A 115,343-nucleotide genomic window follows, 5' to 3' on the forward strand; every position below is an offset into this window, starting at 1 on the left:
ATGCTGGACGACGTGAATAATATGGCGATTCCGATTCAGGACGTCATAGCCAAGCATTTCGATCTGGACAACTACATGACCTGGCTCGCCGCCAATATATTGATGGACAATATGGATACGGACGCGCAAAACTACTTGATCTACTCTCCGTTAAATTCGGACAAATGGTACTTCGTCCCGTGGGACTACGACGGAGCCTGGGAATTGCAGCGGGGGCTGAACAGCATCAGCGAGTATGCGAACGGGATCAGCAACTATTGGGGCAACGTGCTGCACAGCCGGTTTTTCCGCAGCGAGGCGAACGTCCGTCTGCTTGAAAATAAGATTCACGAGCTGCATAAGTCGATCAACAACGAATCGGTCTCCGCCCTGCTGGAGCCGTACCGGTCCGTCGTGGAACCTTATCTTCGCCGCTCGCCGGACAAAGATTTCTGGACGATCCAGGAGAACAAGCTGGACGCCGAATTCAAGCGCATCACGGAAACGCCGAGCCGTTCGATTGCCCGCTTCCAAGAGGATCTACAAAAACCGAAGCCGATCTTCCTCGGCGACGTGGTCCAGAGCGGCCAGCAGCTTAGCTTCACCTGGGACCATTCGTTCGATCTGCAAGGGGACGACTTGTACTACGACTGGTCGGTAGCCAAAGATCCGGCGTTCACCCAGATTGTCGGCCAGCAATCGAACTTGACGACAACGAAGCTGACGATCGACAAGCCGAAGCCGGGAACGTATTACTGGAAAGTGATAGTCCGCGACAAAAACGGCAACAAGCAAGTCGCCTTCGACTCGTATGAGGACGAGAAGGGCGATCCCTACTATGGAATCAGGCAGATAAAGGTGGAGTAGACGTGTTATTTCTCGGACGAAAGCTACGGCATGAGTTGAAGTATTACATTAACCCGCATGAATATGTCGCGCTCCGCCAGCGGATCTCGTCGCTGCTCACGCTGGACAAACACTCCGGAGCGTCCGACGGGTACTGCGTGCGCAGTCTCTACTTCGACGGGCCGCACGACCATGCGCTGTATGACAAAAATAACGGAGTGTTCAGCCGCGAGAAATATCGGATACGCGTCTATAACGGAAGCGACCGGGTCATCAAGCTGGAGCGCAAAAGCAAATACGGGGATTACGTATGCAAGGAGTCGGCGTCCTTAAGCCGCGACGTGTACGACCGTCTGCTCGTAGGGGACGGATCGGTGCTGAAGGATGCGACTGTCCCGCTCCTGAAAGATTTCTACATGGCCGTCGAAATGCGCGGATTCCGCCCGGCGGTCATCGTCGATTATATCCGGGAAGCGTACATCTACGAATATGAGGACGTCCGCATCACGTTCGACAAGAAGCTGTCGGGAGCCGTGAATACGTACGATCTGTTTGATCCGAATCTGGCCCTCGTCGAGGCGCTGGAGACCGGCCGGACGATTATGGAGGTCAAATTCAACGCCTTCTTGCCGGAATCGGTACGGCTGCTGGCGCAGCCTCACGCTCATAACCGGTCCGCGATCTCGAAGTACGTCATCTGCCGTGAGCTGGGGATCAAACATTTCACTCCGTAACGATATGGAGAATCAGGCGAGAGGAAGATTGCAGTGGGGGATTCTACTAATTTTCAGGATTTATTCAAGAAAAGCGTGCTTCATCTGGAGGCGTTCCGGAATGTATCCTACATCGACGTCATTATCGGACTGGCCGTCGCTTTCGGGCTCGGGCTGTTTATTTTCTACATCTACCGGAAAACGTTCCGGGGTGTCGTCTACAGCTACAACTACAACGTCACGTTCGTGCTGATGACGATGCTGACGACGCTGATTATCATGACGATCAGCACGAATATCGTCTTGTCGCTCGGGATGGTCGGCGCCCTCAGTATCGTCCGGTTCCGGACGGCGGTCAAAGACCCGCTCGATACGATCTACATGTTCTGGGCGGTATCGGCGGGGATCGCCACGGGGGCGAAGCTGTACCCGGTCGCCATCATCGGCTCGGCCGCCGTCGGCCTGGCCATGATCTGGCTGTCGAGACGGAAAGTGAGGGAGCAGCCGTACCTACTCATTATCCGCCATTCCGAATCGGCAACCGACAGCGTTCGCGAACAGATTCGCAAATTAAACTATCATCTGAAGTCGAAAACGGTGCGCAAAGATTTTACCGAGCTGACGCTGGAGCTGAGGCTTCGGGACGACAATACGGCGTTCGTCAGCGAATTGTCCGATGTGGAGGGCGTCGTCGACGTTGCCTTGATCAACTATACGGGCGATTACGCGCAGTAAAGAGTGAAGTCAAGGAGAAGCGATCTGGATCGTCCGGGTCGCTTCTTCCCATAATACTTTCTCGCCGAGGGCTTCTCCGATGAAGCGCAGCGGGACGAACGTCGTTCCTTCCAGCAGCAGGGGCGGATGGCTAAGCTCTGTCCGCTTGCCGCCGATCGACGCTTCGGCGCTGCCGATCGCGATGCGGACGGTTTTGCCTTTGCGGATCGTCACCTCCGCAGAGTCCGGGTCCCAGCCGATGTCGGCCCCGAGCGATTCCGCTATCGCGCGCAGCGGCACGTACGTCGCGCTGTCGATCACTTCCGGACGCTGGGAAAAGAACTGTTCCTTGCCATCGATATAAAGGCGGGGAGCATTTGTTTTTTCGCGGATTCCGATCAGGCCGAAGGCCGGCGAAGCGCATACCGCGTCTCCGGAAGGCACGGCGGTACACTGCACTTTGTCGCGAATTCCTTCCCATTCCAGAATGTAACGCTGCCGCCCGGATTCGGTCAAGGAGTACCAGTTCGAAGCGTTATCCTGAAAGTAAATATGATTGGCCGCATCCGCTTGCAGCGTCTCCGGCATTATCTTTCTGTTGCCGTCCGGCTTGTACGTCCACGCGATCTTGCCGTTTTCTTCCTTACTAATTCCGTTCTCCGTCACCTTCACGCCGTCCGGCACGCCCGTGTTCGGACTCGGCGCCGTACCCGCCGGGGTTCGCTCGCCCGAAGGCAGCACGGCGATCGTCCGCCCTGCGGCCTGGTAGTAGAACTTATTGTCGGCGGAGCCGGTCAACTGCCCGGGGGCCTGCTCGAGCAGCCTCCAGGCTATGTCGAATTGGTCGGCGCCTTGAAGGGTGGCGGAGGACGCCGGTGCGGAGGCAGCCGCCGAATGGGGCGGGCGAAATTCGAGTTTGCGGATCGTCTCGGACGTCTCGGGAGCCGCATAGGCCGCAGCCGGCACCAGGAGAACGAGGAGTAGGGAAGGAAGCTTTAACAGTCGGGCCGCTCGCATGGGAATCATCCTTAGTCGGGTAAGTGTACTTGTCTATTCCTCCATCATAATGGATATTGGAGGAAACGACAATCGCGCCCCCGGATGCTGGCTGCTTGCGGCCTGCAGCCGGTGCGGGTGATTGTCTTCCTGGAGAATAGGGCAGGATCTCAAGCCGGAGTTTCCGTTACATTTTTAATTCGCCGGGAGTTACCCCCCAATATTTGCGAAACACCCGAATGAAATGACTCGTATCTTTATAGCCGAGCTGCAAGGCCGCTTCCGAGACGCTGCTGCCTGCGATAAGCAGCGATTTGGCACGCTCCATTTTCCGGACCATCACGTAATCGGTGAACGATTGCCCGACGGCTTGCTTGAACATCCGGCTCAAGTGGGAGGAGTTGACGTGCAGCCGATCGGCCATCGTGTGAAGCGTTATATTGCCGTCGATCTCTTTTTCCACGATATCGGTTATTTGTTTAATCAGCGGGTGGATATCGGACTTTTTGGCGGAACGCCGGTACTCGATAACTTGTTGGATCGCTCGCCGCATGAGGTCGTAACCATGTTCTTTCCTGAAAACGGCTTGTATATTTACGAAAGCGTCGTATTCGCCGTCGAGTACGGTCTGTACGTTCCATCCTTGGCGATTGCAGATGCGAACGAACAATCCGCAAATCATAAGCATGTTGACGCGTGCTTCGTCCGGGTTCGGGATACGCTCGATCCGTTCGACCCACCATTCCTCCAGCGCCGCTAACGCCTTTGCGCGATCCCCTGTTTCCAAACCGATTTCAAGTTCCGTCTCCCAATGCGCGTTCGTTCCGGGCGAATCAGGCGTATCGTGATGGAAATGCCTCGTCTGGCTCTCTCGGTGAAAAGTGGCGTCGTAGCATACTTCGATCGTCACTTCCTCCAGTTTATCCTCATGCTCTTGTGAGCCAAGCCGGACGATCCGGGATGACCGGTCAAAATACCAGCCGCCCCGCGCCGAACCGGTTTCCGGCGGATGGACCGTTTCCTCGGCCAAGATTCCGTCTATCGTCACTTGCAGCGGTTTGGCCGGAACATGCAGGTAGACATCGTAGCCGCGTCTGCACGGCATTCCCTCATAATGACCCTTCCGGGTACCGATCCGAACCGTGGTTCGCTTATCCGTGGTCCGGCAGCTTATTTTCGATTCGGCGATCCGATGCTCCATATACCCGTAAGTTACCCCATCGTCTTCCATGAGAACATATTCGCTTTCGCCATACGGGTACAGGTGGAGACTGATGGTCTCCGGCTGCTTCGGCCCGATATGGCTCATCTCCGGCCATACGGGGATGATGGCGCCTGCTTTGACGAACAACGGTCCGCCGGCCGGCGCGACCGCGGCATATTCCAACTGCTTCGGCCCCGTATGCCGTTCGCCGGTCCAATAGTCGAACCAGACGCCTTCCGGCAAATAAACGGTACGGGTATATGCGGCTACGAGAAGCGAGCCCCCGAACATATACTGATGCAGCAGCTCGTCCGCATGCGGATCATCGGGAAAGGCCAATGGCATTGCGCGAAGGATCGGCATACCGGTGCGGGCGGCGTTGTGAGCGGCTGAATAAATATAGGGCAGCAGACTGTAGCGCAATTTGGCATACGTTCGGAACGTTCGCAGCAGTTCGTGTTCCAGCAAGCACGGATGGTGCCAGTAAGCCCAGCTGTTCACCTGCGACCAGGGCTGCAAAAAACCGAAGTGGATACCCTCGGGCGTAGAAACGTCCATATCCTCGGTAGTATGGACATGACCGGACATGCCATGATTGAGCATCGAAACGAGAGCCGGTTGCTGATCGGAAGTACCGGCCCATGTGGCGGCGTATCTTTGCATACCCGCGTACCCGTTGGCCATATAGATCATCGACCGCAAACCCGTCTGCTCTTTATAACCCAGATGCAGCTGCTTGGCGAGCAAAATCGGATACAGATTGTGCATCTCATCATCGCTCATCCCGTTGCCCCACCTTCGTCCGGACGTTTCCAGCCCGAAGGGTGCACCGCTCAGCTTGAATGCGCTCACGCCTTGATCGACGAACTTCCGCAAATGATCGTACCAGGGCGCTTCGGTAAACGCCTGGATTGCGCTAGACGCCGACTCCGACAACGAACGCTCTTCCTCTATGCTCAAGTCATGCGTGCAGGTAAGCCATAAGCTAAGCTTAAAGCCGAGCTTGTCCAGTGCGCCGATAAACGTATCGGATTTTTTGGAGTAAGGAGGGAGGGCAAATCGTTCCGGATGCCAGTTTTTATGAACGGATTCGCTGGGTGAATCCATCCAGCCCGGTTCGAGCCCGATCGTATCGCAAGGAATACCCGCCCGTCGGAAATTGAGCGCATCGTCCACCATCTCGCGCGCATTGACTTGCTGGTGGCATACGTAAGTCAGGCCATAAGCCCAGACGGGCAGCAATAGCGGCTTTCCGACCACGCCGGTATAGCGGTCCAGCAGCTCGGCATAGGAGTCGCCGACAAACAGGAAGAAGTCCAGCTTCCCGCCGGTCCCCTGGAATGTCAACAAGTTGCGCTGCGCATGGCCGATATCGATCTCGTGACACCAGGTCGTGTTTATGAAAAGCCCCCATCGGCGGCTGCTCATTAGAAATGGAACGGGGGCGTAGCGGTGTACATTCTCGATCCGCATCTCGGCCCGATGTCCCCGGTGCTGAATACGATCTCTCTTCACATCGCCGAGCCCGTATATCCGCTCACCGTCCGCCAGCGTGAAATGAGCGCCGAATCCTTGGGCGGCATCGGACCAGGGGCGATCGGCCTGGCACGTCAGCAATTCGCCGCGTTCATTGCGCAAAGAAAGACAGCCGTTCCGCGTATCGACCGTAAGCGCCGCTTTGTCCGTTCGGATTGTGCAAGCAGGACCGTCGTATTCCAGCACGTAGTCGCACGAGCTGCGATGTAAGACGATACCGTAACGTTCGAGGGCGGATTCCGGAAAGTCGTCCGTTTCATGAAGGCGAATCCGCAGCGTACCGGGAGATACCGAATCTACGCGCAAATAGCCGCCGCTGGCAATTTCAAATACGATACCGTTCGATTTTGCGCTCAACTCGCTATGCCTCCTTATTCAAACAGTCATCGATATCCTATTGATTGCAATCGATCGTCCTACGAAATGTATGCGGTTCCATATACAATGATTGTAATTCCACGAAAGCAAAGAAAGCAATAAGGAAGGTCATTCATGAAAGGAGGCAACGTCCCATGAAACGAAACATGTCCGACAAAATGTCTAGAAAAACGCTTCTTGCCACTTTGGGAGCGGCCGGCACTGCTGCCGTTAACGGCGTGGTGCGGATTGACGCGGCAGGGACTGCAGTGTAAGGGATTCGGAGATTCCAAATATTTTCGCAAAGGGGATAAGGGAGATGGCTCAAAAAAACGGGAAAGCGAGCGCGGCGGCACTGTTGTCGCTCATACTGGCAACCGGCATGACGACGGCATGCGGAAGCGGAAAGGAAGGACAGGAAGGAAAAACAAACGAACCTCCGCAAGAGCCGGTCGAGCTGGTCCTGTATTATCCGTTTATTAACGATTGGGACGAAGAAGGATTGAATCAATTGTTGGGGGAGCCGCTCAAGAAAAAATTTCCTTATATGACTCCCAAGTTTATCGTGGGCGGTTCGAGGCCGGGAACAGGCATAGCCGAACTGATCGCCGCAGGTCAAACAATCGATATCATTTTTTGCTCGATCGGAGCGACGCCGCCTACGCTGCTGGATCAGAAGCTGGAATTCGACATCTCCCCTCTGATCAAAAAGGCAGGTTACGATCTGAGCAAACTGGAGCCGACAACGGTCGATATGGCCAAGCAAATCGCAAAAGGCGGCATGTACGGTCTCCCGGCGTACGTTCCTCCTTCGGCGCTTTATTACAATAAAGACGTGTTCGATAAATTCGGCGTTGCATATCCGAAGGACGGCATGAATTGGGATGACCTGGAAGAACTGAATAAGAAGCTTACGCGAAAAGACGGGGATACGCAATACTACGGGATGGCGATGCCGTTCGGACATTTGGCGCTGATGAACGCCCGTTCGCTCAATCCGATCGACCCGGCATCGGAGAAAGCCGTTATCCATACGGATGGCTGGAAGAAGTTTGCCGATAATTTCATACGGTATTATACGGTTCCCGGCTACGAGAAGACGGCTAATGCGCTGGATGTCGGCACTCAAGTAAATCGGTTTTTCAAAGACCGCAATACGGCCATGTTCCTCGAGATAACCGGCACGCATGCCGCCCAATTGGAAGGAATGAACTTCGACATCGCTACGTTTCCCGTATTTAAAGATGCGCCATCCGTCGGGCCTCAGCCTTACCCGACGTACTATTACATTACGAATACGAGCAAGTACAAGGATCAGGCGTTCGAGGCCATCTCCTACTTCACATCGGAAGAGTTCCAACTGCAGAAGTCGAAGGAAGGAAAGATACTGACCGTATTGCAAAATAAGGCGGTCAGAGAATCGTTCGGTCAAGATGTGCCATTGTTCAAAGGCAAAAATACGAAAGCGATGCTGCCGCAAAAATACGGTTCCGCGAGCGCAGTGACGAGATATAACAGTATCGCCACGACCGAATTTTACAATGCCGTCATTGCAGCCATCAGCGGCGCGAAGGATCTCAATACGGCGCTGCGCGATGCCGAAGAAACGGCTAATCAAAAAATTCAGACGGCAAAGCCGAAGTAGGCGCATACCCCGGAGAAGAGGTGTAAAGCGTGGGAAATAAATCGATGAAAATAACATTGCAAAGCGGCGGGCATATGTACATTCAAGTTGTTGCGCCGGATACGTTCCGCGTCCGCTTAAGTGCGGCCGACGATTTCCGCGAACCCGCGCTGATCCGTTACGGCATATTGGACAGCCGGCAAAGGGATGCCGCTTGTACGGTTAACGACCGGGAGCACGTGCTGGACATCCGTACGGAACGAGCGCAGCTTCGAGTGGAGAAGAGCAGCGGCCGCATCGAACTTATGAATGCACGAGGCGAAATGCTGACACGCCATGCGATACCGCCATGGTCCGATCCGCAGCGGGGGTTCGGCGCGGAGTTTCTGTTGTCCGAACAGGAGCGGGTGTACGGATTGGGCGACGAAACGCGTGAACGAATTCAAAAACGCGGTCATCGGGCGAACATGTGGGTGGCGAATGTGAAAGCGTATGCTCCGATTCCGTTTCTTATGAGCAGCAACGGATGGGGGCTCCTTATTAATACGACATGGCGACACGCCGTAGATGTAGGCAGCACGGTGAATGATCGGCTGCGATTTTGGGGCCGCCGCGGCGAACTGGATTATTTCTTGTTCGCGGGAGAAACGTATGCCGATCTGCTTCAAAGCTACACATCCATCGCCGGCAAACCGCAGGTGCTCCCGATCTGGGCATACGGCCTTACTTTCGTGTGCAATGAACAGGCCAATGCGAGAGAGATGATCGACGATGCGCTGAATTTTCGCCGGGAGGGCATCCCTTGCGACTTGATCGGGCTGGAACCGGGCTGGATGGAAAAAAATTACGATTATTCGGTGGATAAAAACTGGCATCCGGAGAGGTTTGCGGTTCCGTATTGGTTGCCGGACGGCGGACCTTCCACTTTCTTCGGCGCCTTGGAACGACTCGGCTTTAAATTGAGTTTGTGGTTATGTGCCGATTACGACATGAGTTTGCATGAGGAGCGGCTGATCCGGGAGAAAGAAAATGCCGGCGGTGGTTCAAGCGGCTTGAGTGCGGAGGATGCGGGCTTCCAAAGGACTCATCCGGACGATTATGAACAAGATACGAAGCTGCAGCACCCGGTCTATATGGATAGGGTCACGAAGCATGGCGAGGCGTGGTATGCGCATTTAACCAAGTTTGTGAGGCAGGGCGTCTCCGCGTTCAAACTGGACGGCGCCCAGCAAGTTCTCGACCACCCCGACCGGCTTTGGGGCAATGGAATGCTCGACGAAGAGATGCACAATCTATATCCGATTTTGCTCGCCAAACAGATGCATCTCGGCTTTAAGGAGCAGACGGGACGCAGACCGATGATTTATACGGCAGGTGGATTTGCAGGCATCCAGCAATATGCGGCCACTTGGGCAGGGGACACCGGCGGAGGGCCGAAGCCGCTCGTATCGCTGCTGAATCACGGGTTGTCCGGACATGCCAATACAAGCTGCGATATGGAGGTGTTTACTCCGGCCGGTCTCCATTTCGGGTTTTTCCAGCCATGGTCGCAGGTGAACAGCTGGGCCTACTGGCGCCATCCGTGGCTGCTGGATAAGAAGATGCTGGCTATGTTCAAGATGTACGCGAAGCTGCGTTATCGTCTTCTGCCGTACATCTATTCAGCGGCGCATGCTGCCGCTCGTACGGGAATGCCGATTATCCGTGCTATGCCGCTCGCGTATCCGAACGATCCGAAGTCGGACGACCTGCTCGGACAGTATATGTTCGGCGGCTCCTTCCTTGTCGCCGCTTTTACCGACGAAGTCTATTTGCCGGAAGGCGAGTGGATCGATTACTGGACGAAGGAGCGGTACACGGGCCCGCAAACCGTCGCCTGCAAGGTTTCCGCTTATGCGGGAGGAGCTTTGTTCGTTCGCGCCGGAGCTATCATCCCCGAATGGCCCGAAATGGACTACGTTGGAGAGAAGCCCGTCGAACGTCTAGGGGTGCATGTTTACCCGCATGGCGACAGCAACTTTACGCTGTATGAGGACGACGGGACGACTTTTCTGTATGAGGAGGGCAACGTTGCCGAGACGCGGATCGAATGCCGGCAACAACAGGATGCCGTCGTCCTGCGAATAAGTCCGCGAGCCGGAATGTATGAAGGAATGCCGGCGAAACGCAGCTACGACATCCTGATCCATTCGGATAAGAAGCCCGCCTGCATTGAAATCAATGGGGCGAGGCTGCCGGAACGAGTGGAGAAGAGTAATCAGGACGATGTCTCTTGCGGCGTCGAGGGAGAAGGCTGGGTTTACGATCGAAGCATGCGTACGGTTCGGCTGATTGCCGAGGAAGATGAACGGAAGAAGGACGTTGTAGAAATCGTGGTTGTTTCTTGAAGGAATAAGCGGTGACAGAAGACCGATGCGGCGATGACCGTATCGGTCTTTGATCGTGCTGGAACAGATAACGGAACTGTAGTGCGTTCAAGCCAGAAACTCGAGTTGACATTCGCATCGTAATATGTCATTATGACATTATCAAAACCACGATTTGAAGGAGACGCTCATGCATCCGACTGACGAGATCGAGAACGAATCCAACTATACGCCCAGCAAATACCGGACGCCGGACGGAGCCCCCTCCGACATCGTCATGTTTACAATCACTTCGGAGGACAAAGGGACGGGCAAAAAAGCTTTGCCGGACCGCAAGCTGGAGGTGCTGCTCATCCAGCGCAAGAAATGGCCGTTCGAAGGCCAATGGGCGCTGCCCGGCGGGTTTAGCGACGAGAATGAGAGCATGTATGATTGCGCGCGGCGCGAGCTGATGGAGGAGACGAGCGTAGCCGACGTTCATCTCGAATATTTTAACGTGTACAGCGAGCCGAACCGCGACCCGAGAGGCTGGATCATCTCACACGCCTTCTTCGCCCTCGTGCACGAGCGCTATTTGGCCGCTCGCAAAGCCCAGGACGACGCGGCGGACGTCCGCCTGTTCCCGGTGGAGGAGGCGCTGGCCATGGAGCTGGCCTTCGACCACGGCCGCATTGTGCGGGACGCGCTGGAGAGAGTCCGGGCCAAGATGCTGACGACGACGATTGCGAAGGAGTTTTTGCCGGACGAATTTACGATCGGGGAATTGTACCAGGTTATCCGCACCGTCGTACCGGATTTTGAGGAACCGAACTTTATCCGCAAAATTACGTCGACCCGGAGCCGGCACGGCTTGCTGGAAGAAGCGAAGGATGAGCAGGGCAAGCCGAAGCAGTCGAACCGCTATTCGCAGCGCGCCGCCCAGTTGTACAGGTTTACCGGTTTTGTGCCGGAGCTGTCGATTTACGGCTAGGTACCAGGTGTGTTTGCCAAAAAACGTTTAGGCAAAACCAAATTCCCCCACAGGAGGTTACCCCTATGAAAGCTTTAATCGTCATCGACTATACCGTAGATTTCGTCGTAGGCAAGTTGCCGTGCGGACAGCCGGCGATCGATATCGAAGACCGCATCGCAGAGCTCGCGGAGTCGTTCGCGGCGCAAGGAGACTGGGTCGTTATGGCCGTCGATCTTCATGAGGCGGGAGACACGCTTCACCCGGAGCACAAACTGTTCCCTCCGCACAACATCCGGGGAACGGATGGAAGGAATCTGTACGGCAAGCTGGATGACGTATACCGCCGCAACCGCGACGCCATGTACTGGATGGACAAGACGCGGTACAGCGCGTTCTGCGGCACGGATCTGGAGCTGAAGCTGCGCGAGCGGGGCATTCGGGAGCTGCACCTGGTCGGTGTCTGCACCGACATCTGTGTCCTGCACACGGCGGTGGATGCGTACAACAAAGGGTTCGGCATTGTCGTCCATACGGATGCGGTCGCAACGTTTAACCCTCCCGGTCACGACTGGGCGCTCGGCCATTTCCGGGGCTCCCTCGGCGCTACGCTGCTAAGCGGCGGCCAGCCGGTTCCGGATTGATTCCGGGAGCCGACATCAAGAATCCGTCCGGATCGAACTGTCCGGCACTCTACGGGGAACCCCCTGCCGAAAGGATGACAACCGATGAACTACGGGGATTTGACACTGCATACGGATAAATACCAGATCAATATGATCTATGCGCATTGGAAACTGAACCGGCACAATCAGGTACGCGTGTTCGACGCTTATTTCCGCAAAAATCCGTTTAACAACGGGTACGCGGTATTTGCCGGGCTGGAGCGGATCGTTCATTATATCAACGCCCTGCGCTTCGACGAGGACGATATCGCCTACTTGCGCGAACAATCCGAAGGGTACGAGGAAGCGTTTCTCGACGAGCTGAAGCGGTTGAAGTTCACGGGCTCGCTCCATGCAGTCCCCGAAGGGACGGTCGTATTCCCGAACGAGCCGATCATCCGCGTCGAGGCGCGCATCTTCGAAGCCCAGCTGATCGAGACGGCGCTGCTGAACTTCATGAACTACCAGACGCTGATCGCTACCAAAGCGTCGAGAATCCGACGGGTCGCTCCCCGCGATACGCTGTTCGAGTTCGGAACGCGCAGAGCGCAGGAAGCGGATGCGGCGATCTGGGGATCGAGGGCAGCTTATATCGCCGGTTTTGACGGTACGAGCAATATGGAGTCGGGCAAACTGTTCCGCATCCCGACCGTCGGTACGCATGCCCACGCCTGGGTGATGGATTTCGATACCGAGCTGGAAGCGTTCGAAGCGTTCGCACAAGTTCACCCGGACCATGCGGTGCTGCTCGTCGATACGTACGATACGTTGAAATCGGGCGTTCCTAATGCGATCCGTGTAGGCAAGCAGCTCGAGCAGCGCGGACACAAGCTGAGAGGAATCCGGCTGGATAGCGGGGATCTCGCCTACTTATCGATACAGGCCAGGAAAATGCTCGACGAAGCGGGTCTCGACTATGTAACGATTACGGCCAGCAACGATCTGGACGAAAACCTGATCTTCGATCTGAAAGCTCAAGGAGCGCGCATCGATGCATGGGGGGTCGGCACCCAACTGATTACCGCAGCGGACAATCCGTCGCTCGGAGGCGTATACAAGCTGGTCGCCCGCAAGCAGGGAGACGACTACGTGCCGGTTATTAAAATATCCGGCAATCCGGAGAAAATTACGACGCCGGGGATGAAAACCGTATACCGGATCGTCGGTCAGCACGGCAAAGCCGAGGGCGATTACATTGCGTTCGTGCATGAGCGGGTGAAGGAAGCGAAGAAGCTGAAGCTGTTTGATCCGGTGCATACGTATTTGCAGAAGGATGTAACCGATTTTGAGGCTGTCGAGCTGCTCCAGCCCGTCTTCGAGGGCGGCAAGCAGGTAGGCCGTCTGCCGGGATTGGATGAGATCCGCGCTTATCACAACAACCAGCTTGACTTGTTCTGGGACCCTTATTTGCGCAAAATGAACCCGGAGCCTTATCCGGTCGACATGAGCGAGACCGTATGGAACGCCAAGATGGATCTGATCGCGAAGTACAAATAGAGGTTGATCAAAAAGCCCGCTTTTGATCACGAAGCCCATCTGGAAGCCTGCTCGACATCGAATATGGAATTCAGCCGGAACTTCCGGTGCTCACGTAGTTCCCACTACGCTCCGCTCCTCATTTCCTAGCTTCATCCCATCTTCTCGGTGCTGAAAACCGGACTTTTTGAACACGTACAAATAGGAATACAATCAGGCAGCCCGTTCGTTCGGCTCACCCGTCCCGGGTCAGCCCGACCTGCTGCTCGCTCCAAGCCCATAGCCGTTTCGCCGAGAGGGCATCGCTCGCCTTGGCGGACACGGCTGCGGGCTTTTTCTTGTAAAAATATTGTCCGCTCACCCCCGCGGCCTCGTCGCTCATCGCCAAATACAGCGCGGTCGACGCGCCTTGCGCAGGCGTCTGCATCCAAGGCCTCAGCAGCCTGTAAGCGAACTTGCCGAAGCCGGTCTGCCGATCCACTCCGAGATTGGTTGCTACGGCTCCGGGATGTACGGCGTTGACGGTGATGTTCGTATCTTTCAACCGTTCGGCCAGCTCCCGCGTAAACAAAATGTTGGCCAGCTTGGATTGGCCATAGCCGGCTACGACATGAAACCGTTTCGCCAGATGAGGGTCTTCGAACCGGATCGTTCCGGCTTTGTGCGCCCCCGAGGATACGACGACGATGCGGCCCTGGGGTGAGCGGCGCAAGGCGGGGAGCAGCAGGTTCGTCAGCAGAAAGTGGCCGAGATGGTTAACGCCCATCATCGCTTCGAAGCCGTCCGAGGTCGTATGCCTCCGGACTGTGACGACTCCCGCGTTGTTGACCAGCACGTCCAGCGTATCGAACTGGGCCAGATAACGGTCCGCGAACTCCCGGATGCTCGCCAGCGACCCGAGGTCGCAAGTCATCGTTTCGATCGCTGTCGAGCCGCTTTGCCGTCCGGCCTCCCGTCTGGCGGTCTCCCCGCGTTCCGCGTTCCGGCATGCCATGACGACCCGGTATCCGCCCCGGGCCAGCCCGATTACTGTAGCCAGCCCCATGCCGGAATTGCCTCCGGTGACCAGCGCAATTTTTTGCCTCAATACACATCCCTCCCGTCTACTATATATATTCATCATAAAGTTCCGTTTGCCGGTTGTCTATCGGAGATCCAGCCCGGCGCCGGGCAGCTTGGGGAAATTTTGGAGGTATAGAAATCGGCCGGATTACACATTTCGACAGTAAATTTACGTCTAAAAAGTTGGTTCTTGTCGAAAGGGTAATATTTCCATTAAGTATTTTTTAAGGGAAAGATAGGGGGCGAAGGACATGAGCGGATGCGGCGTTTTAGGTGAAAATACCTTGTTTTATCCCGGTGCGCCAGTCGTGCGGAAGTCGGAGCCGAATAGGACGGGGGGTAGGATCGACCGTAAAAGCCGAAGCTTTCGTTCTAGTTATTTATGCAATCTTAGTCTAAATTTAAATGAAAATTTATGTGAATACCCGACACACTTTGACAGTATTTACACCGCCATCGTGCGATAACTATTACTAGGGATTAATTTCCAATCATCGGGGGGAGTTAGATGAATACTGCCGGAGTGAAGATCAGTTTGGACATCCGGGTGATTATGAGACAGATGGGTGTTACGGGGTACGTTGTGAAGGAACAGCCAAACCCGCCGAAACCGCCGCTTGCGGTGCAGACGGATTGTACGACGTATACAGTGGACGGACTGCCGGCCGTTCTCTAGTTGGATTTTGCAGGATTGGAGTGCAGGGAGCGCGTTGCCGCTCCTGAACAGGCTTCGGAATGAAACCTCGGTTAACCTTTTATTACCCGCATATACATCTGCTGAAACACAGTCGTTCTCCCTAAGGACGATTGTCGTTTTTATATAGGAAGCAGTATCTACGGGCATCTCGCTTCATCGGGTACATAAACGTCAGGATTAGGATCTAGCAGTTCGAGGCGGAGGAGGTGTTTCACCTCTTTTTTTGTTTTGTTCACGAACCTATTTTGAAATCGAGTGGTTACACAAAACCTCACCAACGAGCGGTTGAAGCGGAGGGAGCCGTATCCTGCCCTGTACGAACGTATGCATATTTGCATTTGGATTTGCGCACGCCAAAGGAGGGGCTGTCCCAAAAGGTTCGTAGAACACGCGAATGCCCCCATTTCCTAACGAAAGGACCTCAATTTCCACTGTAACGTGGAGACTGAGGTCCTTTTTCTCAAGGTCATCCGGTTCAAAGTTTGGCTCGAAAAAGAGCAAAATAACGTTGGGGACAGACTGCCGTTTTTATTATTCGTTTTCTGTTTTTTCATTGACAGTCGGTAATTTGTCATGTAAATTATGCATGTAAATAATAATTTCCAAAAGGAGGGAGGCTCCGCCCGGAGCATGGGCGCCGGACGGATAACGCGCAGCAAGAACCGCAGAACGGCTTAACGTATCGGACAACATGTAACCGCTTGCAAATGCTGTAAACGAACTGCCATTTTGTAAGAGGAGTTGTTCTCAAAATATGGGATCTCGCCTTCATTTCAAAGCATTAAGTATGTTGCTGGTTTGCGCACTCCTGCTTTCTTTGTTTGCTTTACCGATTCCAACTTTATCCGCGGAGGCAACTGCCGTGAATGCTGAACAATCTTTGCAGCCGAAAAACCGGGACTTCGAAAGTCAAACGAACGGGAAGCCGTCCGACTGGACGATTTACGACAACAACCAGCTGTATCAGACGTCGACCGAGCAAGTGTACGCCGGCACCTACAGCGCCAAAATCACGAACCTCACCCTGTCGGCGGGGCTGCGCAGCTCCAAAATTCCGGTAACGCCCGGGCAGAACTACGAAGCCTCGGTCATGTCCTACAACGTGGATACGAACTCTTATCTGTATTTGGAGTTTTGGGACGCGGCTGGCAAACGTCTGACTCCGGTCAGCACCAAGGTGAACGATACCCGGGGGCAGTGGGCCAGGACAGAGATCCGGGCCGCCGCGCCGGCCGGGGCTGTTGCCGCCACATTGCTGCTCTATTTGTCCAGCGCCAATAAAGGAACGACTTATTATGACGAAGCCGCATTCCGTGAAGTTACGTCAACCCCTTCGTCGCTGTTCGACCATCTGGTGCCCGCCACCTCCAAGACGCTGTATCAGATCGGGGATACCGGCACGGTAGAATGGTACGGCACCCGAACGGACGGATCGCTGCTGGAGGCGGCGGACATCTCGCAAGTGACGTATGCCAGCTCCAATCCCGGCGTATTCGCCGTACATCCGTCAACGGGCGTCTTCCAGGCGCTGTCGGCGGGAAGCAGCGAGATCAAGATCAAAGTGACCGCCGAAGGAACGACGAAGACGACTATTCTGACGCTGAGAGCGGACGATTTCAGCGGGAATGTCACGGGCAGCAAAACGAAGAGCACCTACTACACCGACGCCAAACGGGCGAACGCCCAAGCGAGTATTGCAGCCTACGACTGGGCGCGGGCCCAGAGAGACTCGGCGGTGACCAGCGCGGCGCCTTATGCGGCGCTTGGCGACGATCAGCTGTGGAGTATCGTGACGCCGCAAAGCGTCTCCCGCAGTCTCGGGATCGCCACGCGGTACAAATTAAGGCAGAAGGGCAGTCCCGATCCGGACGATTCCACGATTAGCAGCTACGGCAATTACCCTTGGAAAATCGATCCGATCCAGTACCCCTGGAAGCTGCAAAGTCCGGTAACCGGACGATTTTTCCCGACTAACGACTTCGCCTCCTTCTACCAGAGCGGGATAAACGAATACGGTGTGTTCGACTACCGGCAGGCTCTGAGCAACGGAGCCCCCTATTTGACGAATACCGGCGACCCGCAATCGGACTGGGGAGTCGACGACGGCTGGGGCTGGACGGAAGCGAATGGCGACATCTGGACCTTTATCGCCTACTACAACCACTGGGGCATTTGGTACAACGGCTTTATTATGAAAGCTCTGAACAGCTTGCGGGATGCGTATCTGTACACGGGCGATGCGGAATATGCCTATAAAGGTCTTATTCTGCTCGACCGGGTGGCCGATCTGTATCCGGACCTCGACGTGACCGCTTATCCGTGGGCCAAAGGATTCGATAACGGCGATCCGGCCGTCCATTCCGCGCAAGGGAAAGCGGTGAACGACATCTGGGAGACCGGACTCGTGAAAAGCCTTCTGTTCGCCTACGACGCTTTTTTCCCGGAGATCGAGGTTCTGGAGGATCGGCTGGCCACCTTTTTGTCGGCCAAGGCGCAGACGTACCAGATGGCGAATCCGAAACATTCCGCGGCGGCGATCCAGAAAAACATCGAAGACCATATCGTGCGCATCGTCTATCCGGGCATGCAGAAGTCGCAAATCCGCGGCAACAACGGGATGCACCAAAGCGCTCTGGCACTGGCAGCGGTCGTGCTCGACGAAGAGGTCACCTCCAAGCAGTGGCTCGATTATGTATTCCAGTCGGGCGGGCTCATCGTGGTCCAGGACCCGGACCGGCCATACGGCAGACAATATCAGGTGACCGGCGGGGACCTGAACCGGCTGCTGGCGGACGAAGTCGACCGGGACGGGATGGGCAACGAAGCGGCGCCCGGCTACAACGGTTTGTGGCTGAACACGTTTCTGGAAGCGGCGGAGGTTCTGGACGGATACGAACGTTATCCGGAATTCGATCTGTACCGCAACGTCAAATTTCAGAAAATGTTCTCCGCCTTTTACCGTCTGACGATGCTGGGCAAATATACGCCGTCGATCGGGGACTCCGGATTTCTCGGCTCGCCTGCTTTGGTCGGGGACAAAAACCACGATATTTTGGCTTTCGAACGGTGGGGCAATCCGCTTCACGCCCAACTGATTTACTTGAAAAACGGCGGCTCGGCAAGCGGCATTCATGGAAGCATCTTCTCCCCGAATCCGGAGCAGGTCGCTGTCGACATCGCGAATGTAATCGCGTCGGAAGGCCCGATGCAGCTGGACAGCTCGCTGATGAGCGGCTACGGACTGGCGGCGCTCCGCGACGGAAGCCCTCCATTTTATGCGAACGGGACTGTCTACGAGTTTAACGATCTGGAGATCGTCTCCGCGAACCGGGGAACGAAATATTTGCCCAATTACAACGCGCTGCTGTTCCAGAATACGGACGGTGCGGGCGCGGCGATCACGTTTCGGTTTTCCGTACCGGCTGCGGGCGAATACGATATCGACATGCTGCCGAACAAAGCGCCCAGCTACGGCAAATACAAGGTCGCCATCGACGGGGTGGACGCAGGCTCGTATGATTTTTACGGCGCTTCGGCTCCGGACAGCTTCTCCACGCTGGCGACCCGGTGGCTGGAGGCGGGCCCGCATACGCTCTCATTCGTCTACGAAGGACAATCGCCGGGAGCGACAGGGTATTACGCGGCGTTCAAAAAGCTGGCTCTGGTCCGTCCGGAAGACAGGGAACGGGAGCAGCACGCGCAGCAGGATACGCAGCGGGACGTATGGCTTTACTTCGGACGGAACGGCGGGCACGGGCATAAGGATACGCTGAATCTCGGCATTCATGCGTACGGGATGGATCTGGCCCCGGATCTCGGTTATCCGGACGTCACCGGCAGCGATCCGAAACGTATGGAATGGACGGAGAATACGATCTCCCATAATACGGTTGTAGTCGATAAGTCCAAACAGAGCGGCTCAATCGTCGGCATTCCGCATCATTTCGACGGAGACGGGAATGTGCAGCTGGTTGACGTGGAAGCCCCGCGGGTGTATCCGAACACGGAGACGTACCGCCGGACGACCTCGATGATTCGGGTGGATGAGGAGAACTCGTATGCGGTCGACTTCTTCCGCGTAGAGGGCGGAAGCAGCCATACGTTCAGCTTCCACAGCGCGGATGCGTCGGCGGTAACGGCGGAAGGGCTCACGCTCGTCCCGCAGCAGGACGGCAGCGGCCGGTATGTCGGCACGTATGCGGGCATCGACGTTCCGTACGGGCAGAAGGAGCCGGGCAGCGGTTCGGGCGGCGGGTACAAGGGCAGCGGGTTCCACTATTTGTTCGATGTGGACCGGGCGGCGAATCCGCAGGCGCCGTTCAGCGTCGACTGGAAAGTGAAGGATACCTGGGGCATTCATCCGGAAGATCCGAACGTTCATCTTCGTCTGACGATGCTTAGCGACGTCGATCAGGTCGCGCTCGCGAGCGGGCAGCCGCCGCAGAATAACGCCAAGAGCCCGCCTTCGGTCCGCTACATGGTGGCCGAGCGACAGGGAGTGGACTTGAAATCGACGTTCACGTCCGTGATCGAGCCGTACCGGAACAGCCGGACGATCGCATCGGCAGAGCGGCTCAGTGTGTATAAGGACGGGGCGATCGTAACCGATGACGCCGTTCAGACAGTAAAGGTGCAGCTCGCAAACGGAAGAGTAGACTATATCTTCTATTCGCTGGACCCCAGCGCCGTGTATACGGTGGAGAACCGGCTCCGGTTCCAAGGCTTTTTCGGGGTATATTCGGAACGAGACGGGGCGTACGAGTCGGCTTATCTGCACGACGGCACGCTGATCGGACCGATCGGCGAACCCGCTATCCAGAAGCCGTTCGGCAGCTTGAACGGGACAGTCGCCGATTTTACGAAAGACATGTCGCTGACAAATGAGATCGTCGTGCATCTGGATCTGCGCGGACTCTCGCCGCAGACGCTGGTCGGCCGGATGATCCATGTCGATAACGACCGGGTGCGCAACGGCACCTACGAGATTGTAGGCGTCTCGCAGGGGCCGGGAGATCAGCAGTACCGCCTCGATCTCGGAGACACGACGCCGATCCGTTCTTACCGGGACCCGAACGACTTCAGCAAAGGGTACGTATACGACATCGCGCAGGGAGCGTCGTTTCGCATCCCGCTGTCTTATCGGGATTCATACTCGGCGCCGGGTCTTGCGTCGATCCGCCTGGAAGGGATCACTTCGCCCGCACCGGCGGGCACGGTGTCGCAGACAGTGGTGACGGCCGTGTACGGCAGCGGCGCAGTTGCGGATGCCACCGGTTGGGCGCACTATGAGAGCTCGGACAGCAGTGTGGCCGAATTCATGAGTACGGGATTGCTGCTGCTTAAAAAAGCCGGTACGACCGTGCTGAAGGCGACCTACGGGGAACTCGCGTCGGAGCCGGTCACCTTGCTCGTGACGGGTACGACGAACAGCACGGCCAAGCCGGGCATGCCGGTGCTGTCGGATAATAATGGTCACGACTACGGCATACGGGACGGCACCTACGACATGACGATGAACTTGTGGCACGGGGAGAACGGCTGGCTGTACAGGTTGTATGAAGACGGCGTACTAATCGATACGCAGCCGTTATCCGACCGGACGCCTTCGGCGCAATCGGCCGTTACCCCGATTAGCGGCAAGAACAACGGCACATACCGGTACCGCGCCGAGCTTACGAACGCGTACGGCACTACCGTGAGCGCCGAGCACATCGTCACCGTGACGGGAGCAACGCCGGGCAAGCCGGTCATCGCCCATAACAATTGGGACGGGGACGGCAGCTACCAGGTGAGCATGAATTTATGGTGGGGCACGAATGGAACGGAGTACCGGCTGTACGAGAACGGCGTATTGATCGATACCCGGACTTTGACGGACCGGACGCCTGCGGCGCAGTCCGCCGTGACGAATATCGCGGGCCGGGGGCCGGGCACGTATGAATACCGGGCCGAGCTGACCAACGAAGCAGGCGCCGCATCGAGCGACATCCTTATCGTGACCGTCGGCGGGTAAGCGGACGGGATCGGGAAGAGCCGGCCAATCGAGCCGGCTTTTGCCGTCTGTCCGGGTGTGATATGATAAGGCCATATAGACAGGACGGGACACCGCCCCGGGAGCGGGGCCAATCTATGGGGAGGACCGGATGTGAGAGCAGGCTCCAAGAAATACGCGAAATTGCTGCATGATCTGAAGCTGGGGATTATGAGCGGAAAGCTGAAGGAGGGCGAATACATCCCTTCCGAGAATACGATCGCCGAGCAATACGGGCTCAGCCGTCCGACCGTCCGCAAAGCGGTTGCGGAACTTGCCGGGGAGGGGCTGATCCGGACGATCGCGGGCAAAGGCAGCGTCGTTCTCGCGCTCGGGGACAGCCCGGGGAACCGGAAGGTGACGCTGCTGAATCTGTACTGGATGCTTCCCTCCTACGAGTACCCGATGATCGAGGAGATCGTCGGACGCTTCAACCGGGAGCACGCTCATATCCAAGTCCGGCTCGTGCCGTTCTCCAGCGAGATCACGCCGCTTGTGTACGCGGGATACAAACAGCAGGATATGCAGGAGCTGAAGCCCGATCTGATCAGCATCTCCAACCGGTTTCTGTTCGAGCTTGAAGCGGAGAAGATCGAAGCGGTGCTGCAGCCGCTAACGGATCTTCATCTGGAGACGGGGAACGACATTTACGATTTTTTGTGGAAGCCGGCCAGGCGCGGCGGGCAATTGTTTGCCGTGCCGGTTTCCTTCTCCCCGGTTATGCTCGTCTACAACCGGTCGATGTTCGAGGATGGCGGACTGGACGTTCCGGATGGCGGCTGGACGTGGGACGATTTCGTACAGGCTGCGGTGCGGCTGAGCCGGCAGATCGACGATTCGACCGTTCAGTACGGATTCGCGCTGTCCCCTTCCTTTTACCGGTGGCCGCTGTTTTTTATGCAGGAGGGGGGGCAATTCGCCCGCAGCGGGAAGGCGTTTCCGCCCTTGAACGGAGCAGGGGACGCCGGCATTCAATTCATCCTCGATCTGATCTACAAGCACCGGGCGGCGCCGCTGCTCCATACAGCTTCGGACCTGAGCGAGCAGATTTTCCAGCAGGGCAAGGTCGGAATGATCTTGTCCACGTATTACCTGTGCACGCTGTACGAGGAGAGCCGGTTCGACTGGGGCGTCTGCAAATTCCCGGCAGGCCGGCACGACCGCTCCCTGGCAATCTCTACAAATATCGGGATCGGCAAAGGGTGCGAGAACGTGCACGAGGCTCGTTATTTCATCCAATACTTGCTGTCGACGCCGATTCAGGCGCTCGTGAAACAGAGGAGCACGACGCTCCCTGCGGTCCGAACCGTCGCGGAATCCGCCGAGTATCCGCACTCCGCCTTTGCAGGCTCCGGGTATGAGTCGTTCAAGGAGACGCTCGGCGATATCCAATTGGTCAACGATCTGGGCTTGACCTGCGAGCAAGTGACGAAGCTGTCCCGGGCGATGGAGATGGTCTGGTTCCGGACGGAAACGTTCGAGCAGGTCTGGAAGTCATTGGCCCGGGAGTATGGCTAAGCCGAATTTGCTGTCGTTGGGCGCCACCTAACGGCCGATAGATTCGTAGTGTACAAGTACGGCCCTCTTGTTTGTGAAGAGGGCTTTTTTGCAATTCGCCGCGTGCGAAGGAGCATTTCGCCACTTTTCATAAAAATAAACAAGATGTTTGCCGATAATACATGAAGTGGCGGAAATAGACACCTTTTCGAAAACTTACAAGCGCGAGGTAATGGACATGACAATGATAGGAATTGATTTGGGGACTTCCAACAGTCTCGTAGCGTACTGGACCGACAACGGACCGGCGATTATCCCGAATGTGCTGGGGGAGCGGCTGACGCCGTCGGTGATCAGCGTCGACGATAACGGCGAGGTGCTCGTCGGGCAGATTGCCAAGGAACGGCTGATTACCCATCCGGACCGGTCCGCCTCGGTCTTCAAGCGATATATGGGCACGGAAAAAGTGGTTCCTCTGGGCGACTATTCGTTTACTCCCGAAGAGCTGTCCTCCTTCGTCATCCAATCGTTGAAGGCCGATGCGGAGGCGTTCCTCGGACAGGAAATCGCAGAGGCGGTGATCAGCGTTCCCGCCTACTTCAACGACATGCAGCGCAAGGCGACCAAACGTGCGGCGGAAATTGCCGGCCTGAAGGTGGAGCGGCTGATCAGCGAGCCGACGGCGGCCGCGATCGCGTACGGGCTCCATCAGGAGGAGTCGGATACGAAGTTCCTCGTCTTCGACCTGGGGGGCGGCACGTTTGACGTGTCGATTCTGGAGTTTTTCGAAGGCGTGATGGAAGTGAAGTCGATCGCGGGCGACAACTACCTGGGCGGGGAAGATTTCACCAATCAGCTTGTCTCTTATTTTGTCGAAACCAGCGGGATCGATCTGCAGACGCTCGACTACAAAGGCCGTTCCGCCCTGTTCAAGCAGGCCGAGTTGTGCAAGAAGGCTCTCGGGCAGGAGGCGGTCGGCCGGATGAGCTTCCAATACGGGGAGAACACCTGCGAGCTCCGCATAGACCGCCAGCAATTCGAGAAAATATGCAGCCAGCTCATGCTGCGTTTGCGCCATCCGATCGAGCGCGCCTTGCGGGACGCGTCGTTGTCGCCAAGCGATCTCGATGCAGTCATTCTGGTCGGAGGGGCTACGCGGATGCCGATTATCAAGTCAGTGGTCAGCAAAATGTTCGGGCGGCTTCCGTTCTCGCAGATCAATCCGGACGAGGCCGTGGCGCTGGGGGCCGCGATCCAGGTGGCGCTCAAGGAGCGGAACGAAGCTCTGAGGGAAGTGGTGTTGACCGACGTATGTCCGTATACGCTCGGCACCGACGTGATCAGGCGGCTGGGCAACGGCAAGTACGAATCCGGGCATTACATGCCGATAATCGAACGCAACACCCCGATTCCGGTCAGCAAGGTGGAACGGTTCTACACGGTAAACGACAACCAGACGGAAATATCGGTCGATGTGTTCCAGGGCGAAAGCCGCAAGGTTGAGAACAATATCAAAATCGGCGGCTTTACGGTGATGGTGCCGTCCGACCCGGCGGGCAAGCAGGCGATCGACGTCCGTTATACATACGATATTAACGGAATTTTGGAAGTGGAAGTGACGACCGTCTCGACCGGGGAGAAAAAGAAGCTGATTATCGAGAAAAATCCGGGAAGCCTGACGCCTGAGGAAATCGAGGCCCGGCTGGCGGAGCTTAGAGACATTAAAATTCATCCCCGCGAACGAACGGAGAACCGGCTGCTGCTCGCCAAGGGAGAGCGGCTGTATGAAGAGGCGCTCGGGGAAAAGCGCAATGAAATTGCGTTTTATCTCAGTCAATTTGAAAGTGTGCTCGCTACGCAAAACGAGCCGGACATCAAAAAAGCCGCGACCGAATTTAAAAAGCAGCTGCTTCATTTTGAGAGGTGGCTGGAATACTGATGAACATCTGGGAGCTACTCGGCATCGAGCCGACCCGCGATGTCACGCACATTAAGCGGGCTTACGCCCGAAAGCTGAAAATTCACCATCCCGAGGACGACCCGGCGGGGTATCAGCGGTTAAGAGAAGCGTATGACGAGGCACAGAGGCTTGCCAAGCGGCCGGAGCCGGAACGCTGCGATGAAGTGGAAGAGGAAGAATGGGAAAACGAGCGCGAAGCTGGCTGCGCAGAAGACGATGAACAGGACGCCGAAGGGAATGCCGAAGAAAACGCCGAGGAGGACGGCGACTACGAGGAAGATGACCGGGAGGACGACTATAGACTTCCAAGGTTCACCCTGCTCGACACGCACGACGAATTCCGGCAGAGTAACTCGCCGATCGGGGAGTTTATGGAAGAGGCCGAATCGTTGTACGACGACTTCGCCGCCCGGATTCAGGTGGAACGATGGCAGGAGCTGCTGAGCGCGGACGTCGTCTGGAATGTGGAGCTGAAGCGGACGCTGAGCGATCGGATGGCGGATTTTCTGGAGGAGCGCGATCAGCTTCCGCGCAGCATCTGGCAGCTGCTGGAGGACAACTTCGGATGGCGGAACCGGGCGCAGGAGGAAGCGTATTTCGGCGACCGCTACTCGGATTTCGTCGAGTATTTGACCGGACAGCTCGAAGGGCCCGAGCTGCGCTTTACATTTCTAAGCGGCGGGGGAGGACGGGACACCGATACGTTTTTGCGTCTGCGTTACGACGTTTTCCAGTCGCTGCGGCACAATGATCTCGATTCCGCCGCCGAGGCGATCGGCCAGGCTTGTGCGATCTATCCGGACGATCCTGATCTGCTTCGGCTGCAAGGGGAGTATTACCTCCGCACGGGAGACACGGAGCTCGCTCTCGCCGCCTTCGGCAGAGGGATCGCCGTACATCCGGACGACATCGACGGGTATATGTACCGGGCCCGGATTTATTACGATCAAGGCTTGTACGCCGAGGCGATTGAGGCATGCAGCATCGTGCTGGAGCGTCAGCCGGAGCTGTCGGACATCCGGTATATTCGCGGGTTATGTGAGATGAAGACGGGAGAGCTTGACCGCGCCGTATCGTCTTTCGAACAGGTGCTGCAAGCGAACCCGAACGACATCCAGGCGACGACCGCGCTGATCGAAAGCCGGCTGAAGCTGGAGGAAGCGATCCGGACAGGCCGTCTCAAAGGACGCAGGTCCGAGCTGCAGCAGCTTCGGGGCGGGCTTGAGCCTTGGGACCGGAAGACCCGGCTTCGGATGGTGTATACGTTTTTCCCGAAAATCAAGTTTGTTTTCCTCGCGCTGCTCATTCTGTTCACCCACAACCTGATCGCAACCACTTACGAGAAGCATACCGGATCGACGCTCTCGGAATTATGGATGGACAAGAAGGGCGGGGAGGAGCCGGCGCCGCCTGTACCGGTTGGCAGCACAGCAGAGATCCCGTCGGGAGCCCCGTACGTCCAGTTTACGTACAACAACATTTCCTTCATCGGTTTATATGAATTCAAGAACCGCGATGAGAGCGGCAAGGAGATGGCGGAATACGCGTCCTACTTGGAGCTGGCCAAGAAGGAGACGAGTCATTCGAATGAAGTTCCATCCGGCTGGATCTATGCGGGCTATCTCGGCGATTCGCTCGTCATCGCGGTAGCGGACGCGAAACAGGCGGATCAATGGAACAAAGAAAAGACGATGCAGGTAACGGGCCAAGTGCTGGATATGCCGCCCCGGCAGCTCCCGGGGCTTGTGCAAGAGATGCTGAAGCTGCCGGGCTTGTCCCTGTATCAAGACGCGGCTACGGTGACGGATCGTCTGATCGACACCCGGATCATTCCGGAGGAGCAGGACCCGAAGCGGACCAAGCTGCCGTTCCGGCTTACTCTGTACGTGATCGTATTGCTGCTGCTGTATGCGTCACTGATTCGCGTGCTTGCGGTAGGTTATAGAGCGGCCCGCTTCTGAAGCGGCAACAAGGAGGTGCGAGCAAATGGCTACAGAAGCCAAAAGCGATAAACATAAAAAGCTGGAGCTGTACGGGCAGTGCTTATCGATGATTTGCCTGAGCGGTCCGGCATCCTTTACATTTCCGATCAAACGAAAACCGGTCGACCGGTCGGTACAGCGCAGAGTGCTGGAGAACTGGGACGTGAAGGACGCGAGCGGCCTGAAAGAAATGCTCAACTGGCTCCTGTGCGAAGGGCGGAGGGAAAATTACGAGCGGCAGGCGTATTACTTGTCCGCGCTGCCCGAATCGGAGCGGCTGCGGTATATCGGGTCGTTGAAGGAAGAGAAGCTGCTGACCGAATTCAGCATCGTCCATTATTATTTGCGTCGGCTGCCCGCCGGGGGAATCGCCGCGGTAGACTTTGCGTGGTGCGCCTTTATGTGCCGGGCGGGGCTGGAGTTCCATTATATGGGGCAAGACGATTACTGGACCTATCTGCTGCAGATCACGCGTGCCGCACAGCGGTCGTATTCGGGCTGGAGCGAGTATGTGAACGGCTTCGCGGCGGGCGTGCAATATGTGGATGCTGATCTGACCTTCGACTACGTCAGCCGTAACCGGCCCGTTCTGACGAAGCTGCTCGCTTCCCCGCATAGTCCGTATCGGCAAGTCGATTGGAATATGGTGCTGGAGAAGCCTTCCTGAAAAGGCCTGCGAGAATCGCCCGCCGGATTCCGATACAAAGACGCTTCCCTCCCGATGATTCATCAGGATGGGAAGCGTCTTTGCGTTGGTACGGGAAGCGATAAGTTCTGTGTAAGGAGGGGAAAGCCCACAGCAGCCGGTCAGAACATGCTCCAATCGTACCGCTCGGAGAGCAGTCGGAGCAGGTGGACGCCTGCCGTGCTGTTGCCCTTGTCGTTAAGCGCCGGTCCGATGATGCCGATGCCGAGCTCGCCCGGGACGAGCGCCAGAATGCCGCCGGCTACGCCGCTTTTGGCTGGGATGCCGACCTGGATGGCGAATTCGCCGGAAGCGTTGTACATGCCGCACGTCACCATGAACGACTTGGCGATTCGAACGTACCGTTTCGGGACCAGCTCGCGGCCGGTGAACGGGTCGGCGCCGTCATTTGCCAGAACGAGCCCCATGCGGGCGACCTGGGCGCATGTAACCTCGATGGCGCATTGACGGAAGTAAACGTCCAGTGTCGGTTCGACTTCCTCGTCCAGCACTTTGTTATCTTTCAGAAAATAAGCGAGCGACCGGTTGCGGTTCGCCGTCTCCGCTTCGGAGCGGTAGACGTGTTCGTTAATCGAAGGTCCTTCGTCTCCCGCCAGCTCGCGGATGAACCGGACGATGCGCTCCGCCTTGTGTTCCGGGCTGTCTCCCCGGATGAGCGAGGAGATGACGATCGCTCCCGCGTTGATCAGCGGATTGAACGGCTTGCCGGGCTGGACGAGCTCCAGCTTCAGCATCGAGTTGAAGACGTCGCCGGTCGGCTCCATGCCTACTTTCTCGAATACGGCTTTTTCGCCGCGGTCCATGAGGGCCAGCAGCAGCGTGAATACTTTGGAGATGCTTTGCAGGGTAAAAGGCATACCGGCGTCTCCCGCAGAGATAACGGCTCCGGACTTATGGTGCAGCGTGATGCCGAGTGCTTGCTGCGGTGCATGAGCGAGCTCCGGGATATAGGTGGCGACCCGGCCTTCTGCGGCATAAGCGCGGTACGCTTCGACCCAGTCGGGCAAATGATCGGTCAAATCTTGAAATGCGGCTACGGAACTCATCTCGGATTCTCCTTCGGCTGGTCCAGTCTCTCTTCAATTATACATGGCCCGGCGGAGTCTCCGGAACAACTTTTTGGGTGTTCCAAATCGCTTTAGCGGATGGAGTTACTTGGCGTCTTCGTTCAGCGAGTCGACGAGCCGATCGACTTCCGGAGAAACGCTGCTTTTTTTCGTCAACCATCCGATCCCGATAAACAGTATCGCGGAGACGATGACCGGAGAGGCGACCAGCACGGCGGTGGAGGCGTTCTCCATGATATATTTCACGTACCCGAACGTCAGCAGGCCGCCGGCCCAGGATAGGATCGCCGCCGCCGAGCCGCTTCGCTTGAAGGCCGGCAGCAGGCCGAGCAGCATCGGGATCGAGATGGGGCCGACGAGGGCGCCGAACCAGGTGATCAGCAGGCTGAGGATGCCTCCGAAGTTTTGCTGGTTGATGGCGACGATCAGCGTCAGCGTCGTGAAGACGACCAGCGTTACGCGTGCGGCGAGCAGCGACGCTTTGCTGCTTATCGTGCGGAACCGGCCGAACAGCTTCGGCAAAATGTCGCGGGTGACGACAGCCGTAATCGCGTTCGCATCCGATGTGGTCATCGCCATCGTATGGGCGAACATCGAGGCAAGCACAAGCCCGATCAGCCCGGGCGGCAGCAGGTCCATCGCCATAATCGAGTACGACTGGTTCGGATCGGCCAGAGACGGATAAAACACCGGAGCGGCCCACATCGGAAAAAACAGAATGAGCGGCCAGATCAAATATAGCGCGGAGGACAAATAAGCGGCTTTGCGCGCTTCTCTGCCGTTCGGAGCCGCTATGAACCGCTGGGCCAAATTCCACGTGCCGCCGTTGTAGCTGAGGAAATTGATCAGCAGGTAGGCGAGCACGAAGCCGAGCGTATACGGTCCGGCGAACGCATCGTTATGTGTCGGCGGCAGACGGTAAGTGAGCTTGCACGAAACAAAGCCTTCCCCCCCATGCTTTTTGCGAACTTCATCCATAAGCGCGCCGGCGCTTCTCCTCTGCTCCCGGATCGTCAAATAAGTGTATTGGACACGAGCCTCTGGAACGAGTTATGACATGTTAACATGTAAATGACGAACCGGTAGATCGCCCGCGTTGCTCCGGAACAACTCCAGACAGATAGCATGGAGTTTCAGCGGATCGTTCGTCGGGCCATCTAATGTACGGGATCGGTGTTACCCTTCGGTCGCCAATCTTTACTATAACCACAGGAAATACTTACGGTTCTAGCAGCCATATGGAACCGGCATAACCGTGCGGCGATTTCGTCGAGTAAATCAAGAATCGGTTTGGACAATTCCGATATGTGATAATCACGCAAAAGAGTAATTCCACTTGAAAACCCCTTATGCTCGTTATATCCCGGCTCTACATTCACTTCACTTAAATCAATACCGTTTGCATGGGTCCAAAGTTGCTCACCCGTAATGCCAAATTTCTTTCGCAAACGATCCATGGGGTAGTTGGTCAATTCCCCGAGCAAATAGATCCCCCATTCGGTTCAGATGTTTTCGAAGTCGCGGACCAATCCCCCATATATCCTGCACCGGCACCAACCATAGCTTTTCCGGAACCTCCTCATAGGTGCAGGAGGCGATACCTTCATTTTTCCCTCGAACATCCAGAAAAGCTTTTGAAATAAACGTGTATGGCTTCTGCAGGTGCGAATGATGTAATACAGTTTAATACTCATTGAGAAATCCAAATTCAGCCCCATTCGTGCGGTCACAACATGAATCCGTGGATCATGGGGGATCTCATATAGACGGCTACCGGCTTTTATTACAAATTCCATTTTCATTTTAGGCGATGCCACAAGCACTACATATCCGGAACGAAGATCGCCAACGACAGTCAGATACGTTTCTAATGGATCTAAACCGCGTCACACACACTCCACAGACGCATAAAAGACTTCATGTCCACAATGATCATGTCATTCCTGGGAAGCTTGGAATAATCAATGGTCAATCGAATCACCTCCCTCAAACAAGAATGAGTTCCCATTTTAAGCTAGAACGAAACTTTTATTCGAGTCGTAATTGTCTTGGTTTGTTTTTTTATAGTTTTTTTATAGATTTATCGTTACTAAAACGAGTTTTATTCCGTTGTTATATATAACAGCATGAATATACCATAATATTCTAAATTAGTGTAAAGGTGGTGTCTTCTGTTGAGCTAACCACATAATGTTGTGCATCAATCAGTAAAACATTTATTTAAGGGAGGCTTTCTAAATGATAGGATCAATGAATTTGTCTATGCGTCCAACGGTAAAGAAGTTGCTAATTACTGGAGCCGTAGCTGCGGCAATATGCACAAGCTATTTTTCCACAAAAATTTATGCAGCAGCATATACAAATGCTGATGCCTTTTTCAAGAGTGGTTTTTCAAGCGTTTTAGCTATTAAAGTCTGGAGTGATAGTGCTGTTTCGTCATTGGGATATAGTTCATGGGTTTCGACCGCGAGAGTGGATTATGCCCAACTTGCAAACTCTGATATTGGTTTTGCAAATGCTACATCCGAAAGTGACGCCGATCTCCGTTTTTATGCTGGTGACTATTACTGGGCAACTTATGCAGGAGCATGTAACCCTTACTTGGCTGATCATAGTTCAGTAGATCTTAATCAAGATCCTACAGTTGTCTGGGCCAAAGCTCACATTCTGATTAATGATGGGTATATGGATAATAGCTCACTTTATACCGATTATCAGAGACAAAAGGTTGTTGGCCATGAATTAGGGCATGCTCTCTCCTTAAAACATCAACCTTGGTATGCGGGATCAATTATGGAACAAGGGATAGTTGAAGAGAACCTGGGAACAGATTATCGTCACCCTACTCAACTTGATTCAGATAATCTCGCATGGAAATACTGATTTATGAACACTATCTGAAAATTATTTGCTTTAAATATGAAATATTAAAATTTATTATTGGAGGTCGCTATGAAAAAAGCCATTCTCTTTTTTACTGCCATTACTTCAGTACTCGGGGCAGGATGGGCTGGATATTCTAATGGCTCAATTCCACAAACAAACGTAATCGAGTCCCACGCGGACTATTATATCTACAAGGACGCTGCAGAATTAGCTAAAGATTCTGAATTAATAGTAGAAGCAAAGTTTAACGGCACTAGGAAGACTATCAACTTTAAACATAACAACACTATCATTGATAGTGCGACCAAATCCTCAATTGAAGTTGTTCGTCTTTTCAAGGGGGATGTAGGACCGGGATCAGTAATCAATGTTTATGAACCAGGTTATTACCATGATCAAAAGACGTATGTTCCCAAAGAAGGATACAATTTGATGAATAAAGAAGGCAGATACATCCTCTTTCTGAAAAAGAACAACGTGGATGGTACCTATGTAGTCGTCGGGGGTTTCCAAGGCAAATATGATAAAAACATTGCTGGTGCTGGGGATATAAGAAGTGTTCAACGAGCTGACTATTTAGGCGAAGATACGCACTTTCTTAAGTTAAAGGAACAAGTAAGTCAGCAGTTTAATTAAAATAACAATAAATTAGGGCTGGTTTCCCAGCACCTCTTCCACGAACGAGGGGATGAGTAATGGTTATTCACCATTCTATACAAAATTTTTATCGGACGATGAATTTCAATTGCGATCCTATCAATTGGACATCTCATAAAGTTGAAATTCAAAAATTGTTCAATATTGCCAAAGTATCTAGTATGGATTTTACCAACACTTTGATAATAGGGGCAGGAAATGCCTATGATTTGCCTTTATCGGAAATAGCTGCTTGTTATAAGAACATCGACTTGCTAGATATTGATTGGCAGACAATCCATGAAACTAAACATAAATTTGACGAATCGACCCAGCAAAAAATCAAGTTAATAAACATTGATATTGTGGATATTCCTGTTGACGAAGTTCAAGAAATTGTAAGTTGTCTTTCAACAAATGCAATGAGAGCTCGCAAACTATTGAATGCTTTATTAATCGACTTTCGAGTCTGTCCAATTCATATTCTAGAGCCAACTACTTATTCCCTTGTTATTTCTTCAACGGTTTCTAGCCAATTGGTTATTCCTTTTGTTCAAGTCGTTGAACAATCTGGTAATCGAGAGCTCATTACATTGGCTAAACATTTCGGTGATTTAGTAGCTGAGAAGCATTTACAACAACTATGGCAGTTTCTTAAGGCAGAAACAGGAGTAGGAATTATAACATCGGAACAATATGCTTGGGGATATTTCGCAGACAGAAGGCCATTGCCTCTTACCAATTTGATTGATAATCCGGCATCGATGCTTCGCCAAGATGTCCAATTGGAAATTGAGCGACTCCGTGGTGGTTTGACCATTAACGGAAGAATTACATCCTCCATGATACAAAAAGTTATACCAACAAAAAATATTGTGCTGAAAAAGCAGTGGATATGGCAATTTAGTGAAGATATCTATTATCTAGTCGAAGGATGGATCATTTCAAAATAAATTCTATGGAAACAGTAAACCGTTCTTATAGGGGTAGTCAGCGTCGCTGTCAGCAAGCACAAGAGGTGGGTTATAAAGGAAAAAACCTCCGTGTTGGAGGGTTTTTCCTTAATTATATAGTATCAGCAGAAGCAGCTCGGTTAGTTCATTAAACTTATCGTGCCTGTTCGCTTTTTAGGTCTGATTTCCCAGCCCTTCATCTCTTAAATTAGTAAGATTAACTTTTGATATTCCATCTACTGGCGAAGTTACTAGCTAATTTTTTTCTTGCTCTTGCAAGACGTTGCCTAAGAACGTTTATAGTAATGCCTAATTCATTCGAAATCTCATGATATGAAAAACCTTTAACGTAATAGAGGATTAAAACAGTTTTGTAATCATCTTTTAAATCGTTTAATGAAGACATCAAAATTTCATTACGGATCTTGTTTTCCACAAGAATATCTATTGGTTCAAGTATTAACGAGTTACTATTTTCCTCCTTTGAGATTTTAGAAATGCTTGAAAAGTTGATACTCCTTCTTTTTTTTCTACTTCGTAGCATATCAAAAGCAGTATTTTTAGTGACCTTAATTAGCCAACCTTTAAAGTTAGTACTATGTTGAATGCTTGAACTAACTTTAATAATTTTATAGAAAGCTTCTTGAATAGCATCTTCGATTAACATCTGGTCTTTTAAAATTGAAGCAATTGTAGGATATACAAGTTTTTTAAATTCCGTAAAAATAATCTTTTGGTCTTTTGATTCTAACGTTATAAAGCTGTTTATTAATTGGTGGTCTAAATTTATATTCTCTGTAGCAATTACAATCATCCCCTTTACAGCCATTAATGTAAATAATACACTTTTTTACATTATATATCCAAAAGCAATTATAGCATAACATTTATTTTGTGTAGTATAATTTTATGTAACTTCTTAAAACAAGGAGAGATATTTATGAAAAAAGTTGTTATACTGTGCATCACCTATTTTTACCTCCTATTTTCTTTATCAACATTAGTCCATGCTGAAAATCAAGCCCCACATGTATTCCTTGATGGAAAACTACTCGAATTTAATGTTTCACCTGTTATTGATAATGGCTCGACTCTTGTGCCACTTCGGAAACTCTTTGAAGAGTATGGGGCAACCGTCTCATGGGATGAAACAACTAGCAAGGTAACGGCCAAATACGGTGAAACCACCTTGATATATACAATAGGCGACTTACAGGGATTTAAGGATAATAAAGCAATTGCTTTAGAAGTTCCCGGACGTATCATCGACGGAAGTACATTAATACCCGTTCGTTTTGCAAGCGAAGCACTTGGGGCACTGGTCGGATGGGAAAACAAAACTAGAACGATAACCATAAGCACTAAATCTAAACGTAGCGGTACTGTTCAAAGTGTAAGTGGCAATGCCATAGAGATTTTACCAGTTGGAGAAGAAAAGCCAACAGCAGAAAAAGTTCACCTTATTGGAGTAGAGCCTTCACAATTAGCATGTACCAATGATAAACTTGAGGGCAAAACAGTTAACTTTGAACATGAGCCAGCCGTTGCTGATAATAATTCTGTGTATGGTTATTTATATTTAGAGGATGGAAATATGTTAAATACCCAGATGATTTCTGAGGGTTGTGAAGATAAAAGTACATCCTCTGCAAAATATCGTTGGGCCGAATTATTCGAATTTATTAAAGAAACCATGAACAAATAGGTTAAAATAACTACCAACAGGATTAAAAGGCTACCGTTGTTGATACTGGTAGCCTTTATCAGTCACTGGCCGCGTTCCCTGTTCTCCGACTTCCCGCCGCGCCCTGGCTTCCGGATCCCACCTGCAGCCGGGCCGATCAGCGATGGCGGCACCTGGCTTCCCGAGTATTGTTCCAACGGTTCCCCGTGGCAAGATAGAAATGACCCCTGGGGGCATCTCAAACATTTTCTCTTTTCCCAGTTCTCTCAACTTTGCGTTCAATTTGTTCAATTTCTCCTTGCGTTCCTCGAGCATAATCGGTTGTACAAATGTCAAATCAAACACTGCCTCCAGTACGTCAAGTAACCACTCTGCTTCTCCTTCTTCAATATCCATTATTTCACCAGTATTTTTGCTCTTTAATGGATAAGCGGCAAGATTACCAATTACTCTTACTGCATCTACTGAGCTCGCTATGATCCCACAGGTCGACGATCGAGCCGATGCCGCCCAGCTTGATCAGCACGATGACGAACATCGCGAGTCCCGCTACGAGCTGGACGATGAACTGGGCAAAGTCGGTCAGCGCGTCCGCCCACAATCCGCCTATCGTGATGTAGAACAGCGATAGGAGGCCGGACACGATAATGCCGGTCGTCAGCGGCACCCCGGCAAATACATTCAAAATAACGGCGATGGCGGCCCACTTGGCGCCTACGTCGAACAGCTTCAGCAGCACCCCGCTCCACGCCATAATTTGCTGGGTGGGCACGTTATATCTTGCCGCCAAATATTCCGTAGGCGACTCGATATGAAGCTGCTGCCGCAGCCGGGACCAGCGTGGGGCGATCCAGCGCGCGCCGAAAAAGACCGCAACCGCGACCGGTACGGCCCACCATACGTAAAGCGTGAAGCCGTACTTGTAAGCGACGCCCGCGTAAGCGACGAAGACGGCGGCGCTGTAACCCGACATATGGTGGGAAATGCCCGATAACCACCATGGCATACGGCCGCCTGCGGTGAAGAAATCCCCGGTTCCTTTCACTTGACGGTACGACCATAAACCGATCCCGACCATGAGCAGGAAGTAGAGCCCCATGACAACCCAATCCAGCGTGTGCATGTGATCCTCTCCTTTAAGATAGGAATAGCGCTTCCCGGAAAGCGCATTACTAGAGCATATCGGATTTTCTTCCTTTCATGACAGCTTATTCGGTTGGGCCGGAGGGCGCACAGGGGGAAGCGCCGCCGTTGTACGCTTCGCCAAACGATGGTACATTACTAACAGCAGGATCTATTCCATAAAGAGCGAGGATTGCGGTTGTGAGAACACGTAGAATCAAACGTATGTTGGCTTTTAGCTTGCTTCTGAGTCTTAGCCTGCCTGTACAGGCCGTATTGGCGTCTGCGGCGGGTGCCGCCGCCTCCGGCGCTCCCGTGATATGCATCGATCCGGGACACCAGTTGCGAGGCAATAATCAATTGGAATCGGTCGGACCCGGCTCTTCCGAGAAGAAGCCGAAAGTATCGTCCGGCACGCGCGGCGTCGCGACCGGTAAGCCGGAATACGTGCTGACGCTGGAGGTGTCGAAGCGAATCCGGGGGAAGCTGGAGGCGTTAGGTTACCAAGTGGTGATGACGCGCGATACGCATGAGGTCGATATCAGCAACAAAGAGCGGGCGGAACTGGCTAATGGGGCTGACGCGGATCTGTTTTTGCGCATTCATGCGGACGGTTCCACCTCGACGAAGGCGAAGGGAGCTTCGGTCTTGTATCCGGCGTCTTCGGTGGCCTTATCGGACGAATTGTATTCGCTCAGTAAGACGGCGGCGGAGATCGTGCTGACGGATCTGGTGGCCGCGACGCAGGCGAATTCGCGGGGGACGGTACCGCGCGACGATTTGTCCGGGTTCAATTGGTCCAAGGTGCCGAACATCCTGATCGAGATGGGCTTCATGAGCAATGCCGAAGAGGACCGGCTGCTTTCGACGGAGGCGTATCAGGAGAAGATGGCGGAAGGGATTGCGGCGGGTGTGCACCGGTATATGACGGACGCAGCGGGCAAATCTCCCTGGGCCCCGCAGCCGTTCGAGCAGCCGTTGACGCTGCTGGGCGATACGGATCTGTATGACCGGGTCAGCGGCAGATTAACGCCCGTAGGCGCTTACCTCGGTCCGCAAACCGTATCGGCCCGGGAAAGAGCGGGCGACTGGTACCGGATCGACACCTGGCTCGGCGACAGCTGGGTCCGCGTGCCGAAGGCGGTAACCGGACAGATCGAGAGCGAGACGCAGTTGGTCGAGTTCACGTCGGTCACGTCCTTCCGCCGATTGCCTTTTGCGGACGAGCCTGTTATCGGCGAGCTGTCTCCGCAGACGGTGCAAGCTTTCGGGAGCTGGAACGGCTGGCTCCATATCCGGACGTGGCTCGGCGACGCCTGGGTGCAGACGCCATGACCGGCGCGCTGCTATAGCTGGAGCAGCGGTTAGGCCGCACAACCCAAAACCCCCGAACGCCGTGTGTTCCGGCAGATCGGGGGTTTTGGTCGTAAACGGACGAGCCGGATGCAGGAAGGAACCAAATGCGGGAAGGAAGCGAATGCAGGAGGAACCGGATAAGAGCGGTTTGAAGCTGCTATTTTCCACGAAAACGGTGGGACCCCCGCCGTTTGGCTGAAATAAGGGGTGCAAACCGCCTTTATTTGCCCCCATCTTTCGATTAGGACGATAATAAAGGGTGCCAAAGACTCTTATTCCTTGCAAAGCCGGCACGTCTACCTTCACAACAAGGCCGAGCCCTCCCGGTTCTGTCTGCAAGCTGCCGTTTACGCTTGTCCGCACCGCGCCGAGAGACGCGCGCGGTGCGGACAAGCGTCATTCGATGTAAAAAAGGCTTCGTTTAGTCGTTCAGTTGTTTTTCCTCATCTCGGTTCTTGCCCGGTGCCAATGCGACGACTCGTACTCTTTCTGGAACGTCCAGTATTGGATGATCGCAAAGGCGGAGAACATCAGCAGAACGATGATGATGGTGTAGTCGCTCAAATAATATAAAAAGTTAAAGCTGGAGATTGCCCCATACCCTGCAAAGGTTAATAGCAGCAGCTTCAGGTTGGTTCCCCTCAGCCGTACCCTCGTAATTTCGTTCGGGGTCACAAAGGAAAACCCGAGACGATATTTCAAGGCAAACCCGATGACGATAAATGCGACTGCAGCCGTTACGGCTTGCGCCAAGTAAGCGAGAGCCGTTCCAGGATTGATCATAATGCCGAGAAGCTCGTACACATAAAAGACGATCGATTGGATTGCTGCATAACCTAAATACCCATTCACTACGCATAAGCCGGCATAATAAACAGGCACTTTGAAGAAGAGCCAAAAAAAGAGAAAAACGAATAAGGGCTGAATAAGCGTGGCCAGTATATCGATGTCCAGATACTCAAACAAAACTAAGGAAATAATCGACAACAATAAGGCGGTAATTCCGACCTGAGCCGCATAGTCCCGCATGGGGAATCGATAAATCGAAAACGTAAGCAGAATCAAAGCGATCCATTCCAATATGGAAATGGTTAGGAACATCAAAGCGTTCATCATGTTTCTCCGTATCGGTTAAGGTTATCGAAAAGGCCGTTACCTGAAGTGAAAAAACCGATATCAGGAATGTCGGTCCAATGCAGCAATCGTGCTCATGTTGTGAAAAAAACGGTATTGAGTCGTCATTCTTATATGTGAAAGCCGTATGGATATCGGCGGCTTAATCTGCGTAAAGAAGATTCTACATATTGAAACCGTCATCCGTCAGCTTTTTGGGCTTCTGGATGATTTCAATAATATCTTTTTTCACTTTATTTTTTTCTCTGTTCGAGATTGTAGCAAATTTGCTTTTATTTGTAAGTTCGGCATCAAAAAAAACGAGCGCGCGCTCTTCATCAAAGTGAGTTATTTTGTTCATATTCACCAAGTTGTTACGGTCCAGCCTTTGAAAACCGTGTTCCAGTACATGCGGCTCTAGTGTAGAAATGTTCCAGGCCAAAGGATAGTAAACCTCTTCGGTTGTATGAAAGGTTACGCTGCGGTTATGTACTTCTATTTTAACAATGTCTTCTATATCAAGCATGATGACTCGACCATTGTTATCCGGATCGTGAGTAACGGGATACTTCATTATAGTGTCAACTCCAGCAAAAAGGGTAGGCTGTCAGAAGGCTCTGACAGCCTTAATCAAAGATTACTTCTTCAATTCCTCCGGTATTTCTGGACGATGAGTCGAAGGAGAGGCAGTCTGCACGAAGCAACGAGCTACAAGATCAAGGACATGGGCGACTACATTTGCTGCTTTTTGTACCATCGGTTTACACCTCCTTCCATCGAAATAATAAAATGCCTTGGATGAGAAACACGGATGCGATCACTGAGGAGTGGAAGAAAAAATTGCTGCATATGAGTAAGACGGAAGCAACCTTCATTAAAGGATAGTATTTTTCCGGCATCGTGTGGTATCCGCGCAAGTTGGAAGGGGCCAGAAGAGCTGCCAGGGTGAGAGCGGCGATCGTAAAGGCTGTACTCCACATATCAGGCAAGCTGACATGTGGAGGAACGGCGGTTATAACGACCATCGTGATCATACACGGGATCGGGGACTGGAAGTGGAAGCCGCCCGACAAGAGCCGCAGCACCACGAAAAAGGTGATGGCCGTTAAGGTTTCCAGAAACTTGCCCGTCAACAGACCGATCAATAAGGAGACGACCACCGGTATCGTAAAGTTGATGATGATAATCAGGGCAAACTTCATCACCGGGATACTTACCGTTATGTTCTCATTGGTGTTTTTAATGGATCGGGCGATTTTCTCGGACCAGGCTTCAATGATCATCGGAAAACTCCTTTTTCAGTACCCAATATTGTAAGAGGACTAGAGATACTGTAATCGGAATAATAATAAACTGGGTGTAGTTGCCCAAAAAGTATAAGAAATTAAAGCTGGTTAAAGCCAGATACCCCATAATCGTAAACAGCAAAAGTCTGGTATTGATTTTGGTGAACTTAATATTCGAGTTCGGGTAATACGGAACAAAGGTGTACCCGATCCGGTATTTATGAATAGCGTACGCAACCAATAAAGCTACAAGGGCCGTGACCGATTGATTGGCAAAGCTGATCGTCGTATCCGGAACGACGAGGATCGAACCCAACTGTTGCAAGACGATATACGATATCGATGTAAGGAAAATATAAGCCAAATACCCGTTGGTCATAATCAGTCCGGCATAAAAGGCGGGGATACGGAACATTTGCCAATAAAAAATAAACACGATCGGAGGCTGCAGGAAGGTCGCATATCCTACCAGATCCAAGGCCACTATTAATATATAAGAAAGTAGAGACAGCAAAAACGATGTGAAAACGATTTGTCCACGGAATCCCCTGATCTCGATCTTGAACATCGTGAAGGACAGGATAATCAGCGAAAACCATTCCAGCATCGAAAAAGCCATGAACGATAAAGCTTCCATAATGACTCCCCAATCTGCATCTGTGAGATCGTTTCCACTCAAGTATACTATAAGCCGATAGAACTATAAAGCAAAATAATGGGAACCTGATAGATTTTGTAAATTCATAAGTAATCATTATAATTATGGTCGAATATTGGGGTCGAATTATGACAATTCCTCCAATTGAATCCCCGCACTTCAGGTCCATTAACCCGGCTAAAACTTCATCTGCCCGACGGCTTGCACAGTAGAAAATAAAGCTGGAAAAATAATCGTAGCCAGAAAGTTCATCTTTTGATCATATACTTCATGTTCAAAAAAATAGCTTTATGATTACATAGAACTGAACTTGCTAGCGTATATAAAAGAAGTAGCGGAAGCGAATAGTAGGAGGGTGTAAATTTCATGGCAAACGGAAAATTGAGAATCGGCATTATCGGTACAGGCGGAATCGCCAACGGCAAACATATGCCGGGTCTGGCTAAAGTTAAAAATGCGGAAATGGTAGCATTTTGCGACATCGTGGAGGAGCGCGCTCAGGAAGCGGCTAAGAAATACGGCGCAGAAGGTGCGAAAGTATATACGGATTACCGTCAGCTGCTTGAGGACAAAACGATCGACGTCGTTCACGTCTGTACGCCTAACGATTCTCACGCGGAGATTTCCATCGCTGCTATGGAAGCAGACAAGCACGTTATGTGCGAAAAGCCGATGGCCAAAACGGCCGAAGGCGCCCGCCGTATGGTGGAGACCGCAAAAAGAACGGGCAAAAAGCTCACGATCGGATATAACAACCGGTACCGTCCGGATAGCCTCCATATGAAGCAAGTGGCTGAAAGCGGCCAGCTCGGCGAGATCTACTACGCCAAAGCTTTGGCAATCCGCCGGCGCGCGGTTCCAACCTGGGGCGTATTCCTGGACGAGGAGAAGCAAGGCGGCGGTCCGCTTATCGATATCGGCACGCACGCTCTCGACCTGACGCTCTGGATGATGGACAACTACAAGCCGGTCAGCGTGACGGGCTCGGTATTCCACAAGCTCGGCAGCCGGGAAAATGCGGCTAACGCATGGGGCCCGTGGGACCCGAAGAAATTTACGGTAGAGGATTCCGCATTCGGCTTTATCAAGATGGAGAACGGCGCTACGATCGTACTCGAATCGAGCTGGGCGCTTAACACGCTGCAAGTCGGCGAAGCCAAATCCGTACTGTGCGGAACCGAGGGCGGAGCCGATATGGAAGACGGGCTGCGCATCAATGGCGAGCAATTCAGCCGTCTGTTCGACACGAAAGTGAAAACGGACGCCGGCGGCGTAGCGTTCTACGACGGCAAGAAGGAAGGCAGCGGCGACATGGAAGCGCGCTTGTGGGTTGAAGCGCTGTTGGAAGGCAAAGAGCCGCTCGTTAAGCCGGAGCAAGCGCTTGTCGTAACGGAAATTCTTGAAGCGTTGTATGAATCCGGCCGTACCGGCAAAACCGTTTATTTGAACCAATAATCGGCGCAAGCTGCTGTTATCACGTACCTGCTACTTTCAGCGAAAGGCTTCGATCCGAAGCCTTTCGTATAACCGGGAAGGAGGATATCCGATATGAAACTTGGCGTATTTACCGTATTGTTCTCCGGCCGTCCGTTCGAGGAGGCGCTGGATTACATCGCCTCCAAAGGACTGGAAGCGGTCGAGATCGGCACAGGCGCATATCCGGGCAACGCACACTGCGATCCGGATACGCTGCTCGCCGACGCGTCCAAGCTCAAGGCGTTCAAGCAGGCGGTCGAATCCCGCGGGCTGACGATCAGCGCTCTTAGCTGCCACGGCAATCCGCTCCATCCGCAGAAGCATATCGCGAAGGAGTTCCACGATACGTTCGTGAAGACGGTCGATCTGGCGCAGCGCCTAGAAGTTCCGGTGGTCAACACGTTCTCCGGCTGTCCGGGGGATTCCGACGATGCGAAATACCCGAACTGGCCGGTGGCTCCATGGCCCAACGATTACCAGGAGCTACTGACGTGGCAGTGGGAGACCAAAGTCATCCCTTACTGGACGGAGTGGGGACGTTACGCCTCGGAGCGTAATGTCAAAATCGGCCTCGAGCTTCACGGGGGTTTCTCCGTGCACAGCCCGGGAACGCTGCTCCGACTGCGCGAAGCGGCCGGCGAAGTAATCGGCGCGAACCTTGATCCGAGCCATATGTGGTGGCAAGGCATCGATCCGGTCCAAGCGGTTCATATTCTGGGCCGTGCCGGAGCGATTCACCATTTCCACGCCAAAGACACGACGATCGATCCGATCAACGTGAACAAACACGGCATTACCGATATGCAGTCGTACTCGCTGATGCTCGACCGGGCATGGCAGTTCCGTACGGTCGGCTTCGGTCACGATCTGAAAACCTGGGCGGACATTCTGAGCGCTCTTCGTCTGGTCGGCTACGACTATGTCGTCAGCATCGAACACGAAGACGGCCTGATGTCGGTCGACGAAGGCTTCACCAAAGCGGTGACGAACTTGCAGCAGGTGCTGCTGCGCGAGCCGCTCGGACAAATGTGGTGGGTATAATCATCGAAGGCGCTTCTCCGATTGGGTTCGGGGGAGCGCTTGTTTTTGTCGTGTACCGTCAGTCGATCCAGTTCATGTCGCCGGCCCGGTATTCCTTTGGGCTCATGCCGTAACGGGCCCGGAACACGCGATAGAAATACGTGTAGCTGTTAAAGCCGGACGTCTCGGCGATTTGCTCCAGCGACATTTTGCTGAATAAGATTCGCTCGCGCGCCACCGACAGACGAATCTGCTGGACGTATTGCATAATCGTCTGATCGAACACCGATTTGAACAAATGGACGGCCCGGGATACGCTCAAATCCACATGTTGCGCGACGTCTTCGATTTTAAGCGGGGAGAGGGCGTTCTCTTCGATATACCGCTTCATCTCGTAGGCGAGAAACGACCGGCCCTTTTCCTCGGGGGACCGTTGTTCCCGGCTGGCCCGTTCGATTGTCAGGCAGAGCAGACGCATGTAGTATTCGGTCATTTCCTTGGCCGGATCTTTGCTGCGCCGATGCTCCAGTATCGTTTGCCTGCACAGATGGAGCACTTCCTTGCTAAGCGGCAGCTTCATATGTCTGGATTTGACCGTGCGGCTCCACCATTCCTCGAGCCACGGCCCGCGGCAGAAAAAGTAGTAGTCCCCACTCGACACTTCCCGTTCCCCGCCAGGCTGATGTTCGGCTTCAATCCGAAGATCGTAGGCGTCCTTCGGCTTGTACAGCAGCAGATCTCCCGGGACGATCAGGCGAACTTCGCCGTCTACGAGGATGCGGCAGCTGCCTTCGACCTGGAATCGGATCAAATAGTTGCGCAGTCCCCGTGTCGTCGCAATATGAAACGGCTTCGTATGATACGAATACCCCGCAGCCAACACTTCGCATTCCGTCACGATTGTTGCCTCCCCTGCTTTTACGCAGCATGTCCGGTTTTTTATCCTGATTGTACCATAGGTGCGGCGGTGTAGAACATGCGGCTGGTACTTCGCCGTGTTTGTCCATTAGGTGACGCATGAGTTCGTTATAGAATTTTTTGCCGGATGAGGAAGGAGGAGTTTCGCGAAGGCGTCTGGAAAGTAGTACATGGGAACAATCGGCTGAAAGGGTGAGCGCGCATTGAACATGCGTCCAATCGACAAGGAACACGATAAAAAGCTGCTGCTGGCGCTTCACTGCGAAGTGAACTACGCCTGTGACACGTCGTGGGCGAGAGAACTGCCGTATGAGGAGTACAAGGCGAAATGGATGTCCACGTCGCAGCCGGAGCAGTTTTATTCCGCAATGCTGGAAACGCTGGACGATCCCCGGACGATCGCGGAGTTGGCGGAGGACGACGACGGGCGGCTGATCGGATACGTCTGGTCGACGTTCGCCGATGTGCCGGACTATGCGCTGACGATTGCCGAGATTCGCGATTTCTATATCGCCCCGGATTATCGGAGAGAGGGGTACGGCATGCGGCTGCTGGCCTATGTGGAGGACAGCGTCAGACGAAGCGGAGCGAATCTGCTTCGCTCGGAGACGGGGACGGAGAACGCGGCTTCCCGCTCGCTGCACCGGAAGTACGGCTTCGAGGAGTACCGGATTTGCCTGGAGAAGAGGCTGTAGGTCCGGAGGAACGATAACATCCCATTGCCTGGGAAGGAGAGGAACGGCTGTGACGGTAAAAGCGGTTTTCCTTGATTTGTATGCATTGGCCCGGACCGGGTGGAGCAGCCGGCGAAAATCATCAGGTGTGAAACGGAGGAGTATGATTGTATAAAGCGGTCATTTTTGATCTGGACAATACGTTGTTGAATTACGACCTGTGTGAATCGGATTCGATGCGCCTGACCGGCCGGAAGCATGGGCTCGAGCAGTGGGAGCGGTTTACTTGGGAGTTGTTCTGGGAAGCTTTCGCCCCGATCAATTGGGTGTACTGGAGCGAGAGGATCGAACGCAAGCTGACGATTCATCAGGTGCTCGAATATTCGTTCCGCGATACGTTGCAGCGGCTGGAGTGGGACGCGGTTCACTCGGTTCCGCTCGCACGCACCTACTGGGAGCACTTCTGCGAGTTATGCCATTTCGAGGACGGGGCCCAGGAGCTGTTGACGGAGCTGCACGGCAGCCGGAAGCTGGCCGTCATCTCCAACGGCATCGGCGAAGCCCAGCGCAAACGGACGGCGAGCGGGAACATCGCCCATCTGTTTGACGCCTTTATCATCTCCGACGAGGTGGGTTTTCTGAAGCCGGACCGGAGTATATTCGAGATTGCGCTTGGGGAGCTCGGGCTGGACCGGACGGAAGTGCTGTACATCGGGGATTCGCTGGAGATCGACGGGGTGGGGGCGGGCAATGCCGGGATCGACTTCTGCTTCTACAACCGCGGCCGGCTGCCGGTTCAGGGCCCGTTCGCGCCTCAGTATGCGATCGAGCGGCTGAACGAGCTTCCGGCCGTGATCGCCTCCAAAGGCTGAGGCCGCGCCGGGACAGTCCGAAACGGGTCGCAGCAATCGGTAAAAAAGCAACGATCAAAGCTCTTCGTGCAGGTAAAACGGCACAAGAGCTTTTTCAATTCCGTTAAACGATGACGGCAAGACAGTGTTCGCCCGGGTAATGCTTGCGTGTCGTCAACTGTGCGAAGCGGTGAGTAAAGGCGACCGCGCACGCTCCGGGAGCGTACGTTTTCTCCGACAGCTTGAACAGCTTGCGGGAGCTGCGGCCGTTGGCCTTGACGAAATCGATGCCGTATTCGATGCGAAGCCGCGCGGGCTCTTCTCCGTGATTCACGAGCGTAAAGCCCATTGACGCGGAGCCGCCGATCCGGACCAGATCCGGAGCGACCGCCAAGCCGCGAACCTCGATCGCCTCCGCCGGAACGAATCCGAAGAAGCGAAGCGCCTCCGGGTCGCACCGCTTGAGCAGCCCTCTGCAGCCGTGCCGGACGATCCAGTCGGTGTGAGGATGCCGGCCGTACCAGCTGCGGGCGGTCTCCAGCACGAGCGCAGGATGATCCTTGGCGATGTCGTTCAAGTTATTCGCCACGCTTCTGCGCACATACTCCGACTCGTCTTCCTTCAGCAGCTCCAGCAGCGCCAGTACGGGGCGGGGGTCCCGCTTGAACTCGCTCAGCGCCATCGCCCAAGGCAGGCGCGGCCGGCTTCCTTCGCTTGCCAGCCGGCGGACGTGCTCGTCCGGGGCAGCCGCCCACTGCTTCAACCGTTCCAGCATAAGAGAGGGATAGCGGACGATAAACGGCCGGACGGCGAATTCCGAGCTGGAATACCGGGTGAACCAGGCAAGCGCTTCGATCGAGGCTTCGGGGTCCTCAAGCCCGTACACTTCCACGAAGTCCGGGTACAGCATGTACGGGAGTCCCCGGCTGTCGACGGCGGCGCGCTTCAAAATGTCCAGCGCTTCCCGGTAATCGGGCGGAAGCGCCGTGCGCAGCGATTCGGAGATGCGCCTCATCCGCTGCTTGAGCGCAAGCGACTCCCAGTCACCCGCGTATACGAGCTCCAGAAACGTCCGCTCCGGAAAGGCCGGATACTCTGCCCTCAGCTTATCCGTCAACTGCCCGAAAAACGCTTCATTATAAATCTCTTTCAACAGCTCGGCCATGCACCTACACGATCCTTTCTCGTATTTTATATGAAATGGGAATGTACGTTCCTATATCTTGCAGTATACCACAGAATGATTACTAAGAGGAGTCCAAATCGACTTAGCAATCCATAAGAAACCTGTATACTGATCCTATGTTATCATGAGCACCGGACATAAACTTTTAGGAGTAAAAACCAATACAAGCAGTCGTATTCGAGGTGCCGAAAGGAGCAATGTATGGCGAATATCGAGCATTTGCAAACCGTGAATGTTCCGGCAGCGAAGGTATATGAAACCTTAACCACCGCTGAGGGGTTGTCGGAAGTTTGGACGAATGAGCTCATTGTCCGTAAGCAGGTTGGCTCCATGAATGAATTTCGATTCGGCGGCCATGACGCGGACAAGATGAGGATCGAGGAACTGATCCCGAATAATCGAATCGTTTGGCGGTGTAAGGATTCGGACCCGGAATGGATCGATACGGTTATCTCTTTTGACATCGAAGAGAAAAACGGGAAGTCCTTTGTTACTCTGCGTCATATGAACTGGAAAGAAGTGACGCCCTTTTATCGCTCTTGCAATTACAATTGGGCCATATTCCTTTATAGTCTCAAATCCTATTGCGAGCAAGGTGAGGGTCTTCCTTATCAAAAACGCAAGTTTTAGAAACGCGAAGGAAAAGCGCCGCTATGAAATTTACAAAATATTTAGTTTCTTTTCATGGGACGCGGCTTGGTCCATGATTCCCGAGTATGCTAAAATGACGAAATACTCAGTGTTTCAGGAGGGACGATTTTCGTGGACCCCAAATGGAGGGAACAATTGGAGCAGCATAGAAACAAGCGGCGTGAAGATATCATTCAAGGAGCGCAGCAGCTGTTTTTGGAACGGGGCTTGTCCTCGGTAACGCTCAAGGATGTTGTCGACTTTTGCGGCATTAGCAAAGTGACATTGTATAAATATTTCCGCTCCTTGGATGAAATTATTTTCGAGGTGCAAATCAACGTATTAAGCGCATTCTGGCGGGTTGTCACCCTTCATTATCCCGAGGGAGCGAGCGGATATGAAAAGTTCCGGCAATTGCTGGAGCATATGATCAGCGCTTCGGAACAACATGCGAGCTATGTTCGATTTATCGCCATGTTTGATGCTTTTTATCGGGAAAGTTATGTGAATGCGGAGCTCGAAAACCGATATATATCTTTCTTGAGAGGCGATACCCATCCATTTTACGCGCTCCTCGATGAAGGGATAACGGATGGATCGATCCGCAGCGATATCGATATCAACGTTTTGACGTTTACCTTAAGCAATGTTGTAATCGCAACCTTGCAGCGTATGACTGTAAGAGGGAAGCTGCTGCATTTGGACCAGGGAGTGGAGCCTGCTTTCATTCTACAGCACATGATGGACATGGTCTTAACTTATTTGAAACCGCAAGGACAACAATAGACGGGATGCTCTTCTCAATTGGAGAGCATCTTTTTTGTTCCGTTTTTTATTCACAATTTCTTTACGTCTATTTGATAATGTGCAAACAAAACAATTCTATAATCAAGGTGTTTACTCGTGGTAAACACTAATTAATTGTAGGTAAACTTTGGGTGTGTGACTTAATGATTTAAACATCAAAAATATTGGGAAGGACACGTCGCATGAAATTGTTAACAGCGGGGAAGAGGAGAGGCAAGCCGAGGAAATATATCGCGCTTTTCCTTATGATGCTGCCGGGTATCGTCTATATCTTGATCAATAATTATTTGCCGATGTTCGGCGTAGTGATTGCATTTAAAGATTACAACTACTCAAAAGGGATTTTCGGCAGCGATTGGGTAGGGTTTCAAAATTTCGAGTACTTGTTCAAGACGGCGGACGCTCTTATCATCACCAGAAATACCATCCTGTATAATGTTGTCTTCATTCTCCTTAACTTGGTTATCGCGCTTGGCGTGGCCATTCTCCTCAATGAGGTGAAGAAAAAGGTTTTAACCCGTTTTTATCAAAGCGTTCTTTTGCTTCCCTACTTAATTTCTATGGTCATCGTAGGCTACCTGGTTTTTGCGATGCTCAGCCTGGAAACGGGCTTCGTCAACAAGACAATCTTGCCGCTGCTTGGATTGCCGGATATTTCATGGTACAGCGAAGCGAAATATTGGCCGTACATTTTGACTCTCGTCCACATCTGGAAAAGCGCCGGCTATTTATGTGTCATTTATTTGGCCGCGATTATCGGGATCGACCCCGAATACTACGAGGCGGCAACGATTGACGGAGCAAGCAAGTGGCAGCAGATCAAGAGCATTACGATTCCGCTCATCACTCCGGTCATCACGGTTATGACGCTGCTCCAGATCGGACGCATCTTCTACTCCGACTTCGGCCTGTTCTATCAGGTGCCGCTGAATGCGGGTGCGCTTCAATCGACGACGAACGTTATCGATACGTATGTCTACCGCGCCCTCATGACGCTTGGCGATGTCGGCATGTCTTCGGCGGCCGGATTGTATCAATCGTTCGTAGGCTTTGTGCTGGTTTTGCTGTCCAATTGTATCGTCCGGAAAAAGAACAAGGACAACGCTTTATTTTAAGGGAGAGATCGTACTTGAAAACGAAAAATTCGATATGGCAATGGTTTGTTCATCTCATCCTGCTCGCCATCGCAATCACGTGCATCTTGCCGTTTGTCTTGCTGTTTATTTCTTCGGTTACGGACGAGCAGTCGATCGTTCGTGATGGTTATACCTTTTTTCCGGAAGCATACAGCTTGTCGGCGTATCGGTATTTGTGGCACGACGCTGAACGAATCTTTCGAGCCTACGGAATAACAATCCTGATTACCGTCATCGGGACGGTTATCAGCCTGATCATCACCTCGATGCTTGCGTACCCGTTATCACGCAAGGATATGCCCATGCAAAAGTTCTGGTCGTTTTTCGTCTTCTTCACCATGCTCGTTAATGGCGGACTCGTGCCCACCTATTTGGTGTACACCCAGTTATTCGATTTGAAAAACACGCTGCTTGCGCTAATCGTACCCGGACTATTAACAAACGCCTTTTATGTCATGCTGATGCGAACGTTTTTTGCGACCTCGATTCCGGCTCCCGTTATCGAATCGGCCCAGATCGACGGAGCCGGACAATTCGGAACGTTCGTCCGGATCGTGCTGCCGCTCTCGCTTCCGATTCTTGCGACTGTCGGTTTATTCCAAACGATCCATTATTGGAACGATTGGTTTAACGGGATGATTTATATAACGGACAGCAAGCTTTTCAGCTTGCAGAACTTGTTAAACCGGATATTGCTGGACATTCAATTTTTGACAAGCAGCAACTTCGCGGGGAACCAGAGTGATCCGATCGCCAATATTCCCACCGAGACAGTGCGGATGGCGATGGCTGTAATTGGGATCGTCCCGATTCTGGTCGCATATCCTTTCTTTCAAAAGTATTTCGTAAAAGGTCTTACGATCGGAGCGGTCAAAGGGTAAGGCTGTATCCAGTATTCTGCTGGTTCGCATAAAACAACAAGATTATGGGAGGGCTCTAAGCATGATCAGGAAAAGAAATTGGATGAGGTCGGGGCTATCGGTCGTTCTTGCGTCGGGCATGCTGATTGCAGGCTGCGGTACTAAAAAAGAAGAGGGAGTTTCCGGATCAGCTTTGTCCTTCACAAAGAGCGGCAAGGAGCTGGCGCCTTACGAGGTGACGATGGCCTTCTACGGAAGCGACCAGAAGGACCTGCAAGCTGTTCAGGACGAGATGAACAAAATTTTGAAGGAGAAAATCAACACGACCGTCAAATTGACTCCAATTAGCATCAGCGCATGGCAGCAGCAGACGAACCTGATGCTCGCAGGCAACGAGAAGCTCGATCTGATGTTTACGTCTACCGGGTTCAATTACGGCACGCAAGTGGCGAAAGGGCAGCTGTATCCGTTGGACGAGCTCGTTGAGAAATACGGAGCCGGCATTAAAAAAGCATTGGAGCCTTATCAGCTCTCGGCCGCCAAAATCAATGGCAAGAGTTATGGTATACCTGCCGTCAAAGACATGGCATCCGATTACGGGATATTGCTGCGCAAAGATCTGGCCGACAAATACAATATCGATATAAGCAAAATCAAAACGATCAACGATTTGGATGCCGTCTTTCAAGTCATCAAAGAAAAGGAACCGGATATGGTGCCGCTTGTCGCCAAACATCCCGCATCCGGTCCGTTCTACGCGGGCTATGTTCGCTACGACGGTCTGAGCGGCGGCGTGGGCGTATTGCCGGACTACGACAACAACATGAAGGTGGTCAACTGGTATGAGACGTCGCGATATGCGGACCAGTTGAATACAGTAAGAAAATGGTATCAGGCCGGCTATTTGCTGAAGGACGCATCTACTAGCAAACAAGACGGCAGGGAGCTCGTCAAGGCCGGCAAGGCGTTTGCCTATTTTTCGAATTTGAAGCCCGGCACCGATGTGGAAGCATCCAGAAAAAGCGGCAAAGAGATGGCGGTGGTCCGTCTGACGCCGGCATATGCGACCACGGATTCGATCACGAGTATTATGTGGTCGATTCCGAGAAATTCGAAGGACCCGGATCGCGCGATGATGGTTCTCGACCTGCTCTACTCGGACAAACAGCTGTACAACTTGTTCGCTTGGGGAATCGAAGGAAAGCATTACGTGAAAAAGTCGGAAAATGTTATCGATTACCCGGCGGGCGTCGATATCGCGAATATCGGCTATAACTTCGGTACGCCCTATATGTTTGGAAATCAATTTTTGTCCTATACGTGGGCGGATCAAGATCCGAATAGCTGGAAGACCATGGATGAGTTTAATAAGGGCGCCCAAAAATCGAAAGCGCTGGGCTTTATATTCGACGTGAATCCTATAAAAACGGAACTGGCTGCAGTCAATAACGTATTGACCGAATTTGTTTCAGGCTTGGAAACCGGCACGCTCGATCCTGCAGAACATTTGCCGAAGTTTATTGCCAAATTGAAGGCTGCAGGCAGCGATAAAATCGTAAGCGAGAAGCAGAAGCAGCTTGACGAGTGGGCGAAAACGCAGAAATAACGGCCAGGGTAGACTGCAATTGACAAGATTGCGATTGGTTAAGCCGGAGATTGGTTGAAGGCTGACAGTTGCCCAAGCCGAATCCCCGGTATTATTTTTCTCAAAAATCAAATGAGGTGTTAAGTATGCAGCGAGTGATTCCGTTCGAAGGAACACATAATTTCCGCGATATGGGAGGCTATCGAACTGCCGATGGACGAAAAGTCAGATCGGGTCTTTTCTACCGGTCCGATGAGCTGACAGGTTTGACGGAGCATGATTTGTCGACCTTCCGATCTTTGAATATCAAAACGATTATCGATTACCGGGATGACTACGAAGCGCTCAAGAAGCCCGACCCGCTGCTGGCTGGCGTCCAAAATATTCGAATAGCGGCCATGAAATCGGATCAGGCGCCGCAAATCAACATGCCCGGGAACGCGGATAGCGCCGGCCATGGCGATCATTTTATCGTTGATTTGGTCAAAAGCGGCTATTTCAAACAATTTCGTGCAGATACGATGATGATGGAATTGTACACAAGGCTTCCGATCGGCAATCCGTCGTATCAACGATTGATGGAAATGATCCAGGATTCGGACAACCTGGGGCTTCTGCATCATTGCACGGCAGGAAAAGACCGTACGGGAGTCGGAGCCTCCTTGATATTGCTGGCGCTCGGCGTGCCGGAACAAACGGTTATGGAAGATTATCTTCTGTCCAACGAGACGATGAAAACATTTAACGGGAACATGCTTGGCAAGCTTGCCGACTATCTGAATGAAACGGAATTGCAAAATGTCCAGCTGATGCTCGGAGTGAAAGAAGAGTTTATGGATGCCGTATTCAGAACGATCAAGAAAACTTACGGCAATACCGACACTTATTTTGCCGAGGAATTCGGCTTTACGAAGCAGAAGCGGGAAGCTTTGCAATGCATGTGCCTGGAATAAGGGGGAATCATCATGGTAAATTTGGCAGCGAAACCTTTTTATTTGCAGGATGAGGATATCGAGTGGGTCCTTGGAACGCTGGCTGCGATGGATATAAGGGAAAAAGTCGGGCAGTTGTTTTGTCCGATCGGAATGACGGATGACCGGGATCGACTGAAAACGCTAGTCGAGACTGTAAAGCCGGGAGGGATATTGTTCCGGCCGGGTCCGGCGGATCACATACAGGAGGTTCACCGTTTTCTGCAGGATCAATCCAAGGTGCCGCTGCTCCTTGCCGCAAATCTCGAGTCCGGAGGCAACGGAATTACTCCTGACGGCACCTATTACGGCAAGCAGCTGCAAGTGGCGGCGACGGACAAGGAAGAGATGGCGTACAGATTGGGTCTTGTCGCCGGCAGAGAAGGAGGGGCTGTCGGCTGCAACTGGTCGTTTGCGCCGGTTGTCGACATCGATCTCAATTTCCGCAATCCGATCACGAATGTTCGAACGTTCGGTTCCGAACCGGCGAGAGTCGCAAGGATGGCCAAAGCGTACACCGCCGGCATGCAAGAAAGCGGGCTGGCCGCAACTGTCAAGCACTTTCCGGGCGACGGTGTGGACGAACGTGACCAGCATTTGCTCACAACGGTCAATTCGCTGTCTGTGGAAGAATGGGACGAAACGTTCGGCATGGTATACCGGGAGCTAATCGAAGCGGGAGCGGAGACTGTCATGGTCGGCCATATTATGCTTCCTGCCTATTCGCGAAAGCTCGTTCCCGGCATCGCCGACGAAGAGTTGATGCCTGCCACGCTCGCACCTGAGCTGATCGGAACGCTTCTTCGAAAGCAGCTTGGCTTTAATGGCCTCGTGGTCACGGATGCGACGCCGATGGCCGGCTTTACGATGGCGGAGAAACGGGAGATTGCGGTACCTCGAACGATAGCCGCTGGATGCGACATGTTCCTGTTCAACAAGAACATTCGGGAAGATTTCCATTACATGATGAAGGGACTTGAAAGCGGCATTCTGTCGATGGAAAGAGTGAACGAAGCGGTAACGCGAATTTTGGCGCTCAAAGCTTCTCTCGGCTTGCATAAACGGAAGGTTGAAGACACGCTTGTTCCGGGTTCGGAACAGCTGGCGATCCTGCAATGCGAAGAACACAAACGATGGGCGAAGGAATGTGCGGATCAGGCGGTTACGCTAGTTAAAGACACGCAGCAATTGCTCCCGATCGCTGTCGATTCGCACAAGCGTATGCTGCTGTACGTGCTTGGAGACGGCGGCGGACACCGAAGTTCGCCGATTTCTCCCTACCTGGTTGCCCGGTTAAAAGCGGAAGGGTTCGACGTCACTGTTTTCGACAATAAAAATGTAGACTTTACAGCGATGTTCGGCGGGGTAGAGGAACTGCGCGAACAATACGATTTGGCGCTATACGTAGCCAATATTGAAACAGCTAGCAACCGGACTACGGTGCGCATTGACTGGGAACCGCTTCTTGCCGCAGATGTCCCTTGGTTTGTCCAGGAACTTCCGACCGTGTTCGTTTCCGTTGCAAGCCCTTATCATTTGCTGGATGTTCCGCGGGTACAAACGTATATTAACGCTTATTCGGGCAATGAAACGATCGTTGACGCTGTTATCGACAAGCTGCTCGGAAGATCGGAGTTCAACGGGATAAGCCCGGTCGATCCGTATTGCGGCTGCTGGGAAGCGAAGCTGTAGGACGTTCGGGCGGAGGGAACGATGATATGAACATAGAAGCGGTTATTTTCGATTTGGACGGTGTGCTCGTGCACACCGACCGTTACCATTATTTGTCCTGGGAGCGGATATGCTGCGAGGAGGGTATCCCGTTCGACGAGACGATAAACAAAAGGCTGCGGGGCGTAAGCCGGGTAGATTGCGTGAATATCCTTGTGGAGAAAACGGCTCGTTCGTATTCCACTGAAGAGAAGATGCAAGTGGCCGAGCGCAAGAATGGGTACTACAAAGAGATGCTGCATTCTTTATCTGCCGCAGACCTGCCTCTCGGAGTCGTAAAGATTTTGGATTCGTTGCGTGAAAAACGTATGAAGCTGGCGATTGGCTCCGCGAGTCAAAACGCCAGATACATTTTAGAACGGCTCGGGCTTTCGGATAAATTCGACGCCGTAGCGGATGGCAGCGAAATTCGCAGCAGCAAGCCGGATCCTGAAGTATTCCTGCTGGCGGCAAGCAAATTGGAGGCGCGCCCGGATCGCTGCCTGGTCATAGAGGATTCGGCTGCCGGAATCGAAGCGGCGTTCCGAGGCGGCATGTGGGTCGCTGCCGTCGGAGACGCCGATTTATACGAGATGGCGGATTATCATATCGGTCATATCGAAGAATTGCTGACGATATTGGAAGAGAAAGGAGGTGTCTCGTTATGAGTCATTCGGCGGAAAGACCGAATATTTTATGGATTACCCTCGAGGATACGAGCCCCAGAATGGGCTGCTATGGGGATGCTTTGGCACGTACGCCTCATATCGACAAGCTGGCCGGAGAAGGCGTGCTGTACCGGAATGCGTTTGCCGTAGCGGGCGTATGCGCTCCCAGCCGGTCGTCGGTCATTACGGGGATGTACCCGACTTCGATCGGTACCCATCATATGCGTACCGCGCATACGAACCCGTTGACGCCGGAGCTGCCAACACCTTATTCTGCGGTTCCACCCGCCTATGTCAAGACGATTCCCGAAATGATGCGCGCGAACGGCTATTATTGCACGAATAACTGGAAGACGGATTACCAGTTCGAGGCTCCGCTAACGGCGTGGGACGAAAACGGAATGGAGGCGCATTGGCGGAAACGGGAATCCGGACAGCCTTTCTTCGCCGTATTCAACTATATGTTTACCCACGAAAGCGGCATCTGGAGAGAAGAAATAAAGGAAGCGATTCGCAAAATCCATGGCGAAAAGCCGCTCCTTACCGATCCGGACCGGGTTATCGTTCCCCCGTATATTCCCGACACGCCTAAATCGCGCCTGGCTCTCGCCAAACATTATGACCTTGTGGCGAATGCGGATGAGTACGTCGGCCGTCTCCTTCGGCAGCTTGACGAGGACGGCTTGACGGACCATACTGTCGTCATGTTGTGGAGCGATCACGGCGAAGGATTGCCGCGAGCCAAACGCTGGACGTACGATGCGGGTATTCGCGTTCCGCTCATCGTACGATGGCCCGGCCATGTAAATCGGGGACAAATCAGCGAGCAAATGGTCAGCTTGATCGACCTGGGGCCGACGGCGCTTTCGCTGGCAGGGCTGTCCGTCCCGAGATATATGCAAGGACGGCCGTTCATGGGGGAACAGGCCGAGCCGAGAGACTGCGTCTTTGCCACCCGCGATCGTTACGACGAAGCTTACGATAAGGTACGGGCAGTCCGCGATAAGAGGTTCAAGTACATTCGCAACGATTATCCGCTGCAGCCTTATCTTCAGTGGATTCCTTTCAGCCACGATCACCCGATGTGGCAGGAGCTTTGGAGGCTGAATCTGGCCGGGGAGTTGACAGGAGATCAACAACTGCTTATGCAAAGCCGGCGTCCTCCGGAAGAATTGTACGATTGTATGAACGATCCCTACGAACTGCGCAATTTGGCCGGCGATCCGGCTTGCCGCGAACCATTGGAGCGGCTGCGAAAGCTGCTGGACGATTGGTGCGGCCAGTACGACAGCTGGGGGGATATTCCCGAAGAGCAGATGGTTTCCCGCATGTGGCCGGATGGGGTACAGCCGCAAACCGCCAAACCGCTTATGATTCCGATCAACAACCGGATGCCGGGCAAGGAGGCCGTAACTAACGGATTCTTTGACGAGCCGACCGCGATCATGCTTCATTCGGCCACGCAAGGGGCTTCCATAGCCTATTCGATCAATGAAGATCCCCGTTGGAAGCTGTACACCGGACCGATCGGGATAAGCACCGGTACTACCCGGATTACGGCCAAGGCGATACGGATCGGATACCGGGATAGTAACGAGGCAGCCGCCACGTTTGTTATCGAGTATGAGGATGGCCAGGGGGACGAATAGGAATTATGAAGCGAAAGGGCGGCTTTTTGAAGGAAGAGGACGACATGCCTTGCTGTCATGGTAACGAGAGGAAGCAGAAATATAAGGATTTGGTCACCACAGCGCTTATGTACTCCGAACCACTTCTAAAAGTAACATTTCTCACCAAATAGTTGCATCCATGTCCGTTAAAACTCAAATGGATCGAAATTCACCGCAATAACGACCGCTGTGTCCGTTACAGTTTTTGTTCTCTGCCAAGAAGTTTATGATCTTTACCGTGCTAAAGTGAATGAAGGGGTTTCCTTCCTCGGCGTTAGAGAACGATACTCAGGTCCGAAGACTAACGAATCGTATTGTGCTTATCGCTGCAAAACGACGTTATTCCAGACGTAACAAATCGGGGGATCGTTATCGAACCGAAAGTGGGAAAAAACGATCCGATTTGCGGAAATAACGATACGAGAGTTCGTTACAAATTCAAACGCTCGCATCCGGCTCTGATAACGGTTGCTGGGTTCGTTAGCGATACTCCGCAAAAAGACAACACTACCTGAGGGCGAGTGACTGGAGCGAAGGAAGATCCCTATTCCCTTCCACGCGCTGGCGTATGGGTTTGCACGTCAAAGAACCGTCCGGGTGCTTTTACGGACGGTTCTTTCTTAACGTTACAGAAAGTTTAAGTTTACTAAAGCGTTAAAGCGGTAAATGAAACATTCTTTACCAGGGAAAGCCTCCGCTTACGCAGTGTTTTTCATCGTGGCAAGGCTTCGTTTAGATGTGTTTCTTCATTTATCGTTGCGAACTACTCCCGAAATACCCGCAAGAAAGCAGGGGGCACCTTGCTTTCGAAGCGCATCGTTTGACCGGTGACGGGGTGCCGGAAGGAGAGGACGTGGGCATGAAGGCCGAGTCGTCCGATCGAGCCGGAGGAAGCGCCGTATTTTTTGTCCCCGACTACGGGATGGCCGATGTCCTGCATATGGACGCGGATCTGGTTTTTCCGTCCGGTCTCCAGCTCTACCTCCAGCAGCGAGAAAAGTTTGCTCGACTTCATCAGCTTATAGCGGGTCACTGCGAGCTGTCCGTCGTCCGGCTTCTGGCTGGAATACACGCGCATCGCTTTGTTTTCCTTCAGCCACGACCGGATCGTGCCTTGCTCTTCCCGCACTTCGCCCTCCACCAAAGCTACGTACGTACGCTCCAGAACGGATTCCTGCCACGTGTTCTGCAGCTGCTGCTGGATTTGTTCGCTCTTGGCGAACATCATCACGCCGGATGTGTCGCGGTCCAGACGGTGCACGATGAAGATCCGGCTGCGCGGATCGGCGCGGCGCACGTGATCGGACAGCTGGCGGTAAGCCGTCATCTCCTTTTCCTGCTCGGAGGCGATGGAGAGAAGTCCGGCATCCTTATGCACGACGATCACATCGTCATCCTCATGGAGGATGGACAAGCCGACCAGCTTGTCCGCCTTGACGATCTTCGCCCAACTGACGGTGACTTGGTGACCGGGAAGCAGGGGCTGATCGTGACGGGTTACCGTTCTGCCGTTCACCGACACTTGTCCGCGCGCGAGAATCGACTTGACCGCGTTGCGTCCGTGACCGCTTAACGATTGAATCAGGAAGGCCAGCAGCTCGTCCGGCTGCTGCACCGTAAGCTCGGTAGCGGGCGGGTGTTTGCTCCAAGGGGCTTTGGCCGGCGTTGCGTTTTTGTGCGGCTTGGCGCCCGCGGCCGTGTCGCCAGCAGGAGGGTGCTTGCTCCATCCCGATTGGGCGGCTGCGCGTTTCTGCGGCTTTCCGGCCGGTCTGCCGGTGGAGGGCTGCTTGTCCCAGGAAGCTTTGGCATCCGTACGCTTGCGCTGCTTCCCGTTGGATTGTGCAGCCGGGGCCGGTTTGCCCCATGCGCTTTTGGGCTGTTTGCCGGCCGCTCCTGCAGCGGCGGTTGGTTTTGCGAATGCCAGTTTGGCGTCCGTGCGTCTTGCTTGTTTTTGGCCCGGTTTCGAAGCGGGAGCTTGCTTACTCTCTGTAAATTTGGCGGGTGTGCGTTTCTTCTTGTCCATTCCGTTCTCCTTTGACTGTGCAGTTCCTGTTGCTACTATATCGCATCCGGCGCAAAAAAGCATCCGCCCTCCCGTTCCCCGGCGGTTTGCATGCGGCCGCTCCGGAACAATGGTATAATAGTGCCATTCGCTGGAGGAGGGTGTGTATGAGCGATTCGGTCAACGCGGCGGCCGCCTTCGGTGGCGGCAAGAAACCGGTCATTCGGGCCGAGGGGCTCGTGAAGCGGTACGGTTCGTTTATCGCCGTGGACAATGTAAGCTTCGAGGTGCACAGAGGCGAAATATTCGGCTTGCTCGGACCGAACGGCGCAGGCAAAACGACGACGATGGAAATGATGGAAGGCTTGCGCCGACCGGATGAGGGAACGGCCATCGTAGCCGGCTTCGATACGCAAAAGGAGCTGAAAAAGGTCAGGCAGGCGATCGGCGTTCAGTTGCAATCGACCTCGCTGTTTGACTTGTTGAAAGTGAAAGAAATCGTACGCATGTATGCGAGCTTTTATCCGAGCTCGGTTCCGATACAGCCGCTTCTTCAGGATATGATCCTGGAGGAGAAGAAAAACGACCGGGTGAAGCATCTGTCCGGCGGCCAGCGGCAGCGGCTTGCGATCGCTCTGGCGCTCGTCAACGATCCGGAAGTGATCTTTCTCGACGAACCGACTACCGGACTCGATCCGCAGGCGAGACGCATGTTATGGGACATCATCCTGAAGCTGAAAAACCGCGGCAAAACGATCGTGCTGTCCACCCACTACATGGATGAAGCGCATATTTTGTGCGACCGCATCTGTCTGATGGACAAAGGGAAGGTGATCGCTCTCGATACGCCGGAGCGGCTTGTACGCAGCCTGCATTCCGAGAGCGCCGTCGAATTCCGGCTGCCCCAGCTGGAGAGAACGGACTTGCCGGACGAGGAACGCCGTGCCGTCCTGGCGTTGCTGGAGAGCGTGCAAGGGGTTACCGGGGTGGATATGAAAAAAGAAGTTTATGTGCTGTACACGGATCGGCTGCAGTCGACCTTGACCGATTGGATCGCGGTTGCGGGAGCAAGAGGACTGGAATTCGCCGACCTGCGCACTCGTACAGCCACGCTGGAAGACGTGTTCATCCATATGACGGGAAGGAGCCTGAGAGAGGAATGAAGGCTTACTTGCAGTTGACGCTCGCTCAGCTCCGGTTATTTATTCGAAACCGTCAGGTGCTCTTCTGGTCGCTGTTATTCCCGGTTTTTTTTATGGGCATGCTGGGAGCTTTTCTCGGCAACGGCAGCGGCATATCGCTGAACGGAGCGATCATCGATGAGGATCACAGCAGCGCTTCGCGTACGCTAGTCGGTTCGCTCCGCCAATTAAGCCATGTGATCGAACTGAAAGAGGAATACAACAAGGAACAAGCGATGGAAGAGCTGAAGCGGGGCGATCTGCATATTATCGTAGTCATCCCGGACGGTTACGAGGAACAGCTCGGGAAGCATTCCACCAATGCGTATCTCGATCCGCTGTTCGAACCGATGCCCGAGGTGGCCAAGGTCAAGGCGTATTACGACGAGACCAATATGACGACGTCCCAGTTGGCGCTGGCGGTTTTGTCGCAGGTGGTGGACGGCCTGAGCAAGCAGCTTGCCAACTATTCGCCGGTCGTAACGGTGGAATCGGTCGCGGTTCAGTCGCTGAATTTGAAATATATCGATTTTCTCGTCCCTGGCATTCTGGCTATGATGATTATGTCTACCAACCTGAATGGAGTAGCCGGTCAAATCGCTTCGTGGCGCGAGCGCGGCATTCTGCGGAGAATGCAGAGCACGACGCTTAAAGCGTCGACGTTCATCGCCGCGCAGATAACGGCAAGGCTCGTGATGAACGGCATGCAGGCGTTTATCGTCGTGTTCGTCGGCTCGACGTTTTTCGGCACGCAGGTGAACGGGGCGTGGTGGCTGCTGTTTCTGTTCGTCGTGCTCGGGACGCTCACCTTCATGTCGCTCGGCTTCATTATCGCCTCTCTGGCCAAGACGCCGGAAAGCGCCGGGCCGATCGCCGGCTTCGTCTCGTTTCCGATGCTGTTTCTCGGCGGAGTATTTTTTCCGATTAAAGAGATGCCTGTGCTGCTGCAATATGTGGTGAAGCTGCTGCCGATCTCGCATCTGACGACGGCGATGCGCCAGGTGATGAACGTCGGGGCGGATTTTGCGGCGTTGTGGCCGGAGGCGGCGCTGCTCGGCGGCTGGATTGTGGTGGCGTTTACGATCTCGAGTTTTACGTTTAAGTGGGAGTAAGGCGTGACTGGAAGTCCGGAGCCTCGTACTTATAGTCATATTAGAAGAGGATAAGCGATAGTAACGGTTCTCACGGATCGCACAAGGCCGGGCGGATTGGCCGGTCAAGCGATTCGGAGAGCCGTTTTTTGGGGTTTGGACGAAAACGCATACATAAAAAGTCCGCAACGTGGCAAACTGGTAATGCCGGAATGAAACGTAACGTTATGTAAAGCTGACGCACCTTGTTACACGATTGACACATAAAGTTAATGCTGCGCTAATGATCCGCTAATGCTCCCTTAATGTTTCCGCCTTACAATAAGTTCAGAGGGGAAAGGAGTGTTCGACTGATGATTTTGTATCGTTTGGCGAAATGGATGGAGGAACGTAAACGGTTAAAGCGGCTGATCGCCGAAACCGACGGGGATTCCGCCGTTTACATCAAACAAAAAGCGGATGTCGAGCGTCTCATGATCCGGGAAGCGCACAGATGGCTGGAGCCGGGAAAAGCGGCCGGCGGCCCTGTGTTAACCGTCCGAGAGCAGGAAGAAAGCTATACGCTGGTGCTAACGCAAATGCCTGTGCAGGAACGGATCGCTCCGCTTCCGGAGGTGCTGGCCGAAGTGCGCAGAAGCTCGCTCGAGACGGCTGCCCGTCCCGGCCGGGGCAACACGGGACCGGTACGCGCCGAAGAGCTCGTACCCGAAGAACTGCTGCATATGCCGCTCGTCGGGGAAGATACGATGCAGCCGCAGCTTTGAAACGCTGTGGCATGAGAATAACGACAAGTCGTTTATTTATAATGAAGGATAAGGGAGCCCGGGCGAATGTCCGGGCTTTTGAATGATTTCGGAGGGGGCGCTAAGGCGATAAAATGATAATAAAGCGACCCGGGAGGCCTTCTGCCCTGCTTATAGCCGGGAAGGAAGCGGTTAAGAGCGGTTTGCAGCCTTTATTTTGTCCGAAACCCGCTTGGAGGGGGAAATAAGAGCGGTTTGAGGCTCTTAAAATGGGGGAAACGGATGCGGACCCGGCCAGTCGGTGGAAATAAGGGGTGCAAATCGCCTTTATTCCCTTCATTTTCTCGATTTCACCGAAAATAGAGGTTGTCAAAGACTCTGATTGGGGGCGCCCGCTCAACGAGCGCTCACCGCCCGCCAGTAGCCTCACCTCCCGCCTATCCAATGCCTGCTCACCACGCCCACCCAACGCTCGCTCACCACCCCACCCCCTGTCATACGCAACCGTTTCTCGCAATATTGTACTTTTTTTCACAAATTCGAAACTTAATCGGCCCAATCGTGTGATAAATGTCACGCCGGAAGCGGCCGGTTATCGCCTATACTCAAGGTAGATAGAGAAATGGAGGGATCTGGCATGATCGGCACAAAACCGGCACAAACACACAATGTTGAAGCATGGCGGGAATTCCGGCCGGGGAACTGGCAGACGCGGATTGACGTGAAAAACTTTATCGATACGAACCTGACTCCCTATCTCGGAGACGAATCGTTCCTCGCCGGTCCGACCGGACATACGACGGAGCTGTGGGCGCAAATTATGGAGCTGACCCGCGCGGAGCGGGCCAAGGGCGGAGTGCTTGATGTAGACGTCGATACCGTATCGACGATCGTCTCGCACGGCCCGGGCTATCTGGACAAAGAGAAAGAGAAAATCGTCGGCGTGCAAACGGACGAGCCGTTCAAACGTTCCGTCCAGCCGCTCGGCGGCATCCGTATGGTGGCCGATGCTTGCGAAGCTTACGGGTTCAAGCTGCCGGAAGAGATGATCCGGTTGTTTACCGATATCCGCAAAACGCATAACCAAGGCGTGTTCGACGCTTACACCTCCGAGATGAAGACGGCGCGCAAAGCCGGGATAATCACCGGTCTGCCCGATGCTTATGGCCGCGGCCGGATTATCGGCGATTACCGCCGGGTTGCGCTGTACGGCGTAGATCGTCTGATCGCGGGCAAGAAAGAAGAGCTGGCCGGACTCGAAGTGGATCAGATGTCCGAAGACGTTATCCGCTTGAGAGAAGAGCTGTCGGAGCAAATCCGCAGTCTGGACGAGCTGAAACGGATGGCTGCCGCCTACGGTTACGACATCTCCCTGCCTGCGCAGTCGGCGCGCGAAGCCGTACAATGGCTGTATTTCGCCTACCTCGGGGCGATCAAAGAGCAGAACGGCGCCGCGATGAGCCTTGGGCGCGTGTCGAGCTTCCTGGACATCTACTTCGAGCGGGATTTGAAGGAAGGCGTGCTGACTGAGCAGGAAGCCCAGGAGATCGTCGATCATTTCGTCATGAAGCTGCGTATCGTCAAATTTTTGCGCACGCCGGATTACAACGAGTTGTTCAGCGGAGACCCGACCTGGGTGACCGAATCGATCGGCGGCATGTCGCTAAGCGGCGAGCCGCGCGTTACGAAAAACTCGTTCCGCTTCCTGCACACGCTCTACAATCTGGGACCGTCGCCGGAGCCAAACTTGACGGTGCTCTGGTCGCCGCACTTGCCGTATAAGTTCAAGGCGTACTGCGCCAAAGTATCGATCGAGACGAGCTCGATCCAGTACGAAAACGACGAGCTGATGCGCCCGTATTACGGGGACGATTATGGCATCGCCTGCTGCGTCTCGGCGATGCGCATCGGCAAGCAAATGCAGTTTTTCGGCGCAAGGGCGAACTTGGCCAAAGCGCTGCTATACGCCATCAACGGAGGCGTCGACGAAGTGCTCGGCATCCAGGTCGGTCCTGCGATGAAACCGATCGACTCGGACGTGCTCAACTACGATGAGGTGGCGAAAGCTTACGACTCCGTCCTGGAATGGCTGGCGAAGCTGTATATGAACACGCTCAACGTCATTCATTACATGCACGACAAATATTGCTATGAGCGCCTCGAAATGGCGCTGCACGACCGCGACATCGTCCGCACGATGGCTTGCGGCATCGCCGGCTTGTCGGTTGTGGCCGATTCGCTCAGCGCGATCCGTTACGCCAAAGTGAAACCGGTCCGCAACGAGAAAGGGATCGCCGTCGATTTCGAGATTGAAGGCGAGTACCCGCAATACGGCAACAACGACGAACGGGTGGACAGCATCGCGGTCGAACTGGTCGAATCGTTCATGAGCAAGCTGAACAAGCATAAGCCGTACCGCAATGCAGTGCCGACGATGTCGGTCCTGACGATCACCTCGAACGTCGTTTACGGCAAGAAAACAGGGACGACGCCGGACGGACGTCAAGCCGGTCAGCCGTTTGCGCCGGGCGCGAACCCGATGCACGGCCGGGATCGCAAGGGCGCTCTCGCATCGCTCGCATCGGTGGCGAAGCTGCCGTACGCCTGCAGCCTGGACGGCATCTCGAACACGTTCTCGATCGTTCCGAAGGCGCTAGGCCGGGAAGAAGGGCCTCGTGTGCAAAACCTCGTGTCGATGCTGGACGGGTACGCGACGCTCGGCGGCCACCATCTGAACGTGAACGTCTTCAACCGGGAGCAGTTGCTTGACGCGATGGAGCACCCGGAGAACTATCCGCAGCTGACGATTCGCGTATCCGGCTACGCGGTCAACTTCATCAAGCTGACCCGCGAGCAGCAGCTCGACGTCATCAGCCGCACGTTCCACGGTGAGGTATGACGGGCCGCATCCATTCGCTGGAGACGTTCGGCACCGTGGACGGGCCGGGAATCCGCTTCGTCTTGTTCATGCAGGGCTGTGCGCTGCGCTGCCGGTACTGCCATAATCCGGACTCGTGGGATACCGAAGCGGGCCGCCGCGTGGAGGTCGAGGACATCCTCGCCGAGATCGAGCCGTATGTGGAGTTTTACCGTCTCTCCGGCGGCGGCATTACCGTATCGGGCGGCGAGCCTTCGCTGCAGGCGCCTTTTGTCGCGAAGCTGTTCGCCGCTGTCAAGGAACGGTGGGGGCTGCACACCGCTCTCGACAGCTCGGGCTTCTGCGAGCCGGCGCATGCGGAGGAGCTGCTGCGGCACACCGATCTCGTCCTGCTCGATCTGAAGATGATGAACCGGGAAGCCCATCAGGAGCTGACGAGCCAGCCGAATGACAAAATTCTGCGCTTCGCCGAGCATTTGTCCGCCAAAGGTAAAGCGATGTGGGTCCGCCGCGTGCTCGTCCCCGGATGGACGGACTCCATGGAAGAGCTTCGCGAGCTGGGACGGTTTATCGGGAAGCTGCGCGGGGTGGAGAAGGTGGAGGTACTGCCGTACCACCGGATGGGCGTATACAAATGGCAGGAGCTAGGCCGGGAATATGTATTGGAAGGATGCCCGGAGCCGACAGACAACGAAGTGGAGCGGGCAATCCACTTAATCGAGGAAGGGCGGAGAAGCATGACGGATACGCCTCTGCACGTCCTGTAGAAAGAAAGTGCAAAAAACCTCCGAACCCTTGATCTCTCAAGGAATTCGGAGGTTTTTGCATCGATCGCGGAACCGCAGCCGATCAATCGAGCTCGATCGCCCAATTGCCGTCGCGGAAAATCGGTTCCGCCCGGCCGTCTGCGGTAATGCCGTCGATATTCATGCTGGACGAGCCCATCATGAAGTCGACATGAATGAGACTGTCATTGGCGCCGCGTTCGGACAACTGCTCCTTGCTCATCTCCGAACCGCCTTCGATCGTGATCGGATAAGCGCGGCCGAGAGCGAAATGGCATGAAGCATTTTCGTCGAACAGCGTATTGTAGAAAATCAGGTTCGTATCGGAAATCGGCGAACGATGCGGCACAAGCGCCAGTTCTCCCAGCATGCGCGCCCCTTCGTCAGTGTCGAGCAGCAGCTTCAGCGTCTCGTAACCTTTCTCGGCGGTAAAGTCGACCACCTTGCCGTTCTCGAACCGGAGCGTGAAATTGTCGATCAGATTGCCTCCGTAATTCAGCGGCTTCGTGCTGCGTACGGTTCCGTTCGCCCCGTCCTTGTGCGGCATCGTAAATACTTCTTCCGTCGGCATATTCGGGTTAAACGTGACGCCCTTCTCGTTGTCGGTCGAGCCGCCGTGCCAGACGTGGTTGTCCGGCATATTCACCGTGAGATCGGTGCCTTCTCCCTTATAGACGAGCTGGCGGTACTGCTTTTTGTTCAAATAGTCCACCGTTTTGGAGAGGCGCGCGTTGTGCTCCTTCCACTCCTGCACCGGATCGTCCAGATCGACGCGGGTCGCTTTCAGGATCAGCTCCCACAGCTTGGCGACCGCTTCGTCCACAGGCAGACCGGGGAACATTTTGGCGGCCCACTCGGGTGTCGGAGTCGAGATCAGCGACCAGGCGACCTTGTGCGCCATCGTATAGTGGCGCCAGCCTTGAAGCGCCGTTCCGGCCGCTTTCGTAGCCGCCGCCACCCGTTTCGGATCGATGTCCTTCAGCAGGTCCGGATTGGTGGAATAAATGCTCAGGAAGCCGGCCCCGTTCGCCGCGAACTCCTCCCAGCCTTTCGCCCGGAACATCGGGTATTCGCTGAGCGCTTCGTCCGGCGCGAGCTCGTACTTGATTTTCGTAATCTCCTCGTCGTTCCACTCCACGTGCACGTTTTTGGCGCCTGCCTCGTACGCTTTGCGGGTAATTTTGCGAACCAGCTCCACCGCAGTCAGCGGCGCGGATACGACCAGCGTCTGTCCCTGCTGCACGTTAATGCCTACGCGTACCGCCAGCTCCGCATATTTCTCCAGATCCAAATCCGTTGGCATCGCAATCGCTCCTTCCAATTCGAATCGTTATGTAGAAATGTTGAAACGCCGGTGAATGAATTCCGCTGCAAGCCCGGATGATGCCTGCGATTGCCGTTGTTCCCTGATTTTTTTAACTATCATTTCAATGTGGAAATCTGGGAACCAAATGCAAACGCTGACGCTTCTACGGCACCCATCAAAGCCCTCCGCTATCATTCACCGGGCTTTTGAGTGTACCCGGTGTACTTGCACTATATCATGCTCGTCTCGGATTTTCAAAATCCGTCCCCAACAAGTTTTTCACAAAAAAGCGATTTTGTGTTCATCCGTTTTTGATGTAGAATTGAGTGTGATCCTACTATTAGAAGACTGAAAGGTTTGAAGCCAATGAACGTGGTCGTCTCCAGTCTGAACGCCAAATACATTCATACCTGCCTGGCCCTGCGATATTTGAAGGCGTTTTGCCGGGATGAATTCGATATCGAGATGGCTGAATATACGATTAAAGATCCGGCGATGAATATCGTATCGGATCTGTTCCGGCGGGACCCGGACGTGCTGGGCTTCTCCTGTTATATCTGGAATATCGAAGAAACGATCCGGGTCGTGCGGATGATGAAGAAAATCAAGCCGGAGCTGAAAATTGTGCTGGGCGGACCGGAAGTGTCCTACGATACCGGCTATTGGATGAACGAGCTTCCCGAGGTCGATTTTATCGTCATGGGCGAAGGGGAGGAGACGTTCCTCCATCTGCTGCGCGAGATTTCGGGCGACCGCAAGTACCATTTTGTATTCGGCGTCGCTTACCGGAACGCGGGCGGCGAGGTGTGCGTCAATCCGGGACGGCCGAAGCTGAAGCTGGACGATATTCCGTCCCCGCACCGTTTCGCCGAAGACGAGGCGGCGCTGCCGAACCGCGTCGTTTATTTCGAGACGAGCCGCGGCTGCCCGTTCAGCTGCCAGTTCTGCTTATCGAGCATCGAGGTCGGAGTCCGTTACTTCGATATGGAGCGGACGAAGGCCGATCTGCTGCATCTGATCGATTCCGGGGCGAAGCTGATCAAGTTCGTCGACCGCACCTTTAATATTAAACGCGACTATGCGATGGAGATTTTCCAGTTTCTGATCGACAACCACCGCGGCTGCGTGTTCCAGTTCGAGATTACGGCCGACATCATGCGTCCGGAAGTGCTCGACTTTTTGGCCGAGCATGCGCCTCCGGGCATTTTCCGGTTCGAGATCGGGGTCCAGTCGACCAACGATATGACGAACGAGCTGGTGAAGCGCCGGCAAAATTTCTCCAAACTGACCCGGACGGTTCTGAAGGTGAAGGAGAGCGGCAAGATCGACCAGCATCTCGATCTGATCGCCGGGCTGCCGGAGGAAGATTACGACTCGTTCCGCCAAACGTTTAACGACGTATTTGCCCTTGGGCCGGAGGAGCTGCAGCTCGGATTTCTGAAAATGCTGCGGGGAACCGGTCTGCGCCATGACGCCGACAAGTACGGCTACGTGTATATGGATCAGGCGCCTTATGAGATACTCGGCAACAGCATCCTGCCGTTCTCCGACCTGATGCGCATCAAGCGGGTAGAGGACGTCCTGGAGAAATATTGGAATTCGCACCGGCTCGACCGCACGGTCCGGTATTTGATCGACCGGCAGTTCGATTCGGCGTTCGACTTTTTCCAACTGTTCGGCGACTACTGGGAAGAGCGCGGCTGGCAGAAGATCGGTCATCAGCTTGAAGATTTGTTCGAGCGGCTGCAATCGTTTCTGGAGCGGCGGGGGACGCCGGACCGGGACGTTGTGCTCGGTCTGATGAAGCTCGATTATTTCATGAACCACAGATACAAGCCGCGCAAAATATGGTGGGACTTCGCTCACGACAAAAATGCGCAGTCGTCGTATTTCCGCATAATGGCGGAACGTCCGGAGCAGGCTTCGTCCGGATTCGCCGCTCTGGGGATGAGCGAGAAAGATCTGTACAAGCACGCCGTGCTGGAGACGATTCCGTTCGATCTACCCCGTTACGAGGCGGAAGGGACGATCGACCGCAGCCGGAGTACGCTGCTTGTTGTCGTATACGCGGCGGACGGATCGGGGCCTCAGTATTTTACGATGCCGATGCCGTCGCGTGAAGCGGAGTCCGTTGTCCGGAACTAACGCCGATTCACTCCAGGAGGAGCCTATGATCGAGAACGAACACCGGTGGCTGCAGTGGGCTCAGCGCATTCAGGCGATCGCCCAGACGGGGCTGACCTATGCGAAGGACGAGTACGATCTGGAGCGGTACGAGGAGCTTCGCGAGCTTAGCATCGAGATGATTATGGAGCAGACCGGGCAGCCGTATGCGGTAGTCAAGGAATTGTTCGCTTCGGAGAGCGGATATCCGACGCCGAAGGTGGATGTGCGCGGCGTCGTATTCGAGGACGGGAAGCTGCTGCTGGTGAAGGAGCGATCGGACGGGAAATGGGCGCTGCCCGGCGGCTGGGCGGATGTCGGGTATACGCCGAAGGAATCGGTGGTTAAGGAAATTCGCGAAGAGACGGGGCTGGAAGTGCGGGCGGTCAGACTGCTGGCCGTGCTGGACAAAAAGTGTCATCCGCATCCACCGCAGCCTTTTTATGTTTATAAGATTTTCATAGCGTGCGAGCGGATCGGGGGACGGCTGCAGCCCAGCCTGGAGACGTCGGAGACGGCGTATTTCGGCGAAGACGAGCTGCCTGAGCTGTCGCTCGACCGGAATACGGAATCGCAGATCCGATCGATGTTCGAATATATGCGGAACCCCGGTAAAGAGATCGTTCTCGATTGAGGCGGCTGGGGCATAGGTGGGGATGACCGGGTGCAGACCCTGAAACGGATTTTGAGGATATCTACGTTAAAAGGGCGTCTTCGGTTGTGGGTGGGCCTGCTGATCGCCGCGATGTGTTTGCTGATCGTGCTGTTCATGTCCCTCCCCGTCAAAGTCATCAAGGAACGGGAGATCCATGCCGCGCTGAAGGAAGCGATCGAGGTGCAGCGGCATTTCATCGATAACTGGAAAGCGGAGCGTGCCGCGGATGTCGACTATTTGGCTTCCTTGCCGGCGAGCCGGTCGCTGCAGCTCGATGAGATGAGCAGGCAGATCGAATTGTTCCGGCAGTCGCATGCCGAGTTCGACTCGATCAACTTTGTCAACGCTGCAGGGAAGATGTACTCGGCGAACGGAGGAGGGTTCGAGCTCGACGTATCCGACCGGAATTACTTTACGGCTGCGCGCAGCGGGAACCGGTACGTAACCGAAGTGATGACCGGCCGGGTGAAAGGACAATCGATCATTGCGTTCTCCTCCCCGGTCCGCAGCTACAGCGAGGAGTTCGCGGGAGCGATCGTCGCCACGGTCAAGCTGACGACACTGGAAGGCATCGTCAACAGCTTTCAGTTCGGCGAAAGCGGCGAAACGTTTCTGCTCGACCATCACGGGTATCGGATTACGAACTCGCCTGGCGGATCGGGAGTTTCGGAGAAGGGCAGACGGTACGATACGGAGATTTACAAGCGGGCGATCGCCGGCGAGCTGACGAGCAAGGCGTACAACAATGTAAACGGCGAGCCTGTATTCGGCGCCTATGCCTGGTCCTCGGACGGAAGGTGGCTGATCGTCGGCGAGACCCGGACGGTCGATATTTATATGCCTTACTGGAAGCTGCTCGTCGTGATGGGCCTTATCTCCGGCTTGGTTCTGCTGGCCAGCTATGCCGCCGCTCTGCTGATCACCCAGCCGGTCGTCGATCTGCTCAGCGCTCTGCTTCAAGGCACGAACCGGATTCGGGAAGGGAAGTACGGATACCGGATCGATCCGGCTTCGTTCCGCACCGCCCCGATCGAGCTGAAGGAGCTGTCGGCGAATTTCAATATGATGTCTGACAAGCTCCAGTCGACGGTCCAGCTGCTCAAGGAATCGGCGGTCGTCGATCATCTGACAGAAGTGTACAACCGGCGGTTTCTGATGAACGAAGGGGCGAAGATCGAGGAAGCGTCGGCCAGGGCCGGCAAGCCCTCGTGCATTTTGATCGTCGATGTCGATTACTTCAAGCAGATCAACGACAAATACGGTCATCTGACGGGAGACCGGGTGCTCAAGCATGCCGCGTCGCTGCTCGTCGCTTGCGTCCGCAAATCCGATGTGGTCGCCCGCTACGGCGGGGAGGAGTTTATCGTGCTGGCTACCAATTGCGATATGAGCCACGGCCGGGAGCTGGGGGAGCGCATCCGGAAATGGTTTCTGAGCAGCCCGTACCGCGAAGAAAACCTGGAGATCGGCGTTACGGTCAGCATCGGTGTATCGCAGACGCGCCCGCACCGCACGTACGGAACGAATACGCTTGAGGATATGATCGAGCGGGCGGACAAGGCGCTGTACCGGGCGAAAAACCAAGGGCGCAACCGGGTGGAGTGCGACGATGCAAGCTGCGAGCCCGAGCCGTAAGAGGGGCTGTAATGGAAACGGCCGCTTGGAATCGGAGCGATTATCGGAAATAGAAGACCGCGTCTGGAACGGATTGGCCGTTCGGAGGACGCGGTCTTTTTTATTCTGGGCTCGTTCCTCGTTTCTCGTTCACCGTCATCGTCCCGGAATCCAAGCGTTGGCCAATTGTCCGATTCCATCCTCGATCTGTGATTCGCCGAGCCCTCCGAAGCCGAGCAGCACGGTGCAGGACGGTATCTCCGGATCGTCTCCGATCCGATACACAGAGGTCGGATAGACGCGAACTCCGGCTTCGCCGGCGAGCCGGATGAGCTGTTCCTCGTCCGGACCGTCTGCCGCTTCGAGCAGCACGTGCAGTCCGGCGCTTCCGCCGATGAGGCGGAAATGCGGCTCCAGCCGATGCTTGACCGCCGAGGTAAGAGCGGCGAGCTTGCGCTGATAGACGCTGCGCATTTTGCGGATATGCCGCTGCATGTAGCCTTGCGTCATGAACAGCTCCAGCGTTTTCTGGTGCAGCGGGGACGCCAGACGGTCGAACGGATGAAGCGCGGCTCGCGCGAAGTCGGCGAGCGCTGGCGGCAGCGCCGTGTAGCTGAGCCGGAACGCGGGCGCCAGCGCGCGGGAGAAGGTGCCCATGTAGATGACCGAGCTCGCCGTATCCAGTCCTTGAAGGGACGGGATCGGCAGACCCGCATAGCGGAACTCCCCGTCATAGTCGTCCTCGACAATCAGGCCGCCCGTCTCCGCCGCCCAGTTCAGCAGTCTCCGCCGCTTGCCGACCGACATGACCATGCCGTGCGGAAACTGGTGCGACGGCGTCGTGTAGACGAGCCGGGCGCCGGAGTCGTACAAGTCCTCGATCCGGATGCCGTCCGGTTCGAGCGCAAGCGGCACGAGCCGGTAGCCGTGCAAGCGAACAATCGCGGCGATGCCGTTGCTGATCGCGCCTTCTACGGCGAATGGCGTAGCTTCCGGCGAATAGGGCGTATTTTGCAGCAAACGGCATATTTGCTCGACCGAATGGTGTGTGCCTGCGCCTACGACGATGCGTTCCGGCGGACAGACGACGGCGCGCGCCCGGTATGCGTAGTCGGCTACCGCTTCGCGGAAGCCGGGCTCGCCGAGCGGATCGCCGTACCGGAACAAGTCCCGGTGCTCGGGCAGAAAACAGCTGCCGAGCAGTCTTTTCCACAAGGAAAACGGGAAGTGGTTCAAGTCCACGTCTCCATAGGCGAAATCGATCGCGATATCCGGTTGCCTGAGCGGGACGGACGGGAAGCTGCCGGTCCCGGAGAGGGAACGGGCGGAAACGCCGTCGTTACCGGTGCTGAGGAGGAGGGGTGCCGGACTTCGGCGTTCGAGGTCGGGCTCGGACTGCTGGATCGTTATGCCGCTGCGGGGACGGCTCTCGGCATAACCTTCGGCGAGCAGCTGCTGGTACGCAGCTTCCACCGGCGTGCGGCTTATACCGAGATGGGAGGCGAGCTTGCGGACGGAAGGCAGCTTCGAGCCGGCGGCCAGCCGACCGGCTTCGATTTCGCGGCGGATATGGCGGTACAACTGGCTGTATAGAGATTCGGAAGACGTATGGTCTAATAAAGGGAGAAGCTCCATCGGATGCGCCCCGCTCCTTTCTTCCCTTGAAGGAATCGTTCAACTGTCATCTTGAATATTGATAATCTGGATATTTTCGAAATGTCAGAATTGCCATATCGTAATAGTATCACGAACGATTCCGTTAACGAAAGGAGCAAACCAAGCCATGATCCCGATTCATCCCCGTATCGAAAAACTGCAGCCTTATGTGGCGGGAAGCCGCCCGGAGGAAGGCGTCCGCGCGCTCAAGCTGAACCAGAACGAGAACCGTCACCCGCTCTCGCCCAAAGTGGAGGCGGCGATCCGGACGCTTGGCCCGGAGATGCTGCAGGAATACCCGGATGCCCGCTGCGACCGACTCCGGGAAGCTTTGTCCGCCGTGCACGGCGTTCCGGCATCGTCCATTCTGTGCGGCAACGGGTCGAGCGAGCTGATTACGCTGCTGTTCCGCACCTTTCTCCGTGAAGGCGATACGGTGGCCATACCGGACCCGACCTTCGCCCTGTACGCCAATGTGGCGGATATTGCAGGCGTCCATGTACGCGCCGTGCCGACGGACGCGAACTTCCATATTGAGCCGCTCGCGCTGGCGGCCGCCGCTCCGCAGGCTGTCATTTTGGCCAATCCTAACGCTCCTACCGGGGTATGTGTCACGGCGGATCGCATCGAGAAGCTGCTGCAAACGTATAACGGGCTTGTCGTGATCGACGAGGCGTACATCGATTTCGCTCCGGACGGCACTTCGGTGCTCGGTCTGACCGAACGGTACGACCACCTGCTCGTGCTGCGGACGTTCTCCAAGGCGTATTCGCTCAGCGGAGCGAGAGTCGGCTTTGCGGCCGGCAACAAACGTCTGATCGACGCGATGCTGAAGGGCCGGGAGACGTTCAGCGTCAACGGGTTCGCCCAGCTCGTAGCCGAAGCGGCAGTCACCGATCAGGCTCACAAGAACGAGATGGTGGGCCGTATCCTGAGCACCCGTGAACGGTTCGCCGCATCCCTGCAGGCGGCCGGCTGGACCGTATGGCCGAGCACGACCAATTTTATGCTCGTCTCTCCCCCTCCCGGAAGCCTGGTGGCTCAAAAGGTGTACGAAGGGCTGCTCGCCCGGCATATTTATGTGCGGTATTTCGCCGCTCCCCGCCTGGATGACAAGCTGCGTATCAGTGTCGGAACGGACGAAGATATGGATCTTTTGCTGGATGCGCTGCTTCGGATCGAACGGGGCGGAGACGCGGCGATGAATCGGTAAGACGAGTTTGCGAAAGGCTGGCCGGTTGATGGCCGGCCTTTTTACTTCCATTTATAATCCTGCGTACCCATGTGCTGTTTAGAAAAACCTGTTTTTGGTTGAAGAATTGTACAGCTGGAGATTTTTCGCCGAAAGTAGCTTCTCCCCGATACGAGCGTGCTTTCAGTCCGGGAAGCAGGACGATTCCTTCGTGCAGGAAGGAAACGGATCGAGTTGGTTTCATCTTCGTTCGTCCCATGAAGGATAAGAGCGGTTTGGAACTTTTAAAATCGGCAAAAAGGGTGCTGCCCCCTCAAATGGTTGAAATAGGGGGTACAAACGAGACTGCCGATTCAATGTGGACAACCAAGTGGAAAGGGAAAAGATTACCTTCTGGCGAGTTTTGTCTGGAATTCCCTACCTTACAATCCTTATTCAATCAAGGGATTCCGGACAACCTGTTTGAGCAGAAGAAGGTAACTTTTCACTTGGAACGGCCTGCTAACACTTCTGCACAATGAATCGACAGCCTCACAAACCGCCTTTATCCACTTCAGTCTTTGGAATTGACTGCAAATAGGGTGCCAGGGACTCTAATTTTGTTACAGAGCCGGCGAATATTCAATTATTGGTAAAGTGTCTTACGGGCAATCCGCCTGATCGAACGGTATAATGAAACTATCGATTGTTAGCGCAAGCGCCGGAGGGGGAGAAACAAAGATGAGAGAATCGTCAGCGTACGGCGGCGGAAGAACGGCTGTGGTAGCCGGTGCGACTGGACTGGTCGGGAGAGAGCTGGTACGGCAGCTGCTGGAGGAGAACGCCTATTCGAAAGTGATCGCGCTGGTCCGCCGCACTACGGGGATGGAGCATCCGCATCTGGAGGAGCGGCTGACGGACTTCGATCGGCTCGAAGCGGCGGCCGGCGATTTCGCCGGAGCGGATCTGTTCTGCGCGCTCGGGACGACGATCAAGAAGGCGGGATCGCAGGAGTTATTCCGCAAGGTCGATTTCGATTATCCGCTGCGGTTGGCAGAGCTCGGCAAGCAGGAAGGGATTCGCTCGTATTCGCTGGTGTCGGCGATGGGAGCGAATGCCCGGTCCAGTATTTTCTACAATCGGGTAAAAGGGGAGGCGGAGGAGCGCATCGCGGCGCTTGGACTTCGTGCGGTGTTCCTGTTCCGGCCTTCTCTGCTGCTTGGCGAGCGTGACGAATTCCGCAGAGCGGAGCGGTTCGCTTCGGCTGTCGCCAAACCTTTGTCCTGGATATTCGCCGGTCCGCTGCGCAAATACAAGCCTGTGGAAGGGGCGGCGGTGGCGGCGGCGATGATTGCTTCCGCGCTGCCCGGAAATGCCGGAGTCCATATTCTCGAATCCGATGAGATCGCCCGCGTCGCCCGGCTGTACAACGCCCGCCATTCCCGGTAACGGGGATAGGAAGTTGATCGGATCGCCCTATGGCGAACGCTCGTCCGTGCCGCCTATAATGGGATGACAGCACGATTAGACGGGAAGGGGAGTACACCAGTGAACCAGAAAGCAAGTTCCGGCTATCAGCGCGCTCCAGCCGCCGCATTATCGCTGTGGTTGTGGAGCCGATTGCATAAATTCGCCGCGCCCCTGGTCGCCCTGCTGGCCTCGGCCTCGATCTTAACCGTACAGGTGGGATTGGCGGGAAAGCCTGCTTCTCAGCACGGCAGCACGAAAGCGACTTGGCTGTGGGAGGCGGAAAGGCTGGCGGACGCGCGCTCGCGAACGGAGATCGTGCAATTCGCGAAAAGTGAACAGGTTGGACGGATATTTGTACAGATCGATACGGATGCGGAGGTTAGCCATTATCGGCAATTTATCCGTACGGCGGCGGAGGCAGGCATCCGGGTTCATGCGCTGGCCGGCGCGCCGGATTGGGTGCTGCCGCAGCGGCGGCACGTCATGGCGGAGACGGTCGAATGGGTCCGCGCCTACAACCGTTCAGTCGAAGGAGTGGAGCGGTTCGACGGCATTCAGATCGATGTGGAGCCGTATTTGCTGGACGAATGGAAGCAGGAGCAGACCCGGATTGCGGCGGATTGGGTCGAAACGGTGAAACAATTTCGTCAGCTGGTCGATAACGCCGGAGGACTGCTGGCCGGCGCCGCGCTTCCGTTCTGGCTGGACGAGCTCCGCTCGCCGGGCCGTTCTGTTACGATGGCCGAGACGATCATGTCGGAGCTGGACGAGGTCGCGCTCATGACGTACCGCAATCGTGCGGATGCGGTAATCGGTTTGGCGGACAAGGAGCTCGGAATCGGCGACCGGATCGGAACCAAGGTATTCGTGGGCGTGGAGACCAATCGGACGGACGAAGGGGATCATGTGTCGTTTTACGGAGCCGATTCGAGCGAGTTGAATCGCCAAATGGCGGAGATTGAGGAGAAGCTGAGGAACCATCGGTCTTATGCGGGGATTGCGGTTCATGATTATACGGGCTGGAGCAAGATGAAGCCTTAACTGGGTTGCAGGCCGGGGAACGGAGTGGAGAGAAGAGGCCGTTTGGCCCGGAGGAGCCTGATTAGGGCTCCTCCCGGGCGACCGTGCTGCTTAAGCAGACGGTCGTTCCCGATTTGATCAAGGTCAGGGGATTGTCGCAGCGCAGCGGAGTTTCTTCCCGGAACGGGATTCCATAATTCTCGAAGCGGACCCGGTTCGACCAGCTGAAGGAGAAATCCGTTCGCAGCGGCTTGTCCATCGCAGCCAGCTCCGCGTACTGGGAGCGGAGCTTTTCGCTCCAATTCCACTGCTTGGTCGTATACGAGTAGGCAACCAGGGTAGCGTTAACCGCAAGCAGCCCTGCAAGAGCCCAGCCGCAAACCCGTGTCAGCTGCTCCCGCTTGGACAGCGGGTTTATTTGCGTTTGTCCGCGAATCGGGCGGAGCTGCAAGGTGCCCGGGTTCGGACGGGCCCGGACTACGAAGGCGAGCCAGGCGCAAGCGACCGGCACGACCCATACTTGCGGAACGTACCGGGCCCACCAGGCGGCCGGGTTGATGAAGGCCGAAGCGAGCAAAACGGCGATCACGGCGGAGACGGCGATTGTAGCGCCGGCGCTTAGGCCGTATGCGAGCATGAGCGCAACCGCGGCCATCAGCAGAATGCCGCCGAACAAAGGGCCGAAGCCGCCTACCGCCACGTCCGGCTCGCTAAAGACGGCTAGTTCTTTGGGCGAGACCGTAAACGGGACCTTGGTTGAGGTCGGCATTTTGTCGGTGCCGTTCTCGCGGGAGACGGCAAAATACGACACGGCGGCCTGCTCGAACCGGTTCAGCCTCTCCAGATTGCGCGGTGTGAAGTTTTCCATAATATCGACAGAATCCTTGCCTGCCAGCGGGTAGAACGGATGCCCTTTGCTCAACGTGTTCGTGACGTAAGGGTTATAGCCGACAGCAAGGACGGCGATCAATCCGGCGGCCGCCATCGTGACGAACATCCGTTTCATCGTTGTGAATCTTTCGGTCATGTACAGCGCGATCAGCAGTCCGATGCATAGGACGCCTGCATAACCGAGCGCGGTAAACTTTAAATTGACAGCAAACAGCAGAGACGCGGCAAATACCGTTGGAACGATCCATCCCGAACGTTCCTTTGCTATATCGCTGACCCCCTCTTCCCCGCTGTCCCGATTGCTGCGGGTTTTGCCGCTGAATAGAAGCGCGCCCAAGGCGAGCATAATCATCAGCGAAGACGACAGCATGCCGTCCACGTAATAGCTGAACGCCTGAGTGACGCTGATCGGATTGAACGCCACCACAGCTGCGAGTACGACCGCTGCCGCGGGGCGGAGGCGGCCGGCGCCGAGGGAGAGCAGGGCAGGAACCGCCAGCAGGAACGATCCGAAGATCAGCAGCAGGTTAATCAGCTTGCCGTGCTCGATGAGTCCGGTCGCTTTATAAAAAGCGGCGGCGGCGATCTCGGCCGCCTTGGCGTAGTGATTGATCCATTTCTCATGCGCCGTAGGCAGATCCAGCGGAGCGTCGTAGACCGGATTCCAGCCGTTGGCCAGATGGATGATCGCTTCCTGGTGGTAAGCTTGTCCATCGTAAGACAGATCGAAAAATGCACCCGCCACTGCAAAAGACACGGCGAACGGAATGACAGCCGCCGCAAGGGAAGACAGAAACAGCGGGATCGGGCGATCGGGATCGTAGTGTCTGGCGGCAAACCACCCGAAGGCGACCGTTCCTGCCGCACTGATCCATAAGAGAAGCGGCGATACGGGCAGCTTCACGAGAAAGCCCGCCGCCGGCAGTACGAACAAGAGGGAAGTGAACAACACAAGCATCATTCCGGAAATTAAGCTAAGGGTCAAGAGTCGGGTCTTCATCGTCATCTCCTTCTCCGCATGTTGTTAATTAGCAGGTTCGGTCTCACGGTCTCTCCGCTGCAGGCGGGAGGCGGCAAGAGCAGAAAGCCTTTGCTGTTGCCGTAGGTGTAGGCGGACAGCTCTACATCCATAGCGATATGCACCAGGCTACCAGCGTACCTACCGCCAAGCCGCCCAGTACTTCGGTGCGCGTATGGCCCTGTTTCTCCCGGAGCGGCCGGTTGGACCGCTCGCCGCCAAGGCTATGGCCCAGGCCGGTGCCGGTTTCATCGGCGGCAACGGAGTGCGGCCGGTGCCGGCCGGCCGCGGATAATGCGTTGATCCGGACGGCGGCTTCTCCGACGGCGCGCCGGACTCCGGTAGCGTCGATGACGACGATCATCGTCACGGCTACCGCTAGTCCGAACATGGGCGAGCCGAACCCCGCTTCGAAGCCGGCGAGTACAGCCGCCGAGGAGATCACCGCCGTATGCGTGCTCGGAAAGCCGCCGTTGCCGATATGGCTCCGGGCTTCGGCTCCGTATCGGAGCCGGTTGACCGCGTATTTGATGCAGCCGGATGCCACCCAGGCGGCGACCGGCGTTATAGCGAATAACCATTCGTTGCCGTAAGCGTTCAGGGGCAACGCCTCCTTTTTTCCGTGATGTCTGTCTCGAGTGGGCTTGTCCCGTTATGAACGGGCGATAAACAGGACGCCGCACGAGATGAGCCCGACGCCGACCCATTTTTGGACCGATACCGTCTCCTGAAAAAATATCGCTCCCGCCGCCATCACGACGATATAGCCGAGGCTGACCATCGGATAAGCGGTGCTGAGCGGAAACTTCTTCAAGGCGAAGAGCCACAGCAGAAGGCTGAATCCGTATGCGGCAAGCCCGGCCCACAACGGCCATGACGACAAAGCCCGCAGCAATCCCGGCACAGCCCCGGTCCCGCCTGCAGGATCGCCCGCCGGGGAGACGCCCCATTTCAGAAACACCTGCCCGAGCGCACCTAGCAGAACGGACGTGATCAGTACGGCTACGTTCATCTTTCTCCCCCCTTTTAGCGAGCCGATTGGTTATTCCATATACACCAGGATAAACGCGACCGAGAACGCGTACAGCACGACGGTCAGCAGAATCGGCTTGTCCTCGAGCAGCACCTTCTCCGGACGTCCCCCTTTGCCTTCCATATGGATTAAGTACAAATAACGGAATATGCCGTACAGGACGAATACGATCGTCCACATCAGATGGATCGTGTGCCCGGATGTAAACGTAAATAAGGCATAGCTGATCAAAGTGGCCGTCGTAACGATGCCGACGAGCTGGTTCAGCAGGTCTTGAGAGTAATAAGCGAGCACTTTGCGGTGGGCGGCTCCGTTCGTCTTCAACAGGTTGAGCTCGTGCTTCCGTTTGCCGATCGCCAAAAATAAAGCAAGCAGCAGCGTACAGACGAGAAACCACGGGGTAAGCGGCACGCCGATCGCCAGGCCGCCGCCGATCGCCCGCAGCACGAAACCGGAAGCGATGAGCAGCAGGTCGAAGATGACGACGTGTTTCAGCTTAACCGAGTACAGCACATTGACCGCAAAGTACACGATAACCGTAAAACCGAAGCTGACTCCCAGAGCGAAAGCCGTCCCGATGCAGGCAATAAGCAGCACGCAGCCGAAAAACAGCGCGGCATGAGGGTTGATCGCCCCGGAAGCCATCGGGCGGTGACGTTTCTCCGGATGCAGCCGGTCGGACTCGCGGTCGGTGTAATCGTTCATGATGTAGACGCAGCTCGAGACGAGACAGAAGAGGACGAACGCTACGACGGCTTGACCGAGCATGGCGACGGAGGCGCTTTTCACGGAAAAGATGAGCGCGGCGAAGACGAGCAGATTTTTCGTCCACTGGCGCGGACGCAGCTGGCGGATATAAGCGACAGCCGGGTTGAAGGCCGGTGTCGGCTTTTCTTCCTCCCATTTGGCGTTAGCGTTGAAAGGGGCCATGTTTTTCGTTCTCCTTTGCTGGTGATGACGTATCGTGCAGGTTCTCCGGCGCTGCCGGGCGCGGCGCGGTACGGCAAGGCGCAGCTCCCGGGGTGCAGCGGTCGTGCAGCTTAGTTAGCGGTGAAGCGTCGCGCCTGACGCTGGTTAGCCGTATGGCCCGGAGTCCAGGGGGCGCTTGGCGATCATTTGGCACGGGGACCGGGCAGAAGGAGCGGGAGGCGCGACGCCGGACACGGCAGTTCGGCAGCGCAGCGCGTCGGCTTGGCTTGTGTGCAGCACAGCAGGCAGAGCGCAGATACGGGTACGGCGTGGAGCGCCCGCTGAGCGATACGAGCATCAATGAATAAAGTAACCCATGTCTCAGCATGAGCCGCCCAACCCGCACACTCCGCACCACGATAAGAGATGAGAGCAGCTCTTATTTAGCTGAAAAGCGTCGATTTCGCGGAAATAAGAGTTGCTAGAAGCTCTTATCCAGCTCGGGGACGCCGAATGTACTCGGAAACGCCGATGTGCCTAGAAACATCGAGTTGTTCGAAAGCACCGAATGTCCCGGGAACGCCGAAGTTACTCGGAAGCACCGGCTGTGCTCCCGGACACTGGGTTGTCCAGAAACGTCGTAGCCGGCCGCGAGCAATTTCCACTCATCCGCCTCCCCGGCCCGATCCCCAAATGCCCAGCAGCTCTCCAACAACGAAAGAGAGTCGGATCGCGCTGCTCTTCCCGGGGCTCCCTTTCTTTCGTCATTCATTATAACGAACATGTATTTCATTATAAAGAACGAAAAACGTTAGAATAACGAAGGAAACGATGAGATACTAGCGAAAATGTTCACTATATGAAACAATAACGCGATTTTCGAATTTTTTATCGAACGATAATTTAGGTATACTAGTATCGTCGTTCTCAATAAAGAACGAATAACCCTACAAACAAATAAACCTTAAGCCGACGGAAGGTGATGGAGAAGGAGTGTTGCTGGGATGCCACTGAATGCTGTATCAGCAGTTTTACCGTTCGTGTACGCACTGTGCGGACTGACCGCAGTCGGATTCGCCGCCCTTTACGGCTTACGGTTGCGAAACCGGCGGCGCGGGAAGTTAAGCACCGCTTATAGGGAGAAACACCGCGAATATTTCAATTACGTAGGCGCAAATCTGGACGGCGAGGAGGCGCTTCGCCCGCCTGCCGGTTCCCTCGAGCCGCTCGAGCTTCGGGTGATCGGCCGGAAGTTAGAGGAATGGATGGAAGGGATCGAAGGGCGGCACCGCGACCGGCTCGCCGAGCTGTGCCTCACGCTCGGCCTGGTCGGCCTCGAGCGCGGCCGGCTCCGCAGCCGGCTGCCGTGGGTGCGCATCGACGCCGCCCACCGGCTCGGCGCCATGCGGGCCCGCGAAGCGGCGCCGGAGCTGCTGACGCTGCTCGCGCTAGAGCCGCCCGGCCCCGCCGGCTTCGTCATCGCCCGCGCCGCCGCCAAATGCACGCGCTCTGCCGACGACTTGCGGCAGCTCGCGGAGCTGCTGGCGGCGCGGGCTCCCGGCTCCCGCGAGCTCGCCGCAGACATTCTCGCCTCGTCGCCGCTTGATCCGCAGCCGCTGTACGCGGAGCTGCTGCAGTCGGACGACGAGCCGCTCATCCTGCTGGCGCTCGCCGGTCTCGCCGGCGGCGGCCGGCTCGCCGCTCCCGCGGCGCTGGCGCGGCTCGCAGATGACTCGCGCAAGGAAGTGCGCGTCAAAGCGGCCAAGCTGCTGCTCGCGTATCCCCATCTGCTGCCGAACGGGAGGCTTGACGCCTTCCTGCGGCACGACGATTGGGAGATTCGCGCGGCAGCGGCCAAGGCGGCCGGCGAGCTCGGCAATCCGGCGAACGCCGTAAGGCTCCGCCGTTCGCTGCGCGACGGGCAATGGTGGGTGCGCCACCATGGAGCGGTCGCGCTGACGCAGCTCGGGGACACAGGTTTCCGGGTGCTCTGCGAGACGGCCGGCGCCCCCGACGAAAGCCCCGAGACACGCAAGGCGGCGTATGACGCGATCCATGAAGCGCTGAACCGGGCCTCGTCCCCTTGGACGGACAGCGAGTCGCTGCAGCTGGCGGTCCGGTGGAAGCGGATGGCCGCTGCGATGACCGCCGGAGGGTACCCTTCCGAGGCACAGCAGCCGGCATTCGCCGCAGGCGCGTCCGTCTCGCTAGCCGCCGCTTCTTCCGGCGGACCGGCTCCCGCGCCGGCAGCAACGGCTACAGGCAGCCGGCCGGCAGAAAGGAGAATTCGATGAGATCGCTTTTGCTCGGATACGGATTATTCGCTTCCGCTCTGATTATAGGCTCATGCCTGCTTTACTTCATAATCATGCTGCTTTCCCGGAGGACCGTGCTCGCCACGATCCAGAGCGCGGCGTACTCCCGGTTCCGGGAGCTGGGACATTCGGCTTACACGCCGCCCGTGTCCGTGCTCGTTCCCGCCTATAATGAAGAATTAACCGTACTGGAGAGCGTCAGATCGCTGTTGTCGCTCGATTACCCCGGCTATGAGGTCATCGTCGTCAACGACGGCTCGAAGGACGGGACGCTCCAGGTGCTGATCGAAGCGTTCGGCTTGCAGCCCAGCTCGGTGAGCGGCTACCGGCGTACGCTGCGCTCCCGGACGATCCGGCAGGCGTATCGCAGCCCGCTCCATCCGCGGCTCGTCGTCATCGACAAAGACAACGGGGGCAAGGCGGACGCGCTTAATGCGGGGATTAACGTATCCCGCTATCCGCTCATTGCGACCGTAGATGCGGATTCGATGCTGGAGAAAGATGCGCTGCTTCGGCTCGTCCGCACCTATATGGAAAATCCCGAGGAGCATATCGCGGTCGGCGGCAACGTACGAATCGCCAACGGCAGCACGATCGAGCACGGGATGGTCCGCAAGTCGAGAATGCCGAGACGATGGCTGCCGGCGATCCAGTCGGTCGAATACGCGAGATCGTTTTTGGGAGGCCGGATCGGCTGGAGCGCGCTGAACGGGCTGACGATCATTTCCGGCGCGTTCGGCCTGTTCCGCAAAGACCGGCTGATCGAGGTCGGCGGCTACGAGCCGGGATGCCCCGGCGAGGATATGAACGTCGTGCTCAAGCTTCACAAACGGATGCTCGATTTGGGATTGCCTTATTCGATCGTTTTTTGCCCCGACGCGGTATGCTGGACGCAAGCTCCCGATACGCTCGAGGTGCTGGCCAGCCAGCGGAGGCGGTGGATGCGCGGAAGCTTGTGGAATTTGGCCGCGTTCCGTTCCATGCTGTTTATTCCGAAATACAAAACGATCGGTTTCTTGTCGCTGCCCTACACGATCATCTATGAAACGCTCGGCCCTTACTTGCGGCTGACCGGTTTCCTGGCCTTGGTCGGCTACTGCTTGTTCGATATGACGAACTGGCCGATACTGGCTATGTTTATTGCGGTAAACGCGCTGGTCGGTCTCGTCTTTACATGCGGCGCGCTGCTGATCGACGAGATGGCGTTCCGGCGTTCGCCGGCCGGCAAAGATTTGGCCAAGACGATCGTTTGCTCGCTGCTCATGGCGGTCGGCTACGATCAGCTGCAGGCGTTATGGAAGCTCGCCGGACAATGGGAATACGTACGCAAATCCGATGCATGGGGCAATATGGTGCGGACAAGCTGGCAGGAGGGAGCGGACAGCTCGGCCGCCTCTCCGGCGGCGGCATCCGCGAAGTCGGGCAAGCAATCGCAGACGGCGAAAGCACCTGCCGTATAACGAACGATACGATAAATAAGGAGGACATATACAATGAATACACCACCTGCGGCATTACGAACATGGACGGAGAAAGGGCAGGGGCTGCCGGCCCCCGCCGGGCAAGTTGTAGGACTGGCCTTTCCCGGACAATGGCTGGAGCGGCTGCACGAGCTGCAAAGATCCGAAAGCGAAGCCTGCGGGCTGATCGCGGCGAGAATCGGCCGGCTCACCGGCGAGAGAGCGGAGGCGCTGGCGGCATCGATGGACCCTCTGACCGAAGGGGTGGCGCCGATCGTCGACTACTCTGCGGCTGACGGCTTGCTTGCGGTCTGGCTGCCCGGGGCGCTGCTGGCTTCCGCTCATTATTCGGCGATGGCGATCAAGCCGGTACTGGAGCAGCTGTCGCCGGAAGTCGCCGCGCTTGTCGTCACCAGCTTTCCGGAAAGCGCCGATCCGGCGGCCGAAGCGTTGTCGGAGATTGCAGCGATGCTGGACATCAGGCCGGCCCGGACGAAGGGCGAGGAGGCCGACATCGAGCTGTATGTCAAACCGTCCGAACCGGATACGGACAGCTCGATCGTCGTAGTCGATCATAACGAAGAACTGGCCGATCTGGTCCGGCTGCGCCTCGAGCTGCAAGGCTACGACGTTCATGTCGCGGCCGACGGTGTGAACGGGCTCCGGCTCGTCGAGGACAAGCAGCCGGATCTGGTGCTCACCGAGCTTTCCTTGCCCGGCATGGACGGTTATGAGCTGATCCGGCGCATCCGGCGGACGGGAGACGGAACCCGCCGGTCGAAAGTGATGGTGCTGACAGGCAAAGGGTTCGATATGGACGTTCAAGCCTGCTTCGACATGGGAGTAGCCGATTACGTGCGCAAGCCGTTCTCGCCGATCGAGCTGGAGGCGCGAATCCGGCGGCTGCTCGGGTAACACAGTCAGGAAATCAGGAAGGGGGGCTTTCCGTCGATGAATGCGAACAAGGGCTGGCTGTACCGGCTGCCCAAATGGATACTGCCGATTGTCGTGGCGCTCGCCGTCTGGCATTACTGGCCGGTTAAGCAGGTCGAGAGCGTAGAGCATGCCGACGGCTCGCGAATGAAGTTCCGGACGAACGGCGATTCGCTGGAGCAGTATAAGGACGGCCAGTGGTCGCCCTTTTTCGTTAAAGGGGTGAACGTCGGCGCCGCTATGCCCGGGCACGATCCGGGCGACTTGCCGATCTCCAAAGAGACGTACCGGAAATGGTTCGCGCAGATCGCCGATCTCGGCTCGAACGTGATCCGCGTATACACGATCCTGAAGCCGCAATTTTATGAGGCGCTGGTCGAATACAACGAAGAACATCGCGATCATCCGCTTTATTTCATCCAAGGAGTATGGGCGCCGGAGGAAGATTTGGCCGAGAAACGGGATGCGTTCGATCCGGACATTTACGACCAGTTTCAGAGCGAGATCGTCGAGGCGGTTAATGTCGTGTACGGCAATGCCGACATTCCCGAGAAGTTCGGCAAAGCGAGCGGCGTGTACCGGGTCAATGCGAGCCCTTACTTAATGGCTTGGCATATCGGTACCGAATGGGACCCGATCGCGGTCCGGGATACGAACGACAAACATGCGGAGAAATGGACGGAGCCGTTTGTCGGGGACCGCGTATCGGCCAAGCCGGGAGCGAGTCCGTTTGAGAACTGGCTGGCCGTTATGCTGGACGGCTTGGCCGTACGGGAGGCGCAATACGGCTGGCAGCATCCGCTGACGTTCACCAACTGGGTGACGACCGATCCGCTTACCCATCCCGGGGAAGTGCTTATCGAAGAAGATTTGGTCGGAATCGACGCGAACCATGTGGGACCAGTCGATTGGGCGGCCGGCTATTTCGCTTCGTTTCACGCTTATCCGTATTATCCGGACTTTTTCCGGTTCGATGAAACGCTCCGGGACATTCCGGACGAGTCCGGCAATCCGAATACGTACCGTTCGTACCTTCGTCAGTTGAAAGCCCATTTTCCGGACATGCCGGTTATGATTACCGAATTCGGAGTGCCTTCCTCGCTGGGCATCGCCCATGTCGGCACGCTCGGACGCGACCAGGGCGGGCATAACGAAACGGAGCAGGGCCGGATCAACGCTTCGCTGATGAAAGATATTTTCGATGAAGGGATGGCCGGAGCGATCGTGTTCAGCTGGCAGGACGAATGGTTCAAGCGGACGTGGAACACGATGGATTACGAGCTGCCGGCAAGCCGCCGCAAGCTGTGGACGAACGTGCTGACGAACGAGCAAAAGTTCGGGCTGCTCGGCATGTTCTCCAGCAAGGACGGCCCGCTTATCATTGACGGAGACGACAAAGATTGGGAGAAGCTGAAGAGCGGCGACAAGCAGAAGCTGAATGCAGGAGCGCCCGGCTACAAGGAGCTGTGGATGACCCACGACGAAGCTTACGTGTACCTGCTCGCCAAGCTCGACCAGCCGTTCGACCCGCAGCAGCGGACGCTGTATATGGGAGTCGATACGATAGCAGGGGGCAATAAGCACGGCAAGGAGCTGGCCGGGCGCCAGCTCGACGAAGGGCTCGAAGCGCTTATCTCTTTGGGCGCGGCGGAGGAGAGCGAAGTGAGGCTGGCCGCCAACTACGATTTCCACACCCGTCTGTACGGGAAAAAGTACGGCATGTTCGAGGTCGGGCCGGAAGTTTCGCAGGACGATTCGGGTGTTTTTGCCCCGTGGAAGCTTTCCGTCAGCCTGGAGCTGATCCCGCCGGATACGCGCAAGTACCATCCGTTCGAGGAAGTCCCGGTAGGGCAGCTGAAGCGCGGCACGAACAACCCGGATCTGCCTTCGGCCGACTCGCTGGTCATGTGGGAAGCCAAAGGCAATACGGTGGAGCTGCGCATTCCGTGGATGCTGCTCGGCTTCACCGATCCGAGCTCGCTGCAGGTGATGAGTTATGCCGACAAGGACGGCAAATTCGCTTCGACCGATACGAAAGGCATCCGGCTTGTGCCCTGGATTGCGGATAAGGCGACAGGAGAAGCCGTCGGACTGGAGGATACTTCTTCGGGCGGAATGTTTCCCGTATCGCGTCTGCCGGTCTACAGCTGGAACGCGTGGGAGGAGGTCGGCTACGTCGAAAGGCTCAAAGCGAGCTACGGCATGATGAAGCAGGCGTTCGGAGAAATGGGCGGGAACGTCCCGGCCCAAGACGGGCGCTAGCCCAAGGCCGGGGCAAAGCGCCATGATCCGAATAAGTGCGGTTCATTGCCGGGACTCCTTACTAACAAACGGTAGAAGGGCAGTCGTTGTATCGCAGATCAGGTTCGCTTAGTGGAGCGGCAGTTTCTTTCGTCTGGACAAGACGGAGAGCTGCTGCTTCTTTTTTTGCCGCATCGGCTTAGTCGTGGACGGGGAGCAGGGACAAACAAAAAAGCGGCTGCCTGTACCGGCGCCGCCTCATCCCGCTCATGCGGAGGACTTGCATGACCTGCCCTGGAAGAATATCCGACTTAGCGAGAGCGCTAAAGCAAAATGACACTTTGCGTGATGAGCAGCCGCTGACCCGCGGGCGCCCTCACCCGGAAATGTTTCGAATAGAGCGGCTTTCTTTGTGTGTGCAGCCGTACGGTTCGTTCAGCCGTTCACAAGCTCTGCTTTTTGTTGCGCCACTTGTTGTACTCGAGGAATTCCAGAAACTGTTCCTTGCTGATGCCCGACGCCATCGCTTCGCGGACGAGCTCCATCCATTCGGGGTCCAATCCGTCCGCCGAACTCTGCTTGTCGTGCAAAAACGTTTCAACCGGCACGTTCAAAACGGCGCATATTTTCTCGAGAAATTGAATGGAGGGATTGGACTGAATGTCCCGCTCGATCGAGCTCAGATACGACTTCGCCACGCCTGCTTTCTCGGCCAGTTCGCTGATGGTGAGCCCTTTCTCCAGACGAAGTTCTTTCACGCGTTTGCCTATCATGCGACTATCCCCTTTTTTCGCGTGCCAATCGCCGCTGTTGTCAAGTACCATCATACCAAAAACCACGTCTGGTTGCATGTGCAAAACGGACGAGATCGGTTGGAAAAGAACATTTGCAGACCGCCTGTAAGCGTTGCCACAAATAAACCCGGAAAAGCCGGCCTTAGTCAGGCTCGTCTCCTCCGGGCGTACACTCTTGAAGAAATTGACGTACTTCTTCTATGGATATGCCGATTTCTTTTGCCGCGATCATTAAATGAATCCAGTTCGGGTCCAGCCTGGTGTCGTGCTCGTGTTGCTCTAGTTGGCGAAAGCCTTGCATGCCGCACTCCCTCCTGTATCCTATGGATTGGTCGGTTGTCGCTTGTATGCAAGTGACGTCGTTTCATAACAGTTCGCGAACGTTCGCCGTTTTACGGGGGGTGGCGCCATGAATCGACATAAATTGGTATAGAAGCACCGGGTAAACGGGAGGTTAGGCGGACCTGAAATCCAGGGTCGAGGCGAGACCGGGACTGCTATGCCAAAAAACCTCCGATCCCGCTCAGGGGGCGGGGTTGGAGGTTCAGGCGCGGGGTACGGGGGACACGGTTTCCCATGAGCCGGACCCAGAACATGCTGTTTGCTGCCGTTCGTCTGCCGTTCGTACGGTGCGCAGCTCCCGGCGCGGCTTTTTCGCTGCAAGACGCGAACCGGCGGACGGTCGATCGGACAGGTCGATCGGACATATTGCGGCAGTCTGCGCGGCCGGGAAGCCGTCTCAGCCGCCGAACGCATCCCGGAAGGCGCGGGCGAGCTCCGCCGGCTCGACGTCCCAAAGCTTGGCGATGTCCGGGCACACATTTTCGTCCCACCAGTCGGACAGCAATTTGCGGTTGCTGCCGTTTTCCGCTATGAAGGACAGGTTCAGCACCACTTTTTTTAAATAAAGCTCTTCCGCTTCCGCGAGCTTGGCCGGGGGAACCCATATTTTCAGCCGTTTGATGGTACGGTATAACTCTTTGTTGCAGGCCCGGCGTATTTTACGCAAGTTCGGCAAATTCTGGTCATGTTTTTCATTTTTTTGGTTCATCATGCCGATCCATCCGCTCCTCTCTGCTACTAACCTATGCAGGGAAGGGCGAATGGGCTACTGCCGCGGCAGCGTCCGGATGAACCCGCTCAATCGACGATAATGTAACCGATCATCGGCCCGTTATGCGCGATATCGGGATGGGTGAGGCAGATGATCCGGTAAGTGCCTTCTTTGTCGGCTTTGAATGTGACGACGGTTTCCTCGCCTTTTTTCACTTCACCTTTAATGCCGAGTCCTTCGATGATAAAAGGATGGCTGGCTCCGTTCACTCCGTAAATGCTCAGCTTGACTTTATCGCCCTTGTGCACGACCACGGTGCCCGGGTCCCAGCGGTACGCTTCGATTTCTTTGCCGTCAGGAGTCGTCGATTTGAATTCCCCGGTTACCAGATGAATCGTACGTTCCACCGCTGCCGCGCCTGCTACCGGTTCGCTTTCCCTTTGACTCGCGTACAGGATGAAAGCCGACAACAGCACGAGCACGCCGGCCGCCAGCAGCAGATGTTTCCTCCGCAGCACGTACAGATTGGCGGAGGCCCGGCGCTTCGGTTTGTCCGGTATGAGGAAGTTGACCGGTTTGCCTCGTTTATTCGAATCGTAATTCAACTGCATTCCCCCCTTAAAGATCCGCATGCTTGTCAATCTCCACTACTAGCGTATGTGGGAGCTTGTATCCGCATGACTGCAGGAAACGGAATGCAGGCCCGGACGGCGGCCGGTCACCGCCATTGCTTCGGGTAGGTCACTCCCGACAGCCGGTGAACGGCCCAGGCGAGCAGTACGATCAATATCGAACCGATCAGGATCGGACTCCATAGAAACGACCAGCCCGAGCCGGAAAGCATCACGACGAGCGGGTCGGCTCCTGCCGGAGGATGGAGCGTCCCGGTCAACTGCATGGCGATGATGGCGCAGCCTACGGCCAGAGCGATGCTCCAGGGATGAGCTCCCGCGGTGTGCAGCAGGACTAGACCGATCAGGGTGCTGAGCATATGGCCGCCGACGATGTTACGGGGCTGGGCGAGGGGGCTTGCGGGCAGCGCAAACGCGAGAACGCAAGTAGCTCCGAACGGAGCCGTGACCAAGGTGAGGCCGGTCGCGTCGCCGAAGGAAATGACGAGCCAGATGGCCAGAAATCCGCCTAAGCCCGGGACGGTACGGGACAGCATTTGCCGGGTGCGGTTCATATGATGTTCCTCCTTAGCGGTTGATCTCCAGATTGCGGTTGCAGATCGGTAATGCCGATGATACCATAGGAATATCGATTCGAGTTACGAATGATTGCGATGCGAGCGATTTGTATTTGAAATGGGTGATAGTCAGGAGAGCGGGAGGGGAGGACTGCGATGATCGAAATGCTCGAAGGACGGTTCTTCAAAACGTTCGTGACGGTCGTGCAGGAACGCAGCTTCAGCCGGGCTGCGGAGAAGCTCGGCTATGTACAGTCGACGGTTACGGCGCATATCCGGCAGCTCGAGCAGGCAAGCGGCAAGAAGCTGTTCAACCGGCTGGCGCGCGGGGTCGAGCCGACCGAAGCCGGGGAGGAGATGGCCAAGTTCGCGAGCCAGTTCGTGCAGCTCGGCGCTTCGCTCGCGGAAGCGATGAACCGTCTGGAGGAACCCCGGGGCACCGTCTGTCTGCGCGCGCTGGAATCGTTTTGCGTCACGCGGCTTCCGCTTTTTTTCGGCAGCTTCTTCGCAACGTATCCGAACATCCGGCTCCAGCTGGAGACCGGCTTTTTCCGCGACGTCGTCGACAGCGTGGCGCATCACCGCGCCGACCTGGGCATCGTCTCCCAGCATCCGGGGCGCGCCGATCTCGTCTTTTACCCGCTGCAGGAGGAACGTCTGGTCGTGGTCGCTTCGCCGGAGCTTGGCGATCTGTACGATGCGGCCGGATGGGAAGGATTGAGCGGTGCGAGAGTCGTCGGCTTCGGCAGCCGTTGCGTCTATCAGACGGCTGCGGGCGAGCTGTTCTCGGCCAAAGGACTGATGGCCAAAGATGCGCTCGAGTTCGCCAGCCTCGAGATGATCAAGCAGACGGTGAGCTGCGGGCTTGGCGTCGCCCTGCTTCCCGAGATCGGCGTGCTGGAGGAGGTCCGTACCGGTGTGCTTCGCGTGCTGCCAGCCGAACCGGTCGTTCTGACCCACGGGCTGATCGAGCGCAGCGGACGGGAGCCGAATGCGGCGGCCAGGCGGCTGCGGCAGTCTTTGCTGGAGTTTTTCGGGAAAGTGTAGGCGGGGCGGCCCCTGTTATCCGGCAGGCGAGCCTCAATGTCTTATACACGTCCGTCCGTATGCGGAATGATCGCCGCAGCGCCCGAATAAGATAGACAAGACCCTTTCGGCTTGTACGGACAATGGGATGGCGGATTGGATGGGAACGATTGGAAGCGGGAAGTGTATCCCGCACATTTTTGGGGAAAGTAGGGTAAGTATGAGCGCGTGGATTCATGGAGTGATCGATTCGGTTATGGCTTGGCTGACCGATCTCGGGTATTGGGGCATCATGTTCGGACTGATGATCGAAATTATACCGAGCGAGATCGTCCTCGCCTTCGGCGGTTATCTCGTATCGGCGGGGCAAATCAATTATTGGCTGGCGGTGCTGTTCGGCACGGTAGGAGGCGTTCTGGCGCAAATATTCGTCTATTGGATCGGCTTGTACGGCGGCCGGCCTGTGCTGGAGCGGTTCGGCAAATATATTTTTATCAACAAGCACCATATCGAGGTTTCGGAGAACTGGTTTAATAAATACGGCTCCGGCGTTATTTTCACCGCCCGGTTTATCCCCGTCGTGCGTCACGCGATATCGGTGCCGGCCGGGATGGCGCGTATGCCGTTATCCCGGTTTACGCTGCTGACGACGCTTGCCGTCATCCCTTGGTCGATGCTGTTCGTTTATTTGGGCATGACGCTGGGGGAGAACTGGAGCCATATCGACGAGACCGCCGCGACTTATACGAGTGAGCTGATGTGGGGAGCGCTCGGTTTGACGGCGCTGTATGCGATCTATGTTTTCGTGAAACGCAGAAGACGCAAGGCGAAGGAGAGCACCGGCGCGGACGTTCCGGGCAAGCTCGCCGGGAGCGGTCGAACCGGTGAAGACAGATCCGCCCCTGCCAGTGTTCCGGCTATTGCGGCACATTCCCGCACCGGCGCTGAAGCGAACGGCGTGCTGGCGGGACTTCCGGACGGATACCGGGCGCTTGGTGCGCGGATCGTCCGTTCCGGCGATTCGTCCCAGACGGTCGATCAGATCGTTATCGGGCCGAACGGCATTTTCCATGTGGAATTCAATGACAGGAGCGGCGAACTTCGGTTTCGGGCGCCGGGGCACGAAGCGGCCGATGCGGCTGCGGCGGCTGGCGATCTGACCGCGAACGCTTACCGGAGCGAATACGTCCTGAAAGATTTGCTGCGGCGGCGCGGGCTGACGGCCGACGTTGTGGGGATTATATGCTTTACCGATCCGGAAGCGGAGCTGTCCGGGACAAGTGCGGCATTCGAGGCGCTGAAGCTGGAGCGGCTCGTCCCGTTTATCGTTTCCTATCGGGCGAAGCATCCGCTTGACGAGGAACGGGTCCGCATCGCGGCCGCCTGGATCGAAGACCATAGCGGCCGCGCGGGCCGGGAGAAGTAAGCTTTAGGCGAGGCGGGCGGTCACGGTGCCGGCCGGCTGCGGCCGCTGATCCGGGCGGCCGATCGGGTGCATGGTGCAACGAATCGTTTTTTGTTAAGATAAGGATGGTACCTTATTGAAGGAGGAATAGGCGATGAGCAAAAATGTAGCCGACAAGCTGGGAAAAGGACTGGCCCCGCAGTCGTTTATCGATGGCATGACGAAAAATCAGGATAAGTTTCTGGATTGGTACAACCGCTTCGAATGGGGCTCGGACGACGATCGCGACTTTTTCGAATCGTTATCGAACCGCGACGACTTGCGCTGCCTGATTTTGGCGGCCGACTGGTGCGGCGATGTGATCCGCAACGTGCCGGTTGTGTTCCGCGCGCTCGAGAACTCGGGCATTCCGGTGGAAGTGCTTATTATGGAAGAGCATCCGGAAACGATGGATCAGTATTTGACGATGGGCGGCCGCGCGATTCCGATCGTTATTTTCGCCGATACGGGCGGCTTCGTGCTGGGCCAGTGGGGGCCGCGTCCGCAGCATGTGCAGGCGGTCATGACGAAGTTCAAGCAGGAGAACCCGGACCGTGATGCGCCGGACTATGAAGACAAGATCAAGGTGGCCCGCACCGAGATGATGGCGCAGTACGGCGAAGGCGCCGGCTACCACCAGACGATCGTGCGCGAGCTGCGGGATCTGCTGTCTACTTTTTAATTCCGGAGGAACTGGACATTCATGCTACATATAGAAGCATTCCAACTCGGTCCCGTACAGACGAACGCTTACCTGGTGTCAAACGCCGAGCGGACGAAAGGATTCGTCATCGATCCCGGCATGAATCCGAAATCGTTGCTGAAGCGGATCGAGCCTATGGAGATCGAAGCGATCGTGCTGACGCATGCGCATTTTGACCATATTGGCGGCGTCGACGAGCTGCGCAAGTTGAAAAACTGCCCGGTCTACCTGCATGACGCAGAAGCCGACTGGCTGACCGATCCGAAAAAAAACGGCTCGGCGCGATGGCCGGAGCTCGGCGTGCACATCCAGACCGAACCGGCGGAATATGCGCTGGGTGAAGGGCAGACGCTGACGCTGCTCGGGGAGAAGTTTCGAGTGTTCCACACGCCCGGTCATTCGCCGGGGAGCATCAGCTTGCTGTATGGGGATAAGCTGTTCTGCGGCGACGTCTTGTTCCGGCTGTCGGTCGGGCGTACCGACTTGCCCGGAGGCAGCCAGCGGGAGCTATTGGAGTCGATTCACGGCACGCTGTTCGACCTGCCTGACGAGGTCAAGGTGTACCCGGGCCACGGCCCGACGACGACGATCGGGTACGAGAAGCAGAACAACCCGTATGTTTGATCGAACCATGTGCTGCTTAGTTTAGCTTAGCTGGTCCCATCGATAAGTGGGGAAAAGAAGGGCGGTCCCTAACGTGCTCGCATGACCGGGAACGACCCCTTTTCCAAACGAAAAGACCTCAGATTCCACTGTGAAGTGGAGGCCGAGGTCTTTTTTTCTCGAGCCAAATCGGCTTGAAGTGGCTTCAATAAATCGCAAATGACTTTGGAGCAGCTCCTTTTTTTGCATACTTGCGATAGTGGAGGCGGCGAGGTGCAGCCGGGACGGAAGAGAGGATGCCGCGGCTCGGAATCTCCTTTCCAAAGCTCGAGTAGCGATTCAATCACAAATGAGCCGGAAATAAGGGGAACCGTCCGGTGAGCGGAAGTCTCACTTCCGTTATTCGCCCAAGCTGCGTGATTGTAACGATATAACGGAAGTTTGGTTTCCTTTATTTTAGATTATTAGGGCGGCAGAGGCGATTAAACAGGAAATAACGGAACATATTCTTCCGCTATGCGCCTGTTTACTGCCGCGACCAACAAATAACGGAAGTAAAACTTCCGGAAGAAGCTCCTCAGGCTGCAGTGGAAGCCGGATGGTGTCGCCTGTTGCGAATCTGCAAGACGATTCGGGACGAAGTTGCCGTTTGCCGTCACACCTCTAAATCCGATCTGCTCGCAACAAAGCGATAGGGTCATTCATCGCAGAAAGCCTTGGTTTAAAAGCTGCTCTTCTAACTTCCCCGCAACAACCCGCTCTCTCTCGATAGCGAACCGTACCGGACTCAGAACGTGGAACCGTCTCTTTCGGCCATCAGCTCGGCAGGGGTCCGGCCGGTTTGCCTTTTGAACACTCGATAAAAGTACGAAGCGTCCGAGTAGCCGACATATGCCGCAATTTCACCTGCCGTAAGCAGCGAGTGCCGGAGCATGTATTGCGCGGTCTTGATCCGCGCGGCGTGAACGGATTCGCCGATCGTCTGGCCGGTGACGGATTTGTACAGAGTCGCGGCGTAGTTCGGGCTTTTGCCGATCGCTTGTCCGAGATGCTCCTTGGTTACCTGCCTGCGATGATGAAGCTGGATATAGCTTCGCATCGTTTCGGCGAGACGCTGCTTGTCGTCCGGCAGCCTGTGCCGGTCCAACTCCCGGTTGGCATGGACGAGCGCCTCAAGCAGAAGCGCCTGTCCCATCAGATTCCCGTACGGCAGCGACTCGGCCGTTTGCTCGAAGACGGCCTTGAACCGGTCGATCATCAGATCGTACAGGCCAGTTTTCCATTTGACATAAGGGTAACCGTTCAGAATCGGCAATTGACTGACCGACGAACCGGTCGCGGCTTCGGACAGCCGGAAGGCGATCACGTATTTCTCATGAGCAAGCGTTGGGATACTTTTGCCGTAAAAGGAAGCCCGGTCCGAAATCAGCAGCATGTCGCTTTTATCCAGCACGACCTTCTGCCCTTCGATCCAGTATACGCACGAGCCGTAGCTGACGAGGACGAGCGATAACGCCGGCGACGAGCTGTCATGTTCCGCAAACCAGCGGGTTCCTTTATCTTGGCGGACGGATACGATCGGAAGCATGATGTCTCTCCTGATAGTTGATATAAGACTATTTTACATATAGCGTACTATAATTCATAGCCTCGATTCGAAAGATTGGCTTACAATGAGACACAAAGCTTATTAATCCAGGGGAAGACAGAAGGAGAACCGAACCGATGCGCAAAACGAAAATTGTATGTACGATGGGACCGTCCTGCGATTCAGTCGAAATATTGAAGCAAATGATCCATGCCGGCATGAACGTCGCCCGGTTGAATATGGCTCACGGCAGTTTGGAAGATCACGCGGCGCGTATCGCGCGGGTGCGCCAGGCGGCGGAAGAGACGGGCACGTATGTGGCGATTCTGATGGACATTAAAGGACCGGAGGTCCGGATCGGCATGCTCGCCGAGCCGTACTACGACCTTAGCGAGAACGGACGGCTCGTCTTGACGACCGAGCCGGTAACCGGCGACGCTTTGCGGATTCCGGTATCGTATCGCGAGCTGCCGCAGGACGTGGCGCCTGGGGCGAAAATCTTGATCGACGACGGTCTGATCGAGCTGGAAGTCGAGCGGATCGAAGGCACGGAGGTCGTCTGCCGGGTCGTGAACGGGGGACGTCTGAAGCCGCGCAAAGGAGTCAATTTGCCGGGCATCCGCACTTCGCTTCCGGGCGTCACTGAGCGGGACGTGCTGCACATCGCCTTTGGCGTGGAGCAGGGCGTAGATATTATCGCCGCCTCGTTCGTCCGCAGGGGTGCGGATATCGTGCAGATCCGCGAGATTCTCGAGGGACACGGAGCCGGGCATATCCGGATCATCTCGAAGATTGAGAACGAGGAAGGCGTTGACAATTTGGACGAAATTTTGGCTGCCTCCGACGGGATCATGGTTGCGCGGGGCGATCTGGGCGTCGAAATCCCGGTAGAGAACGTCCCGCTCGTCCAGAAAAAGATGATCCGGGCGTGCAACGCAGCCGGCAAGCCGGTTATTACGGCGACGCATATGCTCGAGTCGATGCAGACGAATCCCCGTCCTACGCGCGCCGAAGCGAGCGACGTCTCCAATGCGGTGCTGGACGGAACCGACGCCGTCATGCTGTCCGGGGAGAGCGCGGCCGGCAAATATCCGGTCGAATCGGTCGCTACGATGGCGGCGATCGTGGAGAAGACGGAGACGATTTTGCCGTACCGGGAATCGTTCGAGCATAAAATTACGCTGCATCCGACGAACGTAACGGAAGTGATCAGCCAGTCGGTTGTCGGCGCTTCGCTCGACCTCGAGCCGAAGGCGATTGTGACGCCGACGGAAACCGGATTTACGGCGCGTATGGTATCCAAGTACCGGCCGAAGGTGCCGATCGTTGCCGTGACGACGAATGCAAGCGTGCTGGGCGGGCTTTGCCTCGTCTGGGGAGTCGTTCCCGTTCAGGGCAAGCCGGCGCTTACGACGGATGAGATGGTCGATTCGGCGCTGCGTTGCGGCGTTATGGCGGGCGTGCTGTCGTCCGGCGATACGGTGATCGTGTCCGCGGGAGTTCCCGTCGGGCGGAGTGGTGCGACGAATTTGATGAAGATCGTCGAAGTTCCGCAGGAAGCTTGACCGGTCGGGCTAGGAAATGAGGAGCGGAGCGTAGTGAAAGCTTTTGTGAGCACCGGAAGGTCCGGCTGAATTCCATATTCGATGTCGAGCAGGCTTCCTATCGGCTTCGTGATCAAAAGTGGACTTTTTGGACAACCTCTAAAAGGTGTTTGGACCGCGGACGTAGAATATTTAATGTCGAAGAACGAAGAAGCTATTGATCTATCGGCAAATGGAGGTTCGCTTTCATGTCTTCGGTCCGCGTACAAGTGTCGTGCATCGCAGTCCGCGATGGCAAAATCGCAATGATTCGCAAGCTGAATCCGGCGTATAAGACTTATCAGATGTTTATCCCGCCCGGAGGCCATGTGGAGCTGACGGAGACGATCGAGCAGGCGTGCGCCCGCGAGATGCTGGAGGAGACGGGTCTGGAAGTATCCGGACTGGAACCGGCGGGTGTCGTTACGTTTATCCATTATGGCAGCTCGTATCATTCGGTGTGCTTCCTGCTTACCGCGCGCGAAGTGAAAGGAACGCTCTCGACGAACGAGCCGGACAAGCAGACGTCGCACTGGATTGAGCTGGAAGGCATTGGGGACAATGAGAACGTGCCCGGCTACCACCGGGACTTCTTGAAGCATATACGGGGCCAACGCGGATTTATGAACGCCAGAGTCGAGTGGCTGCCTGACCGGGAGAAGGCGGTATGGACGATCGTAACCGGTCCGGATACGCCAGCGGCGGTTTCCCGCCCGTGACGAGCATGCTGGCGGCGGCTGCCTCATGCCGGTGGAACTCTACAGGACAGGAGCGGGAGCCAAGTGAAAGAAAGACTCGGATATAAACTGAACTTTACCGCGAGGGTATACGCCCGCAGGCTGAACGAAATGTTTACTGCCACCGGTATGTACAGCTCCCAGTGGCCGGTCGTGCTGCTGCTGTCGGAGCGCGGCCCGTGCACGCAGGTCGAGCTGACCGAGCAGCTTGCGGTGGAGCCGCCGACGATGACGCGGACGTTGTCGCGTATGGAGAAGGCGGGATGGATTCGCCGCGTTCCAGGGCGCGACCGCCGCGAGCGCCGGGTGGAGCTGACGGAGCAGTCCGTCCGTATGGTCGACGAGTGGAAAAGTCAGTCCCGGCAGCTGGAGCAGCAGGCGCTTCAAGATGTGAGCGCCGAAGATTATGCGGCGTTCGACCGGGTGATGAAGCGGATTCGGAGCAACTTGCGGGTGGAGGATTAACCGCCGCCCGGCCCGGTATCGGGAGTAGGCAGGGGCAAGAACTGGAGAACGCCTGACGGCTGCGGCTGCGTCGGCGTTTTTTTGTTGCCGCTTCAGACGCAGGCTCCATGACCGGATCGCTGAGAGAGTGGCGGCGGGGGTATTCATCGTGCTCATGCATCGTGCATCGGGCATCGTGATGTTTCAAGTAGCGCATGCAACGTGATTAGCAATAATGTGACCTTGAGGGAGGCAATCCTCAAGGTCCTTATTTTACCCTTATCCGGCTGACGAATGAATCAATTTTCTTAATATCGTAATCGTTGCTAAGGGACGTCCACACGCTTTTCCCGCATGGCGACAACTGCGGCCGCAAACATTCCGACAACCGCAACAAAAGCGCATACGAGGATCTCGGGCGCATCCCATCGGCCGCGGAAGATGGCGCTGAAAACGACGTTATTATACGATAAGGCCATATTTACTGAAAGTACGGCTATTCCCGCAACCGCAACACCGGCCGGAACCGTCTTAATCAGCATCGTCACCATGTTCGTGCTGAATCGAGCAAGGATAAACGCGAAACATCCCGCGCCGACACTGAGTGCCAGTATCATTCCTGCGAGTATGAACGCATACTGCCCGAACGTTATGTTGTAAAGCAGCATATCGAAACCCGTGAATGACAGGATCGGCACGTTCCAGTAATCTCCTGCGCCCGACAGAAGGAAAGGCGCATATGCCGCGACAATCAAAAGAATGGATAACACGAATGCGCTTACGGCAGTTGCGGCCAATTGAATCCCCAAAATTCTGCGGCCGATCGCTGACGAATACTGGATCAGGTTTATTTTGTGCATGCGGTCGGTTGTCAGCAGGGGAGCGACGAAAAGGATGACCGCAACCGCGCTAAACACACCCGCAACAGCAGCATAAAGCGAAAACGTTCTGCACAGGTCATAACTAATCAGATTGGCGTTACGCATATGCAGGATTTGTTCTGCGGCGCGGACGACCACCGGGCGGGAATCACGGTCGATATAGCTGCGGAGAGAGGATTCATAATCGACATAGGTGCGTTCGAGCGCTGCGAGCGTTTGCAGCCTCATCAGCGGAGAGTCGTACCATTCATCAAGGGTTTGCGTATCGCTGCTAAGAGACAGCTTGCTCCGCATTTGAGAAACTTTTTCAGAGAAGCTTTTCCATTCCGCCTCGTTCATGCTGCCGGCGTAATCGGCGTCGGCAAAAGCTTGAAATTCCGCGTAATTGCGGATCTTATTTTCGGCGAAAATGGCTTCGTTTGCGATTATGGCATCCATTTCAGAAAAAATAGCTGCCTTTTTGCCGGGGATATCGTAGTCGGCAAGTTCTTCCGGCTCCAGCGTGCCGCCGTAACGTTCAAACATCTCTTTCTGGTAGGAACCGTAAATGCCATGTGTGGTCAAGCTATCATACGAGCGCAAGGCTTCACTCAGAAACGCGAACCACACCAGCACAGCGAGCGCGGCGATCAGTGTGAGGACGCGCCAATTCCATAGCTTTTTGAGCTCATAAGCAAATATTCTCAGTGCAGTTCCCTCCTTTTGAACCATTTGGATGCCATGAATGCGGCGACGGAAAGCACAGCAAGGGAAACCAAAAGTCCTGCGATCTCAAAGTTCGCCCATACTATATCCGCTCCGCCGTCGGTAAACCACATGGCGCTATTTTTCCATAACCATACGGGAGTAAGGTTCCAAATGCCCCTGAAAACCGAACCGATGGGAAGCAGCGGCTTGGCAAGAAACGTGACTCCTACCACCGACGCGGCCGCGATAAAGGCTCCATACCCGCTGCGAACCCATACACCGACCGCATATCCCAACAGGCAAAAGCAAACCGCAAGTCCCAAACTTACGCCGATCGTCGCCTGCAGATATCCCGCAACCGTGAAGCTGCGCCAGGTGATGAAAGGCTTGCCGTACTCATTCACAGCGTAGTTAAACATACTGGACACGTTGTCTTTCCACACGCTCGAAAAGTCAAATCTGAGAAAAAACACAAGCAAACTCACGCCGATGATTACGACGGTCAAGGCTGCAGCTACCGTCAGCGAGGCACACAGCTTGGCGATGAGGACCCGCCGTCCGACTTTTGTAGCGCAGATAATCGGTTCGGTGCCTCGCATCTGTTCATAAGTGACAGATAGGAGCGCAGCGAACAATGCAAGCAGACAGCTTTCCGCAATGATCGCCATAAACAGGGTCCCGAACAGTAAGCTGTGGCGGTGATGTGTTTGCTTGCCGAAATAAGTGGACAGGGCATCGCCATTTGCAGATTTCTCATCTACCACAGGTTGCAGTTTGTCATATTTGCTGCGGATATTCTCGGCGTTTGCGTCTGTGATGCCGTACTTGCGAATATAGGCCTCGGCGATTTCGCGGGTCTGAAAATTTTCGAAGATATTGACAGCTTCCGTCTCGTCATCCGAGTCCAAATCGTTGTAACCGGCTATTGCAATCGCAGCGTTAAAGACAATGCACAGGGCCACGAATCCAACGATTACAGGGGATAGCGCCAGTTTTTTTAGCTCGTACCCGAACAGCATATCTCCCACCTCACATCCTCAGCCTCATAAAGCGTCATCCCGATAAATATATAGAAATACGTCTTCCAGGTTGGGGCTGACGCTCCGGGCTATATCTCCGCAGTCGCGTTCGCTCGCAAAGCGCATCACGGTTTTGCCGTTTTCCTGATGTTCGGTGAGTGGCAGATAAGGCGACTTTATGCTGGAGATGTCGTCCGTTTCATAGATTTTGCCCTTCAGCGTCCCGCAGATCGACGCCGGCGAGTCGTTGGCAAACAACCTGTGATTTTTGAACATGACTACCCTGCTCGCGATGGTTTCAATGTCCGACACGATATGCGTCGAGAGGAGGACAATCCGGTCTTTGGACAGCGACGAGATCAGATTGCGGAAGCGGACGCGCTCTTTCGGGTCGAGTCCCGCCGTAGGCTCGTCGAGAATCAGGATTTTCGGGTCGTTCAGCATGGCTTGCGCAATGCCGACGCGCTGAATCATGCCGCCTGAAAACTTGCGCATTTTTTTGTCCCGCACCTCTGACAAGCCGACAAGGTCAATCAGTTCATCGGTTTTGCGCTTTGCCCGATCGCGGTCCATGCATTTGACCGCTGACATATACATCAAAAACTCTCGCGGCGTGTGGTTTTTGTAATAGCCGAAGTCCTGCGGCAAATAGCCGATGATGTCGCGGTACGAAGCGTCGAGCGCAACGATTTCATCGCCGTTCCACAGAATTTCTCCTTTCGTAGGGAAGATGAGCGTAGCGAGCATTTTGATCAGCGTAGTCTTGCCTGCGCCGTTGGGGGCAAGCAGGGCGTACACGCCGCCTGAAAATTCGAGGTTGATATCCTCCAAAGCGGTGAAGTTGCCGTATTTCTTGGTTACATGATTAAGCGACAGCATGTTTTTTAACCTCCCGCAGCATTTTTGAGATTTGGCAAGCAAGCGCAGCCGCGCCGAATACGGCGAGCACAGTCGAAAAGACAATCGGCATTTCGCGCAGTATGGCTTCCCACTTTTCGCCGAGAGAAAAGGGGAGCGCGATGTTCACGAATACCCAAGCGGCCGGGAACGCCGCATGTACCCATTTGCCGTGCAGAATGTGCATAACGGACAGAGCCAAGACAGCGCAAACAAACAATGCAGACAGGCAAAGCGGGAACAGCGAGAGGAACTCGTATCCGTTGTCTGCACTGACGGCGGCGATAACGGTTGTAAAAGCCGAGCCGAGGACTGAATAGCAAGTCACCCGCATCGCGGTAATCTGCCGGATGGTATAAGGGCAGGTCATCTTGAGTTCGTACAGCCCGCCGAACCGCTCCGACGTTTCGGCAAACAAAATGGCAAAAAGGAAAAGCAGCGGGGCGACAGCGACTGCGGCAGAACTACGGTAAGCATCTGGAGCAAGACTGAACAGCACAAGAACGCCTGCGAGGGTTAAGATAGCGAAAAACAGGCTGTACCCTGTGTCCCAAAAGATGAAGCGCAACCCGAGCGAGCGCGCCATTTCCCCCATTCGTTCCTTTGCCGTCTGCGGCTTAACCAGGCCTTGCGAAAGGATAGATTCGATGCTTGCGTTTTTAACCGTTTCATTCATAATCCGCAAACTCCTTTCCAAGCAGATGAATAAGGCGGTAGTACCTGGATTTGACGCTTCCCTCTGCCAGCCCTACAATCCCTGCAATTTCCGGGAACGTGTACCCGCCGAAGAGGTGGAGCCGGAAAATCTTCTGCGTGTCCGGCGGCAGGCCCCCTACGAAAGCACATACCAGTTCGGTCAAATCACTGTTCTCCAATAGCCGCGTAAAGTCTGTATCATCTATTGGTTCCACCTCGTCAATCGGCATCGTTTGGGCCATTGTGCGGTAGGTGCGCGAGCGGAACCAGTCCACAAGCTTATTGGCGGCAATCCGGTACAGCCATGTCCGGAAGCTTGTGCCTCTCCTTGGATCGTAGTGTCCGATTGTCCTAAGCATGGAGATAAAGATCTCCTGTGTCAGGTCCAGGGCGACGTCCGCGTTTGAGATTTGTTTCCTCACGAAGCCGTGAATCTCGTCATAGTAATGCCGCACCAGTTCATCGGCGGCGGTGCGGTCGCCACTTCGCCGGATTTTCTTGATGAGGCGCAGCTCGTCCAACCGCACTACCTCCTTTGTCCCAGTCCTCTATTTATATATTCGTTTTGTTCAAGAAAATAGTTTCAACAGGCGCTTAACTTTATTTTGTAATTTAGAGTGAGGGAAACAGCTGTAACCGACAACGCAGTTTCTTGATACCCCAGCGATACGAAGACGAGACTAGAGATTGCCGATGACGACAATCTCTTTCTCATAACCGAATGCCGGCACACATATGGTTAGAAGAAGTATAGCGAAATTGAAAAGAGGCTGTCCCATGCACGAGGTCGGTCTGATGCAGGAGATCATCGCTATAGCGGGTCAAGCAGCAAGCGAAGAGCGCTTGACGAAGGTTACGGCGGTCAAGCTCCTGATTGGCGAGCGGATATGCGTCATGCCGGAAGCTCTCGAGTTTTCGTTTCAGTGTCTAAGACCGGGTAGTATGCTGGAACAAGCAGAGCTGATATGGGAACGCTGCCCGGGCTCGGATTTCTACATCGAGTATATTGAAGGAGAATAATTCGATGGTCATACGTGTGGCAGTAGAGCAGGAGATTTTCAGAGGCAACCGGGAGTGGGCGATGCGAAACCGGGCTATGCTGCAAATGCACCAAGTATGCGCCGTGAATTTGATGAGCTCGCCCGGGGCGGGGAAGACGAGCGTGCTGGAGCGGGCGATCCCGCAGCTCGCCGTCCGTCTCCGAACGGTGGTGATCGAGGGTGACGTGATGACCGCGCTGGATGCCGAGCGTATTGCCGTTCTGGGCATACCTGCGGTCCAAATCAACACTCGCGGGGCGTGCCATTTGGACGCCAAAATGATTCATGACGTGCTCGTCAAGCTCCCCCTTGCCGAAATCGATTTGCTCCTGATCGAAAATGTCGGCAACCTGGTTTGTCCAGCGGATTTCGAGCTGGGCGAGCAGCTCCGGGTTACGGTGCTCAGCGTGACGGAGGGCGAGGATAAGGTGGAGAAATATCCGTATATTTTTCGGAAGGCGGACGCCGTTCTACTGAACAAAACGGATCTGCTGCCCTATGTTCCGTTCGATGTGCCGCGCTTTAGGAAGGAGCTCTGGCAAGCGAATCCGGATGTGGAGGTCATTCATACGTCCGCATCGACCGGGGAGGGAATCGATTCTTGGACCGATTGGCTCATTCGAAGGGCGAACTTCATACCTCAAAAATCAGAGTCCGATTCGAAGTGACGGGCGTCGTGCAGGGGGTCGGCTTCCGCCCTCATGTTTTCCGGTTGGCGAAGACCTGCGGCTTGACCGGCGCCATTCTAAACCTGAATGGGAGCGTCGCCATTGAAGCCGAGGGTTATTCCTGGCAGGTCGCCCAATTTCGCCAACAGCTGCTAACCGGCGCCCCCATGCCTATTCAAATCGATTCCGTCCGGCAGAGGGAGCTGTCTCCCCGCAACGATACCGACTTTACGATTCTGCCAAGCTCGAATGACGGCCGTCCGGCACTTCTAACATTTCCAGCCGATTTAGCGGTATGTTCCAGCTGCATCGATGAAATATATGATGCAGGCTCCCGATTCCACCATTACTCATTCATCAGCTGCACCAATTGCGGCCCCCGATTTACCGTTATCCGTTCCCTTCCTTACGACCGACCGTTTACTTCCCTGCACGATTTTCCTATATGCCCGCAATGCAACGCCGATTTCCGGGATGCCGGCAATCGAAGATTTCATGCCCAGACTGTGGCTTGCCCGATCTGCGGGCCGGCACTGGAGGTGCTGGACGGCAGCGGCAGGCCAATCCGGGACGGGGATCCGCTGTCACTGTGCCGCCAAGCGCTAGCCGAGGGGAGCATTTTAGCGGTAAAAGGGGTCGGAGGCTTTCATCTGATATGCGACGCCTACCGGCAAAAGGCGATTGTGAGCTTAAGGAGGAGGAAAAGGAGGCCGACTAAGCCTTTTGCCCTCATGGCGAAAAGCTTGGCGGCCGTGATGGAAATCTTTGAGGTTTCCGAGACGGAGAGGCAAGAGCTGGAAAGCTCGGCCGCTCCTATTGTGCTGCTGCGACCCAAGACGGAAGCGGCTCGGCGGCTGCCGCTGGAGGATATTGCGCCCGGGCTGGCCCGAATCGGCGTATTCCTGCCTTACTCGCCGCTTCATCGGCTGTTATTCCAGGGAGAGCTCAGCTGGCTGGTCGCCACCAGCGGCAATCCGAACGGACTTCCGACGTGCCGGACCAACCGCGAAGCTCTCAGCGGGCTGCGTCACGCCGCCGATCTGTTTGTTGTCCATAACCGCGAAATCGTCGTTCGTGCGGACGACTCGGTGGGGCAGGAAACAACGGACGGCTTTCAGCTGCTTCGCAGGTCCCGAGGGTATGTCCCCGCGGCTATCGAGGTTCCGCTGCCGCCGGCTGCGGACAACGGCTTCCAATGGCCGGTGACGCTTGGAATGGGGGCGGAGACGAAAAATACGTTCTGCTTCATCGTACAAGGCAAAGCGCTTTTTGGCCCGCATATCGGGGACACCTCCACCGTGGAAGGGCTGTCTGCTCATGAGGAAGCGAGACTTCATTTCGAGCGGCTGCTCTCGTGTACGCCTCGGATCGTCGCTTACGATCCGCATCCCGATTATGCGATTACTCGGAGCGCAGCGGAAGCCGGAAGCACACGCGCCGAAGCGTTTCCGGTCTACCATCACCATGCGCATCTGGCTTCCTGTATGGGGGAGCACCGTCTCGCTTCCCCGGTCATCGGCTGCATATTGGATGGCACGGGATACGGTCCGGGAGGCGAGCTTTGGGGTTTTGAAATTTTAACCGGCGATTATTTAGGGTTTACACGAGTTTGTCACTTAAAGCCGATCCGTCTGCCCGGAGGGGAAGCGGCGATTCGTCATCCGTGGATAACGGGATTAAGCCTGCTGCATGCTGCAGTCGATGGGAGCCACGAAGCGTTCCTCGAGCTCGCTTCCCGTTATTTCCCCCAACATGCGGCGAGACTTCCCGTAGTCCTCGCGCAGCTGGAGGGCCGGATTCCGTCCCCGGAGGCTTCCAGTGCGGGGAGGCTGTTCGACGGCATCTCGGCGGTTCTTAACGTTTGCACGGAAGCGGGCTACGAAGGGGAAGCGGCGATTCGTCTAAGCGAGCTTCTTGAAGGGGAGCGGGCTTCACAAGCTTCAATTCCTTTAGAGATGAAGTATCGGTACGAACGCGAAAGCGCCGGATGGAACATCGGGCCGATGGTTCGGGATCTTCTGCATGATTTGGAGTCCGGCCATGAATCGGTCGTCATCGCCTATAAATTTCACCATACGATCGCCCACATGGTGCTGGACGGTGTGAAGGAGGCGCAGCAACGAACCGGGCTTCGGGATGTCGTGCTGAGCGGCGGAGTCTGGAGCAACCGCTATCTTTACAGCGCAGCCCGGACGCTGCTGGAGCGGCAGAGCTTTCGGGTTTACGGCCACAAGGAAGTACCTGCCGGGGACGGAGGAATTGCGTTAGGTCAGGCTCTATGCGGATTGTGGAGGTGGGCGAGGAAGCATGTGCTTATCGGTACCGTCGAAGGTGATTGACGTAGCGGAGGATCGCAGGCTGGCTAAGGTCGACTATATGGGCGTTCGATTCTGGGTAGGGATCGCTCTGCTTGAGAACGTGGAACCCGGACAATATGTTCTAGTCCATGCGGGTGAGGCCATTCAAATCATTGACGAAGAGCAGGCCGTCGACGGTCTTGGGCTATGGAAGGAGATGCTGGGAAAAGAATGAAACTGGACGCTTACCGGGATCAAGCCAGGTTTCAACGACTCTTTAATGAAGTCGAGCCGCATCTGCTCCGAATCAGAGAAAAAGCGGGAAGAAAGTTTCGTATTATGGAGGTGTGCGGCACCCATTCCGTCGCCTTCAGCAAAACGGGCGTCAGGGATTTATTGTCGCCCTACGTCGATTTGATCAGCGGTCCGGGCTGCCCCGTCTGCGTAACCGATCAGAGCGATATCGATAAAATGATCGCATTCGCGGGCGCACGCGACGTCATTGTCGCAACGTACGGAGATATGATGAAGGTGCCGGGCTCCCGATCGACGCTCGAGCAGAAGAAATCCAGCGGAGCCGACGTTCGGGTCGTCACCTCCGCTTCAGAGGCGATGGAGCTGGCCAAGCGGCATCGCGCCCATAAAGTCGTGTTTCTCGGAGTCGGCTTTGAGACGACGGCCCCCGGGGTTGCCCTAAGCCTGCAGCGAGCGAAAGCGGAACAGGTGAGCAACTACTGCGTGTACTCCGCACACAAGCTGACACCCCCGGCGCTGATGACTTTGCTCGAAGATGAAGAGCATCGATTGGACGGCTTTATTTTGCCGGGTCACGTATCCGTCATTATCGGAGCCGCAGGTTGGGATTGTCTAAAACCCTATAACATTCCTGCGGTGATCGGAGGCTTCGAGCCGGTCGATTTGCTGGTAAGCGTCGCGGCTGTTCTGAAGGAAATGGAACGTCCCCGGCGCTCTGTCCTGAACTTATACCCGCGCGTCGTAAAAGCTGAAGGAAATAGAAAGGCGCAAAGCATTTTACAGGAATGCTTTGCGGTGTCTCCGGCCGTTTGGAGGGGCTTCGGCCGGATGGAGCAAAGCGGTCTGCAACTGCAGGACGCTTATCGAAGTCTGGACGCTGCGACTCAAATCCAAGCAAGTGCAGCGCCAGCGGCAAAAGAAATCCGGGGCTGCCGATGCGGGGAAATCGTGAAGGGGAAGGAATCGCCTGCCGACTGCAAATTATTCGGCAAAGCCTGTACGCCGGTTCGTCCGCTCGGCCCCTGCATGGTTTCCTCCGAGGGGACCTGCTCCGCCTATTTCCATTATGAGGTCTCGGCCGTGGCGAGGAGGCAGCCTACATGAAAACGATTCTGCTCTCGCATGGAGACGGAGGCCAGCTGACCCAGGAGCTGATCGAGGACGTATTTCGCCCTCTTCTAAAGGATCCCTGTTTGCAGGGGCAGAGCGACTCGGCGATATGCGCCGCTTCCGCCCCGTATATGGCGGTGAGCACAGACACCTTCGTCATTCAGCCACTGGAATTTCCCGGAGGGGATATCGGGAAGCTGGCCGTAGCCGGAACGGTCAACGACATTGCGGTCTGCGGAGCGAAGCCGGTATATATTACGGCAGGCTTTGTCCTCGAGGAAGGCATGGAGTGCTCTTTGCTTCGAAGGCTCGTGGAATCTATGGCGCGCACGGCTGTAGAGGCGGGCGTTCGCATAATCGCTGGCGACACTAAGGTTGTGGAGCGGGGGATGTGCGGAGGGATGATAATTAATACGACGGGAATCGGCTTTATGAACAAGGCAGACCGTCTCGGCTTCGCAGCCATTCGGCCCGGAGACCGGGTGATCATCAACGGCGGAATAGCCGAGCATGCGGTCGCGGTCTTGGCCGAGCGGGCCGGCCTGGAGTTCGCCTCTCCTTTACTGAGCGACTGCCGTCCGCTAAACGGCCTGATCGAGCGGCTGCTGGAGCGGTTTCCTTCCATTCGGTTTATGAGAGACCCCACTCGGGGGGGCATCGCCACGACGCTGAAGGAAATCGCCGGGTCCCTTGCAGACCAAGATATTTGGCTGGAGGAAGAGCGAATTCCGCTTGAAGGCTCGGTGCGGGGCGCGCTGGAAATGCTGGGCATGGACCCTCTTTATATGGCCAATGAAGGCAAGGTGCTGATGATCGCATCCGCGGAGGATTCCGCAGAGCTGGTTCAATATTTAAGAAGCGTGCCGGGCAATGAGCTGGCGTCCGTAATCGGGACCGTAAAGGAAGGAAGGGGCCGGCTGCTGCTTCACACCCGGATCGGAGGAACAAGGGAGCTGGGAAAAATGAGCGGGGCGCCTTTGCCGAGGATTTGTTGAATTTGATAAGGGGGGATCGTCCGATGTGCCAAGGAACGTCCGGCAAGCATGCGCTGCGGATGATGGTGCAGTCGACCGTCGAATTAACGAGACAAACGGAGGCGAACACGGCGCGATGCCGGCTGCTGGCCGTAGATTGGGATCCCGATACGCAGGCGGCCTTAGCGGGCGCCGAGCAGACAGCGGCGTTGCTGCGTGCTCAGCTGGAGACGCTGGAACGGGCCTTGGCTCCGGCTGACGGCCGGGAGGCGGTCATAACCTTTTTGCCTCAGCGGAATACACCGCCCATAGCCTAATGCGGGAGGGCTTTCACGTGCACAGCGAACAGCTGATAAGACAGCAAATGAATGTGCTGGTTTCCGAGGTCGAATATTTGATTCGTCTGCTTTATGTCACTCACGACGTTTCGATGAAGCATTTAACCCTGAATCAGCTGTGGAACAAAGTCGAGCAGCTCAAGTTTTTGACGCAGCTTGGGGGATGCAGGCCCGTTGCCTATCCGCAATCCCCTCAGCAGCAGAAGCCCCATCAAGCAACGCTCCCTGCAAATCAGGCGCCGGCTCCTTCACTTCCCATGCCGCAGTCCGGCCCGCCCGCTGCGCCTTCCGCGCCAACCGGTTCGACCAACCAGCAAACGTTTACACGGGAGCAGCTCGCGCAGTTTAACGGAAAGAACGGTAGACCGGCCTACGTGGCGGTAAAAGGCGTCGTCTACGATGTGACCCATAACGCGGCTTGGTCCGCGGCCACTCATTTCGGGCTCGCGGCAGGTCAAGAATTGACCCGGGAATTCGCTTCCTGCCATGCCGCCGAGCAGTGGATCCTTAACACCCTTACACCTGTGGGGAGGCTGGTCGATTGATGGAACAAACGGTATTGCCCCCGGAGCCGTTGACGAACGAGGCTATTGCAAAGAGATTATACGAGGAAGCGAAGCGGAAGCTTCAAAACGGCGAAATTCGCAAGCCGAAGCTGGTTTGGCTCGAGCTGAACGGCTGCTCGGGAAATATCATTTCGCTGCTTAACGGAGACAATCCGAGCTTCGAGTATATGATTACGTCCATGGTCGATCTGGTTTACAGCAACAGCCTGATGATCCCGCAGGGCGAGCGGGCTCTGGATAAATTGCTTGATTTGCTTCAATCGGATGAAAAATTTATATTGGCCGTGGAAGGTGCGGTTTCCTTAAAAAACAACGGCATGTTTCAACTGGTTGGGAGCTTCGAGGGTAAACCTTTAACCGGCCTGAAGGCGGCGCAAATGCTCGGAGCCAAAGCCGCTCATGTTATCGCCGTCGGCGCTTGTGCCGTTGACGGGGGGCCGTCGGCGGCTAAGCCGAATCCTTCTCAAAGCGTCGGCCTGCCCGAAGTGCTGGAGCGCAAAATCATCAAGCTGCCGGGCTGCCCCTGCCATCCGGACTGGTTTCTCGGAACGCTGTCTCATCTTCTGGCTTATGGAGAGCCCGCGTTGGATAAACGGGGTAGGCCGCTTTTATTTTACAGCACCCTGATCCACGACCGATGCCCTCGCCTTGATTATTTTCATAAAGGAATATTTTCGAAAACGCTGGGGGAGCCGTACTGCCTGTTCAAGCTGGGCTGCCGGGGACCGGTTACCCGCGTGGATTGCCCTACACGGAAATGGAACGATCACGTGAACTGGCCGATCGGAGCAAGCACGTGCATCGGGTGCTCGCAGTTCGGCTTTCCCGACCGGATGGCGCCTTTTATTTCCTACGACACGACAAGGGAGTAGGGGGACATGACGAAAAGGATCACGATCAATCCCATTACGAGAATCAGCGGGTTTATGGAGCTGGATGTGACGGTAGAGAACGGGGCTGTGACGCAGGCCGCTACAAAGGGAACGATGTTCCGCGGCTTTGAGCAGATGATGGTGGGACGCAGTCCCTTTGACGCAATTTACTTGACGCAGCGAATTTGCGGGATTTGTTCCACGGCGCATTCCGTTGGCGCTTCGTTAGCCCTGGAGGATGCGCTCGGCGTCACGCCGACGGAGCAGGGCAGATACTTGCGGGACGTCATTCACGGCTGCGAATTTCTGCAAAATCATATTCGGCATTTTTATCAATACGGGCTGCCCGATTTCGTCAAAATACCCGAGGTGAATACGATCTATGATACGGATCACGGCGATTACCGGCTTCCCCGTGAGGTGAACGACAAGCTCGCCGCCCACTATTTCGATTCGCTTCGGGTGAGCCGGCTGGCCCATAAAATGCTGGCTGTGTTCGGAGGCAAGGCGCCGCATAATCACGGCATTTTTGTCGGGGGATTCACTACGCCGGCTTCGGCCGACAGCCTGCTGCAGGCCAAATCGATCCTAAAGGAAATTCAAGCCTTTACGAACGAAACGATGATTCCGGATGTGTACCTGTTAGCGGAATATTATCCGGATTATTACAAGATCGGCGCCGGACCGGGCAATCTGATGTCTTTTGGGGTATTTGACCGGTATGAGCAACTCGGTACGCTTTATGTGGAGCCGGGGGTGTATCAGCAGGGACAGTTCAAACCCTTCGATCGGGAAAAAATTACGGAGCATCTCGACCGGTCCTGGTATGCGGGGCCGCAGGCGTACCGTCCGTTCGAGTCGATACCGGAGCCGGATATGGAGAAGCCGGGCGCTTATTCCTGGGTGAAGGCTCCGAGGTACGACGGCCTCCCGTTTGAGGTTGGTCCTCTCGCCAGGCTGTGGCTGAGCGGGGAATACCGGAATGGGATTTCCACCATGGATCGTACGATTGCAAGAGTTTTGGAAATGAAGAAGGTTGCGGAGATTGTGGAGGTGCTGCTGGATGCAATCGTTCCGGGAACAGCCGTGCAGGAGCAGTGGGGAATTCCTTTATCCGCTCAAGGAGCCGGCTTGGTCGATACGACTCGGGGGGCGCTCGGTCACTGGGTTAAGCTGCAAGACAAGAAGCTTTCCTTCTATCAAATCATCACCCCGTCGGCTTGGGATTTCTCTGCCAGCACTCCGGCGAGCCGGGGAACCGCAGAGAGCGCTTTGATCGGAGCGCCGATCGCCGATGCGGACAATCCGGTCGAGATCGGGCGTATTCTTCGCTCGTTTGACCCCTGCATGTCCTGCGCTACGCATGTGTACCGTCCGGGGTATGAACCCAAAACGATTCGGGTGTTCGGATGAGGGACATACTTGTGCTTGGAATCGGCAACCGGTTGATGGCGGACGACGGAATCGGGGTGTTTTTGGTGGAGGCGCTGCAGCAGCGGCAGCAGTTGGAGCCGGAGTCTAACATTCGCTTTGTCGTTGGGGAGAGCGATATCGATTATTGCTTGTCCGAGATTGAGGGCGCCGGGCTGCTTCTTCTTGTTGATGCGGTAAAGAGCGGCAAGACGCCAGGAGAGCTCGCCGTTTATCACTTGGAAAAATACGGCGCCCATGACCCGGGAATATCGGCGCACGATCTCCATCTCTTTCAAATGATTCCGCATATGTATCCCGGGCTTCAAGCCGAAGTCATAGGGATCGAGGCGGAGCGCATCGAATTTGGTCTCGAGCTTAGCGAGGCTTTACAGGAGCGATTCGGTGAGCTTTTACAGGCCATATTTGAGTTGATAAAGGCATATGAAAGAAGTGAGTAAAGCTCTTTATTAACGTAAACATGCCGAAGGCAGCAGCCTTTGGTTTTTTCATGTTTGCACAAGTGTGTGGGTTGACGTGAAAGGAAAAATCAAATATAGTATCAATATACCCATACGGGTATAAGTATTGTTTAGATGAAGGCGGCATTCACAAATCCGAAATCCATGCTCTAACCTTTTTAAAGCTAAGCTACTTTTTTTACCCTTATTTATACCCCGGTGGGTATATGGATGTTTTTTAAAAACTTGCCTGATGCATGTAGAACTTCAATAAAATGAGCAAGCTACATCTGATACAGGGGCGAATCAGGAGAGAAAGGAGCAAAAAATGGATATTTCATGGATTCTTACCCTATTAGTTATTGGGTTTGTTGGGTCATTGATATCAGGAATGGTCGGGATAGGCGGTTCGATTATTAAATACCCGATGCTTCTGTATATTCCGCCGGCGCTTGGCTTTGCAGCCTTTACGGCCCAAGAGGTTTCGGCGATCAGCGCGGTTCAAGTGTTCTTTGCAACACTGGCCGGGATGTTCGCTTTCCGCAAAGGCGGATTTATCAATAAGTCCTTAGTTTTATACATGGGAATCGCAATTGTGATCGGCAGCTTTATCGGAGGCTACGGCTCTAAATTTCTGCCGGATACCGCGATCAACCTAACATACGCCATTCTTGCGCTTATTGCCGCCGTGATGATGTTTCTTCCTAAAAAAGGCGACGAGACTGCCGATTTTACAAAGCTTCAGTTCAATAAACCTTTGGCGGCGATATTGGCTTCGGTAATTGGCGTACTGTCCGGAATTGTAGGGGCAGCCGGCGCATTTATCACGGTTCCGGTCATGCTGGTCATTCTAAAAATTCCTACGCGTGTAGCTATTGCCTCCTCCTTGGCGATCACGTTCATTTCATCGATCGGATCGACCGCGGGGAAATTTATGGGAGGGCATATGCTCTTAATCCCGTCGATTGTCATGGTTGTTGCAAGTACAGTAGCTTCTCCAATCGGAGCTAAAATAAGCAAGAAGCTCAATACCAAAGTTCTCCAATGGATTTTAGCTGCACTCATTGCGGCTACAGTCATAAAAATTTGGCTTGATATTTTGACTTAGGAGGAGGAAATGTCATGGCGAAGGAAATACTGCCGCGTGAAGGGGCGGATCGAGCCAAGAAGAGCGAAAAACGAACAGGATAAATGGGAATCCGGACATATTTCGGGTACTGACATATCTCTTTAGGTGAGCTTCAAGCAAGAAAACATAGTGGTCTGGGAGGAGTATTCAAGATGACGACGATGCAAGTGAATTACACCCTGGAATGTGAAGGCTTGGCTTGCCCAATGCCTGTAGTTCGGACGAAGAAAGCGATGGAGGAGCTTAAGACAGGCGAGATTTTGGAGGTGCGGGCGACCGACAAAGGCTCCGTTGCCGATCTTCAGAGCTGGTCGAAACGAACAGGCCATCCATATATCGGATTGAAGGAAGAAAACGGTGTATTCCGTCATTTTATCCGGAAGTCCGACCCATCCGAAATGAAGGAAGTAACCAAATACCCGCATACGATCTCGAATGAGGAGCTTGGGAACAAGCTGACTGCGGGTGAGCAAGTTAACATTGTGGACGTTCGCGAACCTGCCGAATATGCCTTCGGACGAATTCCGGGAGCGAAATCTATTCCATTGGGAGAGCTGGAGCAAAGGCTTCACGAGCTTGACCCGGCGAAGGAGTATGTATTCGTATGCCGCACCGGAAACCGAAGCGATTTGGCCTGCCAGACGCTTGCGGACAAAGGCTTCAAGAAAGTTAAAAATGCGATACAAGGTATGACGGAGTGGTCCGGGGCAGTAGAGCAGGACTAAATTTATCTCAATAACTATATATGGAGGAATTTATAACGATGTCAGCAAAAGTAGCGATTATTGCAAGCAACGGCGGATTGTTTGACGCATACAAGGTGTTTAATATTGCGACGGCTGCGGTCGCAACGGACGCCGAGGTAGCGATCTTCTTTACCTTCGAAGGCTTAAATTTGATTCATAAGCAGGCTTACCAGCAGCTTCCGATGCCTGAAGGAAAAGAGCACTTTGAGGAAGGGTTTAAAGCTGCCAAGGTTCCTTCGATTCCGGAGCTTGTCGGAATGGCTCAGGAGATGGGGGTTAAGATTATCGCCTGCCAAATGACGATGGATGTCATGAACTTGAAGAAAGAAGACTTTATTGATGGCATTGAAGTCGGAGGAGCGGTTACATTCCTTGATTTTGCACAAGACGCAAATGTTACTTTGACGTTCTAAAAATAACGAGGAGGATCTTGATATGTCAACTATGACTATAGAGAAAATGTCTGCAAAGGAAGTAACTCGAATCGTTCTTAATCAGGAAGAGCTGTTCATTCTTGATGTTCGAAACGAATCCGATTTTAATGATTGGAAAATTGAAGGGAAAAACGTAAACATTATCAATATTCCGTATTTTGATCTGCTGGATGGGATTGATCCCGCCCTGGACAAAATACCGAACGGTAAAAAAGTACTTGTCGTTTGCGCAAAGGAAGGCTCCTCTAAATTTATTGCCGAGCAAATTGCAGGAGCCGGCAGAGACAATGTGTTTTATTTGGAGGGCGGCATGAAATCGTGGAGCGAATATCTCGAGCCGGTAAAAGTAGCTGACCTATCGGGCGGAGGGGAGCTTTATCAGTTCGTCCGGATCGGCAAAGGCTGCCTCTCTTATATGGTGTTGTCGGACGGGGAAGCGGCGATCGTCGATTCCAACCGGATGATCGATCATTACGTGCATTTTATGAAGCAGAAGGACGTAAAGCTGGTTCATACGATCGATACGCATTTGCATGCCGACCACATTTCGGGAGGAAGAGCGCTGGCTCAGAAATTCGGCGCAACGTATCACTTGCCTCCGAAGGATGCGGCGGAGGTGACGTTTGAATACGAAAAGCTGGAAGAAGGCAAGGACATTCATGTAGGTAAGGAAAAAATAGTTGTTCAACCTGTTTACTCGCCGGGTCACACCATCGGATCGACCTCCTTTATCGTGGATCATAAATACCTTCTTACCGGAGATATTTTGTTCGTGGAGTCGATCGGACGCCCCGATCTTGCCGGGCTTGCGGAGGATTGGGTGGGTGATTTGCGAGAAACGCTCTACAGCCGTTACAAGAACCTTTCCGAAGATCTGATC

At 55.1% G+C, this 115,343-nt stretch carries 104 protein-coding genes and 1 pseudogene (2 of these 105 running past the window's edge); 69 read left to right on the forward strand and 36 right to left on the reverse strand.

From position 1 onward, the window contains the following. The 3 genes in view from pelG to AC3Y2E_RS12140 are tightly spaced (at most 33 nt apart) and all read left to right on the forward strand, a layout consistent with a single transcriptional unit that may run on beyond the window. Window positions 1–846, forward strand: partial view of an exopolysaccharide Pel transporter PelG gene (gene pelG, locus AC3Y2E_RS12130; RefSeq protein ID WP_379210499.1) — the 3' portion only. Its footprint begins 2,289 nt before the window's first position; the window shows 846 of its 3,135 coding nt (coding positions 2,290–3,135); its start codon lies off the left edge, out of view; it ends in the stop codon at window positions 844–846. Between the two features lie 2 nt (window positions 847–848). Next, a complete protein-coding gene (locus AC3Y2E_RS12135; RefSeq protein ID WP_379210501.1) occupies window positions 849–1,559 on the forward strand; it encodes a polyphosphate polymerase domain-containing protein in 711 nt (236 codons plus the stop codon). Between the two features lie 33 nt (window positions 1,560–1,592). Further along, complete coding sequence (locus tag AC3Y2E_RS12140; protein ID WP_379210503.1) at window positions 1,593–2,273, forward strand: DUF4956 domain-containing protein; 681 nt, start codon at window positions 1,593–1,595, stop codon at window positions 2,271–2,273. Between the two features lie 9 nt (window positions 2,274–2,282). Here the strand turns inward: AC3Y2E_RS12140 and AC3Y2E_RS12145 are convergent, their stop codons facing one another. Then, window positions 2,283–3,269: a copper amine oxidase N-terminal domain-containing protein gene (locus AC3Y2E_RS12145; RefSeq protein WP_379210506.1), complete on the reverse strand. Its 987-nt coding sequence runs from the start codon at window positions 3,267–3,269 to the stop codon at window positions 2,283–2,285. A gap of 166 nt (window positions 3,270–3,435) precedes the next feature. Next, entirely contained in the window at window positions 3,436–6,345 is a 2,910-nt protein-coding gene (locus AC3Y2E_RS12150; RefSeq protein ID WP_379210508.1) for a TIM-barrel domain-containing protein, read from the reverse strand. 319 nt (window positions 6,346–6,664) lie between these two features. Here AC3Y2E_RS12150 and AC3Y2E_RS12155 point away from each other — a divergent pair, with 319 nt between their 5' ends. From AC3Y2E_RS12155 to AC3Y2E_RS12175, 5 genes are all read left to right on the forward strand, one after another. Beyond that, the gene (locus AC3Y2E_RS12155) at window positions 6,665–7,990 is read left to right on the forward strand and encodes an ABC transporter substrate-binding protein (RefSeq protein WP_379210510.1); all 1,326 of its coding nucleotides are present in this window, start codon (window positions 6,665–6,667) and stop codon (window positions 7,988–7,990) included. Window positions 7,991–8,034: 44 nt separating this feature from the next. Next, window positions 8,035–10,356: a glycoside hydrolase family 31 protein gene (locus tag AC3Y2E_RS12160; RefSeq protein WP_379210513.1), complete on the forward strand. Its 2,322-nt coding sequence runs from the start codon at window positions 8,035–8,037 to the stop codon at window positions 10,354–10,356. A 169-nt stretch (window positions 10,357–10,525) separates the two neighbouring features. Continuing rightward, window positions 10,526–11,305: an NUDIX hydrolase gene (locus AC3Y2E_RS12165; protein WP_379210515.1), complete on the forward strand. Its 780-nt coding sequence runs from the start codon at window positions 10,526–10,528 to the stop codon at window positions 11,303–11,305. Window positions 11,306–11,370: 65 nt separating this feature from the next. Next, window positions 11,371–11,928, forward strand: coding sequence for a cysteine hydrolase family protein (locus tag AC3Y2E_RS12170; protein WP_332070756.1), 558 nt, complete (start codon window positions 11,371–11,373; stop codon window positions 11,926–11,928). Window positions 11,929–12,012: 84 nt separating this feature from the next. Next, window positions 12,013–13,446, forward strand: coding sequence for a nicotinate phosphoribosyltransferase (locus AC3Y2E_RS12175; protein ID WP_379210517.1), 1,434 nt, complete (start codon window positions 12,013–12,015; stop codon window positions 13,444–13,446). 214 nt (window positions 13,447–13,660) lie between these two features. On the opposite strand, the gene AC3Y2E_RS12180 is transcribed toward AC3Y2E_RS12175, so the two are convergent. Next, the gene (locus tag AC3Y2E_RS12180) at window positions 13,661–14,512 is read right to left on the reverse strand and encodes an SDR family oxidoreductase (RefSeq protein ID WP_379210519.1); all 852 of its coding nucleotides are present in this window, start codon (window positions 14,510–14,512) and stop codon (window positions 13,661–13,663) included. A 483-nt stretch (window positions 14,513–14,995) separates the two neighbouring features. Between AC3Y2E_RS12180 and AC3Y2E_RS12185 the strand changes: the two genes are divergently transcribed. The 6 genes from AC3Y2E_RS12185 to AC3Y2E_RS12210 all read left to right on the forward strand — a co-directional run bounded on the left by AC3Y2E_RS12185 (window position 14,996) and on the right by AC3Y2E_RS12210 (window position 27,321). Next, a complete protein-coding gene (locus tag AC3Y2E_RS12185; protein WP_379210521.1) occupies window positions 14,996–15,163 on the forward strand; it encodes a hypothetical protein in 168 nt (55 codons plus the stop codon). Between the two features lie 883 nt (window positions 15,164–16,046). Next, complete coding sequence (locus AC3Y2E_RS12190) at window positions 16,047–21,197, forward strand: heparinase II/III domain-containing protein (RefSeq protein ID WP_379210524.1); 5,151 nt, start codon at window positions 16,047–16,049, stop codon at window positions 21,195–21,197. 132 nt (window positions 21,198–21,329) lie between these two features. Beyond that, window positions 21,330–22,733, forward strand: a complete 1,404-nt coding sequence (locus AC3Y2E_RS12195) for an extracellular solute-binding protein (RefSeq protein ID WP_379210526.1) — start codon at window positions 21,330–21,332, stop codon at window positions 22,731–22,733. A 217-nt stretch (window positions 22,734–22,950) separates the two neighbouring features. Next, entirely contained in the window at window positions 22,951–24,651 is a 1,701-nt protein-coding gene (locus AC3Y2E_RS12200; protein WP_379210528.1) for a molecular chaperone HscC, read from the forward strand. After that, the gene (locus AC3Y2E_RS12205; protein ID WP_379210530.1) at window positions 24,651–26,633 is read left to right on the forward strand and encodes a tetratricopeptide repeat protein; all 1,983 of its coding nucleotides are present in this window, start codon (window positions 24,651–24,653) and stop codon (window positions 26,631–26,633) included. Before AC3Y2E_RS12200 ends, AC3Y2E_RS12205 begins: the two co-directional genes overlap by 1 nt. 25 nt (window positions 26,634–26,658) lie before the next feature. Further along, the gene (locus tag AC3Y2E_RS12210; protein ID WP_379210532.1) at window positions 26,659–27,321 is read left to right on the forward strand and encodes a DUF1266 domain-containing protein; all 663 of its coding nucleotides are present in this window, start codon (window positions 26,659–26,661) and stop codon (window positions 27,319–27,321) included. 140 nt (window positions 27,322–27,461) lie between these two features. Here AC3Y2E_RS12210 and glsA read toward each other — a convergent pair whose 3' ends face one another. The 5 genes from glsA to AC3Y2E_RS12235 all read right to left on the reverse strand — a co-directional run bounded on the left by glsA (window position 27,462) and on the right by AC3Y2E_RS12235 (window position 30,089). Next, window positions 27,462–28,406, reverse strand: a complete 945-nt coding sequence (glsA, locus tag AC3Y2E_RS12215; protein WP_379210535.1) for a glutaminase A — start codon at window positions 28,404–28,406, stop codon at window positions 27,462–27,464. A 105-nt stretch (window positions 28,407–28,511) separates the two neighbouring features. After that, on the reverse strand, window positions 28,512–29,405 hold the full coding sequence (locus tag AC3Y2E_RS12220) for a sodium:solute symporter family transporter (RefSeq protein ID WP_379210537.1): 894 nt from the start codon (window positions 29,403–29,405) through the stop codon (window positions 28,512–28,514). 72 nt (window positions 29,406–29,477) lie between these two features. After that, on the reverse strand, window positions 29,478–29,564 hold the full coding sequence (locus tag AC3Y2E_RS12225; RefSeq protein ID WP_379210757.1) for a hypothetical protein: 87 nt from the start codon (window positions 29,562–29,564) through the stop codon (window positions 29,478–29,480). Window positions 29,565–29,584: 20 nt separating this feature from the next. Continuing rightward, window positions 29,585–29,911, reverse strand: coding sequence for a DinB/UmuC family translesion DNA polymerase (locus AC3Y2E_RS12230; protein ID WP_379210539.1), 327 nt, complete (start codon window positions 29,909–29,911; stop codon window positions 29,585–29,587). Next, entirely contained in the window at window positions 29,847–30,089 is a 243-nt protein-coding gene (locus AC3Y2E_RS12235; RefSeq protein ID WP_483875097.1) for a hypothetical protein, read from the reverse strand. Before AC3Y2E_RS12235 ends, AC3Y2E_RS12230 begins: the two co-directional genes overlap by 65 nt. Window positions 30,090–30,665: 576 nt before the next feature. On the opposite strand from AC3Y2E_RS12235, the gene AC3Y2E_RS12240 reads away from it, so the two are divergent. From AC3Y2E_RS12240 to AC3Y2E_RS12250, 3 genes are all read left to right on the forward strand, one after another. After that, entirely contained in the window at window positions 30,666–31,310 is a 645-nt protein-coding gene (locus AC3Y2E_RS12240) for a zinc metalloprotease (protein WP_379210541.1), read from the forward strand. A gap of 69 nt (window positions 31,311–31,379) precedes the next feature. Then, window positions 31,380–31,949, forward strand: coding sequence for a hypothetical protein (locus AC3Y2E_RS12245; protein WP_379210543.1), 570 nt, complete (start codon window positions 31,380–31,382; stop codon window positions 31,947–31,949). A 59-nt stretch (window positions 31,950–32,008) separates the two neighbouring features. Then, window positions 32,009–32,902, forward strand: a complete 894-nt coding sequence (locus AC3Y2E_RS12250; protein WP_379210545.1) for a hypothetical protein — start codon at window positions 32,009–32,011, stop codon at window positions 32,900–32,902. Between the two features lie 217 nt (window positions 32,903–33,119). Here the strand turns inward: AC3Y2E_RS12250 and AC3Y2E_RS12255 are convergent, their stop codons facing one another. Beyond that, window positions 33,120–33,716: an RNA polymerase sigma factor gene (locus AC3Y2E_RS12255; protein ID WP_379210547.1), complete on the reverse strand. Its 597-nt coding sequence runs from the start codon at window positions 33,714–33,716 to the stop codon at window positions 33,120–33,122. 126 nt (window positions 33,717–33,842) lie between these two features. Between AC3Y2E_RS12255 and AC3Y2E_RS12260 the strand changes: the two genes are divergently transcribed. Then, entirely contained in the window at window positions 33,843–34,607 is a 765-nt protein-coding gene (locus AC3Y2E_RS12260; RefSeq protein WP_379210549.1) for a stalk domain-containing protein, read from the forward strand. Window positions 34,608–34,637: 30 nt separating this feature from the next. Here the strand turns inward: AC3Y2E_RS12260 and AC3Y2E_RS12265 are convergent, their stop codons facing one another. Both AC3Y2E_RS12265 and AC3Y2E_RS12270 read right to left on the reverse strand, forming a co-directional pair. Next, complete coding sequence (locus AC3Y2E_RS12265) at window positions 34,638–34,982, reverse strand: hypothetical protein (protein ID WP_379210551.1); 345 nt, start codon at window positions 34,980–34,982, stop codon at window positions 34,638–34,640. Between the two features lie 43 nt (window positions 34,983–35,025). Next, complete coding sequence (locus AC3Y2E_RS12270) at window positions 35,026–35,709, reverse strand: sodium:solute symporter family transporter (RefSeq protein WP_379210553.1); 684 nt, start codon at window positions 35,707–35,709, stop codon at window positions 35,026–35,028. Window positions 35,710–35,909: 200 nt separating this feature from the next. On the opposite strand from AC3Y2E_RS12270, the gene AC3Y2E_RS12275 reads away from it, so the two are divergent. Further along, entirely contained in the window at window positions 35,910–37,043 is a 1,134-nt protein-coding gene (locus tag AC3Y2E_RS12275; RefSeq protein WP_379210555.1) for an N-acetylmuramoyl-L-alanine amidase, read from the forward strand. Window positions 37,044–37,493: 450 nt separating this feature from the next. On the opposite strand, the gene AC3Y2E_RS12280 is transcribed toward AC3Y2E_RS12275, so the two are convergent. The 5 genes from AC3Y2E_RS12280 to AC3Y2E_RS12300 all read right to left on the reverse strand — a co-directional run bounded on the left by AC3Y2E_RS12280 (window position 37,494) and on the right by AC3Y2E_RS12300 (window position 40,100). Further along, window positions 37,494–38,177 (reverse strand): hypothetical protein, encoded by a 684-nt coding sequence (locus AC3Y2E_RS12280; RefSeq protein ID WP_379210557.1) that lies wholly within the window; start codon window positions 38,175–38,177, stop codon window positions 37,494–37,496. A 184-nt stretch (window positions 38,178–38,361) separates the two neighbouring features. Next, window positions 38,362–38,751: a LytTR family DNA-binding domain-containing protein gene (locus tag AC3Y2E_RS12285; protein ID WP_190929895.1), complete on the reverse strand. Its 390-nt coding sequence runs from the start codon at window positions 38,749–38,751 to the stop codon at window positions 38,362–38,364. A gap of 63 nt (window positions 38,752–38,814) precedes the next feature. Beyond that, on the reverse strand, window positions 38,815–38,934 hold the full coding sequence (locus tag AC3Y2E_RS12290; RefSeq protein ID WP_190929896.1) for a cyclic lactone autoinducer peptide: 120 nt from the start codon (window positions 38,932–38,934) through the stop codon (window positions 38,815–38,817). Window positions 38,935–38,938: 4 nt separating this feature from the next. Then, entirely contained in the window at window positions 38,939–39,460 is a 522-nt protein-coding gene (locus tag AC3Y2E_RS12295) for an accessory gene regulator B family protein (RefSeq protein ID WP_379210560.1), read from the reverse strand. Next, window positions 39,450–40,100, reverse strand: coding sequence for a hypothetical protein (locus tag AC3Y2E_RS12300; protein WP_379210562.1), 651 nt, complete (start codon window positions 40,098–40,100; stop codon window positions 39,450–39,452). Before AC3Y2E_RS12300 ends, AC3Y2E_RS12295 begins: the two co-directional genes overlap by 11 nt. Before the next feature lie 387 nt (window positions 40,101–40,487). Here AC3Y2E_RS12300 and AC3Y2E_RS12305 point away from each other — a divergent pair, with 387 nt between their 5' ends. Further along, window positions 40,488–41,576 (forward strand): Gfo/Idh/MocA family protein, encoded by a 1,089-nt coding sequence (locus AC3Y2E_RS12305; protein ID WP_190929898.1) that lies wholly within the window; start codon window positions 40,488–40,490, stop codon window positions 41,574–41,576. Between the two features lie 93 nt (window positions 41,577–41,669). Continuing rightward, window positions 41,670–42,638, forward strand: coding sequence for a sugar phosphate isomerase/epimerase family protein (locus AC3Y2E_RS12310; RefSeq protein WP_379210565.1), 969 nt, complete (start codon window positions 41,670–41,672; stop codon window positions 42,636–42,638). 58 nt (window positions 42,639–42,696) lie between these two features. Here AC3Y2E_RS12310 and AC3Y2E_RS12315 read toward each other — a convergent pair whose 3' ends face one another. After that, window positions 42,697–43,515 carry an AraC family transcriptional regulator gene (locus AC3Y2E_RS12315; RefSeq protein ID WP_379210567.1) on the reverse strand — a complete coding sequence of 273 codons (819 nt, stop codon included), beginning with the start codon at window positions 43,513–43,515 and terminating at the stop codon, window positions 42,697–42,699. A gap of 229 nt (window positions 43,516–43,744) precedes the next feature. Here AC3Y2E_RS12315 and AC3Y2E_RS12320 point away from each other — a divergent pair, with 229 nt between their 5' ends. Then, window positions 43,745–44,230 (forward strand): GNAT family N-acetyltransferase, encoded by a 486-nt coding sequence (locus AC3Y2E_RS12320; RefSeq protein ID WP_379210762.1) that lies wholly within the window; start codon window positions 43,745–43,747, stop codon window positions 44,228–44,230. A 146-nt stretch (window positions 44,231–44,376) separates the two neighbouring features. Then, window positions 44,377–45,081, forward strand: a complete 705-nt coding sequence (locus AC3Y2E_RS12325) for an HAD family hydrolase (RefSeq protein ID WP_379210569.1) — start codon at window positions 44,377–44,379, stop codon at window positions 45,079–45,081. A gap of 103 nt (window positions 45,082–45,184) precedes the next feature. On the opposite strand, the gene AC3Y2E_RS12330 is transcribed toward AC3Y2E_RS12325, so the two are convergent. Further along, window positions 45,185–46,225: a DNA alkylation repair protein gene (locus AC3Y2E_RS12330; RefSeq protein ID WP_379210571.1), complete on the reverse strand. Its 1,041-nt coding sequence runs from the start codon at window positions 46,223–46,225 to the stop codon at window positions 45,185–45,187. Window positions 46,226–46,447: 222 nt separating this feature from the next. Between AC3Y2E_RS12330 and AC3Y2E_RS12335 the strand changes: the two genes are divergently transcribed. The 9 genes from AC3Y2E_RS12335 to AC3Y2E_RS12375 all read left to right on the forward strand — a co-directional run bounded on the left by AC3Y2E_RS12335 (window position 46,448) and on the right by AC3Y2E_RS12375 (window position 56,262). Next, complete coding sequence (locus tag AC3Y2E_RS12335) at window positions 46,448–46,876, forward strand: SRPBCC family protein (RefSeq protein ID WP_379210573.1); 429 nt, start codon at window positions 46,448–46,450, stop codon at window positions 46,874–46,876. 132 nt (window positions 46,877–47,008) lie between these two features. After that, the gene (locus tag AC3Y2E_RS12340) at window positions 47,009–47,662 is read left to right on the forward strand and encodes a TetR/AcrR family transcriptional regulator (RefSeq protein WP_379210575.1); all 654 of its coding nucleotides are present in this window, start codon (window positions 47,009–47,011) and stop codon (window positions 47,660–47,662) included. 203 nt (window positions 47,663–47,865) lie between these two features. Further along, on the forward strand, window positions 47,866–48,798 hold the full coding sequence (locus AC3Y2E_RS12345; RefSeq protein WP_379210577.1) for an ABC transporter permease: 933 nt from the start codon (window positions 47,866–47,868) through the stop codon (window positions 48,796–48,798). A gap of 14 nt (window positions 48,799–48,812) precedes the next feature. Continuing rightward, window positions 48,813–49,700, forward strand: a complete 888-nt coding sequence (locus AC3Y2E_RS12350; RefSeq protein ID WP_379210579.1) for a carbohydrate ABC transporter permease — start codon at window positions 48,813–48,815, stop codon at window positions 49,698–49,700. Window positions 49,701–49,761: 61 nt separating this feature from the next. Continuing rightward, window positions 49,762–51,285: an ABC transporter substrate-binding protein gene (locus AC3Y2E_RS12355; RefSeq protein ID WP_379210582.1), complete on the forward strand. Its 1,524-nt coding sequence runs from the start codon at window positions 49,762–49,764 to the stop codon at window positions 51,283–51,285. A 125-nt stretch (window positions 51,286–51,410) separates the two neighbouring features. Then, window positions 51,411–52,217 carry a tyrosine-protein phosphatase gene (locus tag AC3Y2E_RS12360; protein WP_379210584.1) on the forward strand — a complete coding sequence of 269 codons (807 nt, stop codon included), beginning with the start codon at window positions 51,411–51,413 and terminating at the stop codon, window positions 52,215–52,217. Between the two features lie 12 nt (window positions 52,218–52,229). After that, complete coding sequence (locus AC3Y2E_RS12365; RefSeq protein WP_379210586.1) at window positions 52,230–53,927, forward strand: glycoside hydrolase family 3 protein; 1,698 nt, start codon at window positions 52,230–52,232, stop codon at window positions 53,925–53,927. 26 nt (window positions 53,928–53,953) lie between these two features. Continuing rightward, window positions 53,954–54,613 (forward strand): beta-phosphoglucomutase, encoded by a 660-nt coding sequence (pgmB, locus tag AC3Y2E_RS12370; protein WP_379210588.1) that lies wholly within the window; start codon window positions 53,954–53,956, stop codon window positions 54,611–54,613. Beyond that, complete coding sequence (locus AC3Y2E_RS12375; RefSeq protein WP_379210590.1) at window positions 54,610–56,262, forward strand: sulfatase family protein; 1,653 nt, start codon at window positions 54,610–54,612, stop codon at window positions 56,260–56,262. The genes pgmB and AC3Y2E_RS12375 overlap by 4 nt, the downstream gene beginning before the upstream one ends. 784 nt (window positions 56,263–57,046) lie before the next feature. On the opposite strand, the gene AC3Y2E_RS12380 is transcribed toward AC3Y2E_RS12375, so the two are convergent. After that, window positions 57,047–57,898 (reverse strand): RluA family pseudouridine synthase, encoded by an 852-nt coding sequence (locus AC3Y2E_RS12380; RefSeq protein ID WP_379210764.1) that lies wholly within the window; start codon window positions 57,896–57,898, stop codon window positions 57,047–57,049. Window positions 57,899–58,452: 554 nt separating this feature from the next. Here AC3Y2E_RS12380 and AC3Y2E_RS12385 point away from each other — a divergent pair. From AC3Y2E_RS12385 to pflA, 5 genes are all read left to right on the forward strand, one after another. Beyond that, window positions 58,453–59,448, forward strand: coding sequence for an ABC transporter ATP-binding protein (locus tag AC3Y2E_RS12385; RefSeq protein WP_379210592.1), 996 nt, complete (start codon window positions 58,453–58,455; stop codon window positions 59,446–59,448). After that, on the forward strand, window positions 59,445–60,578 hold the full coding sequence (locus AC3Y2E_RS12390) for an ABC transporter permease (protein WP_379210595.1): 1,134 nt from the start codon (window positions 59,445–59,447) through the stop codon (window positions 60,576–60,578). Before AC3Y2E_RS12385 ends, AC3Y2E_RS12390 begins: the two co-directional genes overlap by 4 nt. 332 nt (window positions 60,579–60,910) lie before the next feature. Continuing rightward, window positions 60,911–61,321, forward strand: coding sequence for a hypothetical protein (locus AC3Y2E_RS12395; RefSeq protein WP_190929907.1), 411 nt, complete (start codon window positions 60,911–60,913; stop codon window positions 61,319–61,321). 616 nt (window positions 61,322–61,937) lie between these two features. After that, complete coding sequence (pflB, locus tag AC3Y2E_RS12400; protein ID WP_379210596.1) at window positions 61,938–64,199, forward strand: formate C-acetyltransferase; 2,262 nt, start codon at window positions 61,938–61,940, stop codon at window positions 64,197–64,199. Next, a complete protein-coding gene (pflA, locus tag AC3Y2E_RS12405; protein WP_379210597.1) occupies window positions 64,196–64,945 on the forward strand; it encodes a pyruvate formate-lyase-activating protein in 750 nt (249 codons plus the stop codon). The genes pflB and pflA overlap by 4 nt, the downstream gene beginning before the upstream one ends. An 82-nt stretch (window positions 64,946–65,027) precedes the next feature. On the opposite strand, the gene AC3Y2E_RS12410 is transcribed toward pflA, so the two are convergent. Further along, complete coding sequence (locus AC3Y2E_RS12410) at window positions 65,028–66,266, reverse strand: aminopeptidase (protein WP_379210599.1); 1,239 nt, start codon at window positions 66,264–66,266, stop codon at window positions 65,028–65,030. A 369-nt stretch (window positions 66,267–66,635) separates the two neighbouring features. Between AC3Y2E_RS12410 and AC3Y2E_RS12415 the strand changes: the two genes are divergently transcribed. Genes AC3Y2E_RS12415 through AC3Y2E_RS12425 form a run of 3 tightly spaced genes read left to right on the forward strand, consistent with a single transcriptional unit; the run spans window position 66,636 to window position 70,722 of the window. Next, window positions 66,636–68,414, forward strand: a complete 1,779-nt coding sequence (locus AC3Y2E_RS12415) for a B12-binding domain-containing radical SAM protein (protein ID WP_379210766.1) — start codon at window positions 66,636–66,638, stop codon at window positions 68,412–68,414. A gap of 25 nt (window positions 68,415–68,439) precedes the next feature. Continuing rightward, complete coding sequence (locus tag AC3Y2E_RS12420) at window positions 68,440–69,066, forward strand: NUDIX hydrolase (protein ID WP_379210601.1); 627 nt, start codon at window positions 68,440–68,442, stop codon at window positions 69,064–69,066. Between the two features lie 30 nt (window positions 69,067–69,096). After that, entirely contained in the window at window positions 69,097–70,722 is a 1,626-nt protein-coding gene (locus AC3Y2E_RS12425; protein ID WP_379210604.1) for a sensor domain-containing diguanylate cyclase, read from the forward strand. 135 nt (window positions 70,723–70,857) lie between these two features. Here AC3Y2E_RS12425 and pdxR read toward each other — a convergent pair whose 3' ends face one another. Further along, the gene (gene pdxR, locus AC3Y2E_RS12430; RefSeq protein ID WP_379210606.1) at window positions 70,858–72,336 is read right to left on the reverse strand and encodes a MocR-like pyridoxine biosynthesis transcription factor PdxR; all 1,479 of its coding nucleotides are present in this window, start codon (window positions 72,334–72,336) and stop codon (window positions 70,858–70,860) included. A gap of 148 nt (window positions 72,337–72,484) precedes the next feature. On the opposite strand from pdxR, the gene hisC reads away from it, so the two are divergent. From hisC to AC3Y2E_RS12445, 3 genes are all read left to right on the forward strand, one after another. Continuing rightward, window positions 72,485–73,570, forward strand: a complete 1,086-nt coding sequence (gene hisC, locus AC3Y2E_RS12435; protein WP_379210608.1) for a histidinol-phosphate transaminase — start codon at window positions 72,485–72,487, stop codon at window positions 73,568–73,570. 699 nt (window positions 73,571–74,269) lie between these two features. Beyond that, entirely contained in the window at window positions 74,270–74,977 is a 708-nt protein-coding gene (locus AC3Y2E_RS12440) for an NAD(P)H-binding protein (protein WP_379210611.1), read from the forward strand. Between the two features lie 99 nt (window positions 74,978–75,076). After that, window positions 75,077–76,039 carry a hypothetical protein gene (locus AC3Y2E_RS12445; RefSeq protein WP_379210613.1) on the forward strand — a complete coding sequence of 321 codons (963 nt, stop codon included), beginning with the start codon at window positions 75,077–75,079 and terminating at the stop codon, window positions 76,037–76,039. Window positions 76,040–76,100: 61 nt separating this feature from the next. Here AC3Y2E_RS12445 and AC3Y2E_RS12450 read toward each other — a convergent pair whose 3' ends face one another. From AC3Y2E_RS12450 to AC3Y2E_RS12465, 4 genes are all read right to left on the reverse strand, one after another. Then, window positions 76,101–77,909, reverse strand: a complete 1,809-nt coding sequence (locus AC3Y2E_RS12450; RefSeq protein ID WP_379210616.1) for a hypothetical protein — start codon at window positions 77,907–77,909, stop codon at window positions 76,101–76,103. 121 nt (window positions 77,910–78,030) lie between these two features. Then, window positions 78,031–78,534: a divergent PAP2 family protein gene (locus tag AC3Y2E_RS12455; RefSeq protein WP_379210618.1), complete on the reverse strand. Its 504-nt coding sequence runs from the start codon at window positions 78,532–78,534 to the stop codon at window positions 78,031–78,033. A gap of 45 nt (window positions 78,535–78,579) precedes the next feature. After that, window positions 78,580–78,939, reverse strand: a complete 360-nt coding sequence (locus tag AC3Y2E_RS12460; RefSeq protein ID WP_379210620.1) for an SMR family transporter — start codon at window positions 78,937–78,939, stop codon at window positions 78,580–78,582. Window positions 78,940–78,969: 30 nt separating this feature from the next. Then, on the reverse strand, window positions 78,970–79,890 hold the full coding sequence (locus tag AC3Y2E_RS12465; protein WP_379210622.1) for a decaprenyl-phosphate phosphoribosyltransferase: 921 nt from the start codon (window positions 79,888–79,890) through the stop codon (window positions 78,970–78,972). 983 nt (window positions 79,891–80,873) lie between these two features. Between AC3Y2E_RS12465 and AC3Y2E_RS12470 the strand changes: the two genes are divergently transcribed. Genes AC3Y2E_RS12470 through AC3Y2E_RS12485 form a run of 4 tightly spaced genes read left to right on the forward strand, consistent with a single transcriptional unit; the run spans window position 80,874 to window position 86,839 of the window. Next, entirely contained in the window at window positions 80,874–82,163 is a 1,290-nt protein-coding gene (locus AC3Y2E_RS12470) for a HEAT repeat domain-containing protein (protein ID WP_379210624.1), read from the forward strand. Beyond that, window positions 82,160–83,644 (forward strand): glycosyltransferase family 2 protein, encoded by a 1,485-nt coding sequence (locus tag AC3Y2E_RS12475; RefSeq protein ID WP_379210627.1) that lies wholly within the window; start codon window positions 82,160–82,162, stop codon window positions 83,642–83,644. Before AC3Y2E_RS12470 ends, AC3Y2E_RS12475 begins: the two co-directional genes overlap by 4 nt. Window positions 83,645–83,677: 33 nt before the next feature. Beyond that, a complete protein-coding gene (locus AC3Y2E_RS12480; protein ID WP_379210629.1) occupies window positions 83,678–84,559 on the forward strand; it encodes a response regulator transcription factor in 882 nt (293 codons plus the stop codon). Between the two features lie 36 nt (window positions 84,560–84,595). Beyond that, window positions 84,596–86,839, forward strand: a complete 2,244-nt coding sequence (locus AC3Y2E_RS12485; protein WP_379210631.1) for a hypothetical protein — start codon at window positions 84,596–84,598, stop codon at window positions 86,837–86,839. Between the two features lie 422 nt (window positions 86,840–87,261). Here the strand turns inward: AC3Y2E_RS12485 and AC3Y2E_RS12490 are convergent, their stop codons facing one another. The 5 genes from AC3Y2E_RS12490 to AC3Y2E_RS12510 all read right to left on the reverse strand — a co-directional run bounded on the left by AC3Y2E_RS12490 (window position 87,262) and on the right by AC3Y2E_RS12510 (window position 89,852). Continuing rightward, entirely contained in the window at window positions 87,262–87,591 is a 330-nt protein-coding gene (locus AC3Y2E_RS12490) for a helix-turn-helix domain-containing protein (RefSeq protein WP_379210633.1), read from the reverse strand. A 163-nt stretch (window positions 87,592–87,754) separates the two neighbouring features. Beyond that, the gene (locus AC3Y2E_RS12495) at window positions 87,755–87,913 is read right to left on the reverse strand and encodes an anti-repressor SinI family protein (RefSeq protein WP_190929925.1); all 159 of its coding nucleotides are present in this window, start codon (window positions 87,911–87,913) and stop codon (window positions 87,755–87,757) included. Between the two features lie 438 nt (window positions 87,914–88,351). After that, complete coding sequence (locus AC3Y2E_RS12500) at window positions 88,352–88,663, reverse strand: dehydrogenase (RefSeq protein ID WP_190929989.1); 312 nt, start codon at window positions 88,661–88,663, stop codon at window positions 88,352–88,354. Between the two features lie 89 nt (window positions 88,664–88,752). Beyond that, window positions 88,753–89,142, reverse strand: coding sequence for a cupredoxin domain-containing protein (locus tag AC3Y2E_RS12505; RefSeq protein ID WP_379210768.1), 390 nt, complete (start codon window positions 89,140–89,142; stop codon window positions 88,753–88,755). Window positions 89,143–89,384: 242 nt separating this feature from the next. Further along, the gene (locus AC3Y2E_RS12510; RefSeq protein ID WP_379210636.1) at window positions 89,385–89,852 is read right to left on the reverse strand and encodes an HPP family protein; all 468 of its coding nucleotides are present in this window, start codon (window positions 89,850–89,852) and stop codon (window positions 89,385–89,387) included. A gap of 159 nt (window positions 89,853–90,011) precedes the next feature. On the opposite strand from AC3Y2E_RS12510, the gene AC3Y2E_RS12515 reads away from it, so the two are divergent. The 4 genes and pseudogenes from AC3Y2E_RS12515 (at window position 90,012) to AC3Y2E_RS12530 (ending at window position 93,652) form a co-directional block, all read left to right on the forward strand. Beyond that, window positions 90,012–90,902, forward strand: a complete 891-nt coding sequence (locus AC3Y2E_RS12515; protein ID WP_379210638.1) for a LysR family transcriptional regulator — start codon at window positions 90,012–90,014, stop codon at window positions 90,900–90,902. 199 nt (window positions 90,903–91,101) lie between these two features. Then, a pseudogene (gene uptA / locus AC3Y2E_RS12520) lies at window positions 91,102–91,698 on the forward strand (undecaprenyl phosphate transporter UptA); the annotation flags it as partial. Window positions 91,699–92,440: 742 nt separating this feature from the next. After that, on the forward strand, window positions 92,441–93,007 hold the full coding sequence (locus AC3Y2E_RS12525; RefSeq protein ID WP_379210640.1) for a thioredoxin family protein: 567 nt from the start codon (window positions 92,441–92,443) through the stop codon (window positions 93,005–93,007). A 21-nt stretch (window positions 93,008–93,028) separates the two neighbouring features. Then, window positions 93,029–93,652 (forward strand): MBL fold metallo-hydrolase, encoded by a 624-nt coding sequence (locus AC3Y2E_RS12530; RefSeq protein ID WP_379210642.1) that lies wholly within the window; start codon window positions 93,029–93,031, stop codon window positions 93,650–93,652. A gap of 766 nt (window positions 93,653–94,418) precedes the next feature. Here the strand turns inward: AC3Y2E_RS12530 and AC3Y2E_RS12535 are convergent. Further along, entirely contained in the window at window positions 94,419–95,219 is an 801-nt protein-coding gene (locus tag AC3Y2E_RS12535) for a helix-turn-helix domain-containing protein (RefSeq protein ID WP_379210644.1), read from the reverse strand. Between the two features lie 137 nt (window positions 95,220–95,356). Between AC3Y2E_RS12535 and pyk the strand changes: the two genes are divergently transcribed. The 3 genes from pyk to AC3Y2E_RS12550 all read left to right on the forward strand — a co-directional run bounded on the left by pyk (window position 95,357) and on the right by AC3Y2E_RS12550 (window position 98,004). After that, window positions 95,357–96,784, forward strand: coding sequence for a pyruvate kinase (gene pyk / locus AC3Y2E_RS12540; protein WP_379210646.1), 1,428 nt, complete (start codon window positions 95,357–95,359; stop codon window positions 96,782–96,784). 227 nt (window positions 96,785–97,011) lie between these two features. Continuing rightward, complete coding sequence (locus tag AC3Y2E_RS12545; RefSeq protein WP_332070805.1) at window positions 97,012–97,521, forward strand: NUDIX domain-containing protein; 510 nt, start codon at window positions 97,012–97,014, stop codon at window positions 97,519–97,521. Between the two features lie 63 nt (window positions 97,522–97,584). After that, a complete protein-coding gene (locus tag AC3Y2E_RS12550) occupies window positions 97,585–98,004 on the forward strand; it encodes a MarR family winged helix-turn-helix transcriptional regulator (RefSeq protein ID WP_379210649.1) in 420 nt (139 codons plus the stop codon). Window positions 98,005–98,309: 305 nt separating this feature from the next. Here the strand turns inward: AC3Y2E_RS12550 and AC3Y2E_RS12555 are convergent, their stop codons facing one another. From AC3Y2E_RS12555 to AC3Y2E_RS12575, 5 genes are read right to left on the reverse strand one after another with little or no spacing between them, the layout of a single operon-like run. Next, the gene (locus tag AC3Y2E_RS12555; RefSeq protein WP_379210651.1) at window positions 98,310–99,575 is read right to left on the reverse strand and encodes a hypothetical protein; all 1,266 of its coding nucleotides are present in this window, start codon (window positions 99,573–99,575) and stop codon (window positions 98,310–98,312) included. Continuing rightward, complete coding sequence (locus AC3Y2E_RS12560) at window positions 99,548–100,570, reverse strand: ABC transporter permease subunit (protein WP_379210653.1); 1,023 nt, start codon at window positions 100,568–100,570, stop codon at window positions 99,548–99,550. Before AC3Y2E_RS12560 ends, AC3Y2E_RS12555 begins: the two co-directional genes overlap by 28 nt. A gap of 24 nt (window positions 100,571–100,594) precedes the next feature. Continuing rightward, window positions 100,595–101,449: an ABC transporter ATP-binding protein gene (locus AC3Y2E_RS12565; RefSeq protein WP_379210655.1), complete on the reverse strand. Its 855-nt coding sequence runs from the start codon at window positions 101,447–101,449 to the stop codon at window positions 100,595–100,597. Then, window positions 101,436–102,143: a hypothetical protein gene (locus AC3Y2E_RS12570; protein WP_379210657.1), complete on the reverse strand. Its 708-nt coding sequence runs from the start codon at window positions 102,141–102,143 to the stop codon at window positions 101,436–101,438. Before AC3Y2E_RS12570 ends, AC3Y2E_RS12565 begins: the two co-directional genes overlap by 14 nt. Next, entirely contained in the window at window positions 102,136–102,684 is a 549-nt protein-coding gene (locus AC3Y2E_RS12575) for an RNA polymerase sigma factor (RefSeq protein WP_379210659.1), read from the reverse strand. Before AC3Y2E_RS12575 ends, AC3Y2E_RS12570 begins: the two co-directional genes overlap by 8 nt. Before the next feature lie 256 nt (window positions 102,685–102,940). Between AC3Y2E_RS12575 and AC3Y2E_RS12580 the strand changes: the two genes are divergently transcribed. The 15 genes from AC3Y2E_RS12580 to AC3Y2E_RS12650 all read left to right on the forward strand — a co-directional run. Next, entirely contained in the window at window positions 102,941–103,183 is a 243-nt protein-coding gene (locus AC3Y2E_RS12580) for a hydrogenase maturation nickel metallochaperone HypA/HybF (protein WP_379210661.1), read from the forward strand. Window positions 103,184–103,187: 4 nt separating this feature from the next. Then, the gene (gene hypB / locus AC3Y2E_RS12585; protein WP_379210663.1) at window positions 103,188–103,871 is read left to right on the forward strand and encodes a hydrogenase nickel incorporation protein HypB; all 684 of its coding nucleotides are present in this window, start codon (window positions 103,188–103,190) and stop codon (window positions 103,869–103,871) included. Beyond that, entirely contained in the window at window positions 103,805–106,210 is a 2,406-nt protein-coding gene (hypF, locus tag AC3Y2E_RS12590) for a carbamoyltransferase HypF (RefSeq protein ID WP_379210665.1), read from the forward strand. The genes hypB and hypF overlap by 67 nt, the downstream gene beginning before the upstream one ends. Further along, entirely contained in the window at window positions 106,179–106,403 is a 225-nt protein-coding gene (locus tag AC3Y2E_RS12595; RefSeq protein WP_379210667.1) for a HypC/HybG/HupF family hydrogenase formation chaperone, read from the forward strand. The genes hypF and AC3Y2E_RS12595 overlap by 32 nt, the downstream gene beginning before the upstream one ends. Continuing rightward, a complete protein-coding gene (gene hypD, locus AC3Y2E_RS12600) occupies window positions 106,400–107,527 on the forward strand; it encodes a hydrogenase formation protein HypD (RefSeq protein ID WP_379210669.1) in 1,128 nt (375 codons plus the stop codon). Before AC3Y2E_RS12595 ends, hypD begins: the two co-directional genes overlap by 4 nt. Beyond that, a complete protein-coding gene (gene hypE / locus AC3Y2E_RS12605; RefSeq protein ID WP_379210671.1) occupies window positions 107,524–108,528 on the forward strand; it encodes a hydrogenase expression/formation protein HypE in 1,005 nt (334 codons plus the stop codon). Before hypD ends, hypE begins: the two co-directional genes overlap by 4 nt. 23 nt (window positions 108,529–108,551) lie before the next feature. After that, window positions 108,552–108,824 carry a hypothetical protein gene (locus tag AC3Y2E_RS12610; protein WP_379210673.1) on the forward strand — a complete coding sequence of 91 codons (273 nt, stop codon included), beginning with the start codon at window positions 108,552–108,554 and terminating at the stop codon, window positions 108,822–108,824. 17 nt (window positions 108,825–108,841) lie between these two features. Further along, window positions 108,842–109,390, forward strand: coding sequence for a cytochrome b5 domain-containing protein (locus AC3Y2E_RS12615; protein ID WP_379210675.1), 549 nt, complete (start codon window positions 108,842–108,844; stop codon window positions 109,388–109,390). Beyond that, window positions 109,390–110,283, forward strand: coding sequence for a hydrogenase small subunit (locus AC3Y2E_RS12620; RefSeq protein WP_379210770.1), 894 nt, complete (start codon window positions 109,390–109,392; stop codon window positions 110,281–110,283). Before AC3Y2E_RS12615 ends, AC3Y2E_RS12620 begins: the two co-directional genes overlap by 1 nt. Window positions 110,284–110,289: 6 nt before the next feature. Next, a complete protein-coding gene (locus AC3Y2E_RS12625; RefSeq protein WP_379210677.1) occupies window positions 110,290–111,696 on the forward strand; it encodes a nickel-dependent hydrogenase large subunit in 1,407 nt (468 codons plus the stop codon). Continuing rightward, the gene (locus AC3Y2E_RS12630) at window positions 111,693–112,154 is read left to right on the forward strand and encodes a hydrogenase maturation protease (RefSeq protein ID WP_379210679.1); all 462 of its coding nucleotides are present in this window, start codon (window positions 111,693–111,695) and stop codon (window positions 112,152–112,154) included. Before AC3Y2E_RS12625 ends, AC3Y2E_RS12630 begins: the two co-directional genes overlap by 4 nt. Before the next feature lie 328 nt (window positions 112,155–112,482). Beyond that, entirely contained in the window at window positions 112,483–113,262 is a 780-nt protein-coding gene (locus AC3Y2E_RS12635; protein WP_379210681.1) for a sulfite exporter TauE/SafE family protein, read from the forward strand. 173 nt (window positions 113,263–113,435) lie between these two features. Continuing rightward, a complete protein-coding gene (locus tag AC3Y2E_RS12640) occupies window positions 113,436–114,008 on the forward strand; it encodes a sulfurtransferase TusA family protein (protein WP_379210683.1) in 573 nt (190 codons plus the stop codon). Window positions 114,009–114,046: 38 nt separating this feature from the next. Beyond that, window positions 114,047–114,442 (forward strand): DsrE/DsrF/DrsH-like family protein, encoded by a 396-nt coding sequence (locus AC3Y2E_RS12645; protein ID WP_379210685.1) that lies wholly within the window; start codon window positions 114,047–114,049, stop codon window positions 114,440–114,442. Window positions 114,443–114,473: 31 nt separating this feature from the next. Continuing rightward, window positions 114,474–115,343: the 5' portion of an MBL fold metallo-hydrolase gene (locus AC3Y2E_RS12650; protein WP_379210772.1), read on the forward strand. 267 nt of this gene lie beyond the right edge of the window; the window shows 870 of its 1,137 coding nt (coding positions 1–870); it begins with the start codon at window positions 114,474–114,476; its stop codon lies off the right edge, out of view.

This window comes from Paenibacillus sp. MAH-35 (assembly GCF_058135425.1).

Bases quoted from the DNA above. Each gene is read 5' to 3' on its own strand.
- AC3Y2E_RS12145 (WP_379210506.1), bottom strand. From the start codon at position 3,269: ATGCGAGCGGCCCGACTGTTAAAGCTTCCTTCCCTACTCCTCGTTCTC.
- AC3Y2E_RS12155 (WP_379210510.1), top strand. From the start codon at position 6,665: ATGGCTCAAAAAAACGGGAAAGCGAGCGCGGCGGCACTGTTGTCGCTC.
- AC3Y2E_RS12160 (WP_379210513.1), top strand. From the start codon at position 8,035: ATGAAAATAACATTGCAAAGCGGCGGGCATATGTACATTCAAGTTGTT.
- AC3Y2E_RS12165 (WP_379210515.1), top strand. From the start codon at position 10,526: ATGCATCCGACTGACGAGATCGAGAACGAATCCAACTATACGCCCAGC.
- AC3Y2E_RS12170 (WP_332070756.1), top strand. From the start codon at position 11,371: ATGAAAGCTTTAATCGTCATCGACTATACCGTAGATTTCGTCGTAGGC.
- AC3Y2E_RS12175 (WP_379210517.1), top strand. From the start codon at position 12,013: ATGAACTACGGGGATTTGACACTGCATACGGATAAATACCAGATCAAT.
- AC3Y2E_RS12185 (WP_379210521.1), top strand. From the start codon at position 14,996: ATGAATACTGCCGGAGTGAAGATCAGTTTGGACATCCGGGTGATTATG.
- AC3Y2E_RS12200 (WP_379210528.1), top strand. From the start codon at position 22,951: ATGACAATGATAGGAATTGATTTGGGGACTTCCAACAGTCTCGTAGCG.
- AC3Y2E_RS12205 (WP_379210530.1), top strand. From the start codon at position 24,651: ATGAACATCTGGGAGCTACTCGGCATCGAGCCGACCCGCGATGTCACG.
- AC3Y2E_RS12210 (WP_379210532.1), top strand. From the start codon at position 26,659: ATGGCTACAGAAGCCAAAAGCGATAAACATAAAAAGCTGGAGCTGTAC.
- glsA (WP_379210535.1), bottom strand. From the start codon at position 28,406: ATGAGTTCCGTAGCCGCATTTCAAGATTTGACCGATCATTTGCCCGAC.
- AC3Y2E_RS12220 (WP_379210537.1), bottom strand. From the start codon at position 29,405: ATGGATGAAGTTCGCAAAAAGCATGGGGGGGAAGGCTTTGTTTCGTGC.
- AC3Y2E_RS12240 (WP_379210541.1), top strand. From the start codon at position 30,666: ATGATAGGATCAATGAATTTGTCTATGCGTCCAACGGTAAAGAAGTTG.
- AC3Y2E_RS12245 (WP_379210543.1), top strand. From the start codon at position 31,380: ATGAAAAAAGCCATTCTCTTTTTTACTGCCATTACTTCAGTACTCGGG.
- AC3Y2E_RS12250 (WP_379210545.1), top strand. From the start codon at position 32,009: ATGGTTATTCACCATTCTATACAAAATTTTTATCGGACGATGAATTTC.
- AC3Y2E_RS12255 (WP_379210547.1), bottom strand. From the start codon at position 33,716: ATGATTGTAATTGCTACAGAGAATATAAATTTAGACCACCAATTAATA.
- AC3Y2E_RS12260 (WP_379210549.1), top strand. From the start codon at position 33,843: ATGAAAAAAGTTGTTATACTGTGCATCACCTATTTTTACCTCCTATTT.
- AC3Y2E_RS12265 (WP_379210551.1), bottom strand. From the start codon at position 34,982: ATGGATATTGAAGAAGGAGAAGCAGAGTGGTTACTTGACGTACTGGAG.
- AC3Y2E_RS12270 (WP_379210553.1), bottom strand. From the start codon at position 35,709: ATGCACACGCTGGATTGGGTTGTCATGGGGCTCTACTTCCTGCTCATG.
- AC3Y2E_RS12280 (WP_379210557.1), bottom strand. From the start codon at position 38,177: ATGAACGCTTTGATGTTCCTAACCATTTCCATATTGGAATGGATCGCT.
- AC3Y2E_RS12285 (WP_190929895.1), bottom strand. From the start codon at position 38,751: ATGAAGTATCCCGTTACTCACGATCCGGATAACAATGGTCGAGTCATC.
- AC3Y2E_RS12290 (WP_190929896.1), bottom strand. From the start codon at position 38,934: ATGGTACAAAAAGCAGCAAATGTAGTCGCCCATGTCCTTGATCTTGTA.
- AC3Y2E_RS12295 (WP_379210560.1), bottom strand. From the start codon at position 39,460: ATGATCATTGAAGCCTGGTCCGAGAAAATCGCCCGATCCATTAAAAAC.
- AC3Y2E_RS12300 (WP_379210562.1), bottom strand. From the start codon at position 40,100: ATGGAAGCTTTATCGTTCATGGCTTTTTCGATGCTGGAATGGTTTTCG.
- AC3Y2E_RS12305 (WP_190929898.1), top strand. From the start codon at position 40,488: ATGGCAAACGGAAAATTGAGAATCGGCATTATCGGTACAGGCGGAATC.
- AC3Y2E_RS12310 (WP_379210565.1), top strand. From the start codon at position 41,670: ATGAAACTTGGCGTATTTACCGTATTGTTCTCCGGCCGTCCGTTCGAG.
- AC3Y2E_RS12320 (WP_379210762.1), top strand. From the start codon at position 43,745: ATGCGTCCAATCGACAAGGAACACGATAAAAAGCTGCTGCTGGCGCTT.
- AC3Y2E_RS12330 (WP_379210571.1), bottom strand. From the start codon at position 46,225: ATGGCCGAGCTGTTGAAAGAGATTTATAATGAAGCGTTTTTCGGGCAG.
- AC3Y2E_RS12335 (WP_379210573.1), top strand. From the start codon at position 46,448: ATGGCGAATATCGAGCATTTGCAAACCGTGAATGTTCCGGCAGCGAAG.
- AC3Y2E_RS12345 (WP_379210577.1), top strand. From the start codon at position 47,866: ATGAAATTGTTAACAGCGGGGAAGAGGAGAGGCAAGCCGAGGAAATAT.
- AC3Y2E_RS12355 (WP_379210582.1), top strand. From the start codon at position 49,762: ATGATCAGGAAAAGAAATTGGATGAGGTCGGGGCTATCGGTCGTTCTT.
- AC3Y2E_RS12360 (WP_379210584.1), top strand. From the start codon at position 51,411: ATGCAGCGAGTGATTCCGTTCGAAGGAACACATAATTTCCGCGATATG.
- AC3Y2E_RS12365 (WP_379210586.1), top strand. From the start codon at position 52,230: ATGGTAAATTTGGCAGCGAAACCTTTTTATTTGCAGGATGAGGATATC.
- pgmB (WP_379210588.1), top strand. From the start codon at position 53,954: ATGAACATAGAAGCGGTTATTTTCGATTTGGACGGTGTGCTCGTGCAC.
- AC3Y2E_RS12375 (WP_379210590.1), top strand. From the start codon at position 54,610: ATGAGTCATTCGGCGGAAAGACCGAATATTTTATGGATTACCCTCGAG.
- AC3Y2E_RS12385 (WP_379210592.1), top strand. From the start codon at position 58,453: ATGAGCGATTCGGTCAACGCGGCGGCCGCCTTCGGTGGCGGCAAGAAA.
- AC3Y2E_RS12390 (WP_379210595.1), top strand. From the start codon at position 59,445: ATGAAGGCTTACTTGCAGTTGACGCTCGCTCAGCTCCGGTTATTTATT.
- AC3Y2E_RS12395 (WP_190929907.1), top strand. From the start codon at position 60,911: ATGATTTTGTATCGTTTGGCGAAATGGATGGAGGAACGTAAACGGTTA.
- pflB (WP_379210596.1), top strand. From the start codon at position 61,938: ATGATCGGCACAAAACCGGCACAAACACACAATGTTGAAGCATGGCGG.
- pflA (WP_379210597.1), top strand. From the start codon at position 64,196: ATGACGGGCCGCATCCATTCGCTGGAGACGTTCGGCACCGTGGACGGG.
- AC3Y2E_RS12410 (WP_379210599.1), bottom strand. From the start codon at position 66,266: ATGCCAACGGATTTGGATCTGGAGAAATATGCGGAGCTGGCGGTACGC.
- AC3Y2E_RS12415 (WP_379210766.1), top strand. From the start codon at position 66,636: ATGAACGTGGTCGTCTCCAGTCTGAACGCCAAATACATTCATACCTGC.
- AC3Y2E_RS12420 (WP_379210601.1), top strand. From the start codon at position 68,440: ATGATCGAGAACGAACACCGGTGGCTGCAGTGGGCTCAGCGCATTCAG.
- pdxR (WP_379210606.1), bottom strand. From the start codon at position 72,336: ATGGAGCTTCTCCCTTTATTAGACCATACGTCTTCCGAATCTCTATAC.
- hisC (WP_379210608.1), top strand. From the start codon at position 72,485: ATGATCCCGATTCATCCCCGTATCGAAAAACTGCAGCCTTATGTGGCG.
- AC3Y2E_RS12440 (WP_379210611.1), top strand. From the start codon at position 74,270: ATGAGAGAATCGTCAGCGTACGGCGGCGGAAGAACGGCTGTGGTAGCC.
- AC3Y2E_RS12450 (WP_379210616.1), bottom strand. From the start codon at position 77,909: ATGAAGACCCGACTCTTGACCCTTAGCTTAATTTCCGGAATGATGCTT.
- AC3Y2E_RS12460 (WP_379210620.1), bottom strand. From the start codon at position 78,939: ATGAACGTAGCCGTACTGATCACGTCCGTTCTGCTAGGTGCGCTCGGG.
- AC3Y2E_RS12465 (WP_379210622.1), bottom strand. From the start codon at position 79,890: ATGGCCCCTTTCAACGCTAACGCCAAATGGGAGGAAGAAAAGCCGACA.
- AC3Y2E_RS12470 (WP_379210624.1), top strand. From the start codon at position 80,874: ATGCCACTGAATGCTGTATCAGCAGTTTTACCGTTCGTGTACGCACTG.
- AC3Y2E_RS12475 (WP_379210627.1), top strand. From the start codon at position 82,160: ATGAGATCGCTTTTGCTCGGATACGGATTATTCGCTTCCGCTCTGATT.
- AC3Y2E_RS12480 (WP_379210629.1), top strand. From the start codon at position 83,678: ATGAATACACCACCTGCGGCATTACGAACATGGACGGAGAAAGGGCAG.
- AC3Y2E_RS12485 (WP_379210631.1), top strand. From the start codon at position 84,596: ATGAATGCGAACAAGGGCTGGCTGTACCGGCTGCCCAAATGGATACTG.
- AC3Y2E_RS12490 (WP_379210633.1), bottom strand. From the start codon at position 87,591: ATGATAGGCAAACGCGTGAAAGAACTTCGTCTGGAGAAAGGGCTCACC.
- AC3Y2E_RS12495 (WP_190929925.1), bottom strand. From the start codon at position 87,913: ATGCAAGGCTTTCGCCAACTAGAGCAACACGAGCACGACACCAGGCTG.
- AC3Y2E_RS12500 (WP_190929989.1), bottom strand. From the start codon at position 88,663: ATGAACCAAAAAAATGAAAAACATGACCAGAATTTGCCGAACTTGCGT.
- AC3Y2E_RS12510 (WP_379210636.1), bottom strand. From the start codon at position 89,852: ATGAACCGCACCCGGCAAATGCTGTCCCGTACCGTCCCGGGCTTAGGC.
- AC3Y2E_RS12515 (WP_379210638.1), top strand. From the start codon at position 90,012: ATGATCGAAATGCTCGAAGGACGGTTCTTCAAAACGTTCGTGACGGTC.
- AC3Y2E_RS12525 (WP_379210640.1), top strand. From the start codon at position 92,441: ATGAGCAAAAATGTAGCCGACAAGCTGGGAAAAGGACTGGCCCCGCAG.
- AC3Y2E_RS12530 (WP_379210642.1), top strand. From the start codon at position 93,029: ATGCTACATATAGAAGCATTCCAACTCGGTCCCGTACAGACGAACGCT.
- AC3Y2E_RS12535 (WP_379210644.1), bottom strand. From the start codon at position 95,219: ATGCTTCCGATCGTATCCGTCCGCCAAGATAAAGGAACCCGCTGGTTT.
- pyk (WP_379210646.1), top strand. From the start codon at position 95,357: ATGCGCAAAACGAAAATTGTATGTACGATGGGACCGTCCTGCGATTCA.
- AC3Y2E_RS12545 (WP_332070805.1), top strand. From the start codon at position 97,012: ATGTCTTCGGTCCGCGTACAAGTGTCGTGCATCGCAGTCCGCGATGGC.
- AC3Y2E_RS12555 (WP_379210651.1), bottom strand. From the start codon at position 99,575: ATGGTTCAAAAGGAGGGAACTGCACTGAGAATATTTGCTTATGAGCTC.
- AC3Y2E_RS12560 (WP_379210653.1), bottom strand. From the start codon at position 100,570: ATGCTGTTCGGGTACGAGCTAAAAAAACTGGCGCTATCCCCTGTAATC.
- AC3Y2E_RS12565 (WP_379210655.1), bottom strand. From the start codon at position 101,449: ATGCTGTCGCTTAATCATGTAACCAAGAAATACGGCAACTTCACCGCT.
- AC3Y2E_RS12570 (WP_379210657.1), bottom strand. From the start codon at position 102,143: ATGAATGAAACGGTTAAAAACGCAAGCATCGAATCTATCCTTTCGCAA.
- AC3Y2E_RS12580 (WP_379210661.1), top strand. From the start codon at position 102,941: ATGCACGAGGTCGGTCTGATGCAGGAGATCATCGCTATAGCGGGTCAA.
- hypB (WP_379210663.1), top strand. From the start codon at position 103,188: ATGGTCATACGTGTGGCAGTAGAGCAGGAGATTTTCAGAGGCAACCGG.
- AC3Y2E_RS12595 (WP_379210667.1), top strand. From the start codon at position 106,179: ATGTGCTTATCGGTACCGTCGAAGGTGATTGACGTAGCGGAGGATCGC.
- hypD (WP_379210669.1), top strand. From the start codon at position 106,400: ATGAAACTGGACGCTTACCGGGATCAAGCCAGGTTTCAACGACTCTTT.
- hypE (WP_379210671.1), top strand. From the start codon at position 107,524: ATGAAAACGATTCTGCTCTCGCATGGAGACGGAGGCCAGCTGACCCAG.
- AC3Y2E_RS12610 (WP_379210673.1), top strand. From the start codon at position 108,552: ATGTGCCAAGGAACGTCCGGCAAGCATGCGCTGCGGATGATGGTGCAG.
- AC3Y2E_RS12620 (WP_379210770.1), top strand. From the start codon at position 109,390: ATGGAACAAACGGTATTGCCCCCGGAGCCGTTGACGAACGAGGCTATT.
- AC3Y2E_RS12625 (WP_379210677.1), top strand. From the start codon at position 110,290: ATGACGAAAAGGATCACGATCAATCCCATTACGAGAATCAGCGGGTTT.
- AC3Y2E_RS12630 (WP_379210679.1), top strand. From the start codon at position 111,693: ATGAGGGACATACTTGTGCTTGGAATCGGCAACCGGTTGATGGCGGAC.
- AC3Y2E_RS12635 (WP_379210681.1), top strand. From the start codon at position 112,483: ATGGATATTTCATGGATTCTTACCCTATTAGTTATTGGGTTTGTTGGG.
- AC3Y2E_RS12640 (WP_379210683.1), top strand. From the start codon at position 113,436: ATGACGACGATGCAAGTGAATTACACCCTGGAATGTGAAGGCTTGGCT.
- AC3Y2E_RS12645 (WP_379210685.1), top strand. From the start codon at position 114,047: ATGTCAGCAAAAGTAGCGATTATTGCAAGCAACGGCGGATTGTTTGAC.